General features: G+C 47.7%; 108 protein-coding genes and 1 tRNA gene (2 of these 109 cut by a window edge). 65 read left to right on the top strand and 44 right to left on the bottom strand.

The genetic code is table 11. The features are described from left to right. Together ABY044_RS02215 and ABY044_RS02210 are read right to left on the bottom strand one after the other, a co-directional pair. Positions 1–753, bottom strand: the 5' portion of a protein-coding gene (locus ABY044_RS02215; RefSeq protein ID WP_373017694.1) for an urease accessory protein UreD. Its footprint begins 78 nt before the window's first position; the window shows 753 of its 831 coding nt (coding positions 1–753); the start codon lies at positions 751–753; its stop codon lies beyond the left edge, outside the window. A gap of 88 nt (positions 754–841) precedes the next feature. Then, positions 842–1,567: a TorF family putative porin gene (locus ABY044_RS02210; protein WP_373017692.1), complete on the bottom strand. Its 726-nt coding sequence runs from the start codon at positions 1,565–1,567 to the stop codon at positions 842–844. Between the two features lie 457 nt (positions 1,568–2,024). Here ABY044_RS02210 and ABY044_RS02205 point away from each other — a divergent pair, with 457 nt between their 5' ends. Beyond that, positions 2,025–2,858, top strand: coding sequence for an HDOD domain-containing protein (locus ABY044_RS02205; protein ID WP_373017690.1), 834 nt, complete (start codon positions 2,025–2,027; stop codon positions 2,856–2,858). Between the two features lie 24 nt (positions 2,859–2,882). Here the strand turns inward: ABY044_RS02205 and cysQ are convergent, their stop codons facing one another. Further along, positions 2,883–3,731: a 3'(2'),5'-bisphosphate nucleotidase CysQ gene (gene cysQ / locus ABY044_RS02200; protein ID WP_373017688.1), complete on the bottom strand. Its 849-nt coding sequence runs from the start codon at positions 3,729–3,731 to the stop codon at positions 2,883–2,885. Next, entirely contained in the window at positions 3,731–4,306 is a 576-nt protein-coding gene (gene nudE, locus ABY044_RS02195) for an ADP compounds hydrolase NudE (RefSeq protein ID WP_373017686.1), read from the bottom strand. Before nudE ends, cysQ begins: the two co-directional genes overlap by 1 nt. A 35-nt stretch (positions 4,307–4,341) precedes the next feature. On the opposite strand from nudE, the gene yrfG reads away from it, so the two are divergent. Beyond that, entirely contained in the window at positions 4,342–5,004 is a 663-nt protein-coding gene (yrfG, locus tag ABY044_RS02190; protein ID WP_373017684.1) for a GMP/IMP nucleotidase, read from the top strand. Positions 5,005–5,036: 32 nt separating this feature from the next. Here yrfG and ABY044_RS02185 read toward each other — a convergent pair whose 3' ends face one another. After that, entirely contained in the window at positions 5,037–5,666 is a 630-nt protein-coding gene (locus ABY044_RS02185) for a thiopurine S-methyltransferase (protein ID WP_373017682.1), read from the bottom strand. A 104-nt stretch (positions 5,667–5,770) separates the two neighbouring features. Here ABY044_RS02185 and ABY044_RS02180 point away from each other — a divergent pair, with 104 nt between their 5' ends. From ABY044_RS02180 to ABY044_RS02135, 10 genes are all read left to right on the top strand, one after another. Next, entirely contained in the window at positions 5,771–6,310 is a 540-nt protein-coding gene (locus ABY044_RS02180) for a redoxin domain-containing protein (RefSeq protein ID WP_373017680.1), read from the top strand. A 23-nt stretch (positions 6,311–6,333) separates the two neighbouring features. Then, entirely contained in the window at positions 6,334–7,056 is a 723-nt protein-coding gene (locus tag ABY044_RS02175) for a spermidine synthase (RefSeq protein ID WP_373017678.1), read from the top strand. A 71-nt stretch (positions 7,057–7,127) separates the two neighbouring features. Further along, complete coding sequence (locus ABY044_RS02170; protein WP_373017676.1) at positions 7,128–9,080, top strand: ATP-binding cassette domain-containing protein; 1,953 nt, start codon at positions 7,128–7,130, stop codon at positions 9,078–9,080. A 267-nt stretch (positions 9,081–9,347) separates the two neighbouring features. Next, positions 9,348–10,481, top strand: a complete 1,134-nt coding sequence (gene nrdB, locus ABY044_RS02165) for a class Ia ribonucleoside-diphosphate reductase subunit beta (protein ID WP_373017674.1) — start codon at positions 9,348–9,350, stop codon at positions 10,479–10,481. A gap of 169 nt (positions 10,482–10,650) precedes the next feature. Next, positions 10,651–11,370: a histidine phosphatase family protein gene (locus tag ABY044_RS02160; RefSeq protein WP_373017672.1), complete on the top strand. Its 720-nt coding sequence runs from the start codon at positions 10,651–10,653 to the stop codon at positions 11,368–11,370. Positions 11,371–11,381: 11 nt separating this feature from the next. Next, positions 11,382–12,593, top strand: a complete 1,212-nt coding sequence (locus tag ABY044_RS02155) for a metallophosphoesterase family protein (protein WP_373017670.1) — start codon at positions 11,382–11,384, stop codon at positions 12,591–12,593. Positions 12,594–12,747: 154 nt separating this feature from the next. Next, positions 12,748–13,050 carry an amphi-Trp domain-containing protein gene (locus ABY044_RS02150; protein WP_373017668.1) on the top strand — a complete coding sequence of 101 codons (303 nt, stop codon included), beginning with the start codon at positions 12,748–12,750 and terminating at the stop codon, positions 13,048–13,050. Between the two features lie 11 nt (positions 13,051–13,061). Beyond that, a complete protein-coding gene (locus ABY044_RS02145) occupies positions 13,062–14,711 on the top strand; it encodes a phosphotransferase (RefSeq protein ID WP_373017666.1) in 1,650 nt (549 codons plus the stop codon). Next, entirely contained in the window at positions 14,704–15,612 is a 909-nt protein-coding gene (locus ABY044_RS02140; RefSeq protein WP_373017664.1) for a GAK system ATP-grasp enzyme, read from the top strand. Before ABY044_RS02145 ends, ABY044_RS02140 begins: the two co-directional genes overlap by 8 nt. A 4-nt stretch (positions 15,613–15,616) precedes the next feature. Further along, positions 15,617–16,783, top strand: a complete 1,167-nt coding sequence (locus ABY044_RS02135; protein ID WP_373017662.1) for an HprK-related kinase B — start codon at positions 15,617–15,619, stop codon at positions 16,781–16,783. Between the two features lie 81 nt (positions 16,784–16,864). Here ABY044_RS02135 and ABY044_RS02130 read toward each other — a convergent pair whose 3' ends face one another. After that, on the bottom strand, positions 16,865–17,791 hold the full coding sequence (locus ABY044_RS02130) for a histone deacetylase family protein (RefSeq protein ID WP_373017660.1): 927 nt from the start codon (positions 17,789–17,791) through the stop codon (positions 16,865–16,867). A gap of 29 nt (positions 17,792–17,820) precedes the next feature. Between ABY044_RS02130 and ABY044_RS02125 the strand changes: the two genes are divergently transcribed. Together ABY044_RS02125 and ABY044_RS02120 are read left to right on the top strand one after the other, a co-directional pair. After that, on the top strand, positions 17,821–20,523 hold the full coding sequence (locus tag ABY044_RS02125) for a GNAT family N-acetyltransferase (protein ID WP_373017658.1): 2,703 nt from the start codon (positions 17,821–17,823) through the stop codon (positions 20,521–20,523). 221 nt (positions 20,524–20,744) lie between these two features. Further along, positions 20,745–21,215, top strand: a complete 471-nt coding sequence (locus ABY044_RS02120; RefSeq protein WP_373017656.1) for a hypothetical protein — start codon at positions 20,745–20,747, stop codon at positions 21,213–21,215. A gap of 59 nt (positions 21,216–21,274) precedes the next feature. Here the strand turns inward: ABY044_RS02120 and ABY044_RS02115 are convergent, their stop codons facing one another. From ABY044_RS02115 to ABY044_RS02095, 5 genes are all read right to left on the bottom strand, one after another. Then, the gene (locus ABY044_RS02115; RefSeq protein ID WP_373017654.1) at positions 21,275–22,114 is read right to left on the bottom strand and encodes a DUF3379 family protein; all 840 of its coding nucleotides are present in this window, start codon (positions 22,112–22,114) and stop codon (positions 21,275–21,277) included. A gap of 11 nt (positions 22,115–22,125) precedes the next feature. Next, entirely contained in the window at positions 22,126–22,641 is a 516-nt protein-coding gene (locus ABY044_RS02110; protein WP_373017652.1) for a sigma-70 family RNA polymerase sigma factor, read from the bottom strand. A gap of 102 nt (positions 22,642–22,743) precedes the next feature. Further along, complete coding sequence (locus ABY044_RS02105) at positions 22,744–23,586, bottom strand: ATP-binding cassette domain-containing protein (protein WP_373017650.1); 843 nt, start codon at positions 23,584–23,586, stop codon at positions 22,744–22,746. Beyond that, entirely contained in the window at positions 23,583–24,572 is a 990-nt protein-coding gene (locus tag ABY044_RS02100; RefSeq protein ID WP_373017648.1) for a FecCD family ABC transporter permease, read from the bottom strand. The genes ABY044_RS02105 and ABY044_RS02100 overlap by 4 nt, the downstream gene beginning before the upstream one ends. After that, positions 24,569–25,513, bottom strand: a complete 945-nt coding sequence (locus ABY044_RS02095; RefSeq protein ID WP_373017646.1) for a YihY family inner membrane protein — start codon at positions 25,511–25,513, stop codon at positions 24,569–24,571. The genes ABY044_RS02100 and ABY044_RS02095 overlap by 4 nt, the downstream gene beginning before the upstream one ends. 203 nt (positions 25,514–25,716) lie before the next feature. Between ABY044_RS02095 and ABY044_RS02090 the strand changes: the two genes are divergently transcribed. Further along, on the top strand, positions 25,717–29,325 hold the full coding sequence (locus tag ABY044_RS02090; RefSeq protein ID WP_373017644.1) for a hydantoinase B/oxoprolinase family protein: 3,609 nt from the start codon (positions 25,717–25,719) through the stop codon (positions 29,323–29,325). 25 nt (positions 29,326–29,350) lie between these two features. Here the strand turns inward: ABY044_RS02090 and ABY044_RS02085 are convergent, their stop codons facing one another. The 6 genes from ABY044_RS02085 to ABY044_RS02060 all read right to left on the bottom strand — a co-directional run bounded on the left by ABY044_RS02085 (position 29,351) and on the right by ABY044_RS02060 (position 33,984). Further along, positions 29,351–30,130: a DUF2063 domain-containing protein gene (locus ABY044_RS02085; RefSeq protein ID WP_373017642.1), complete on the bottom strand. Its 780-nt coding sequence runs from the start codon at positions 30,128–30,130 to the stop codon at positions 29,351–29,353. Then, positions 30,120–30,962 (bottom strand): DUF692 domain-containing protein, encoded by an 843-nt coding sequence (locus tag ABY044_RS02080; RefSeq protein WP_373017640.1) that lies wholly within the window; start codon positions 30,960–30,962, stop codon positions 30,120–30,122. The genes ABY044_RS02085 and ABY044_RS02080 overlap by 11 nt, the downstream gene beginning before the upstream one ends. A gap of 180 nt (positions 30,963–31,142) precedes the next feature. After that, complete coding sequence (locus tag ABY044_RS02075) at positions 31,143–31,376, bottom strand: hypothetical protein (protein ID WP_373017638.1); 234 nt, start codon at positions 31,374–31,376, stop codon at positions 31,143–31,145. Positions 31,377–31,561: 185 nt separating this feature from the next. Beyond that, entirely contained in the window at positions 31,562–31,789 is a 228-nt protein-coding gene (locus ABY044_RS02070; RefSeq protein ID WP_373017636.1) for a twin-arginine translocation signal domain-containing protein, read from the bottom strand. A 236-nt stretch (positions 31,790–32,025) separates the two neighbouring features. Then, entirely contained in the window at positions 32,026–32,580 is a 555-nt protein-coding gene (locus tag ABY044_RS02065; RefSeq protein WP_373017634.1) for a DJ-1 family glyoxalase III, read from the bottom strand. 69 nt (positions 32,581–32,649) lie between these two features. Continuing rightward, a complete protein-coding gene (locus tag ABY044_RS02060) occupies positions 32,650–33,984 on the bottom strand; it encodes a S41 family peptidase (protein WP_373017730.1) in 1,335 nt (444 codons plus the stop codon). Positions 33,985–34,192: 208 nt separating this feature from the next. Here ABY044_RS02060 and ABY044_RS02055 point away from each other — a divergent pair, with 208 nt between their 5' ends. Continuing rightward, positions 34,193–34,504 (top strand): ArsR/SmtB family transcription factor, encoded by a 312-nt coding sequence (locus ABY044_RS02055; protein WP_373017632.1) that lies wholly within the window; start codon positions 34,193–34,195, stop codon positions 34,502–34,504. Positions 34,505–34,547: 43 nt separating this feature from the next. Here the strand turns inward: ABY044_RS02055 and ABY044_RS02050 are convergent, their stop codons facing one another. Further along, positions 34,548–35,351, bottom strand: coding sequence for a putative metalloprotease CJM1_0395 family protein (locus ABY044_RS02050; protein WP_373017630.1), 804 nt, complete (start codon positions 35,349–35,351; stop codon positions 34,548–34,550). Between the two features lie 252 nt (positions 35,352–35,603). On the opposite strand from ABY044_RS02050, the gene ABY044_RS02045 reads away from it, so the two are divergent. Then, the gene (locus ABY044_RS02045; RefSeq protein ID WP_373017628.1) at positions 35,604–36,464 is read left to right on the top strand and encodes an HDOD domain-containing protein; all 861 of its coding nucleotides are present in this window, start codon (positions 35,604–35,606) and stop codon (positions 36,462–36,464) included. After that, positions 36,465–37,163, top strand: coding sequence for a hypothetical protein (locus ABY044_RS02040; RefSeq protein ID WP_373017626.1), 699 nt, complete (start codon positions 36,465–36,467; stop codon positions 37,161–37,163). 95 nt (positions 37,164–37,258) lie between these two features. Here the strand turns inward: ABY044_RS02040 and cynS are convergent, their stop codons facing one another. Beyond that, positions 37,259–37,702, bottom strand: coding sequence for a cyanase (gene cynS / locus ABY044_RS02035; RefSeq protein WP_373017624.1), 444 nt, complete (start codon positions 37,700–37,702; stop codon positions 37,259–37,261). 327 nt (positions 37,703–38,029) lie between these two features. On the opposite strand from cynS, the gene ABY044_RS02030 reads away from it, so the two are divergent. Genes ABY044_RS02030 through ABY044_RS02020 form a run of 3 tightly spaced genes read left to right on the top strand, consistent with a single transcriptional unit; the run spans position 38,030 to position 41,083 of the window. Further along, complete coding sequence (locus ABY044_RS02030; RefSeq protein WP_373017622.1) at positions 38,030–38,569, top strand: OsmC family protein; 540 nt, start codon at positions 38,030–38,032, stop codon at positions 38,567–38,569. Between the two features lie 54 nt (positions 38,570–38,623). Beyond that, entirely contained in the window at positions 38,624–39,709 is a 1,086-nt protein-coding gene (locus tag ABY044_RS02025) for an acyl-CoA dehydrogenase family protein (RefSeq protein WP_373017620.1), read from the top strand. 9 nt (positions 39,710–39,718) lie between these two features. Further along, a complete protein-coding gene (locus tag ABY044_RS02020) occupies positions 39,719–41,083 on the top strand; it encodes an FAD-dependent oxidoreductase (RefSeq protein WP_373017618.1) in 1,365 nt (454 codons plus the stop codon). A 176-nt stretch (positions 41,084–41,259) separates the two neighbouring features. On the opposite strand, the gene ABY044_RS02015 is transcribed toward ABY044_RS02020, so the two are convergent. From ABY044_RS02015 to ABY044_RS02000, 4 genes are all read right to left on the bottom strand, one after another. Continuing rightward, entirely contained in the window at positions 41,260–42,984 is a 1,725-nt protein-coding gene (locus ABY044_RS02015) for a sigma-54 interaction domain-containing protein (RefSeq protein WP_373017616.1), read from the bottom strand. Between the two features lie 350 nt (positions 42,985–43,334). Further along, positions 43,335–44,153 (bottom strand): ABC transporter permease, encoded by an 819-nt coding sequence (locus ABY044_RS02010; RefSeq protein ID WP_373017614.1) that lies wholly within the window; start codon positions 44,151–44,153, stop codon positions 43,335–43,337. Continuing rightward, complete coding sequence (locus ABY044_RS02005) at positions 44,150–45,400, bottom strand: ABC transporter substrate-binding protein (protein WP_373017612.1); 1,251 nt, start codon at positions 45,398–45,400, stop codon at positions 44,150–44,152. Before ABY044_RS02005 ends, ABY044_RS02010 begins: the two co-directional genes overlap by 4 nt. Positions 45,401–45,437: 37 nt before the next feature. Further along, the gene (locus tag ABY044_RS02000; RefSeq protein ID WP_373017610.1) at positions 45,438–46,223 is read right to left on the bottom strand and encodes an ABC transporter ATP-binding protein; all 786 of its coding nucleotides are present in this window, start codon (positions 46,221–46,223) and stop codon (positions 45,438–45,440) included. A gap of 502 nt (positions 46,224–46,725) precedes the next feature. Between ABY044_RS02000 and ABY044_RS01995 the strand changes: the two genes are divergently transcribed. From ABY044_RS01995 to ABY044_RS01955, 9 genes are all read left to right on the top strand, one after another. Further along, positions 46,726–48,096, top strand: a complete 1,371-nt coding sequence (locus ABY044_RS01995) for a cytosine permease (RefSeq protein ID WP_373017608.1) — start codon at positions 46,726–46,728, stop codon at positions 48,094–48,096. A 35-nt stretch (positions 48,097–48,131) separates the two neighbouring features. Further along, positions 48,132–49,145: an alpha/beta fold hydrolase gene (locus tag ABY044_RS01990; RefSeq protein ID WP_373017606.1), complete on the top strand. Its 1,014-nt coding sequence runs from the start codon at positions 48,132–48,134 to the stop codon at positions 49,143–49,145. Positions 49,146–49,225: 80 nt separating this feature from the next. Next, on the top strand, positions 49,226–50,254 hold the full coding sequence (locus ABY044_RS01985) for a formamidase (RefSeq protein ID WP_373017604.1): 1,029 nt from the start codon (positions 49,226–49,228) through the stop codon (positions 50,252–50,254). Positions 50,255–50,646: 392 nt separating this feature from the next. Next, positions 50,647–51,267, top strand: a complete 621-nt coding sequence (locus ABY044_RS01980; protein WP_373017602.1) for a hypothetical protein — start codon at positions 50,647–50,649, stop codon at positions 51,265–51,267. Positions 51,268–51,704: 437 nt separating this feature from the next. Further along, positions 51,705–52,034 (top strand): DUF4145 domain-containing protein, encoded by a 330-nt coding sequence (locus tag ABY044_RS01975; protein ID WP_373017600.1) that lies wholly within the window; start codon positions 51,705–51,707, stop codon positions 52,032–52,034. 18 nt (positions 52,035–52,052) lie between these two features. Beyond that, positions 52,053–53,597 (top strand): P-loop NTPase fold protein, encoded by a 1,545-nt coding sequence (locus ABY044_RS01970; protein ID WP_373017598.1) that lies wholly within the window; start codon positions 52,053–52,055, stop codon positions 53,595–53,597. 200 nt (positions 53,598–53,797) lie between these two features. Then, positions 53,798–54,289 (top strand): hypothetical protein, encoded by a 492-nt coding sequence (locus tag ABY044_RS01965; protein WP_373017596.1) that lies wholly within the window; start codon positions 53,798–53,800, stop codon positions 54,287–54,289. Positions 54,290–55,442: 1,153 nt separating this feature from the next. Further along, the gene (locus ABY044_RS01960; RefSeq protein ID WP_373017594.1) at positions 55,443–56,285 is read left to right on the top strand and encodes a hypothetical protein; all 843 of its coding nucleotides are present in this window, start codon (positions 55,443–55,445) and stop codon (positions 56,283–56,285) included. A 648-nt stretch (positions 56,286–56,933) separates the two neighbouring features. Continuing rightward, positions 56,934–57,494, top strand: a complete 561-nt coding sequence (locus tag ABY044_RS01955; RefSeq protein WP_373017592.1) for a hypothetical protein — start codon at positions 56,934–56,936, stop codon at positions 57,492–57,494. 96 nt (positions 57,495–57,590) lie between these two features. Here ABY044_RS01955 and ABY044_RS01950 read toward each other — a convergent pair whose 3' ends face one another. Next, positions 57,591–58,352, bottom strand: a complete 762-nt coding sequence (locus tag ABY044_RS01950; protein WP_373017590.1) for a hypothetical protein — start codon at positions 58,350–58,352, stop codon at positions 57,591–57,593. A 330-nt stretch (positions 58,353–58,682) separates the two neighbouring features. Between ABY044_RS01950 and ABY044_RS01945 the strand changes: the two genes are divergently transcribed. Both ABY044_RS01945 and ABY044_RS01940 read left to right on the top strand, forming a co-directional pair. After that, on the top strand, positions 58,683–59,000 hold the full coding sequence (locus ABY044_RS01945; protein WP_373017588.1) for a helix-turn-helix domain-containing protein: 318 nt from the start codon (positions 58,683–58,685) through the stop codon (positions 58,998–59,000). Beyond that, on the top strand, positions 58,910–59,932 hold the full coding sequence (locus ABY044_RS01940; protein ID WP_373017586.1) for a tyrosine-type recombinase/integrase: 1,023 nt from the start codon (positions 58,910–58,912) through the stop codon (positions 59,930–59,932). Before ABY044_RS01945 ends, ABY044_RS01940 begins: the two co-directional genes overlap by 91 nt. A 102-nt stretch (positions 59,933–60,034) precedes the next feature. Here ABY044_RS01940 and ABY044_RS01935 read toward each other — a convergent pair. From ABY044_RS01935 to rpsU, 5 genes are all read right to left on the bottom strand, one after another. Further along, positions 60,035–60,111, bottom strand: a tRNA-Ile gene (locus ABY044_RS01935). 122 nt (positions 60,112–60,233) lie between these two features. Then, positions 60,234–62,078 carry an RNA polymerase sigma factor RpoD gene (gene rpoD / locus ABY044_RS01930; protein ID WP_373017728.1) on the bottom strand — a complete coding sequence of 615 codons (1,845 nt, stop codon included), beginning with the start codon at positions 62,076–62,078 and terminating at the stop codon, positions 60,234–60,236. A gap of 107 nt (positions 62,079–62,185) precedes the next feature. Next, entirely contained in the window at positions 62,186–63,961 is a 1,776-nt protein-coding gene (gene dnaG / locus ABY044_RS01925; protein ID WP_373017584.1) for a DNA primase, read from the bottom strand. A 116-nt stretch (positions 63,962–64,077) separates the two neighbouring features. Next, positions 64,078–64,527: a GatB/YqeY domain-containing protein gene (locus ABY044_RS01920; protein ID WP_373017582.1), complete on the bottom strand. Its 450-nt coding sequence runs from the start codon at positions 64,525–64,527 to the stop codon at positions 64,078–64,080. Between the two features lie 14 nt (positions 64,528–64,541). Then, positions 64,542–64,757, bottom strand: a complete 216-nt coding sequence (gene rpsU / locus ABY044_RS01915) for a 30S ribosomal protein S21 (protein WP_279419818.1) — start codon at positions 64,755–64,757, stop codon at positions 64,542–64,544. Positions 64,758–64,931: 174 nt separating this feature from the next. Here rpsU and tsaD point away from each other — a divergent pair, with 174 nt between their 5' ends. Then, positions 64,932–65,969, top strand: a complete 1,038-nt coding sequence (gene tsaD, locus ABY044_RS01910) for a tRNA (adenosine(37)-N6)-threonylcarbamoyltransferase complex transferase subunit TsaD (protein WP_373017580.1) — start codon at positions 64,932–64,934, stop codon at positions 65,967–65,969. Positions 65,970–66,040: 71 nt separating this feature from the next. On the opposite strand, the gene plsY is transcribed toward tsaD, so the two are convergent. Next, positions 66,041–66,646: a glycerol-3-phosphate 1-O-acyltransferase PlsY gene (plsY, locus tag ABY044_RS01905; RefSeq protein WP_373017578.1), complete on the bottom strand. Its 606-nt coding sequence runs from the start codon at positions 66,644–66,646 to the stop codon at positions 66,041–66,043. A 139-nt stretch (positions 66,647–66,785) separates the two neighbouring features. On the opposite strand from plsY, the gene folB reads away from it, so the two are divergent. Beyond that, entirely contained in the window at positions 66,786–67,154 is a 369-nt protein-coding gene (folB, locus tag ABY044_RS01900; RefSeq protein WP_373017576.1) for a dihydroneopterin aldolase, read from the top strand. A gap of 20 nt (positions 67,155–67,174) precedes the next feature. Here folB and ABY044_RS01895 read toward each other — a convergent pair whose 3' ends face one another. Both ABY044_RS01895 and ABY044_RS01890 read right to left on the bottom strand, forming a co-directional pair. Beyond that, positions 67,175–67,645, bottom strand: a complete 471-nt coding sequence (locus ABY044_RS01895; RefSeq protein ID WP_373017574.1) for a FliG C-terminal domain-containing protein — start codon at positions 67,643–67,645, stop codon at positions 67,175–67,177. A 17-nt stretch (positions 67,646–67,662) separates the two neighbouring features. Next, positions 67,663–68,127: a FliG C-terminal domain-containing protein gene (locus ABY044_RS01890; RefSeq protein ID WP_373017572.1), complete on the bottom strand. Its 465-nt coding sequence runs from the start codon at positions 68,125–68,127 to the stop codon at positions 67,663–67,665. Between the two features lie 230 nt (positions 68,128–68,357). Between ABY044_RS01890 and ABY044_RS01885 the strand changes: the two genes are divergently transcribed. From ABY044_RS01885 to ABY044_RS01875, 3 genes are read left to right on the top strand one after another with little or no spacing between them, the layout of a single operon-like run. Next, positions 68,358–69,545, top strand: coding sequence for a class I SAM-dependent methyltransferase (locus ABY044_RS01885; protein WP_373017570.1), 1,188 nt, complete (start codon positions 68,358–68,360; stop codon positions 69,543–69,545). A gap of 27 nt (positions 69,546–69,572) precedes the next feature. Further along, positions 69,573–70,340, top strand: coding sequence for an undecaprenyl-diphosphate phosphatase (locus tag ABY044_RS01880; protein WP_373017568.1), 768 nt, complete (start codon positions 69,573–69,575; stop codon positions 70,338–70,340). Positions 70,341–70,362: 22 nt separating this feature from the next. Further along, on the top strand, positions 70,363–71,841 hold the full coding sequence (locus ABY044_RS01875; protein ID WP_373017566.1) for an NAD(P)H-hydrate dehydratase: 1,479 nt from the start codon (positions 70,363–70,365) through the stop codon (positions 71,839–71,841). A 4-nt stretch (positions 71,842–71,845) separates the two neighbouring features. Here the strand turns inward: ABY044_RS01875 and ABY044_RS01870 are convergent, their stop codons facing one another. Together ABY044_RS01870 and purE are read right to left on the bottom strand one after the other, a co-directional pair. Continuing rightward, complete coding sequence (locus tag ABY044_RS01870; protein WP_373017564.1) at positions 71,846–72,952, bottom strand: 5-(carboxyamino)imidazole ribonucleotide synthase; 1,107 nt, start codon at positions 72,950–72,952, stop codon at positions 71,846–71,848. Between the two features lie 90 nt (positions 72,953–73,042). Then, complete coding sequence (gene purE, locus ABY044_RS01865; protein ID WP_373017562.1) at positions 73,043–73,546, bottom strand: 5-(carboxyamino)imidazole ribonucleotide mutase; 504 nt, start codon at positions 73,544–73,546, stop codon at positions 73,043–73,045. A gap of 215 nt (positions 73,547–73,761) precedes the next feature. On the opposite strand from purE, the gene ABY044_RS01860 reads away from it, so the two are divergent. Both ABY044_RS01860 and ABY044_RS01855 read left to right on the top strand, forming a co-directional pair. Next, positions 73,762–74,661 (top strand): phosphate/phosphite/phosphonate ABC transporter substrate-binding protein, encoded by a 900-nt coding sequence (locus ABY044_RS01860; RefSeq protein ID WP_373017560.1) that lies wholly within the window; start codon positions 73,762–73,764, stop codon positions 74,659–74,661. 80 nt (positions 74,662–74,741) lie between these two features. Then, the gene (locus ABY044_RS01855) at positions 74,742–77,153 is read left to right on the top strand and encodes an EAL domain-containing protein (protein ID WP_373017558.1); all 2,412 of its coding nucleotides are present in this window, start codon (positions 74,742–74,744) and stop codon (positions 77,151–77,153) included. A 19-nt stretch (positions 77,154–77,172) separates the two neighbouring features. Here the strand turns inward: ABY044_RS01855 and ABY044_RS01850 are convergent, their stop codons facing one another. Then, entirely contained in the window at positions 77,173–78,984 is a 1,812-nt protein-coding gene (locus ABY044_RS01850) for a GGDEF domain-containing protein (protein WP_373017556.1), read from the bottom strand. A 292-nt stretch (positions 78,985–79,276) separates the two neighbouring features. Here ABY044_RS01850 and metK point away from each other — a divergent pair, with 292 nt between their 5' ends. The 6 genes from metK to gshB all read left to right on the top strand — a co-directional run bounded on the left by metK (position 79,277) and on the right by gshB (position 87,200). After that, complete coding sequence (gene metK / locus ABY044_RS01845; protein ID WP_373017554.1) at positions 79,277–80,437, top strand: methionine adenosyltransferase; 1,161 nt, start codon at positions 79,277–79,279, stop codon at positions 80,435–80,437. 106 nt (positions 80,438–80,543) lie between these two features. Then, positions 80,544–81,401, top strand: a complete 858-nt coding sequence (gene metF, locus ABY044_RS01840; protein ID WP_373017552.1) for a methylenetetrahydrofolate reductase [NAD(P)H] — start codon at positions 80,544–80,546, stop codon at positions 81,399–81,401. A 16-nt stretch (positions 81,402–81,417) separates the two neighbouring features. Continuing rightward, positions 81,418–82,158, top strand: coding sequence for a 16S rRNA (uracil(1498)-N(3))-methyltransferase (locus ABY044_RS01835; protein WP_373017550.1), 741 nt, complete (start codon positions 81,418–81,420; stop codon positions 82,156–82,158). A 111-nt stretch (positions 82,159–82,269) separates the two neighbouring features. Continuing rightward, positions 82,270–84,672, top strand: a complete 2,403-nt coding sequence (locus ABY044_RS01830; protein WP_373017548.1) for an ABC transporter substrate-binding protein — start codon at positions 82,270–82,272, stop codon at positions 84,670–84,672. A 168-nt stretch (positions 84,673–84,840) separates the two neighbouring features. Next, positions 84,841–86,133 carry a glutamate--cysteine ligase gene (gshA, locus tag ABY044_RS01825; protein ID WP_373017545.1) on the top strand — a complete coding sequence of 431 codons (1,293 nt, stop codon included), beginning with the start codon at positions 84,841–84,843 and terminating at the stop codon, positions 86,131–86,133. Positions 86,134–86,240: 107 nt separating this feature from the next. Then, on the top strand, positions 86,241–87,200 hold the full coding sequence (gshB, locus tag ABY044_RS01820) for a glutathione synthase (protein ID WP_373017543.1): 960 nt from the start codon (positions 86,241–86,243) through the stop codon (positions 87,198–87,200). A gap of 77 nt (positions 87,201–87,277) precedes the next feature. On the opposite strand, the gene ABY044_RS01815 is transcribed toward gshB, so the two are convergent. After that, positions 87,278–89,911 carry a methyl-accepting chemotaxis protein gene (locus tag ABY044_RS01815; RefSeq protein WP_373017541.1) on the bottom strand — a complete coding sequence of 878 codons (2,634 nt, stop codon included), beginning with the start codon at positions 89,909–89,911 and terminating at the stop codon, positions 87,278–87,280. Between the two features lie 111 nt (positions 89,912–90,022). Between ABY044_RS01815 and ABY044_RS01810 the strand changes: the two genes are divergently transcribed. From ABY044_RS01810 to ABY044_RS01780, 7 genes are read left to right on the top strand one after another with little or no spacing between them, the layout of a single operon-like run. Continuing rightward, positions 90,023–91,066 carry an FAD:protein FMN transferase gene (locus ABY044_RS01810; RefSeq protein ID WP_373017538.1) on the top strand — a complete coding sequence of 348 codons (1,044 nt, stop codon included), beginning with the start codon at positions 90,023–90,025 and terminating at the stop codon, positions 91,064–91,066. Positions 91,067–91,084: 18 nt separating this feature from the next. After that, positions 91,085–91,642, top strand: coding sequence for a YqgE/AlgH family protein (locus ABY044_RS01805; protein ID WP_373017535.1), 558 nt, complete (start codon positions 91,085–91,087; stop codon positions 91,640–91,642). Next, positions 91,635–92,075 (top strand): Holliday junction resolvase RuvX, encoded by a 441-nt coding sequence (ruvX, locus tag ABY044_RS01800; RefSeq protein WP_373017533.1) that lies wholly within the window; start codon positions 91,635–91,637, stop codon positions 92,073–92,075. Before ABY044_RS01805 ends, ruvX begins: the two co-directional genes overlap by 8 nt. Positions 92,076–92,112: 37 nt before the next feature. Continuing rightward, on the top strand, positions 92,113–92,622 hold the full coding sequence (pyrR, locus tag ABY044_RS01795; RefSeq protein ID WP_373017531.1) for a bifunctional pyr operon transcriptional regulator/uracil phosphoribosyltransferase PyrR: 510 nt from the start codon (positions 92,113–92,115) through the stop codon (positions 92,620–92,622). Between the two features lie 2 nt (positions 92,623–92,624). Next, positions 92,625–93,665 (top strand): aspartate carbamoyltransferase catalytic subunit, encoded by a 1,041-nt coding sequence (locus ABY044_RS01790; RefSeq protein ID WP_373017529.1) that lies wholly within the window; start codon positions 92,625–92,627, stop codon positions 93,663–93,665. Beyond that, on the top strand, positions 93,662–94,948 hold the full coding sequence (locus tag ABY044_RS01785; protein ID WP_373017527.1) for a dihydroorotase: 1,287 nt from the start codon (positions 93,662–93,664) through the stop codon (positions 94,946–94,948). The genes ABY044_RS01790 and ABY044_RS01785 overlap by 4 nt, the downstream gene beginning before the upstream one ends. Positions 94,949–94,981: 33 nt before the next feature. Further along, positions 94,982–95,728: a hypothetical protein gene (locus ABY044_RS01780; RefSeq protein ID WP_373017525.1), complete on the top strand. Its 747-nt coding sequence runs from the start codon at positions 94,982–94,984 to the stop codon at positions 95,726–95,728. A 34-nt stretch (positions 95,729–95,762) separates the two neighbouring features. On the opposite strand, the gene ABY044_RS01775 is transcribed toward ABY044_RS01780, so the two are convergent. Both ABY044_RS01775 and ppk2 read right to left on the bottom strand, forming a co-directional pair. Then, the gene (locus ABY044_RS01775) at positions 95,763–95,999 is read right to left on the bottom strand and encodes a hypothetical protein (protein WP_373017523.1); all 237 of its coding nucleotides are present in this window, start codon (positions 95,997–95,999) and stop codon (positions 95,763–95,765) included. Positions 96,000–96,057: 58 nt separating this feature from the next. Further along, entirely contained in the window at positions 96,058–96,852 is a 795-nt protein-coding gene (gene ppk2 / locus ABY044_RS01770; RefSeq protein WP_373017521.1) for a polyphosphate kinase 2, read from the bottom strand. A 233-nt stretch (positions 96,853–97,085) separates the two neighbouring features. Between ppk2 and ABY044_RS01765 the strand changes: the two genes are divergently transcribed. Then, positions 97,086–97,787: a YggS family pyridoxal phosphate-dependent enzyme gene (locus ABY044_RS01765; RefSeq protein WP_373017518.1), complete on the top strand. Its 702-nt coding sequence runs from the start codon at positions 97,086–97,088 to the stop codon at positions 97,785–97,787. A gap of 278 nt (positions 97,788–98,065) precedes the next feature. On the opposite strand, the gene ABY044_RS01760 is transcribed toward ABY044_RS01765, so the two are convergent. Beyond that, the gene (locus ABY044_RS01760; RefSeq protein WP_373017516.1) at positions 98,066–99,091 is read right to left on the bottom strand and encodes a hypothetical protein; all 1,026 of its coding nucleotides are present in this window, start codon (positions 99,089–99,091) and stop codon (positions 98,066–98,068) included. 226 nt (positions 99,092–99,317) lie between these two features. On the opposite strand from ABY044_RS01760, the gene ABY044_RS01755 reads away from it, so the two are divergent. The 10 genes from ABY044_RS01755 (at position 99,318) to ABY044_RS01710 (ending at position 109,510) form a co-directional block, all read left to right on the top strand. After that, positions 99,318–101,588: a Calx-beta domain-containing protein gene (locus ABY044_RS01755; RefSeq protein WP_373017514.1), complete on the top strand. Its 2,271-nt coding sequence runs from the start codon at positions 99,318–99,320 to the stop codon at positions 101,586–101,588. Between the two features lie 204 nt (positions 101,589–101,792). Beyond that, complete coding sequence (proC, locus tag ABY044_RS01750; protein ID WP_373017512.1) at positions 101,793–102,620, top strand: pyrroline-5-carboxylate reductase; 828 nt, start codon at positions 101,793–101,795, stop codon at positions 102,618–102,620. A 1-nt stretch (position 102,621) separates the two neighbouring features. Then, on the top strand, positions 102,622–103,200 hold the full coding sequence (locus ABY044_RS01745) for a YggT family protein (RefSeq protein ID WP_373017510.1): 579 nt from the start codon (positions 102,622–102,624) through the stop codon (positions 103,198–103,200). A 30-nt stretch (positions 103,201–103,230) separates the two neighbouring features. After that, a complete protein-coding gene (locus tag ABY044_RS01740; protein WP_373017508.1) occupies positions 103,231–104,391 on the top strand; it encodes a homoserine O-acetyltransferase in 1,161 nt (386 codons plus the stop codon). 17 nt (positions 104,392–104,408) lie between these two features. Beyond that, positions 104,409–105,011: a methionine biosynthesis protein MetW gene (metW, locus tag ABY044_RS01735; RefSeq protein ID WP_373017726.1), complete on the top strand. Its 603-nt coding sequence runs from the start codon at positions 104,409–104,411 to the stop codon at positions 105,009–105,011. 171 nt (positions 105,012–105,182) lie between these two features. Continuing rightward, positions 105,183–105,425 carry a ferrous iron transport protein A gene (locus ABY044_RS01730; RefSeq protein ID WP_373017506.1) on the top strand — a complete coding sequence of 81 codons (243 nt, stop codon included), beginning with the start codon at positions 105,183–105,185 and terminating at the stop codon, positions 105,423–105,425. Beyond that, positions 105,422–107,764 carry a Fe(2+) transporter permease subunit FeoB gene (feoB, locus tag ABY044_RS01725; protein WP_373017504.1) on the top strand — a complete coding sequence of 781 codons (2,343 nt, stop codon included), beginning with the start codon at positions 105,422–105,424 and terminating at the stop codon, positions 107,762–107,764. The genes ABY044_RS01730 and feoB overlap by 4 nt, the downstream gene beginning before the upstream one ends. A 2-nt stretch (positions 107,765–107,766) precedes the next feature. After that, entirely contained in the window at positions 107,767–108,033 is a 267-nt protein-coding gene (locus ABY044_RS01720; RefSeq protein WP_373017502.1) for a FeoC-like transcriptional regulator, read from the top strand. A gap of 95 nt (positions 108,034–108,128) precedes the next feature. Further along, entirely contained in the window at positions 108,129–109,019 is an 891-nt protein-coding gene (locus tag ABY044_RS01715; RefSeq protein WP_373017500.1) for a PilZ domain-containing protein, read from the top strand. Between the two features lie 62 nt (positions 109,020–109,081). Beyond that, complete coding sequence (locus ABY044_RS01710; RefSeq protein ID WP_373017498.1) at positions 109,082–109,510, top strand: hypothetical protein; 429 nt, start codon at positions 109,082–109,084, stop codon at positions 109,508–109,510. Positions 109,511–109,517: 7 nt separating this feature from the next. Here the strand turns inward: ABY044_RS01710 and ABY044_RS01705 are convergent, their stop codons facing one another. Further along, on the bottom strand, positions 109,518–110,036 hold the full coding sequence (locus tag ABY044_RS01705; protein WP_373017495.1) for a HugZ family protein: 519 nt from the start codon (positions 110,034–110,036) through the stop codon (positions 109,518–109,520). A gap of 6 nt (positions 110,037–110,042) precedes the next feature. Next, positions 110,043–110,711 carry an alpha/beta hydrolase gene (locus tag ABY044_RS01700; RefSeq protein ID WP_373017493.1) on the bottom strand — a complete coding sequence of 223 codons (669 nt, stop codon included), beginning with the start codon at positions 110,709–110,711 and terminating at the stop codon, positions 110,043–110,045. A 49-nt stretch (positions 110,712–110,760) separates the two neighbouring features. Here ABY044_RS01700 and ABY044_RS01695 point away from each other — a divergent pair, with 49 nt between their 5' ends. Next, entirely contained in the window at positions 110,761–110,988 is a 228-nt protein-coding gene (locus ABY044_RS01695) for a lipoprotein (protein ID WP_373017491.1), read from the top strand. Next, entirely contained in the window at positions 110,985–112,247 is a 1,263-nt protein-coding gene (lysA, locus tag ABY044_RS01690; RefSeq protein WP_373017489.1) for a diaminopimelate decarboxylase, read from the top strand. Before ABY044_RS01695 ends, lysA begins: the two co-directional genes overlap by 4 nt. 115 nt (positions 112,248–112,362) lie before the next feature. On the opposite strand, the gene ABY044_RS01685 is transcribed toward lysA, so the two are convergent. The 3 genes in view from ABY044_RS01685 to ABY044_RS01675 are tightly spaced (at most 5 nt apart) and all read right to left on the bottom strand, a layout consistent with a single transcriptional unit that may run on beyond the window. Further along, positions 112,363–113,544: a hypothetical protein gene (locus ABY044_RS01685; RefSeq protein ID WP_373017487.1), complete on the bottom strand. Its 1,182-nt coding sequence runs from the start codon at positions 113,542–113,544 to the stop codon at positions 112,363–112,365. Continuing rightward, a complete protein-coding gene (locus ABY044_RS01680; protein ID WP_373017485.1) occupies positions 113,534–114,598 on the bottom strand; it encodes an HD domain-containing phosphohydrolase in 1,065 nt (354 codons plus the stop codon). The genes ABY044_RS01685 and ABY044_RS01680 overlap by 11 nt, the downstream gene beginning before the upstream one ends. Before the next feature lie 5 nt (positions 114,599–114,603). Further along, positions 114,604–115,343 carry the 3' end of a PAS domain S-box protein gene (locus ABY044_RS01675; protein WP_373017483.1) on the bottom strand. Its footprint extends 1,561 nt past the window's final position, so the window shows 740 of its 2,301 coding nt (coding positions 1,562–2,301); its start codon lies off the right edge, out of view; it ends in the stop codon at positions 114,604–114,606.

The following is a 115,343-nucleotide window of genomic DNA, read 5'->3' as shown; positions in this document are numbered from 1 at the left end:
TACCTGCTTTATTTCGTCCAACTCCGAAGCCAATACACGCATGACGACTAAATTATCCATTTGAGTCACGCCCACCGGCAACGGCCATTCAACCGCCTGTAAAAACTCCAACAATCTTTTTTGTTCATTCGAATCGTTTTGATAAAACAACGCCGTTGCAAACAAGGGTCGCCCGGCCAGCCCACAGGCACTGTTTAATAAATTACTCTGCGGTAAAAGTTTCAGCCTATCCAAAAAAACCAATCGACCGTCAATCCAGACTTCAAACGACTGTTGCAATTCACCTTGCTCAAATCCCTCGCCGCTTGCCGGACGACCCAAACCAACGATATCCCAAGCGATAAATTTGTTATTGGCTTGATTCAAAACAAACTTCAGTGAATTTTTTACAATTGATTTATTAAAGAACAATGTTTCTTGCGGCAACCATTCGACTTCAACGTTTTCAGTCAAATGAACCGTCTGGGTTTGCGTCGCCATCCGGCCGTCGCTTCGATAAAACTTGGTGGCTGCCGGAGTACTGACTATACCTTTCGAGCCGGGTTGGAAACTTGCATTTAACTCAAGCGTATCTCCACCCACCACTCCACCGGGAGGATGTAGCACCAGTACACTAGGTCGATTTTTTTCTTGATAATAAGGTCGTTGAAGAACCAATGGACCAAAGTGTTTTTTATCTTTTACTACTGTTTTGCCGTCAACGTCTACAAAATAAAAAGATAAAAAACCTCGCCAACTCTCCTTAAGTGTCATACGTACCTGATTCCTTTTTCGAGAATAAAAAAAGGGGCCGTGAAGCCCCTTTTCCGTTTTAACTAACTTAATATATACACGGGGTATATTAGATTGGTAACGCGTAAGAAACCTGAAGCTGTACGTTTTCAGCTTCTGTACCGTCAGTTCCTTTGATACCCGCTACAGTAGCGATAGCGCCGTCACCAGAAGCCTTGCTTAGAGTGAACGTTAGAGCATCAGTTGCTGCGTAGCTGACGTTGAAGTCTGTGTATTCAGCACCTGAAACATCGTTAAAGTTTTTAGCTGCGTGAAGTCCGAATGCACCGATTGAATAATCAAGTGATACATAGACGTTGTTATCTGACTTATCTCGTTCAGTATTGATGAAAGCAGTCGCAGACAAATCTTTGTATGAAAGACCTACTACGTAGTCAGAAAGCATTGATCCGTCGCCGTCGCTGTCATAAGCACTCTTGAACATCTCTTTTGATGCAGTAGGGTAAAGGTAAGCGTTATAACCTAGGCTCAAACCGAAGTCACCCATAGAGATGCTATAAGAACCGTATAGATCCAACTCAGAACTGTTATCGAATGATCCTTCAGAAGATGCCCAAGTACCTACTGCAAAACCATTACCGAAATCATAATCCATACCACCAGAAACAACTGGGCTTGGATCACTGATGTTGATACCGCGCCATAGATACATGTTGCTTACTGATGCGTTATAAGACATTTCAGCGTGAGCAGCAGCAGGAGCCAAGCTCACAGCAGCAGCGCCCGCAACTGCCATAGACAAAACAAGGTTTTTTAATTGGAATGTTTTTTTCATTTCGCTTCCTTTTAAGTATTTGATTGAAGTTAAACTCGATTGCCTTAAAGAAATGTAAGTGCCAAAACTGAAAAAAACCTTATAAAACATAATTATAAGATACAACCATCCTTTTATCGTGCCAATTAACGCTACATAGCCGTGCCCGCTCATGCCCATATTTAATAACTTATGTTCCAATTTGGTGCAAATGTAGATAAGCGTGCATTACTGGGATTTTGCGAAAATCATAACAATGCAATGCTACAAATTTATGAAAATACGCCTCCAAGAAAAAAAATTTCACATCTAACTTCTCACGGTCACTACACTCACATGTGTAAACAGGCTACAATTCCCTTATAAATTCAATACGATTTAATATATAACTCGGCTGTAGCTTGGAGAATATTTACCTGGGTTTAATATATTAATTAAATTTTCGTCTTTTCCAGTAGTCCAAGGTCACACACATATAATGAGTTTCAAGGATCAAGTTGATGTTGCTCAGCAACTTCTCTCTAAAATCGAAATTCCTCTTCTTCCTAAAGAGGTCTTAGAACTGCAAAAGCTATTTAACGATAGTGAAATGCCTGATCCCGTCAAAATAAAAAACTTGATCTCAACCAATCCTTTTTTGGCCGGCGAATTAATCAGCCTGGCTAACATACCGTCGATTTCGAACGGTAACCCAATGGTCATCAAAGACATCGACAGCGCGATCTATCGGCTTGGAAACAAACAATTAAAAAACTTTATCCTATCCATCTACGTTAAAAAGATTCTTACCAATAACAAAATCAAAGGACTCAGTTACCACAGCCTAACGATTGCGATTATTGCCATGGAAATTTCGCGCTACAACAAATTCGTTACATCCGATCAAGCCTACCTATTGGGCCTGATGCACGATATTGGCTCATTCGCCTTAAGCGAGCTGGACGACAATTACGGCGACTCGTTTGTCGGCAAGCTGTTTGAACACTACACATCCCATAAAAACGAATTTTCAAAATACGGAACGACCCACTCGGCCCTGGGTTATGTCATTGCAAAAACATGGAGTATTCCTTCCTATATCGGGCAAACCATTCTGCTGCACCACGAATCACGCATTGCCGCCATCAAAAACGACAAACTGCGCAACCTGGTCGCCATCATCGAATTGGCGCACGCCATTGCAATCAGACAAAATAGAAAGGTTCGGGAATCCGAAGAAAATATCGCGATCTATAAAGAGTGCCAACGCATTCTAGAGTTGACGGATGATGAGATGGAAAACATTCACGTAAACGCTTTCCGGACAGGCTAAAGGTAATCCGGAACCATTCGCTGACTAGGGAAAATCGGGCCACGGATAAGTTGCATCGCCCACCACCATAAAATAAGGATTCAATAAAGACTCCGACTGATGGTATTCCAACGGACGTCCCGACTGGTTCAAAATCTGACCGCCCGCTTCTTCGACCACGCATTGCGCTGCGGCCGTGTCCCATAACGAAGTCGGACCGAAACGGGGATAAACATCGGCCACGCCCTCCGCCACCAGACAAGACTTGATTGCCGACCCCATTTTGACGGTCTCCGCCTCGCCCAACGCCCGCATAAAATTTTCGACCTTTCCGCCGTGTCTGCGACTCACCGCAACCCGTTTCGGAGAATCGGCCTGAACGGATTTGACCCGAATACGATACTCCTCCGAGCCGGCACAGCGTTGCCAAACCACCTTCGACAAATCTGCCGGCACTTGAGTCTTAAATGCTCCATGATCTTTGTAAGCACAATATAAAACCCGGGTAACCGGCACATACACGACACCTAAAATCGGCTTTGAATCGTGAATCAAGGCGATATTGACACTGAATTCGCCGGTACGTTCAATAAACTCCTTGGTGCCATCCAGCGGGTCGACCAACCAGAACGTCGACCAAGCCTGCCGGGTTTTAAATTCGATCTCGCCGACACTCTCTTCGGTCACCAAAGGAATGTCCGGAGTCAGTTGACTCAAAGCAGAACAGATTAAAGCGTCCGCTTGTTTATCGGCCACCGTCACCGGCGTGCCGTCGGATTTATTTTCCACCTCGACAGGACAGGCGCCGTCATATACTTTAAGAATTTGCTCTCCGGCCAACACGGAAATACGGCACACTTCCGGCAATAAAGGGAACAGCGCATTCAAACCCATCAAATACGCCCCATCTCTTTCAACACCAACATTAGCGCGGCGTAAGCCCGGCCTTCACTAAAATCGGGGTGTTGCAACAACGCCTGCCAATTACTGAGTTTCCAAGGCACAACTTGCAAAGGTTCCGGTTCGTCGCCCTCGGCCTCCTGCGGCGTCAATCCGGTTGCCAACACGATATGAGTCTGATGGGTCATGTAACCCGCCGCAAGACTGACCGAATCCAGCAACTTGACCTCTTGCGGCAAATACCCTACCTCTTCCTGACTCTCGCGCACGGAAGCTTCCTTCCAACTCTCTCCCGCGTCGATATTCCCTTTGGGAAATCCGAGCTCGTAACGTCCCACCCCGATACAAAATTCACGGATCAGTAACATCGTATCGTCATCCAGCATTGGTATAATCAATACCGCGCCTAAGGGATTACCCAATAAACGCTCATAAACAACCCGGGTTCCGTTAGAGAACTCAAGCGCTTGAGACTCAACCGTAAAAATGCGAGACTTAGCGACAACGTCCTGAGAAAGGACGGTCGGCAACGGTTGTTTTTGAGTGTTGTCAGGGGCATTATTTTTCATAAACAACATCATACGCCAAGGGGATGGAATTGCCAATGAATGCCAATATTGACTGGTCGAAAATTGATACAGTGTTACTGGATATGGATGGCACTTTACTGGATTTGCACTTTGACTGGCACTTCTGGATGGAATACCTGCCGCAGGCTTATGCCGAGAAAAACGCGCTCACTCTTGAAGAAGCCAACCGCATCATTCACGCCAAAATCAAAGATCAGCAAGGCACTTTGAACTGGTACTGCCTGGATTACTGGAGCGAGTCACTGCAACTCCCGATTGCCGAATTGAAACGCGAACTCAAACACCTGATTCAGGCACATCCCGACGTCATGGAATTTCTTGCCAAACTGCAACAAATGGGCAAAAACGTAATCATGGTCACTAACGCACACCGCGATAGTTTGGCGATCAAACTGGAAATGACGGAGATCGGCGACTACTTCAACCACCTGATTTCAGCACACGATTTCGGCATCCCAAAAGAAGACATCCGCATCTGGTCTGAAATTCAAAGCATCCAACCGTACGATCCTAAGCACACCCTACTGATCGACGACAACCTGCACGCTTTAGAAACCGCCAAAGCCTACGGCATTCAATACTTACTGTGCGCCATCCATGTCAGCCCTAAAATGGATAAAATCGATCCTAAAGAGTTCGATCACTTCGAAAACTTTAAGGAAATCATTCCACTGTAAACGCAGCCGGTACAAAAAGTACTCCGGCGTGTTTAAAAGCGCATCACAAACACTTTCTCGACCGCCGCAACGCCTTTGCGGCTGAACGCCTGTTCGGAAATCTTATCGACCTGCGCAAAATCGGCAAACAACGAACGCAACTCGGTTTCCGAAACGGAAAACGGCGGTCCCGGCAACTGCGACTGATCGTACTCCATCGTCACCATTAAAAACTGAGTGTCTTTAGGTAAAATCAACTTAAGATGCTCGACATACCGACGGCGCATTTCTTCCGGCAAGGCGACAATCGCCGCGCGATCATATACTGCTTTGACATCACGGCAATCGTCCGCCGTCAAATGAAAGAAGTCCCCGCACAGCAACGTCATCGCGTCCAACTCATAAGCACAGAACTTGTCCTGCTGAACCGGCTCGGCCTCGATATGGTTTTCGCTGATGAACTCGTCCAGCGCCTTCTGGCTCAGCTCAATCCCCAACACCTTATGCCCCTGCTGTTTCAACCACAGCATGTCCAACGACTTACCGCACAACGGCACCAAAACCGTCTCGTCCCCCGCCAATTCAAGCTTCTGCCAGAACCCCTGTAAAAATGCGTTAATTTCGGTCTGGTGAAATCCCACCACACCGCTTTCCCACATGTCATGCCAAAAATCCGCCTGCATCAATCTTCCTCGTATTCAATTCTTAAAAGCCTTTATAATGGCCGCAATCATAGCATTTACCACCTAAAATCGAAAACCACCAACCGGATACAGGCGATTTACCCATGGAACCAAGTTCAGAAAATTCATCTTCATCCCCCAAAATCCCCTTATGGAAAAAAGGCTGGTTTAAAAACCTCGTAACCGTATTGATCTTTGTTTTGGTATATCTCAGCATCCGCCCGTTTATGCAAGGCGATGTCGTACAAGGTTCGGTACCGCCGTTACAGATACAAACTATAACGGGCGAACAAATCGACCTTAAAGCCATTAATCAACCGACTCTAATCCATATCTGGGCAACCTGGTGTCCCATCTGCGGCGTATCCAAAGGCGGCATCGAATCAATCGCCGAAGATTACCCGGTCATTAATATCGCTACCCAATCGGGCGACGACGAACAATTATTAAGCTACGCACAACAAAATGAAATGAAACCGCAAATCATCGTCAACGATCTGGACGGCCAAATCCTCAAACGTTTCGGTGCCAAAGCCGTACCGGCCGATTTCATTATCGACGCCAACGGCGAAATCCAATTTGTCGAAGTCGGCTTCACCACCGAATTCGGACTGCGCCTACGCCTATGGTGGGCGGGACTGTAACGGAATTTAAGGCGACGAAACCCATGTATAACGGCTTCACCATTTTCAGCACAGAGGACGAATTCGGCTCGATCAAAGTCGTCGAGAATCGATCCACCCGTAAACTCTATTTCGATTCGCCGGTTGAGCAAAGCTGCTTCTATCTGAATGCGCCGATGACTTTAAATTTCGAATATCAGCAGAAAATCATCGATCTGATTCTCAAATTTGCCGACACACCACCCTTCAACCATTCCGAACGACCGTTCCGCGTACTCATGCTTGGGCTGGGCGGGGGCAGCATGGCGCACCATCTGTACCACACTCTGCCCAACCTGCAAATGACCGTGGTGGAAATTCGCCAGGCGGTAATTGACTGCGCTTACCGCTTTTTTCAACTGCCCGACGAACCGGAAATTGAAACCCTGCAAGGCGATGCGTTGGAATTTGTCGCTGAAAACGACTTTGCCTACGATGCGGTGATTGTCGACCTGTTTGACAGCCACGGCATTCCGGTCGAATTCAGCGAAATCGATTTTCAACAAAACCTGCTGAAGCAGATCAGTTCACCAGGCCTGCTGATTTTTAATTTGTGGAATAAGCAGAACGAAAACGGCGCTCAAAGCAAACCCTCCCCGACCAAAGAGAGCGGACAAGTTTTGAACCACTGGCAAAACATCGTTGCCGAACATAAAGGGTTGCGCCAAAACCGCTACAACATCAATTCCAGCGACAACTTGATTCTAGCTGTTGAACAAAACTGCTAAAAATCCCCGCAGCGTTTATAATTCACAAATTCATATTCAACCCTTCGTTAACGAAGCCAAAAAGGATTTCCATGGCACTGCTTTTTTTACGAGACATCACCTTAAGTTTTGGTTCCGCACCTCTGCTGAATCAGGCCAGCCTGCAAATCGAATCCAACGAGCGCGTCTGTATCGTCGGGCGTAACGGCGAAGGTAAATCGACCCTGTTAAAAGTCATTGAAGGTGAAATTCAAGCAGACAGCGGCAGCCGCATTCTGCAAGACGGCCTTAAAATCGCCAAGCTGCAACAGGAAGTGCCGCACGACACCACCGGCAGCGTGTTTCATGTCATCTCCAGCGGCTTAGGTAACGCCGGACCGTTAATCGAACGTTTTCATCAGATCAGCATGCAAATGGAAACCGATTATTCCGAAGAATTGATGAACGAATTCACCGAAGTCCAGCAGCAGATCGACAATCAGAACGGTTGGGAACTCAAGCAACGGGTTGAAACCATCATTTCCAAACTGGGCTTGCCCGGCGAAGCGGAATTTTCCAACCTGTCCGGTGGTATGAAGCGTCGCGTTCTCCTTGCCAAAGCACTGGTTCAAGAACCGGATATTTTATTATTGGACGAACCGACCAACCATTTGGACATTCCTTCGATTCAATGGCTGGAAGGATTCCTGAAGACCATCCGCTGCAGCTTGGTATTCATCACCCACGACCGTGCTTTCCTGCAAGCTTTGGCGACCCGTATCGTTGAATTGGATCGCGGCAAATTGTCAAACTGGGAATGCGATTACCACACTTACCTACAACGTAAAGCCGAACAACTGGAAGCCGAAGCCAAACAAAACGCCGAATTCGACAAAAAACTGGCTCAGGAAGAAGCTTGGATTCGTCAAGGAATCAAAGCGCGCCGTACCCGTAACGAAGGTCGAGTGCGTGCCTTGGAAAAACTGCGTTCCGAACACAGTGCGCGTCGCAGCCAACAAGGTAAAGCCAACTTGCAGCTCAATACGGCAGTCACCTCCGGTAAACAGGTTATCGAAATTAAAGACCTTAGCTTCGACTATGCGGATCGCATTATCGTCACCGATTTCACCAGCACGATCATGCGTGGCGACAAAGTGGGGATCATCGGGGAAAACGGCTGTGGTAAATCGACGTTACTGGCGCTGATTTTAGGCAAGTTGCAACCGACCCACGGAACGGTCAAGATCGGTACCAATATCGACATCGCTTATTTCGACCAACATCGCGCCCAACTCGATCCAAATAAAACCGTCGCCGAAAGTGTGATTGAAGAAAGCGATTACGTCGAGATCAACGGCGTGCGCAAACACATCATCGGTTATCTTGGCGACTTCCTATTCACTCCGGATCGCGCACGCCAACCGGTCAGTGCACTATCGGGTGGAGAACGCAACCGTCTGCTTTTAGCACGCGTGTTCGCAAAACCGTCCAACCTGCTGGTACTGGATGAACCGACCAACGATTTGGACGTCGAAACCCTTGAACTGCTTGAAGAACTATTGCTGGACTATAAAGGTACCGTCATTATCGTCAGCCACGACCGTGCGTTCCTCAACAATGTGGTCACCAGTTCGATCGTGTTCGATGCACCCGGCATCGTCAATGAATACGTCGGCGGCTACGACGACTGGCTTCGTCAGCGTCCGGACTTTTCGCACCTGACTGCGGCGGACAAAGAAAAGTCAGCCGAAAAAGCTGCCGCTACAACGGCAGAAAAAACCGACACGCCTTCCGAAACCAATGCAGGCAAGACGGCCAGCCAACCAAAACCGAAAAAACTCAGCTACAAAGACCAGCGCGAATACGACGCGCTGCCTGGCTTGATTGAAGAATTGGAACAGGCATTGGAAGCGTTGAGCGAAACCATGAACCAACCCGATTTCTATCAACAGGATGAAGCCAAGGTACAGGAAACGCTCAAGCAACTGGCAGACAAGGAAGCCGAACTGGAATCCGCTTTCGAACGTTGGGAAACGCTTGAAGCCACGGTCATGGGTGACGCCTGATTTTTCATTTCGGAAACACGCTACCGATGACGGGCAAACCGTCATCGGCATCGCCTTCTCCCTCCAAATCACATTCAAAAATTGATTCAAAACCGCCCTCAATAAACCTCATTTAAACAACAAACACGCTCATTAACAGCCGTTTACGGATGTTCGCGCCGGTTTCAAAAAAATGCCTACTTTGTGTGCCATTTAAAGGTTTTCGTTTCAAAGGTTTATGTATAAAATAGCCCGATTAGTTGTTTAATTCATTCAGGAAACGCATATATGAGCTGTAAAGACCAACACACCTACTCAACTTTTTGTCGCTCACAAAATAACGCACTCAAGGAGCCGATGTTTTTTGGACAAAATGTGAACGTAGCGCGTTACGATCAGCAAAAATATCCATTTTTTGAAAAGTTAATCGAAAAGCAGCTTAGCTTCTTCTGGCGTCCGGAAGAAGTTGATCTATCCAGCGACCGTACGGAATACGCCGACCTACCGGCGAACGAACAGCACATTTTCATCAGTAACCTGAAATACCAAACCCTACTGGATTCGGTACAAGGCCGTTCCCCTAACGTCGCCCTGCTTCCGTTGGTCTCCATCCCTGAATTGGAAACCTGGATCGAAACCTGGGCGTTTTCGGAAACCATCCACAGCCGTTCGTACACCCACATCATTCGTAACATCGTCGCCGACCCGTCCATTGTTTTCGACGACATCGTCACCAATGAAGAGATTGTGAAACGCGCCGTCAGCGTAACCGAATATTACGACGAACTGATCGCCCTGACCAATCACATGTACGCCAACCAGATCGATCTTGAAAAAGACCATGAATTCCGTAAAAAGATCAAAACCGCCATGTACCTGACCATCGTTTCCGTCAACGTACTTGAAGCTATCCGTTTTTACGTGTCGTTCGCATGCAGCTTCTCGTTCGCGGAACGTTCATTGATGGAAGGGAATGCCAAGGTCATCAAGCTGATCGCCCGCGATGAAGCTTTGCACCTTTCCGGAACGCAAAACATGATTACGCTGATGGCCGAAGGCAAAGACGACCCGGAAATGGCCGAAATCGCCAAAGAACAATTGGAAACCACTTACGATATTTTCCGTCAAGCGGCGGAACAGGAAAAACAATGGGCCGACTACCTATTCAAAAACGGCTCAATGATCGGTTTGAACGCCAGCATCCTTAAAGACTATGTCGAATACATCACGAATGTACGCCTAAAAGCGATCAAACTGGAACCGATCTTCGAAAGCAAGAGTAACCCGCTTCCTTGGATGAACAACTGGTTGGTCAGCGACAATGTTCAGGTTGCACCGCAAGAATCGGAAATCAGCTCTTACCTGGTCGGACAGGTCGATTCTAAAGTAGACAGCGATGACTTCAGCGATTTCTCACTGTAAAGATTAAATCACACCATTACACATGGTAAATGGAAAAGCCCGCTGAAACGACATTGTGTTTCAGCGGGCTTTTTTATTGCCCCTTCCGCTTCCACTTTCCAGATTCTTGTTAAAAAACTGTCATTTATTCATCACAAGTCTTTAAAGTTGCCTATTTACCATAGGCCGAATGAAACAGCAGCGCCTTTATCTCGCTTTTGTCCGTCACGGCGAGTATCAACAAAAACATCAGGTACCCAGTGCCTTACAGCCTTATGGTTTAACCAAATTCGGCTGCGAACAGGCATTTGAGTCTGCAATACGCATCCAACAGTTTGCCGAAGACAACGATTGTAAAATCGACCCGACCGTCACCAGCTCGACCCTTTTACGTGCTTGGCAAACGGCGGACTATATTGCTCAAGGGCTGCAAATATCTTATCAAATTAACCAGACTTCCAAATTAGCCGAACGTTCCGTCGGTGCCGTTGCCAACCTGACGATCGACGAAATCGAAGCCATATTAGAAGCCGATCCGCGCTATCCCTCTCCACCGAAAAACTGGAAATCCGATAGCCATTACCAATTACCTTTCGATGGCGCTGAATCGCTGATGCAAGCCGGACAAAGGGTTGCGGATGAAATCACCCAAACTTTTAGCGCACTGGCCGACAAGGCCGAACAAAACACGTTGAAAATCATGGTGGGGCACGGCGCCAGCTTCCGTCACGCCGCCCATCTGCTTGGCGTTCTCGAACTAGAAGAAATACACGGCCTATCGATGTTTTACGGCGTACCGGTGTTCTTCGAATACCATCCGAACGAAAAACCGGCTTGGCGAAAAGTCGCCGGCGAATGGAAGATTCGCCAACCCTTAAACCTGCAACATCTTGAAGAATCACTGGATTAAAGGCAACCGATATGTATACCGCAGACATCGTTCCTTGGACAACCAACGAAACCGTTCACCTACCGATTAACCAATGGCAGTTTCCGGATAAAGACATCTATTTCTTCTGCGACCTGCACGCCGATGCCGGTGCTTTTCTACGCTCCTTGCAAGCCAGCTTTCTGGTAACTGCCGACAGCGACTTGAACCAGGTGCAACTTACGACCCAAGGACAGCATGCGCAAATTGTGATCGGCGGAGACTGTTTCGATAAAGGACCGAGCAACCTCGATCTTTTCGATTTAATCGGTCTGTTACGCGAACAACAAGCCGATCTTGTCCTGCTTGCAGGAAACCACGACATTCGTGTCTATGCGGGTCTATTGGCCCTGGATTTCAAAAACAATCCGCATCAGAGCCACTTTTTCACACGCATGGGACGCAAAACCGCCGCACTGTTTGCGGAAATCCATCAGACCTACTGTTTACATCTGCCCGAACCGCAACTGAGCGAATCACAGATTATTCAGCAGCTGTTTCCGAACAAGGAATGGTTTGAACGCTTTCCGGAAATCGCCGGTGCTTTCATGTCGGAAGACAAAATCAAAAAAGAGGTCAAACAGATTCAATTCAAACAGCAGGATTTTCTTGAAGCCTGCCAAAAACACGGATTGAATTTGCCCCAGGTTTATCAGGCGGTTCAAAAGGCGAGAGAACTGTTCATCGAGGACGGCGGCATTTATAACTGGTTCTTCAAGGAATTGAAACTGCTGCACCGTTCCGGCAGCTACCTGTTCTGTCATGCCGGTTTGGATGATGCGATTGCCCATCAATTATCGCAACAGCCACTGGAACGAATTAACCGAACTTTCCAGAAAAAACTACAGCAGGGCGAACTTTTCGAAATCTATTACAGCGAATTCGGCAACGTCTTCCGCACCAAGTACCGGGATTCCGACAAGCCATTGACCTCCCAAGGCACACAAATCCTCAAGAAAATAGGAATCTACGCTCTGGTAAACGGCCACCGCAGCCACAAAAACGGCCAACAGCTTTTCATTCGCAACGGCATTTTAAACTTCGAATGCGACACCCAACTTAACGAGAACTGTCGCAAGAAAAATAAGATCTCAACGCTTGGTTATTCCAGCACGATCTTCTATGCCAACGGACTGGTCTCGGCGATGAGCAGCGACATTCCGAAAGCCAAGATGTTCCACCCCAAACATTTAAAAAAGGCGTAAGCGACATTTTGAAGCAAAGCGATCCCCGTTATTTCATGGTGAAACCATAACTAAGAGTGTCTTTTACTTGTCACAAATTTTTCATGGTTTTGGTTCGAGTTTGCTCTAAATTAGCCATACATTCGCGTTATACTAATCATCTTATCTGAGACAAATGAGTTCATTGATTATGGCTAAGAAAACTCAAGAGTTCGTACACGAGTCTTTACAAGATAAAGACGCGATCGCAAATTATCTGAAAGCCGTCATGCGTGGCTTTAAAAAAGGCGAGATTGTCTTATCCGACGATGAAGATGAACTGACCCTGACGCCGGAAACCTTGGCGCAGTTAAAAATCAAAGCCAATAAAAGCAAAAAGTCGCAAAGTTTGACCATTAAATTTAGCTGGTCTTCGTCCGATACGGACTCCGAATTTGACGATACGCCTTTATTCATCGACGCCCAAAAATCGGATTGATTGCTAATCACATGAATGCACCGGCAGAGCTTTTCGATTCATTACGATTCCTGATCATTGAAGTCCATAAACAACTTCAAGGGGTTGAACTGTTTCTGGAAACCGGAGAAAAAGAACAAGCCGAAAAAAGCCTGGGGCGGGTCGACTACATCGACAACTATCAACTTAGCCTACTCAACCGCACCACCGATTACCTGGTCAACCAGCCTCTGTATAGCGAAAACGGCGAATCCCAGATTCTGGCTCAAAGTTACCAACACCTGGCGCACAGCCTCAAAGAACTTTCGCGCCAACTGGAAACCATCGCTTACCAAGCCTTGAATTTAGGCAGTTTGAAACTGATTCAAAAACCGAACCTGTTCAAAGCCTTGGATACGTTGAGAACCGGCTTGGAACTGATCGAACCGGCCATCTTATTGGAAACGTCGCAGGCCGCCGTCGACATCTGCCGTCTGCAACTTCGCATCGCCAAACTCTGCCAGGAACAGCTGGAAAAATATCAATTCCGCCTTAAGAGAGGCCAGCAGACCAAAGCATTGCTGGACGCCAGTTTCATTACCAAAGACATCAACCAACTCGGTGAAGCTTTGCTGCGTATCGGCGAAGCGATCCTCTCCGCCAACCTCGGTCAAAGCATCAAGCTGGAACGCTACCACTCGTTGACGGAAACCCTCAGCGCCCTTGATCTCGATCCGAATGCGCCGCATTTTTCCATTACCAGCATTGCGGAAACCAAATCGGGCTGTACCATTTCCGGCGTCTCCAGCAGCAACGATCCGACTGACGACGAACTATTGGCCATCTTCAAGGAAGGAAAAAAACAAAAACTTCTGGAAGAGAAAAAAGGCATCGAAAGCTGGAACAAAAAATTCCCGGGCATTGCACCCAAAGTCTATTCCTATCACAAGAGCGGCAATAAAGCCGCCTTATTGTATGAATACCTGACCGGCGAAACATTTGATTATTTCATTCGCAATCTCGACCGCGACAACCTTGAACAAGGTCTAAACAAACTGTTTTCCCTGTTGCTGGAAATCTGGGAAGAGACCCAGGTCAAAGAACGTTACTCGGCCAACTTCATGGGACAGCTCAAAAAACGTCTTAACGACATTTACCGCGTCCATCCTGATTTCGATCTCAGCGGTTTTAAAGTCGGAGACGTCGAACAGGTCTCTTTGGAATCTCTCATCAAAGAAGCTATGCGCCTTGAATCCAATTTAAAGCCACCGAAAAGCGTCTATATTCACGGCGACTTCAACGTCGACAACATCATTTACGATCCGCTTGAAAAGCAAATCAGCTTCATTGACCTGCACCGTTCGGAATACTCCGATTACGTGCAGGACTTGTCGGTTTTCATGGTTTCCAACTACCGTCTACTGAACTTCGATCCGGACGTCCGTAAACTGATCGCCCTGACGATGCAAGGCGTTTACGAGTTCGGCGAACGCTACGCGGAACAGGTCAACGACGAAACCTACCATTTGAGAATGGCGTTGGGGCTGGCTCGCTCCTACTTAAGCTCAACCCGTTTTGTTCTGGATACGGAACATGCCAAATCCATGCACTATCGCGGCCGTTATCTGTTGCAACAAGTGCTTCAACTTAAACCTAAACAGTATTCAACTTATCGAGTTTCAAAGGAAATCTTCCGTGAGTAAACCGTTATCGGAATTGAAAATCGGCGTTGTCGGCATCCCCGGCAAATGGTCAACCGAAGTCCTTGCCGACGAAATCGAAGCCCGCACTGGCTTCCGCTGCGTGATTGACATTGAGGATGTGGTTGCCGACCTGTCCGTTCCCGAAGTACGTTATAAAGAACACACCCTCTGCCAGTTCGATGCCATTATCATCAAAAAGATTTCCCAGACCTACTCTCCGATGGTCTTGGACCGATTGGAAATCCTGCGTTTCGTGGAATGCTGCGGTGTACAAATTTTCTCCAACCCTGCGGAAATCATCCGCCTGGTCGACCGCATGAGCTGCACCGTATCTCTGGCCAAGGCGAAAATTCCGATGCCGGAAACCACCATCACCGAAGATTTGGATGCCGCTTTCCAAGCGGTGCATAAATTCGGCGAAGTCATACTGAAACCACTGTTTTCAACCAAAGCCCGCGGCATGGAAGTGCTGTCCAGCAAAACGCCGGAAAAGAAACTCAAACAACAATTACGCGACTACTTCGCCATCCACAAGTTCTTCTATATCCAGAAGAAACTCAATCTACCGGGTCACGACATGGGATTGATCTTTCTCGGTGGCGAGTACAAAGGGGCATACGCCCGAATCGGCAACGGCGAAAGTTGGAACACAACAATTCATTCCGGCGGTAAATACGCCAAAGTGAATCCCAGCGACGAAATCATCGAAATAGCACGCAAGGCTCAAGATCAATTCAATCTGAGTTATACCACGGTCGACATAGCAGAGACCGATCAAGGGCCGGTCTGCTTCGAAGTTTCCGCTTTCGGCGGGTTCAAGGGAGCGCAAGACGGACTTGGATTGAACATGGCTGCGCAATATGCCGACTATGTCATCCGACAATTGCAGTTAACAAATTAATTCCATGCATTTGTCCGACCACCCTCTACTCGATCAGGCGCTACAGCTTTGTACCGAAGAGTCGATGCAACCGCAAGCTCTGCAACTTAACCTGACGGACTATCCGATTCGTATCCACAGCAATTCAGATACTCTGCTAAAAATACTGGCGGATTATTTTATCGGTTTATGCACCACGGTCGCCGAGAATGCCGAGCCGCTGCCAAGCGCACAGACTGTTTGCGTTTACCAAACCGAATCCCTTCAGCAAAGCATTCAGCAAACCACTTGGATCGATTGGCGGCGAGAACCCGGAAAAACCGGACGTAAAGATGCCATTGCGGACACCGATTTTCACGGCCATCCGGTTCGCCTTCTTTTTAAAGTCAAAACCGGCATGCTGTTTCTGCAACCCGCGCCCCTTACCGACGATACGGACGAATTTCTTAGCCCGAAGGCGTTCGGTCCGGCAGAAACATGCAGCAGCCAGATTATCAACTTCATCCTCACCCAGTATCTTAACCATCATCTGCGCCATCAGTGGCTGTTGGGACACGCTTCGGCAATGCAGATCGACGGTAAAGGCTTGGCGTTTGCCGGACTTTCCGGCGGCGGGAAATCGACGTTGATGCTCCACCTTCTTGAAGACGGCCAACACTTCGTCAGCAACGACCGTTTGCTGATGAAGATGACACCGGATAAATCCCTGACGATGCGAGGCATTCCGAAACAGCCGCGCATCAATCCGGGTACGATCGTACATAATCCCCGATTACACGGTTTGATCAGCGAACAAGAACGCAAGGATTTCTTGGCGATGCCGAGCGAATCCTTGCGGGCGTTGGAACAAAAATACGACGCCCCCGTCGATCAGCTCTATCATGCAGACTGCTACCGTGCCGAAACGCCGATGCATGCCTTGTTTATTCTCAACTGGCAGGCACAATCCCAACAGCCGACTCAATTGCACCAAGTGGACATCAACACCAGACACGATCTGTTACCGGCCATCATGAAAACGCCCGGCCCTTTTTATGCAAAAGACGCAAATGGATTTTTGGTTAACGGAGTCCAACCGGAAGCGACAGAATACCTGTCATTATTGACGCATTGCCAAGTATACGAAATCACCGGAAATATCGATTTCGATGCAGCCAAACAACTGGTCTTGCAACAACTGCCTCGGATCTAATCCCGCTTTAATCGAAACCATTTAAATAAAACGGAAATACAAACCGAACGGATCCGTTCGGTTTCGAAATGAAACGTTCAATCAGGCGTTTAAGCCGAACAACTCTTTAATATGCTCGGCTGCACTCATGCTTAATGCCGCCAAATCATATCCCCCTTCCAAAACCGAAACCACTTTACCGTCGGCAAACTCGTCGGCAATCGCAACAATCTCGCGGGTAATCCACCGATAATCGTTTTCGTGCAGACGCAAATTCGCCATCGGATCCAGAAAGTGGCCGTCAAATCCGGCCGACACCAATATCAACTGCGGCTTGAAGGCCTTCAATGCCGGAAAACCATGCGTCAGCCACTGCTCGCGAAACACTTCGCTATCGCTGAACTTAGCCAGAGGAATCTTTACCATATTCGGCAGATCGGAAACCGGATCGCTATGCGGATACAACGGATGTTCGAAACTGGAACCGAACCACACCCTCGGCTCTCGACGGACATAGGATTCAGTACCATTACCGTGATGGACGTCAAAATCGACAATCGCTACCCGTTCGTAGCCGTATTTTTGTAAAGCGTAAGCGGCACCGATCGCAACGTTATTAAACAGACAAAACCCTTTCGGTTCGTCGTATTCGGCGTGATGTCCCGGCGGACGAACGTTACAAAACACCCGCTTGGCTCGGCCTTCCTCAACGGCATCTACCCCGTCGAGAACCGCACCGACCGCATGTCTCGCCGCTTTCATGGAACCGGGACTCAAAAAGATATCCTCGCCGATCTCGCGCACGCCTTCTTCCGGCAATGCGGCTTCCAGCTGAGGCGCCAGTCTCGGATCATGCACCAGAGCAATCTCGTCATCGCCGGCGGCACGCGACTGGGCGTGCAAAAACCAATCGAATAATTGAGTGCTGATCAATTGATCCTGAATTCGACTGACTCGTTCGGGCATTTCAGGATGGTAACTTCCATTGTCATGCAAAAGACATAGAGAATGAGTAATATAAAGATTCATCAAACCATTCTCCAAATAAGGTGATTGATATGGGTCCGCATTATTTGTCCAAATTGTTCAAACCAAGCAGTGTCGCCGTTTTCGGTGCCAGCGACCGTCCCGAATCGGTCGGTGCGAACGCCTTGCAAAACCTGCTTAAAGCCGGCTATAAGGGCAAGCTTTACCCCATCAATCCTAAACACGACACCGTACAAAATCAAGCGTGCTATCCAAATATTGCGGAATTGCCCGAAGCACCCGAACTGGCGGTGATCGCCACACCGGCACACACCATCGCTTCGATCATTCAGGCTTGTGGAGAAAAAGGCGTCGCCAATGCGGTAATTCTGTCCGCCGGGTTTGAAGACGAATCGGGCAAACGTCTCCAACAGCAAATTGCCGCCACCGCCCACGCTTACGGCATGCGCCTGTTGGGGCCGAACTGTTTAGGCATTCTTCGTCCTGAAATCGGCTTGAACGCAACCTTTAGTAAAAACCAAGCCAAATCCGGGAACTTAGCGCTGGTCTCCCAATCCGGTGCGTTATGTACGGCGGTACTGGATTGGGCGGAAGCGAACGACGTCGGCTTCTCCCAGGTCATTTCCACCGGCGATGCCGCCGATATCGACTTCGGCGAGATTCTCGATTTTCTAGCCAGCGATGCAAAAACCCACAGTATTCTGCTCTATATCGAAGGCATCGCCAATGCACGCGGCTTTATCAGCGGCCTGAAAGCCGCCGCCCGCATGAAACCGGTCATTCTGCTCAAGTCCGGACGTATGCCTGAAGGTAACCGGGCTGCGGTATCGCATACCGGCGCACTGATTGGCGGCGACGACGTTTTCAATTCAGCCATCGCCCGTGCCGGCGCCATCCGCGTACAAACCATCTCCCAGCTGTTTGCCGCCGCCAAGACCCTGTCGGACAACATCCAGTTGAAGAAAAACCGTCTGGCCATCATCACCAACGGAGGCGGGCCGGGCGTTATGGCAACAGACCGCGCTGCCGAACTGGGCATTCAACTGCCGCAGCCAAGCGAGCAAAGCCTCAAATCCATGAACGAGTTTTTGCCGAAACACTGGTCGCACGGTAATCCGGTCGATATTCTCGGAGATGCTACCGGCGAACGCTACGCTCAAGCTTTGGAAGTTTGCCAAAACGATGAACTGTACGACGGCATCTTAGTGCTGTTAACGCCTCAGGCGATGACCGATCCGACCGCCATTGCCGAATCGGTGATTCAGTTTGCGAAAAACACCCCTAAGTGCAAACCGATTTTCACTGCGTGGTTGGGAGAAACCTTGGTCAATGAAGCCAGAACCCAGTTCCGCACCCATCAAATTCCGACTTTCAGAACTCCGGAAGCCGCCGTGGAAGCCTTTGCATTTCTATCGGCCTACCATCAAAACCAACAACTGTTGATGCAGACTCCGGCAAGTGCGGACCAGGCATGCGATCAATCCGATGCCAGCGGCGCCCGTCTGATCATCGAAGCGGCACTGTCCGAACACAGAACCCTATTAAGCAGTACTGAAACCCGTGCCGTCATGCATGCTTTCGGCATACCGATTACGCCGTCCATTGAAGCGACCGGTGCCAATCAGGCGATGGTCGCCGCCGAGTCGCTAGGCTTCCCGGTCAGCTTGAAAATCAACTCTCCGGATCTAACCCACAAATCCGACAGCGGCGGCGTCAAACTCAATATCCGTTCGGTTCAAGAGGTGCGTCACGAATTCACCCGCATGATCGAACACGTTCAAGAGTTACAGCCGGACGCTAAAATTCTCGGCGTCAACGTCGAACCCATGTACCGATCAACGCACGCCAGAGAATTACTGGTTGGCGTAACCCGAGATCCGGTATTCGGTCCTGCCATTACCTTCGGCAGTGGCGGCACCGCAGTGGAAGTCTTGCAGGATAGAACCATCGCGCTGCCGCCGTTGAACGAATACATTGCCAATAAAATGATTTCACAGACTAAAGTCGCCAAAATGCTCGGCAGTTTCCGCGGGTTGCCGGCGGTGAACCAACCGGCGATTGTCGACGTTTTGCTGCGCATCTCCGATATGGTGTCGCAACTGCCTGAAATCATCGAACTGGATATCAACCCGCTGTTTGCCGATGAAACCGGCGTGATGGCGGTGGATGCACGTATTCGTGTGGAAAACCCGCCTTCACACCAAGCGCCTTATCAGCACATGGCGATTCACCCTTATCCGTCGGAATTGATCAAACACGTTCAAACCCAGACCGGTCTGGAATTGACGATTCGTCCGATCCGTCCGGAAGACGCCAAAATGGAAGTCGATTTTGTCAACAACCTCTCCAAGCGCAGTCGTTACTTACGCTTTATGAATAATATGCAGACTCTGACGCCGGAAATGTTGTCGCGCTTCACCCAGATCGATTACGACCGTGAAATGGCATTCATCGCGACCACTGAAAACGATCGACATGAAACTGTTGAAATTGCGGTGACACGCTACACGACCAACCCGGACGGGCTTTCTTGTGAAATGGCAATTGTCGTTCGCGACGATTACCAACACCAAGGTGTGGGGGCTTTATTACTGAAAAGTTTGATACAACATGCCAAATCCAAAGGATTACGCCAGATGGAAGGTGAAGTGTTAACGGAGAACCAAGGCATGCTGACCCTGGCGAAAAGTTTCGGATTCAAAGTGAAACCGCTGATGGACGATCCGCAGGTCATGTCGATTTCGCTCAACCTTGTGGAAACCTTTTCTCACTGAGAACCGATTCTTAGATTGAAGCTCGGGAAAACTCAACAGGCCTGTTGAGTTTAAAAAGTTGCAACACATGTTGCAACTTGCATTATGCACTTCATAATGTAGTCTTAAACCTTAAGCGCATTGACAATAAAATCTTAAACACAATGCCCCCTCCCACCCTAAACCAAATATCGTATTAGGTTGGTCAATATCACTTTGAAATTGAGCCGGAGTGTTTAATTATGTTACTTAAAAAAATGTTTTCCATTTTTGGAAACGTACTTTATTTCATCGCCATCTTAATGCTGTTCGGCATTGCATTGATTTTAATGCTGCACTCGATCTGGGAGATCGTCATCGATTTCTCTTCCAAAGAAACCATGATCAGGAACATGCTTCAAGCCATCGGGGCAACCATCGTCGCAATCGCCATCATCGACGTCGCCAAATATTTAGCGGAAGAAGAGTTATTCAGGGAAAGGGAACTACGTTCACCCGAAGAAGCTCGCAAGACTTTGACTAAAATCATCACGATTCTTATCATTGCCATTGGGCTGGAAGGGCTGGTCTATATATTTAAAGCCGGGATTACAGATTTGCGTCTGTTACTTTACCCTGCCCTGCTGTTTTCCACCTCGATTCTCGCACTGGTCGCGCTGGGGCTTTATCAAAAACTCAGCATCAACACTGAAATCAAAGCGAATAAAAACTGAGAGAACAACGATTACGCCTAGATCAAAGTACTGCTGACAATCTTTCTAGCAGCGGTCACTCATGCAAATTTGACCGCGCCGAAGAAACGGAGTTGAGCCAATGCAAGTTGTTGCATATTATTGCCGACAATCGCCACCATACCGCCTTTGACCGGAATCAATTCGCCGGTATAACCGCCGCTTTTAAATGCCTCCATGGCAGCCAATTGCTGTCCGGGCATTACAATGACGGTAACCGGACCGTCTTTATCCTGCATCACGATATGCAGCCCTTTTCGGCCTTCAATCACACACTCTCCGGCATAACTCATCGACTCCAGCGGTTGCTGTAAGGTCGCTCCCACGGTAGTGAATAACGCCTGTAATTCTTTCGGGGAATGCGGTGGATTTTGAGCCAACATCAAACTGGGGTCTTCCTCCATATGATCGAGAATATGCGCCACCATTTCCTCACCGGTAATCGACCGTTGATAATACAAATGCTGCACTTGCCACAGTCCCAGAAACATAACCGCAACCAATAGACCCGCTGCGAATCTTGAACCCGAACTGAGTTTGGAAAAATGTTCTCTCGATAGCCAGGCAATCAAACCGGCCTGCTTGGAGGGTTGTGCCGAACAAGGGACATCCAACTCTCCGGCCGAATCCAGAGTACTGTCGAATTCCGATTCCTGCACCGCCGCATCGGCGATCTCACGATAGCTTTCATTCAATAGAATACGGGCTCGCAACCCTTCCGGAATCTCTGTTTTCAAAACCTCATGCACCGCCTGATCCAAATCACGGTATTGCTTGATCAACGCCTTATATTCAGGCTGTCGATTAACTAACGCCACCATCTCATCGTCAAGAACCTGGGGATTTTGCAACAGTTTTTTTCGAAATTCTAATTCATTCATTTTCTAACCTTTCATGAAATCTGTTTAGAAGGGCTATTGGCGTGCGCATTCAATATTTCTTTCAATTGGTGTCGAGCCCGAAACAGTCGGGTATTGACCGTAGCTAATTTCAAATCGAGCTGTTCGGCGATTTCTTCGCCGCTGAATCCCCAAAGAATCTGCAAAATCAACGGCTCTTTATAATCTTCGGGTAACGACATGATGGCTTGGTGAAGTTGGTGCTGTTCTAAACTCAACGAGGGTTCGTTACGCCCGTCGTCGGAAGCCAGACTCTCTTCAATCTCCACCCATTGCGGTTGGAACTTTTCGTATAGCCGAGCGTTTTCATTGCGCAGAATCGTAATCAGCCAAGCTTTCGCGGCTTTTTCGTCATGTAGCTTGTCCAAAGACTTCCAGGCACGGGAAAACGTCTCTTGCACCAAGTCTTCCGCTACAGTCGGCTGCTTGCACAACCAATAAGCATAGCGATACAAATCGCTGCTGTAGGCATTGACCAACTGTTCAAAAAATCGGTGTTTGTTTTCCATAACGACGTCGGCATCTTCCTATTTAAAAAACCACTTACGAATAAGACCGCAAACCGCCGAAAAACTTTCCAAGCGGGCAAAAGTAATGCAAAAAGAAATGTTTCAGCGTTGGCCTTGCAGGGGAAACAACATCGGCACTGCACTGCCCTGCGGTTGCCAGATGCCCACTTTCACCCCCAATACCGCTTCGATATTGGCGGGCGTCATCACGGTGGACACGTCACCCTGAGAATGAACCTGCCCCGCCTTCAGTAACAGGCATTGATCCGCCCATTGCATGATCTGGTTCAAGTCGTGCAAAATCATCACCACACCCAGACCTTGTCGACTCCATTGTCTCAACAACTGCCCTAAACAAACTTGATGTTTTAAATCCAAACCATCCGACCATTCGTCTAAAAACAGCCATTTGCCCGTAAAAGCATCGTCGGCAAGGCTGTTCTGAGGCCAGATCTGCGCCAATACGCGCGCCAATTGAGCGCGTTTTTGTTCGCCCCCGGATAAGGTCAGATAGTCGCGTTGCGCCAAATGACGAATGTCGCACGCTTCAAGCACGTCATCCAGTTGAGTTGCGCATTCATTCAATGCCAAACCTTGGGCGTCGAACCCCAACATTACCAACTGTTCAACTTGAAAAGAAAACGCCAACTCCTGATTTTGCGGCAGCACCGAACGTTTCAATGCCAGTTCGCGGTAACTCTGATCCTGTAGAGTTTGTCCGTTAAAACGAATGTCGCCGCTGATGGGATGCCACTCTTTAGTCAGACAGCGCAACAAAGAGGATTTACCCGCACCGTTCTGGCCTAGAATCGAATGTACCCGGCCGCCTTCAAAACGTCCGGATACATCCTCGAGCAGGGATTTACCGTCGATTGCATAATTCAAATCGCTGAAAACGATATCGTGTTTAAAATCCGACGAAACCTGAGCAGAGGAACCTTTCACAACCCCACTCCTCGTCGCTTCAACAACATCATCAAAAAGAAAGGACCGCCTAACAGCGCCATCAACAATCCAATCGGCAGTTCAGCCGGCTGCATCATCGATTTAGCCAACCAATCGGCCAAAACCAACAGAACCGCCCCACCCAGAGCGCTTAAAGGAATCAACATTCGATGATCCGGTCCGACCCACAAACGCACCATATGCGGCACCATCAAACCGACAAAGCCGATCACGCCGACCAAGGAGACAGAAATACCGACCAAAACCGCGCTCAGTCCCATAATCTGCCATTTGAGCGACTGCAAGGCATATCCCATATGCAAGCAGTTCTGCTCGCCGAGCAGCAAGGCATTCAAAGCCCGGCTCAGACTCAACAGACGCGCCAGTACAATCAAACCGACAACGCCCATCAAACTCACGCCTTGCCAGGAAACACCGGAAAAAGAGCCCATCATCCAGAACATCACCGAACGCAATTGCACATCGCTGGAAACCGTAATCAACAATCCGGTCAAAGCGCCGGCCACTGCATTGATCGCCACACCGGCCAGCAGCATCAGCGCCACATCGGTATGCCCTTTACGGGTTGCAATCAAATAGATCACTACCGTCGCGGCTGCGGCCATCACAAACGCCGCCAGACTCATCTGCCAGCTCTGAACCTCTCCCCAAAGTACGCCGCCGAGCACTATCACCAATACCGCCCCCAAGGCCGCACTACTGGAAACCCCAATCAGTCCGGGTTCGGCCAGCGGATTACGAAACAGAGCCTGTAGACTCACCCCGGCCACGGCCAAACCGGCTCCAACCAGAGCCGCCATCACAATGCGAGGTAGACGAATTTCCCAGACCACCAGACTTTGTCGTTCTGAAAGGCCTGTCCAGATATCCTGCCAATCCAAAACCACACTGCCCGACTGCAAACTCAAACCCGCCGCCAATAACAACGCCGTCGATAATATCCATAAGGAACGCGTATTCCTCATCCAGTCGACTCCGCCGCTTTGGCTTCTCGAACTTCCGCAACCGTTTCTCCGTCTTGAGCCGGCAATTTTTCAAGCTTTGGTTTGGCTTCCGTATCTTCGTCGCCAGACACATAACGTTTATTCAAAACCGCCACAACGACGCCGTTCCAGATCACGATAAACCACATCACATACAGCCAGAGCAGGAACAGAGGCACGGCGGCGAAAGCACCGTAAATCACACTGTAGGATGGGAACCACTGCACGTACAGAGAGAACCCGCTTTTCAGAAACTCCAACTGCAAGGTGGCGAACAAACCGCCGATCATCGCCGCCTTGCCGCTGACCTTATGACGAGGCACGAATTTATACAAAGCCGCAAATCCGAGTAAAGAAAATAAAAACGGTAACAGACTGATTCCGAAAGTCAGTTTTTCCAGAAAAGGGTAGGCATCGCTCAACAAAGGCAGGGCTAATAGATAAGAACTGGTTAACAGACTGAGGCCTAACAGGATCGGACCGAGTAGACTCACCCCCAAATAATGCAACAAACTCACCCACCAACGTCTTCTGCGGCCTTCCGGCCACAAACCGTTCAACTTATCGTCGACTTTCCACAACAGCATGATGGTGGTAACCAACATCACGGCAATCCCCGGCCCTTTCAGATTCACGGCCTGCTGAGAGAAGGTCACCAGGTAGGATTCGATTACAGGTTGCGAAGACGGCATCAGATTATGCACCACCTGATCCATCACCAACGATTCAAAATCGGCGAAATAAGATGAGACCGAAAACAAACTCAGCATCACGGCCAGCATCGGCACAATCCCTAATAGCGAGGTGTATGCGAGAATACCGACGGCATCCGTTCCTTTGCGTTGCAGGAAATAAATGACCACACGCTTCCAGAACATCCAGTGCCAGATCGCCGTTTCCATATTTTTTTTTGTGCTTGCCATAATCGTTTCGAAATTTGATAAATTGATTGTTAAATACGCTGCTAATCCGCCCGCTCAGTTCCAGTCTACTACAACGTCAAGGGGGACTGGCTGAGAGGTTTGTTATCGCAATTTTATCGTTATGATACCGCATCCCCGACTTTACTTTATAGAATGAGTCACGATAATGTGTGCATTTCCTGAACAACGAATCTGACTCGGCGATGACACAAGCACAATGGCAATTCTGGATTGATCGCGGCGGCACCTTTACCGATATTGTCGCCCAGGATCCGCAAGGTAAACTCCATACCCGAAAACTGCTGTCGGAAAACCCCGAACAGTATCGCGATGCGGCCATAGCGGGTATCCGCCTGTTTCTGAATGCCCCGGAACCCTCCGCCGTTCCGGTCGAACGCATCGCCTGCGTGAAGATGGGAACCACCGTTGCCACCAACGCCCTGTTGGAACGCAAAGGCGAAGCGGTGGCGCTGATTACCAACCGCGGGTTCGCGGATGCTCTGGAGATCGGTTATCAAAATCGTCCCGACATCTTTGCTCTGAAAGTCGAGACTCCAAAACCGCTTTACCAAACCGCTCTTGAAATCGACGGGCGACTGAACGCACAAGGCGAAGAGATTGAAGCGCTGGAGATCGAACAGGTAAAACAACAGCTTCAAAGCCTTAAACAACAAGGTTTCGATGCCCTCGCCGTCGTTCTGTTGCACGCTTATTTAAATCCCGAACACGAACAAACCGTCGCGCAATTAGCGGCTGAAATCGGCTTTAAACAGGTCTCCACTTCGCACCAGAGCAGCGCGTTGATCAAATACATAGCACGCGGCCGCACCACCGTGGTCGACGCCTATTTAAGCCCGATTCTTCGCCGATACGTACAACAGGTAGCCGAACAGCTTCCGGGCGTCGACCTACAATTCATGCAATCCCACGGCGGTCTCACCGCCGCCTCCGACTTTCAAGGCAAGGATGCGATCTTATCGGGTCCGGCGGGAGGCATTGTCGGTGCCGTAACCACCGCACAACAAGCCGGTCATGACAAAATCATCGGCTTCGATATGGGCGGCACTTCCACGGATGTTTCCCACTATGCCGGCGTTTACGAACGCAGCTTCGAAACCGAAGTGGCCGGCGTGCAGATGCGTGTGCCGATGCTCGACATCCATACGGTGGCGGCCGGTGGCGGTTCCATTGTCAAAACCCTGCAAGGCGAATTACAGGTCGGCCCGGAATCCGCCGGAGCCAATCCGGGGCCTGCAGCTTACCGACGCGGCGGGCCTTTGACCGTCACCGACTGCAATGTCCTGCTCGGCCGAATCCAGCCGCAACATTTTCCGGCGGTTTTCGGCAAAGACGCCAAACAGCCGTTGGATTTGAAAACCGTCCAAGAGCAATTCGACGGATTGGCCCGACAACTCAACCTTTCAGCCGAAACGGTTGCCGAAGGCGCTTTGAAAATTGCGGTCGAGCATATGGCCAGCGCCATCGAAAAAATCTCTACCCAACGCGGTTACGATGTCAAAGATTACACTTTAGTGAGCTTCGGCGGTGCCGGCGGCCAACACGCGTGCGCCGTCGCCCAAAAACTGGGAATGAGCAAAGTGCTGCTTCACCCCTATTCCGGCGTTCTTTCGGCCTACGGCATGGGGCTGGCGAAAAAAAGCCACATCGAAACCCGATCCTACGGCGTGGAGCTGCAAAAGCTTGCCGAAATCGACGAAGACATCCAAAAACAGAGCGAACAGGCCTGCTCAAAATTACTTGAACAAAACGCAACGCCGACAGAAACCCGAATTACCTTACACTTACATTATCGCGGCAGCGACACCCTGCTGGATCTGAGTTTCGACCACACGCTGACAACATCGGAGTACGAACAACAGTTCGCCCGTCAGCACCGTCAGCAGTTCGGATTCGTTCAGACCGACGTGCCGGTTGTCATCAACAGCGTCAGTGTCGAAGCCGCTTCGGAGGCCTACAGTCCGGAAGACCAATCCATCGATGCCAAAGAAGCCGCCACCCCGATTGAAACCGTTCGTCTTTATGCAAACGGACAATGGCAGTCCGCCGAGGTTTACCAACGTCAGGCGATGAGTCTGCACCAAACGATTAATGGCCCTGCATTGATTCTTGAGCCCACCGGAACCTTGGTGATCGAGCCGAATTGGTGTGCCCAATTGCTGGACGACGGACAAATGCTGTTACAACAAACGGCTAACGTCTCTCGTTTAGATCCCGACACGGCCGCTGCGGAAGATTCCAAACAACCCGATCCGATTCAATTGTCCCTGTTCAATAATCGTTTTATGGCGATTGCCGAACAGATGGGCGCGACCTTGGCGAAAACCGCCCATTCGGTCAACATCAAAGAACGACTGGATTTTTCTTGTGCCATTTTCGATGCACAGGGCCAATTGATTGCCAATGCGCCGCATGTTCCGGTGCATCTCGGTTCGATGGGAGAATCGGTCAAAACGGTCATCCACAAAGTCGGCGACAACCTTCATCCGGGCGACGCCTATGTGCTCAACAACCCCTACGCCGGTGGAACGCATCTGCCGGACATCACCCTGATTTCTCCGGTGTTTGTCGACGGTCAATTGAAGTTTTACGTGGCTTCGCGCGGTCACCATGCCGATGTCGGCGGCCTCACCCCCGGCTCTATGCCGGCCGCCAGTCAGCACATTGAACAAGAAGGCGTTTTACTGGATTGCGTCCCCTTGGTTAAGCAAGGCGTTTTTCAAACCGAATTGATTAGCCGCCATTTCACGCAAGCCAAATATCCGGTGCGCAACCTGAACCAGAATCTGAACGATCTGCATGCCCAGGTTGCCGCCAACCAACGCGGTATACAAGGGCTCACGGAACTATGCAACCAAGTCGGTGCGCAAACGGTAACCGACTATATGGCCCATGTACTGAACCATGCCGAACAAGCGGTGGTCAGTCTGCTTCCCGAACTGAAATCCGGCGAATTCCGCTACCCGACAGATCAAGGAACGGAAGTCCGTGTTTCCATCCAAACCGATCTGCAACGCCGTAAGCTCATCATCGATTTCAGCGGCAGCAGCGACCAGCAAAACAACAACTTCAATGCGCCGCATGCGATTACCAGAGCCGCAACACTGTATGTATTACACACCTTGATTAATCAACCGATTCCTTTGAATGACGGATTTCTACGTCCGGTCGAGTTGATCGTGCCGAAAGGTTCGATGCTCAATCCGAGCTATCCGGCGGCGGTGGTAGCGGGCAACGTCGAAACCTCGCAAGTGGTCACCGATGCGCTGTATGGCGCTTTACAGGTTCAAGCGGCCTCTCAGGGCACCATGAACAACCTGACCTTCGGCGACGACACATGGCAATATTATGAAACTTTGTGCGGCGGCACGGGAGCGGGACCGGGCTATGACGGACATCACGCCATCCATAGCCATATGACCAACTCCCGCCTGACCGATCCGGAAATTCTGGAACTGCGTTATCCGGTACGATTGCAGCGTTTTGCAATTCGCCGCAATAGCGGAGGATATGGAAAATACTGTGGCGGAAGCGGCTGCGAACGCCATTTTGAATTCCTCAAACCGATGACGGTTTCGATACTCAGTAATCACCGCCACATTCCGCCTTACGGCATGGCAGGCGGTTTATCGGGAAAAGTAGGGAAACACTTTGTGATGACGGCGGAACAAGCCGGACAAAGCGACCTGAGAGAACCCGAAGAAAGCCTTAACAGCACTCTGACACTGGAATTGAACGCCGGGGACATTTTTGCAATCCACACCCCCGGCGGCGGTGGCTACGGAACCCCGTAACGACTTCGTTAAAGCATTAATACAATCAGGCTCTACGCGGATGAACGATATTCAAATCGATCAACTGCTGTAAAGTCTGAATCGCAAACTGTTCCAACTCGGCACCATTCAACCCCAAATCAGCCGCCACCTTGTTTAAAGCGGATTGTGCACTGTCGGCTTCATCCAAGGACTCAAGCCACTGATACAACAACGGCATGATCTCACTGAACTCAACTTTGTCTTCGGCATTGCGGAATCCTAATAAGGTTGTCGCCTGCTCCGACGGCGACTGCGGCTGATTATCAACCGAGATCTGATGTACCGGCCACTCGTAGGCCATTGGCCACGCCACGGGCGAAAGTTCGTAAGCCTGCTGTAAATCCGCTTTTAAGTCCGACGGATTGACAACGCCTTCATCCGGAGAGACGGTAAGAGCCAATTCCACCCACTCGTAATGCGCCAGCTCCAACAAGAATTCGGGATCTTCGGGTAAAGCTTCGTAACTCTCGCTTAAGAACGTTAAAAACTCCTCCCCCAGACGATGAAATAACGGCGTTCGTGCACGATGTTTCACCATGTATTCACGCATCAGTTCCTGCCAGCGTTGTTTTCCCAACACCGCCGCACTCACCGGAAACAAACCACTGAAAAACCCTTCGATGTTATTAAAAAACAAGGATTCGTAGACTTGCATTCGGCGCGGCTCGATCGGCTTCTCGCCGTTGGGTGCATAGGCCTTTTCCGGATTACGGATGTGTTCCGCAAACTGGCGTTGCAACTGCTGAAAATGAGGTAAGTTTTGAACGCTTGAATCATTCGCCATGCTGCGCTCTCCACTGGTTCTGATAATCTCTGATCTGTTCGACTTCCTGCATCAACTCCGCCATAGGCGGAATGTTGAAATCGCGTTCCAATAACGTCGGGATCAGACCATGATGTTCGTAGGTCTGTTGCAATAACTGCCAAACCTGTTCTTTGACCGGCTGACCATGCGTGTCGATCTTAAGGTCTTCGGCTTCGTCAAAATGCCCGGCCATATGCAGATAAACGATGCGTTCGGTCGGCATCGATCGCATATATTCTTCAGCCGAATATCCGTGATTAACGGCATTCACATAGGTGTTATTGACGTCGAACAGCAAATCGCAATCGGCCTCTTCGAGCACGGCACGGACAAACGCCTGCTCGGTCATTTCCTGGGAAGGCATCGCATAAAACGAAACGTTTTCAATGCCTATCTTGCGCTCCAGAATATCCTGTACCCGCCGAATGCGTTCGGCCACATAAGCAACCGCCTCTTCGGTAAACGGTATCGGCATCAAGTCATACAAGTGTCCGCTGTCGCCGCAGTAGCTCAAATGTTCGGTATAAGCACGGATATCATGTTGATCGAAAAAAACCTTCAAATCACGTACATACGCTTCATCCAATGGATGCGGGCCGCCCAGATCCAACGACAAACCGTGGCACAAAAAAGGCCAGCGTTCGGTCAACTCGCGCAATTGACGGCCTTGTCGCCCGCCGAAGTGCAGCCAGTTCTCAGGCGCGATCTCCATGAAATCAATCGCCAAATCGGGTGTGCGCAACACTTCGTCAAAGAAGCTGCGTCTCAACCCCAATCCTACGCCTTGTACTGGATATTGTCTGCTTTGCATAATTTTCCCGATTTTAAAATTCAACAGGCCTGACTTTTTATCATAACAATATAAATGAAAAAGCCACCTCATAACATGGTGGCTTTTTAAATTATGAGTAAAGGTGGTCTCCAGACAAATAATCCATCGATTAAATACTCGGAGATTTTCTGCCTCTACGATTGATTTGCAATCCCGACTTTATTCAATCGGATCGGGAGCCGGCTGACTGCCACATTTTCCTTCGGTCGGCTCCGGTCTAGGGGCTGGCTTGCTACCGCAAACGCCCTCAGGTGAGGCCTCGGCCACCTGAAATGGTTCCACAACCTTACCGGTAATACCGAATGGATTTTCAGCGGCCGAAGCCACCCCGCTAACCGTCACCAGAGAGGCGCCGGCCAGCTTCAAAAATTCTCGACGTGTTTGCTTTTTCATGATCTCTCTCCAAAATTATCCACAAGAAAGTCAATCCATCAAAAACCAAGGCCTTAAGACCTCTATTTTGACGACCCCCTCCCTAACTTTCTTCAAGTTTGTACAATTAACCGCCTCTTAAAACCACCATTTTCCAATGGCTTTGAATCATCATCGCGTCCTAAGATGATGCTGCTTATCTATGACTATCTTTTAACGCCGCATCCACCTTCTACAGGTTCCGGTGCAGGAATATTTCCGCACCGTCCCTCTATCGTTTCAGGGCAAGGAATATCCGTTATATTTTTATAATTTGATTCCAAGTTAACAAAACCAAATGGATTCGGATTGTTCGCTGCCGACGCAATTCCTGCGACCGTCACGACGGAGATGCCTACAAACGTCAAAAAGCCCCTTCGTGTGCGCTTTTTCATGTTCGCTCTCCTAATTGTCTCCATTTAAAACGATCGACACTTAATCAACCGTTCTAGATAAAAGACCACGTTGAGACGATTTTATTTCAAGAAATGAAACTTACTTTAGAAATGGGATTTCAAGCTGAGGAGGACATAAAATGAAAAAACCGATTATTCAAATCGGTTATCGGGATAACTCGGCAGCGTTAAAAACACCGCCGACAATAGAATCGTTAGAAAATGAACGGCAACAATCAAGCCCTTTGCAAACCTTGTTCAACCTGTTGGCGCTTGGCCGATCCCTCAAGACGTTCGATTAAGGTCAAGGCGAAATCCATTGCCGTTCCCGGACCTTTTGAAGTGATGACTTTACCGTCTTCCACCACCGGCTGATTCAGGTATTGCATACCGGGAGCGGGCTTGTTATCAATCACGCCGGGGAAACTGGTAGCCTGTTTATTATCCAACAGACCCGCCTGCACCAGAACTTGAGGCGCCGCGCAAATCGCAGCGACATAACCGCCCTGTTCAGCCGTCTTTTTCAGAATATTAATCAAGCGGTCATCTTGCTTTAAATAATCCGCACCCGGCAACCCGCCCGGAAGCACGACCAGATCGAAGACTTCGTGACTCACGGCATCCAATGTCGTTTGCGCGATCAATTGCACGCCTCGGCTAGCGGTAATCACACGCTCTGCATCCAAACTGGCGGTAATCACTTCCACACCGGCCCGAACCAACAAATCGATAATGGTGACCGCTTCCAACTCTTCGCATCCTTGCGCCAAAGGCACCAATACTTTTGTCATAACTCACCTCGCATTAAACGCATAAAATAAAAAAGCCACTAAAAAGTGGCTTTATTGTTCAATGAACCGCTATTTCATTTGTTGCGCCAGCGCCATGGTTTTAATCACTCTCAGCGCTTCATTCAACTCATAATCTTTTTCAAGCAGTTTATTAATCTCTTCGGCTTTCTTCTGGTCTTCCGCATCTTTGTCTTTTTTCGCTTTATCGGAACCATTACCGTTACCGTTTTCCAAATGGCCGGAAAGATCTTTTTCCTTAACGTTGATCATTTCGGAAGTATCGACTTTTTCGACCTTGACCAAATCAACCTTAATGTCCGGTTTGATTCCCTCAGCCTGAATCGAACGACCCAGCGGAGTAAAGTAGCGTGCCGTAGTCACTTTAATCGCCGCGCCGTTGTTCAACGGTAACAACGTCTGTACGGAACCTTTACCGAAACTGGTACGACCGACGACGATAGCGCGCTTCTGATCCTGTAACGCACCGGCAACGATTTCCGACGCCGACGCCGAACCTTCGTTAATTAAAACGACGACCGGACGTCCTTGCATAATGTCGCCCTCTTCGGCTTCAAAACGCATTTTCGAATTTTTGATACGACCCTCGGTATAAACGATCAGACCTTCGTTCAAAAACGCATCCGAAACCTGAACCGCTGCAGTTAAAACACCGCCCGGGTTATTGCGCAAGTCCAACACCAAACCGTTGATCGGTCCTTTGTTTTCCTCGTCCAGTTTCTCAATCGCCTTAACCAAATCTTGACCGGTTCTTATTTGGAACTGGCTGATTCGTACATAACCGACGCCGTCTTTCAGCATTTTCTGTTTAACGCTTTTAACTTTAATGACCGCACGGGTAATTTCCAGAACAATCGGAGCGTCTTCTCCTTTTCTGATAATCGTCAACTTAAGCTTGGTTCCAGGTTTACCGCGCATGATCTTGACGGCTTCAGTCAGCGTTTTTCCCTTAACCGGCTCATCACCCAATTTAACGATTAAATCACCCGCTTTCACCCCGGACTTCTCCGCCGGAGTATCGTCAATTGGCGAAATGACTTTTACAAAGCCGTCTTCCATTCCGACTTCCATACCCAAACCGCCGAATTCGCCTTTGGTGTGTTCTTCCATTTCCTGGAAACTTTTAGGAGGCAAATACGCTGAATGAGGATCTAAGCTGGATAGCATTCCGCTGATCGCGCCTTCTAGAAGCGCTTTTTCATCGACTTTATCCACATAATCATTAGAAACGCGTTCAAAGACTTCGGCAAACGCACGTAGCTCCTGCAGCGGCAAAGTCATTTTCTCTTCTTGTACCACTGCCTCTCCGGCAGCGCTTGAAGCTTTATCCGCCATGACGCTTGAAGTGATTACAAACAAGGCACCTACTAAAGCGCCTACTCCCATCCATGTTGCCTTCTTATATACCGTTATACTCACTTGAGTCTCCAGATACGATTAAAAACCCTCAACCTATTACCAAAATCGGTAATAAATCAGCGTCCTAGTAAAAAATCATTTGGGTCATTATAAATGAACTTTTCGTGACATAGAGGACGGTTTTCATTAAAATCATTCAATAATATTTTTATAAAGTTAAATGGTGAAATCCAAAATGCAAGAAACAGAACTGTTTGAGATGAAAGAAGAAAACATCAATAAAGCTTCTAAGGCGCTCAAAGCCATGGGTCACCCTCTAAGACTAAAAATCCTATGCGTTATCGGCGAGCGCGAACTGCCCGTAATGGACATCGTCGCTAAAGTCGGTACAACCCAAAGCAATATTTCCCAACACATCGATATTTTACGCGAAAAAGAGATCATCACCTCTCGCCGCGAAGGCAGTAAAATCTTGTGTAAAGTAAGAGATCCGAACATCTTAAAACTGATGGGCGCGATGCAGGAAACTTTCTGCCCCGTCAACTGAGTTCTGTTTTACGAGAGCTTAGGCATTGCGCCCAAGCTCGTTCTTAAGCTCCCTGTTGGAACGAAAGCCTCAAATCAAATGCATTCCGACTGGCTTGCAAACTGGTTGAACCGGCATTCGACTGCGATTCATTAATTTGATTTCTCGCCCCGTCTTGATCCGATAGCCCTGTGCGACCCGATTCACTTTCGGAAGCCGTACCCGACCCTTCGGTCTCACTTGCCATTTCTGCCGAAGTTTCTTGCGTACTATCTTGTTGTGCCAGTTCCATACGCGCCTGAGCCGCCATCTGCACGGCAGCACTCGCCACTCTCAAGTCCTGATCGGAAGGTTGTGCAGGAGCCAGTGCCGCTCGCTGAACCACCATCGCTTTCTGCAAAGTCGCCTGAGGATCTCCGGAAACCGGAGAGATATCAATTCCAACTTCGCCGCCGATGGCGTAACGCTTACCGTCAGGACCAACTTGATAGGCGAATGAAGCGCCGCTGGTCGCATATCCGCCGGCAGCAGCCAGATGCGCCATCTCATGACTGCGCACTTCGGAATCTCTGGCTTTTAATTGATTCACAACTTGTTGAACAGCCTGTTCGTTTTGACGGTCATTGCTGTTCGTCGCCTGCATCTGGTTGGCATTCGCGTTTTGGGAAACGGGCTCACTACTTCGGTTCGCCTGAGTCGCTTCGGAACGATTTACCGTTTGCGAAGTTGAAGAAGAGGTTTGGGCTGGGTCGATAACCTTTATTGCAGGCTGACTTTTCAAGGATTCCGCAGGTGCTATGCTCTGACCGCGGGCGGCAGAAGAGGCATAGTTTGAATACGAATATGTATCGGTTGCGGAATAGATCATATCGAATAATCTTGCTTATATAAAATGATGATGAATTTCATTTTATCAAATAAGAATTAAACTAGCAAAAAACGATAAGAATCAACTTTTTACCCACGTCAAAACACCTTTCATTCTCTTATCTGACAAGCAAGCAAAAACGGGCTTCAAATCCCCTATTTATTTTATTGGTTGATTACATTAGAAACTGCTAAAATCGAGCTTAGAAGCCATTTTCGGCGGCATTGCGATTAAACAGGTCAGTTTCATACTATGCAACAGCAACTTACTCGGGCAGCCATGATTATCGAACAGGTCGGTTTGCAATGCATTCCCGAAGAGGTAATCCGCATCCGTGAAGAACTGCAAAGCAACCACCCAAATACGGTAACCATCGCCAATTTAATCGCCCATAATTCCGAGTTATTAGGCGACTTCCTAAAGCTTGTAAACAGTAACGTCACCTCAGAGAATTGCCAAATTACCGATGCCAAAGCGGCCGTCAACATTCTTGGGCTAAATGAAATCAGCGATCTTTTTCTTGCCAGCAGTCTCAGCAACAGGATTGCACAATCGTCACAGGAAAAAGAAATTCTTAAGCACGGAGCTCAAACCGGTTTGGCCGCGGCGGAACTGTCGTTTTGGGTCTATGACGTGTCGCGTACCGAAGCTTACATGGCCGGCTTAATGCAAAATATCGGTTGCGTCTATCTCTCCCGCTCTAAACCGGAAGAATATGCCAGCCTATTCCAAATCCATTTAGCCAATCCGGAAAATGCCATGCGTCATGAGGAACGTCTTTTTTTGACCAATCATACGTTCGTGGGGGCACTTCTAGCCAAGAAATGGCGTTTGAGTTCTGATATCTATAAATCGATTCTTCTGCATCACGATATCGAATTCATTCAAAACCCCACTCACAATCAAAAAGTCAGACACTTAATCGCTCTGATAATGGTGGCGAACTTTGTTGTTGAAAGCGCCCAGGGCGAGCACTATATTACCCAAGAGATGAAGCAATATCGCGATATTGGCGGTGAAATTCTCAATTTGCCCGAAAACGCCATCACCGCAGCCCGTGCAGCGGTATTAAAATGGGGTAATTCTATGGGTGTCGCACCCGGAGGACATTAAATGCGCCGATTTAATCATCTGACCGCACTTGAACACTTGATCGAAATGGATACGGTGATTTTCAAGGAAGAACTTTACTACCCTTGGTATATCCAGACCGGCTCCATCAAGACGATTTCTGCCGTCTGGTTGCTATTGATGGTCTTAATTATTCCCCTTCTGGTCGTTTTCACCAAAATACCGCTTATGTTTATCCTGATTGCAACGATCACCCTTTCGGCTTTATTGGGAATCCTGTATTTCTTAACCATTCAGCAACTCAAAAAAACCGCCAAATCGGAAGCCCTTAACCAGATGATGAAACTGGAAAAAAAGGAGTTCATGAAACACCTTCAGCCCTTTGTGCCTGACGACCAAAAAGAACTTGCTCACCGCATTTCCAACCACGTCGACTTCTCTCCGAAAGAATATACTTCCGTGGCCGTTTCCACCAAAAGCCGGGTACTTCACAATACCGATGCATTCATAAATGATATTCACAGAATGTTTGCCGAAGAGGAGCTTCCGCCGGTTCCGCAAAGTGACTGGGAATACAGCGATACGGCATTTAAAGTGCCCGAACAGGCCAAGAAAAACTACGAAAAAATGAAAAACTCGTCGACCTTCAACGATAAGTTTACCATTACCCCGGAAGTGAAAGCCGCCATCATTGCGAAATTGAAGGAAGCTTTGAATCGACCTGCGCTCGGTCGCGAATAATACAAATAATTATCTGCCTAACCTTACCTGTTTCCAAGATACAAAAAACCCGCCATAAGGCGGGTAAACAAGTTCCAATTAAACTTCTTTTTCCATTACCACTCTTTATAAGCCAAGAACTTTCCGTTCATGGTAACAACCACACGATCACCGGCCGGATTCTTCTCTTTATCGATATCCATCGTAAAGTCGATTGCACTCATAATCCCGTCACCGAATTTTTCATGAATCAATTCTTTCATTGTTGGACCATAAACTCCGACAATTTCGTACAAACGATAAATTAACGGATCGGTAGGAACCAACTTATCCCATGACTTATGAGGAAAGGCTTGTAATGCAGCACTAACATCAGACCCCAATCCCAAAAATTCACATAACTTATCGGCCGCACCTTCATCCAAATGGTTCATTCCCAAACAAGCCGACGTTGTATAAACCTCGCTTAGGCCCGCTGCGGCAGCGATATCACACCATCCAACACTTTTTTCTGCTTTTGCAACAATAATCGCTTCAGTCATTTCAATTTTAGACATCATAGTCACTTTCTCCATTAGGGTTTTATAAACACAACCTCCTATACGCAAGTCACATGCCAATTTTTTAAGTGTTTGATTTTAAAGAACTTACCTAAAATTGCCGACAAACTTTGTCATCAATTGTAATTTTATGTAATCAATTGTTAACAATCATTCAAACTTTGTTAACAAAATCAGTATAAAACCTAATCCATAAAATTAAGTCAATCAAATAACCTTTTGTTTTAATTCAATTTACTATTTTTTGGCACTCTTAACGCTATACCCTAAGCATGTTTCGTATCACGAAATGATTTTTAATTATTTTTAAAACAGCAGGAGATTACCATGGCTGAAGTTTATATCCCATCTTGTATCCGTCCAATCGATAACGACGGTTTGAACCAACTTGCAGAAGCGGGTAAAGCAAACCCGAACACAATTAAGACGTTGAAATCAAAAACCGTACTAGAAGGCCAGTTCAAAAACCTTAACTACGTTCGTGATCTTGAGCCTGTTGTTGTTGACGAACCACCTGTTTTATTAGGTGAAGATACGGCACCAAACCCTTCTGAAATGGCACTTCTTTCTTTAGGTTCTTGTTTATCAGTTGGTGTTCAGGCAAACGCAACCGCTCGCGGAATCAGCCTAACCAAACTTGAAATCGAACTAGAAGGTGACATTAACATCACGGCTGTTTGGGGTACCGGTGACGTCGATCCTAACAAAAAACTAGGTGTGACCGAAGTACGCGCTTTCTTCACAATCGAAGCACCGGGCACTTCAAAAGAAGAACTTGAAGGATTGGTAGCACACGCCATTAAGTGGTCGCCGGTTGCGAACACTTATATGAACGCTGTTGATCTTAGCGGTAAATTAGTCGATTAAAACCCAGCCGGCCTGGTTCCTACCAGGCCGGCATCACTAACAAGGATGGCCTCCATGATTAGTCAAATAGTTAATGAAACACTCAAACCACTTACTATCGCCATTGACCACGGCAAGTACACCACAGAAGTACTTGAGAAACTGGGGCAGGCTGGAGCGTTTCGTCACCATATTCCATCGCAAAACAACGGCGAACTGGATCTGTTCGGCACCATCAAAGATATGGCGACCGTCTCTGAAGAATGTATGAGTACCGGATTCATGATGTGGGCACACACCGTTTGTTGCTGGTATATCGAAAACTCAAAAAACGACTGGCTTAAGTCCGACATTCTTCCAAAAATGGTCGACGGCGAATTTTTCGGCGCTACCGCCCTTTCGAACCCAATGAAATACTTTGCGGGCATCGAAGATTTAAAATTGACTGCTGAAGAGACTGAAGACGGTTACATCATCAACGGTACCTTGCCGTGGGTTTCAAACTTGGACGCCGGCTCAAGCAAGCACTTCTTCGGCGCGATCTTTACCGTTCACAACCATGATAAAAGCGCTTATCGCGATGCAATGGCATTGATTCCATGCGATCTAAACGGGTTGACCATGAAGCAAATGGTGAGCTTTACAGGGATGGAAGGAACGGGAACCTACTCGTTGATTTTCGACAATGCATTTTTACCTAAAAAATATTTACTGGCCGATCCGGTAAAACCTTACTTACAAAAAATCAAAGCCGGATTCATCTTATTACAAACCGGTATGGCCGCGGGTGTCATCCAAGGTTCGATTAACGAAATGCACAAGGCAAACCTGACGCTTTCCGACATCAACGCCTACCTTGACGACTCTCCGGAAGAATTACAGGAAGAGCTGGACGACGCTCTAGACCTGATTGAATCACTTTGTGAAGATCCTTTCACCCCAGGTGAAGAATTCATTAAGTCGGTACTTGAAGCTCGATTACTGGGCGCTGAATATTGTAAACGTGCCGCCGACTCCGTCATGCAACACGCCGGAGCGAAAGGTTACATTACCGATGCGGTTGCGCAACGAAAACTACGTGAAGCGTATTTCGTCATCATCGTCACCCCATCGATCAAGCACCTACGCAAAGAAATAGAACGCTTAGAAGAAGCGGCTTAGGAGATTATGATGAGTGCAGAATTTAAAAAATACATATGCAAAACCTGTGGCCTAATCTACGATGAAGAACTTGGTGACCCGGATTCAGGATTGGCTCCCGGTACACGCTTTGAGGACATTCCGGATGATTGGTATTGCCCTCTGTGCTTGGTAAGCAAAAGTGACTTTGTACTCATCGATGAAACGAAAGCAGCCACCAACGAAAATGCACCGAAACGTAAAGTCAGCAATCAAGCCGACGTATTGATCATCGGTGCGGGCTATGCCGGTTGGCAAGCGGCGGAATCGATCCGCGAACAGCTTCCCGACAGCGAAATCACGCTACTGACCGCATGCGACGGTACTGTCTACCCGAAACCTGCAATTTCCATGGCTCTGAGCCAGGGACGTACTGCAGAAGATCTGAAAGAGGCATCGGCGGAAGAAAAAGCCGCTCAACTTGATATCGGCGTAAAAACCCGCACCAAAGTGATGTCGATTAACACCAAACGCAAAAAGGTTATGACGACCACCGGCAGCTTCAGTTACGACAAATTGATTTTAGCGACCGGTGCACGTGCGGTACTGCCAAAAATCGAAGGCGATGCCGGACATGAAGTCTTGGCAATCAACGACTTGAACGCATACCGTAAATTCCGCAATGCACTGGAAGGTAAAAACTCGGTGACTATCATCGGCGGCGGCTTGATCGCTACGGAAATGGCCGAAGATTTGGCAACCCAAGACATCAAAGTCGACCTGATCGTACGCGGTAATCATTTGATGCGTCAGATTCTACCTTCGTCCATCGCGGATACGCTTGAAGATAAAATGAAGCAGAAGAACATTCAGCTGCACTTCGACACCCAGATTACACAGATGGATACGACAGAAAACGGTTACCAATTGACCACTGCCGAAGGTTCTCATATCGATACTCAAATGGTACTAAGCGCCATCGGTCTTCAGCCGAATATCGATATCGCTAAAAAGGCAAAACTCGAGACCAACAAAGGCATTTGCATCAACCAGTATTGCCAGACATCCGATCCGGACATTTACTCTTTAGGCGATTGTTCTGAAAGCAACGGAGTTATTCAGGCGTATTTAGAACCGATTAGACGTCAAGCAAAAACCATTGCGGCACACATGAGCGGCGATCAGTCTCAGGAATTCCTGATCCTTCCGCCTTTAGTCAAAACCAAGACGCCAAGCCTGTCGATCATGTTGAGCCCACCGCTTAATATGGAACAAGGCGAATGGGAAGTCACCCTACAGGCCGGAAACGACCAGAAGATACTTTTCAAAGATCACGACAAGATTTCTGGATTTGCTCTGAGCGGCGAACTGGCTTCATCGGCCAACCAGCTATATCAGCAACTCTTCTCAGCCTAACTCGTCCGTTATTCATTCCCCCATAAAAAAACCTCGATCCCTAAAAGATCGAGGTTTTTTTTATCTCTATCAAATATCCATTCATTTCAAAACAGGTTTCAACCAGTTTTAAAACTAGCCGACGCAAGCCGGCAAAAACTTAATAGAACCCTACTCTTCATTCAAATCGAAAGAGGTTAGGCCAGTCCGAGCTTCTTCAATCGATAACTAAACTGTCTAGGCGTCATATTCAACAACAAGGCCGCTCGAGTTTTATTGCCGTGCGCCATCTCCAACGCCTGTTGCAAACGCGCTGACTCATCCTCCGACACACGCCAATATGCCCGTTTTTCGCTCTGCTCATCCATAGCTGCCTGAGACGGCCAAGGAAAGCCCATTCTTTCCGGCTGTTGGACGGCCGCAAAATCCACCCCACCATATCCATTATTATGAATAGGCGGTGGTGCCTGCGGTCTTTGCCATTCCTGAGATACGACCGGCGCTTCGATTAATTTCGGCGCTTCCGGCTCGATCGCTGGGACTTGCCCGACATGAATAATCGCACTCTCTTCGGCAATAATGCGCTCGATTAAAGCAGACGAAATAAAACGGCTTTCATCCGCCAAAAGCACGGCTCTTTTCACCACGTTTTCCAGCTGACGAATATTTCCCGGCCAATCATACAACTCCAAAAACTCCATTGCGCCGTGATCGAAAATCGCACTCGCATGATATTCCTGGTTTGCCTGATTGAGAAAATGTCTTGCCAACAAGCGGATATCGCCTTCGCGCTCACGCAATGGAGGCAACTCAATCGGGAAAACGTTAAGGCGGTAAAAAAGGTCTAAACGGAACTTACCGCTATTCACCGCCTCGTGTAAATCTTTGTGGGACGCCACGATGATACGGGCATCGACCGAAATCGGCTTGGTCGCACCGACACGAGTAATGGAACGCTCTTCCAGCACACGCAAAAGTTTGGCCTGGAGTCCCAAGTCAAGATCTCCGATCTCATCCAGGAACAAGGTTCCGTGGTTCGCCAACTCAATCTTACCCTGCTTGGTTTGAGTCGCACCGGTAAAGGCGCCTTTTTCATGCCCGAACAATTCGGACTCTAATAAATCTTGCGGAATCGCAGCGCAGTTGATGGCGATAAACGGTCCGTCCTGTCTATGAGAAGACAAGTGCAGCATACGCGAGAATTTCTCTTTACCCGTTCCGGACTCACCTTTCAGCAACACCGTTACCGAGGCGTTCGCCGCACGCCCGACTTTATTCAAGGCTGACATCAGCGACGGACTTTCACCGATAATACCGTACTGACTACCCTGCCCCAACGCCATCGCTCTTAATTGTTCGTTCTCTTCTTTTAAGATCTGCGTCTGTTTTTCGAGCATGGTATTAACGGCAAGAATCTCACTGATGAAAAGCGAGATCAGCTTCAAAATCCCCAAATCCTTATCCAAGGGGCGATTACGGTTCGCCAGCCTGTTTACGGCCAACACGCCGATCACGACGCTATTACGCACGATCGGAGTGGCGATAAAGGCTACGGTTTCCTGAGGCAGTGTAGAACGATCAACCGTACGACAGAGGTAGTCGTCTTCCTTATCGATATCCGACACGATCACCGGTGTTCCCGTATGCATTACCTTACCGGTAATCCCTTCGCGCATCGCAAAACGACCCCTTGCGATCTCGTCTTTTGTCAAACCATAGGCGTACGCCGTGTATAAAAAACCGGTCACACTTTCCTGCAACAGGACTCGACCACGGTTCAGACCCATTTGACGGGAAATCAGACTTAAAATAGTATGGATTGCTTTTTGAGGATCGTAGGCATTCTCAATTTGCTCAGCTGCCTCTTTTATGACAACATATTCGGAATGATTGGCAATGTCGAGCCGCTCTATTTGTTTCACGGAATCACCTAATTTTTAGGGCTTTAGCTAAAACCCATAGTACCATTTTGTTCATCAAACCTAAAGCTAGGAGCGGCTTATGACCATCTCTTGCTCATCTTATGATCAACTTGAAATTGCGGCCATGAGAGGCCAAAAAGTTCGTTTAACCTTTAAACCTTCAGCAGGAGACAATTCAATCTATGAAGGTTTGATTTCGGATCTATTTTGCCAGAACGGCGAAGAGTTTTTAAAAACACCCGATAACCAGATCTGGCCATTAGAAGGGTTGCTATCGATAGAAATTTTAACGTCTTAGCAACGGAAAAAACGGTTGCGGGAAACCCTGCAACCGTCTCTTAAAACATCATTTATTCAACATGCCATGAATAACGTTTGATCAATTTCACAGCGATGAAATCCAGTAAGAACCCGATCGCCCCGATCACGACAACCATAGCAGCCAAGGTATCATAATCCAACGTATCCCTTGCATCGTTGATCGCATAACCTAAGCCGGACGTTACCCCAAGGTACTCGGCAGGAACCAAGACAACCCAAGCAACACCAACCGCCAAACGAATACCCGCAAATACATCCTGAGCAATCGCCGGCATAATCACGCGTCTCAGCATTTGATAACCGTCGGCCCCAAGGTTACGAGCCACTCGGAACCAGTTAGGGTCAATACGTTGCACACCGTGCGCCGTACCGAAAACAATCGGCCATACCGTCGCCATGACCAACAAGAAGATAATCGCAGCATCCCAGGTTTCAAAAGCCAGTACCGCAATCGGCATCCAAGCCAACGGACTGATCATTCGTAAAAACTGGAACGGCATATTGGCAACCTGACGAACCGGTAAGAAATACCCAACCAGAATACCCACCGGTACACCGATTAGAATCCCCCAGAAAAGTCCGATCAGGATTCGATACAAACTGGAATAGATGGTCTCCCACAAATAGTTCGAACCAATTAATTCCCATAAGGCTGTTAAGGCCGGAGCCGGCGCGAAAGCGGCAAACGCTTCCGTGTCGGGGTTTGACTCGATCAAAACACCACCAATCCACCATAGGAACAGGAGAATCCCCATCCCTATTACTGCATTAACAAATCCCTGCAACCAAGGCGGTAATTTTTTAAAGCCAACCGATAGTTGGCCCAACGAGTCTGACACTACACTCATAATACAAACACCTCTTCACGCTCCGTTGGATTCGCTGGATTTACGCCGGGAACTTTATCCCAAACACCAAACTTATCCATCGCGTTTTTAACATAATCGTAATTCACCAAGTCGTTGACGACAAAGTCCGTATCCAAATCGTTAAGGAAGGTCTTGTCACCCGCAACCAACGTATTCTTAAGTTCGTCAATAATGAACTTAGTGGCTGAAGGATATGGATAAGGGTTGAAATCGATTCGTCCCACACCCCAATCTTCATGCTTGATCGCGTCCGGTTCCGCATAATGCGAAGGCGCATAATCCGTCATCGCTTTCAAGACCACTTTCGCTTTCATCGGTAAGTAACGCTTACCTTCACGAGAAAGCATTTTCGCCACTTCTTCTTTGTTCTCTTGTGCATACAAAGCACCGCGAACAACCGCATTCATTACTTTTTGAGACCACTCTTTCTTCTTGTCTACGTGCTCGTCATGCATACACACAACACAACATGGGTGGTTCTTCCAAACGTCACCGGTAAAGCGCAACATCTTCGCACCGGCTAAAACTTCACCTGCTGCGTTAAACGGTTCTGCAACGATGAACGCATCAATCTTTTTCGCTGCCAATGCAGGCGGCATATCCGGTGGAGGCATGATCTGCAAGTTAACCTGATTCGGTTTAAGTTCATCGGTCTGGTCTTGAATAACAGGTTCTAAACCGGCATTCTTAAGCGCCATTTGCAACACGATGTTATGCATTGAATACCAGTAAGGCACGGCGATCTGCTTACCACCTAGATCTTCGAATTTTTCTACACCGGTGTGTTTACCGACAACCAATCCTGAACCGTTGGTATGTGCCCAACCTGTAATTTTTACCGGGAATTTGTTGTTATATCGCATCCAAACCGGAATCGGCTTCAGGAAATGCACCAAGTTAAACTTCTTAGCGGCAAACCCTTCGATCAAAGGAGACCAACCGCGAATCAAAGTCGGCTTTTCAACCTTTAGTCCTTCGTCTTCAAAGAAGCCCATTGCATGCGCCACCAACAAGGCACTCGCATCCGTAATCGGCAGGTAACCGATTCGTACGACTTCGTCGTCCGGCATTTCCATATTCGCCAAGGCATCCATCGGCAAACTCATCGCTGCCGTCAATCCCCCGGCTGTTGCAAGGCTATCAAGAATAAATTCTCGGCGCCCTTTTTGCGGATTAAACTTATAGTCCAATTTTGATAATTCGTCATCAGTACAGTATTGACACATGGTGGCTCTCCTTGTCGGGAATGTTAATTTATAAATCCTAAGAAACTTGCAATTCCAATTCTTTCTGCTTGGCTAAATCGATCTGTTCAAACTCATTGAACAACTTATCTTTTAGCTCCATAAATTCCGGCGCATTACGATCACGCGGATAATCAAGAGGCACATCCATTGAACCGACAATCTGTCCCGGGTTATGACTCATAATCACGACTTTGTCAGCCATTGCGATCGATTCCTCAATGTCATGAGTAACCAATACCATCGTAATGTTCTGTTCGTGACAAATCTGCGCCACCTCAGTCTGTAGGGCAACACGCGTAAATGCATCCAACGCCGAGAAAGGTTCATCCAAAAGCAATACTTCCGGCTCCGTTGCCAAAGAACGCGCCAATGCAACCCTCTGCTGCTGACCACCTGACAATTGTTGAACGTTTTTATCTTTATGCTCGGCCAATCCGACCATATCCAACAAATCTTCGACACGATCCGCTTTCTCTTTATAAGTACCTGCGAACACCAACCCTAAAGCGGCGTTTTCACGTACCGTCATCCATGGATACAAGGATGGTTTCTGAAACATCATGTTCCACTTTGCACTCGGCTTGATTACGGTTTGTGCATTAATTCGCACAGCGCCTTCTGACGGCATCAAAAGCCCCGCAATCATTTGTAATAATGTTGATTTACCGCAGCCGCTTCGGCCAATCAAAGCAGTTAGCTGTCCTTTTGGAATCATTAGATTGATATTGTCCAATGTCGGCTTAGTCTGCTTCTTGTTATAATAATGGGTTAGATCTGAAATCCAGATGCTTGACGAGGTCATAATCACTCCTGATATATTCTTCATCAAACTCATAGCACCAAAATGGCCACATAACATTTAACCTTAGTTTTCAACAGGTTAAGTAAAAACCGGACAATTCATACCTATTTCAGCACAAACAAACAGCGTCCCTGCACCAACAAAAGACAACAAATAGCTACAAAAGATTACATTTATTAACAAAGTTGACGAAAAAACTAACAAATTCAATCCTAAAAACCCTCCTTTCACAACCTGACCCAAAGCACCAAAAATTACAAATAAAGCACCAACAAAAAACATTATTGATTGCTTAATTAGTCGCAAAATACCGCAACTGTTGAATTACCGTAAATATTTATTCTTGGAATGAATAATGCTTATATGCACCTCAGAGAAGGCTAATCTACAAAGCCGTTAATCTCCCTTCTCACCAAACAGTTGCGCACTGTTTACCAACCAAAACATTTTTTCTTTTTTTATTTCAAGACTTAACAAAGCCAACTTAAAAGGAGGTCCAGCCATGTCCGGTTTGGAGCAAAAAATGACGGGAAAGCCGTCAAAACTTGATGAATATGAAGAGGCCATAGAGCATATCGAAGAGGAAGTGGATCACGTCCTCGGTGAGGAATACGAACACTGTGCCGTTCCTGCAAAAGCAAGACGAAGCATGTTCTCGGTAAGCATGGTATGGATCGGCTTCCCAATGATCATCACAGGTGCAATGACAGGTTCATTACTTGTAATGGGAATGGGATTTGTAGATGCCTTATGGGCGATGATTATCGGTAACTTGTTGATGTTTGCCTATGTCGGTGGTTTAGGACTGCTTGGAACCAAAAAAGGGTATAACTTTGCACTTATCGCCAGTATCGTCTTCGGGCGCAAAGGATATGTTTTCGCCTCGGGATTGTTAGCCACCCTGTTACTGGGATGGTTTGCCGTACAAACCGGGATTACCGGCGCATTGATAAACAGCGCCTTCCAGATCAACTATACGATGATGGCGATCATCGCCGGTATCTTATATATCGCAATTACCTTCATGGGTGTTCGAGGACTGCACTGGATCGGTATGATTTCCGCCCCATTGTTCGTCATCCTTGGTCTATGGGTTGCATTTGACGCTGCCAGCACAACTACCTGGGCGCAAATCGCAGCTTACCCTGGAAACAACCCTGAAGTACCAATGGCCTTCGGTATCGGCCTTACCATGGTAATCGCACTATTCATCGACGCAGGTACGGTGACCGGTGACTTCAACCGTTGGGCAAAAGACTCTAAAAGTTCATTAGTCGCTACATTCAGCGCCTTCCCGTTCGCCAACATGATCGCCATGCTGGTTGGTGGCGTCATGACAGCCGCCCTAGCCGTTCCGGATGCAAACCCATTCGGTGCCGACAACATGTTCGGTTACATGATTGCTCAAAACGTCGGTTGGTTGGCTGTGGTCGCTTTTGTCTTCTTACTGCTTAACCTTGGTTCGGTCTGTTCGCACTGCTTGTATAACGCTGCAACCGGTTGGTCACGTATCCTAGGAAGCCACATGCGTCTTCTTGCCGTCATTCTTGGTGCGATTGGTATCGTCATCGCCACAACCAACGTTTGGGCTTTCTTCATCGAATGGCTAAGCCTGCTTGGAATTATCGTTCCTCCTATCGGTGCCATCATCCTGATCGACCAATACCTATTGAGAAAAGACTCTGAAATCGACACAGACTGGCGTCCAAAAGCGTTCATCGCTTGGGCTATCGGTTCTGTAGCCGCGTTCATCGTTGAAAAATCTTTCCCTGGATTATCAACAGCGGTTTCTTCAGCGGTCATCGGTGGTTTGGCTTACTGGGCAATCATGTCTACCAGCAGCGATAAAGCAGCAGCACCTGCCGCCAAATAAGAATTTAATCAACAAACAATGGAGATATAGACATCGTGAGTGACTATAAATTTTTCGAACTGGGTGACTTTGTCACCCAAGGTGGCGCAACGCTACGTGACGCTAAATTAGCTTATAAAACGTTCGGTACGCTAAACGAAGCAAAAGACAACGTGATCGTTTACCCAACTTGGTACTCGGGACAACACTATGACAATGAATGGCTTGTCGGCCCTGGTATGGCCATGGACCCTGACAAATACTTCATCATCATTCCAAACATGCTGGGTAACGGTCTTTCTTCATCGCCAAGCAATACGCCGGCACCTTATGACCAGGCTCGCTTTCCGGGAACGACACTTTTCGATAACGTCACCGCTCAGCACAAACTGGTAACGGAAGAGTTCGGAATCGAAAAGATCGCTTTGGTTGCAGGTTGGTCAATGGGTGCACAGCAGACTTACCAGTGGGGAGCGCAATACCCTGACATGGTTGAGCGTATCGCACCTTTCTGCGGTTCCGCTAAAACCTCCGTCCACAACTTCGTATTCCTGGAAGGGGTTAAGGCTGCCTTGACTGCAGACGCCGCTTTTGAACACGGCTGGTACAAAACACCGCCTACAAAAGGCCTAAGAGCCATGGCTCGCGTTTACGCAGGCTGGGGCTTCTCACAACCTTTCTACAGAGAAGAGCTGTTTAAAGAACTAGGATACTCTTCACTTGAAGACTTTCTGGTTGCTTTCTGGGAAGGCTTCTTCCTGGATCGCGATGCCAACAACCTTCTGGCAATGCTATGGACTTGGCAGTACGGCGACATCAGTGCCAACCCGATCTATAACGGCGATTTCGAAAAAGCGCTTGGATCGATCACGGCCAAAGCGATCGTCATGCCGGGTGCAACCGACCTTTACTTCCCACCGGAAGACAACGAGTACGAAGTCAGCAAAATGCCAAATGCCGAGTTCCGCCCGATTCCTTCCATCTGGGGACATTTCGCAGGCGGCCCTGGGCTAAACCCGGTTGATGTCACATTCATTGACGATGCCCTAAAAGAACTTTTAGCGAGCTAATCTCGTCATCTCGAGCGGTCGTTCGACCGCTCTTCCCCCCTACAAAATACAATTTAAAATTTCGATAAGGAGAGTAAACAATGAGTGGACTCGGAGGCCTTAATAAATCTGACAAAGGTGTTGTTATCGGACTGGTTCAAAAACAACTGCCCAACGTCAAAACACCCGAAGATCTTGCACAAGAAACTCAAAACGTCTGTAATCTTGTCAAAAAAGCTAGAAACCAGATGCCGACCATGGATCTGGTCGTATTTCCAGAATACTGCCTGCACGGACTGTCAATGGACACCAGCGATGAAATCATGTGCCATCGCGACGGACCGGAAGTGCAAGCGTTCCGGAATGCATGTCGAGAAAACCACATATGGGGATGTTTCTCGATCATGGAATACAACCCGAACGGCTACCCTTACAACACCGGAATCATCATCGACGACAACGGTGACATCAAACTGTTCTACCGCAAACTGCACCCTTGGGTTCCGGTCGAGCCTTGGGAACCGGGCAACCTAGGAATCCCGGTCTGTGACGGCCCTAACGGCTCGAAACTGGCCCTGATTATCTGTCATGACGGCATGTTCCCTGAAATGGCCAGAGAATGCGCTTATAAAGGTGCCAACATCATGCTGCGTACCGCAGGTTACACCGCACCGATCAGACACAGCTGGAAAATCACCAACCAGGCCAACTCGTTTTGCAACCTGATGGTCACAGCCAACGTCTGTCTTGCAGGAACCGACGGCACATTCAACTCGATGGGCGAAGGCATGATCGTCAATTTCGACGGCACGCCAATTGTCGAAGGCAACGGAATTCCGGATGAAATCATCACCGCTGAAGTGCGTCCCGACCTGGTAGACGAAGCCCGAATTACCTGGGGCGTCGAAAACAACATCTATCAATTCGGACACCGTGGATACGTAGCTGTTAAAGGTGGTGCAATGGATTGTCCTTACACCTATATGACCGACTTGGCCGAAGGCAAATACAAGTTGCCATGGGAAGAATCCGTTCGCGTCAAAGACGGTACAAGCTGTGGATTCCCGGCACCGGAAAGAACCTACGAACCAATAGATGACAAAGAAGCGGCCAGCTACCTGTCACTCTAAAACGGCTAATCGAACAGCCAAGGCCCGCGTTTATTTTGCTGACGAGTAAAAGGGATAAAACCTGAAAGCTTGAATCTATGCGAAATGAATGGTGGGCCCTCACGGACTTGAACCGTGGACCTATCGATTATGAGGGCATTGTTCTAAAAATTAATTTATTTAAATTTCAACAAGTTACAAACCTGCCGCTTTCGAAATGTGACATAAATGTACCGCAATATACTACGCAATACTTCAGCAACGCCACAAATATGGCACAATTTGGTTTCCGGAACTTCAACACCCTATACAACTACTTCTTGATATCCTGCACCAACGTTCACATTCAATTGACTCAAAAATAAGCAAGTATTAATATCAAGTCTCATTAAAAATTCTTCAAGGACAACAGGATGGGCGACTCCAACCCTACTTCTCAAACAAAAGAAAGCGTTGAAATAAGGATAGAATTGGTTTTCAAACCAAGACTTTCAAAAAGTTTTAAACGAAATCCAACTCTCCCCATACAAGGCCAACCTTTAGACCTGTACATCAAGATAAAGAACATATCCAACCATGTATTCACTGGGGCCAAACTGACTTTCTCAAACTTTGAACATCGAGCGTCTCAATCAAACAATACAATCCGTAAGAACATAACACTCCCCTCTTTAAACCCCAATCAAACTGAAGAAGTGTTTCTTGATGGAATAACATTTGCGTTGGACGGCGGCTATTGGTATTCAATGAAATTATCCCCAGCAGCTACAAATCAAGACATCGTGACCCACCAATTCGACCCATACCACGGTACAGACGAGAAATACGGGACAAATGAATGGGGAGAAATTATCTACGTTGAAGGTAAGCTAGCCACCCTACAGTCTAGGACTAATCACTATATACTGATACTCACCGCTATTACCGTTTGGGAAGCCATATTTGGAATAGGTGACTCTCTAAAGTGGTTTGCACAGAACCTTTCAATACTGTTTTTATATCTATCAAATTTATTCGAATACATATCCTCATAAGAAAATCATTTTCAAAATACGCACCTTATGACCACCTAATTATCAGGAGAGAAGAAAAGTGTCAGAGTTAGTCGCAGATTGTCCCAGATGCAATGCAAAACAAATAACCTTTGATTTACTCGACCAAGTTTTTATAGAGAAGAAAAACAACTGGCAAAACTGCTTCGAGGTTTTTTGTTCCTGTAGGAACTGCATGAGACCAACTATGTTTTTCGTCTCACAAAAGTCTCCTGATGCTGGATATGAAAGAGTGATTAATAATGGACTAAATACTTTAACTTTTTCTGCCAATAAAATCGTAGACGTAGAACATATCGTAAACATCCTAGACGGCGAAAAAAGGTTACCCCCCCGAGCATTTACCAAAAAACATTCATGACATTTTTGAAGAAGGTGCTTCATGTCTTTCGATTGGCTGTAACAATGCAGCATCAACGATGTTCAGACTCTGTTTAGACCTTGCAACTAAAGAGCTCCTTCCATCCGATAATGATGAAACAACAGGGCTAAATAATAGAGTTCGAAGAAACTTAGGGCTCAGATTGCCTTGGTTATTTGACAATAACATACTCCCCGAATCCTTAAAGGAACTATCTAACTGCATTAAAGATGACGGCAATGATGGTGCACACGAGGGAATCCTAACCACTGAAGATGCCGAAGACATTTTGGATTTTACATTCATCCTTCTGGAGAGACTCTACACCGAACCCAAAAGAATTGAATTCGCCCAAGAGCGACAACGACAACGACACCAAAACAAATAACAGATAAACGGAAACGACATGGCCAATTTTAATTGGAAAGAAGAAGCTAACATTGAAGGCGAAATTTACTCGGCGGACATACTCGACCGAGCAAAATATGCCGTATTCTTAACAAACCATCTAGTTGGCGAAGGGGAGTACAGAAACTACGTTCTCAACTTGAATGCTGAATGGGGCGCAGGAAAAACTTATTTTCTACGGCGTTGGCTTAATGAACTCAAAACTGAACACCCCGTCGTTTACATTGATGCTTGGAAACATGACTTTTCAGATGACCCACTGTTAACCACTGTTGGTGCAATCATTAATCAATTAGAAAAACAGTCAGGAAACAACACCGATGCAATGATAAGAGATTCATCCCGAAACGTAATAAACCTATTCAAAGCCGTAGCTCCAATCATTGCCAAATCTTTAGTAAAAAAAGCATCGGGAATTGATACTGATGAAGTCCTTGAAGCCTCAACTGGAGAGAAAGAGCCAGGTGAAGACGATGAAGTGGGGAGCGTAACGGCCGAAGCGGCAAAAAAACTAACCGAAGCAATCATTAATAACCATAACCAAAAAGCGAAATCGATAGACAGTTTTCAAAAGACCATCTCTCAATGGGTCGATAATGCCACGAATACAGGTGAGCTAAACGCACCAGCTTTTATATTCATCGACGAACTAGACAGGTGTCGACCGACCTATGCAATAGAAATGCTGGAAACAATCAAACACCTGTTCTGTATGAAGAAAGTGGTATTTGTGATTGCCACGGATACCCAACAACTTCAACACTCGATAAAAGTTGTCTACGGAAATGAATTCGATGCCGAAACCTACTTAGGCCGCTTCTTCAATCGCCATCTATCCTTACCTGTACCTGACCACATTTCATTCATCAAGACCCTTCCCCAGAGCAAGCATTTGGTCACACTAATAAAAGAGCATCAATGGTCTGTCATGCCTTACTACCTAGACCCAGACGATATAATGGCAACAATAGGGAACTTTCTAAAACACTACAACTTAGACCTAAGAACTTCGGAACGCATTTTTGACCAACTCTTCTCCATACTCAATCAAGTAACCCAATCACCTCATAAAAAGTCGATTGACCTGATATTGACTGTAGCATTTCTATGTTGGAAAGAGAGAGACTATAACTTTTATATTTCGATAAAAAACAGAAACCGGGTATTTGTCCGAAGTGTTAGCGATTTTAGACAGTACCACCCTGAGTATGAACAACATCATATTGACAGTTTCAACATCAAATTTTATTTTCACTTGGATGCTGGCATAGGCTCTTTTGAAATTACCTTTCCTTCTCAACCTTCAACTGCACCTGGTGGAAGAGAAATATTAGCATCTCATTACATTCGATACAGATATGGTCAACTCATTGGTCAACCAATCAGGCCCCAAGACTCTCTGAATCAAGTACCAAGCGCTCAAAATACAGATACTTCTGATTTGATGCGCAGTACTATTGATACGAACAAAGATGGCTACTCTCATTTAAGCTTAGAGGAATATATCAACTTGGTTGAGCTGGCGAACTTATTTGATGCTTAAAATAAATGAGTTCCGACAGCGCTAAAACTCATAAAGAGAGAAATCGAGACTGGAAATTAACCTTGGCAAGAAATGCGCAGCTCTGGCTACAATGTAGGCATGAACAAAGTAATAAACACGTTCACAACGTACTCCAGCCGATGCCAAAAAGCGACGCGGCTGATTTTATTAGTTAGACAGAATCAGAGGTAAAACTAACAATGATTAAATTAGATTTGAATGAACTTCTCAGAGATAAAATCGGTACTTCTACGTTGCTGCAAATAATATTTGTGGCTTTTTTCTTTCTTTCTCCTGGACTAATGGCTTTGGCTTACCTGGATAAAGAACTATTGATAGAACTAGGTGAATTAAAGCTTGCTGTACTGAGCTTTGGGTTATCCGTGTTATTAATAATTCTTGCTGGTCTTGCTGCTGTAAGTCCGCGTTCATTATATATTGCATTCACCCAAAATCCTGCGGCAATTAATCGCAATATTCTTAGTATTGGCACACTCATATGGGCTTATTTATTTGTCTTGATTATACCTGCTCTGAATTACTTCATCGTTAAGATGTTTCCTTTGTTAGGGGAGTTTTCAGACAATACACAGCTTGGCTTTACATACTTAATATTACTGTTCTTTTGTATCTTTGTTTTTGTTAAGCAAATGCTAGCCATGCTTAAGGAAGTCAGAATGACTAATGGGTGAGTCAAGTTGACTCATTGCACCAAGCTTTGTTATGCGCCATGATTATCACCAAAAGAAGGCTTAGTCTTTACAAAGCTTGTTGTTAAGAGAGCGAGCTCTTTAACTAAATCTTTAAAACAGTCCTACCTTATATCTATCCTCCTTTAGATAATGATGGTGAAATGCCAAGAAGAAGTACCTGTTTCAGGTTCTACCTGATGCATTGAATCGGCGTGAGATTCGGAGCCTATTTTCAGATGAAATAGATTCCTAATCGAGAGCAAGCGAACTCCAAAACAAGAATCTTCCATTCTCGTTTTGGCTTCGCGTAGCGGTCGTGAACGAAGTACTCGAGACGTCCAGGAGCGAGTGCTTTGTGAGAGCATCCAATCAGCGTATGTCCAAGGAGCTGAAGTAGATGCGGTTTGTGACGAGCGAGCGACCCCAGTCGCGAGAGTGAACCCGCACTCCCCAGAGTCGGATTCACGTCGAGGAGAGTCACCTGCTCCGCTCCCCAGAGCGGACGAGTTGAACAGCACCCTAAGTGATGGAAACGTGGGACGGCCCAGGCCTCGGTCAAGCCGAGTACGCTACAAAAGACATGGAGGCTTAGTTTGTTTTCGCAAGAAAACGGGCTTAAGGTTGAATCGCCAGATTCGACCGAGCCGAACAGTCCTTTCTGGAGTGTACTCGGGTTGAAAACCCGAGGCCTGGGGCAAACTCTACCGCCGTTCAGAGCGGTGAGAGTGCGCAGCTTTGATTCCGTCCAGGAAGTAAAGCGAAGGTTAAGGCCAAAACGTCCAGTTTTGAGCCTGCGCAGGGTGTTTTTAGCTCGCACCCAACGTGCGAATAAAAAGGCCCGAAGTTAAGCCGAATTGGATTGTCTCATAACAAGGCAATTCGGCTATGGCTGCCGCCTAGGCGAGTGGTACAGGGTGCGATAACTCTGTTCAGGGGTGAAATCGAAATCAGGGAAAGAATGGCCCTATTTTCGTCTGGGAGAGCCAGTGCGAGGGGCGAAGCGCCCGAAAACGACCTTTATCTGTAACCATCAAGCCGTACAGCCGGCTATTTTAGTGAAAAAAAATTTTGTCGTCCTTAATGAAAAGCGAAAGAAAGTTTTTCGCACCCTGGGAAGTCCCAGGTTTTCGTATTTAAAAGAGGAACCGACAACATGAATCACAAAAACAGAATACCAAGCTATACACCGTTTATTGAGCTTAAGCAGAACATCGACAGAAGCTTTGAGGACAACCAGCTACTCGGACAATTGACTAAAACTACAGTGGTCGAAGCTCTCTTTCTTTTCGGCTTTTTGGACAAACCAGCCATCATGCTTTTACTTGACCAGGATGATAGAAACCAAGGAAGTTTCTACCGCATTGTGAAGTCTCTTCTCGATGAAAAGGTGATTAAAAAAATCCCCAGTCAGTACACCAAAGAGAAGTTTGTTTACGCTTTAAAACCCAGAGCATTTACTTATTATCTTGACTCCAAATGGAAAGATGAATATCAATTCAATAAGAATAAAATGGGCTTAGGAGTGAGCGCTACTCATCGCCTGAGCATTTCAAAAACATGTATCAATATATTAAAAAACTATCCGAATGCTCGCATCTTTACTGAACGACTTATTCGCCAAATGCACAAGGCAGGACGTATCGAACTCATGCGTATTCCTGATGCATTGTTAATTGATGGAGAGGATTATTTTTTCCTGGAGTTTGAGTTCTCTAGCAAGAACCGCAAGGATAGAAGGGAGGCTTTGATTAAAGCGGATATGAACTGTAACATTGCTAATGAACGCTATCCAAATGCTCATGTTATGACATATTGGTATGTAAATTCAGCATCAATGTGGCGACTTTACGAAGAAGAAATTGAGTATCTCAGCTCCCATGGAGTTGAGATTTCATCGAAAGGTAGATTGGCTGAAAGAGGTAGGTTTGCAAACCAAGATTACTTCGGTTATTTACTTGAAAAGGGAAATCATATTGTGGCTAAACTGGGAAGTTAAGCTCAATTTCGTAAATAGGACTGAACTCTCAGAGAAAAGAGTTTAAGCAATGACGGCTTTTGAGCCAGGTATGCTTGTTCAATCTCTGAGGGGGCGTAACTGTTAAAGCCAGTTTCGATTGTTTCTTCGGTTATTAAAGGCTTCCCTTCCAACTTATTCCCTTGATTTAACTTGTCGATTATTTCATTAACCGAGGGATTCGCTGTCAAACCTTGTCCCATTTTCTTTCCTTAATTTTTGTATTCTCCAAGATTAGCATTTATCCTGTCCTTGGACAAATCGAACAGTACAACTGCCATGATAAAGTTTAAACATAAACCGTCTAAAATGGATAAGCGACGAGCCCTTGAGTTTGTCATTGCAAATGCTCGATTAGAAGGACATTCTTTGACATTAACGGAGGTTAAGAATGTCCTAAAAATTCTTAATGGAAAATGTACGGCAGATGAATTAATCGAGCGAATCATCACAACAAAGCTTAAGACTGAAAGTCATTTATGACCATTATGAATTTATACATCGATAACCTTACCCCCAACTAGTTTTCCATACACTTTTAAGCCATTGAATATGGCTAACAACGAGATTAGAAAGTATTTAGTGTTTTGACATTAATTCGATGAATTGACAAAGTAAGGAGTAATTCTAGTGACGTTTAAAGATTTTTTAGCACTGGTTATATTTGTAGAGGTTGTCCTTATAATCTCTATGTTCATATGGTTTATGCCGGCGATTATTGAGAGAATCAAGCTAGAAAAAAGAAGGAAAAAATTCGCTCAAGAGTTAACAAGGCTTTTTGGCAAAATTAATCTAGATAGAACTCAAATAGAAGTCCTGTCTAAAGAATTCTCACTTTCTTCTAAAGATGTTCAACTAGCTTTAAGGTGGGCTTTTAAGGAAGAATTATCAAGTAACCAGCCCGTTTTTGAAAAGGTTGAATATCTCCAATCTATTTTCCAGGATTATGAGAGAGATGAACCTTTTGAAGGGTTGCCTTCTGATGTTAGGTTACACTTGGAAAGACTTAGAGAACTTATAGGAAAGGATAGTGACCACATGCTTCAGCCTTTAGCGTCTAAGTTGCAAGAACTTAATGATGAAAATGTGAAAAAGAACCTGAAACTGAAACGACAGTCTGTTGTTAGCCTGATGATAGGCGTCACATCTTTGGTATTCGCAATATATTCTTACTACATACCTGCCGCGTAGTCGAATTTTCTTGATTACTATTGAAAATCTGAGGTGTCTTCAGTTGTTGAAAAGCAGCAACAACTGAAATCTCTTATTTTGAATTATTCGCGCTAGTTAATGACAACTTCTCTCTAGCACTAAATTCCAGCTATCTTCATTACGAACATAAACATTCCCTTTCATTAAAACCTCCATGCCTGGAGGTAGTTCATACTCTTGTACAGCGTCCAGATAATTCACATTACAGGCGAAATCATGTAAAAGATAATTTACCAAACCCAACCAATTTTCAGACTCAATCTTTTCAGAAGGAACAATATCTTCGGGGATTACAGCGTGCCCTCCCCAATTAATTAGCCAATTCAAAATGTCATTATAATTATTGAGAAGATATACAACCTCTCCAGAATCTATAAAACAATCCACTACAGATTGTTTGTAACCTCTCTCCGAAAAAGTACGGGTCGACCTAATTTCATAAAAGGCATTTTCAGCATTTTCAAATGCATGCGTTGCTACCCAGGAAGACAGATTAGTCATAAGTTTGTTATGAGTAATTCCCTTCGTTTTATCACAGATTTTTAAAAAGCTTTTAAAAAAGAAATAATCAGTAGAAGCATCAAGAGACTGACTACTACTAATTACCCGCGCTTTTCTGGCTTCCGAGTTCTCAATACTTTCATAGAGGCGGCATTGAGCTTTGTACCATTGCTGAAATTGGTAACCATCTTCCCATCCCAGTTCATTTAACGTAATTTTTCTTGCTGAAGAATACGGAATATTTTGAGACTTCTTTAATTGCTTTGATTTTCGAGTCAGGTCTCGTTTGAATTTTTCTAGGATAGAAAAATGAGGTATTTGATATGTCGTTGACAAAAGAATATTTCTCCATGAGATTTTACTTTCACTTCATGCCGCTTGAAGTATCTAGTTAATGAAGAACTACTCTTAACTTGGAAGTCGGCTGAATATTCCATTCTTTACCAATGCGACAGGTACGCGTGCCAAACACGCGCTGAATTATACTTTTTTATAATTATGTAAACAACTGATTGATACCTTTCAAAGGTTTGTAGTTAGGCGGTTTTAAAAGGAACAAGATGGGGATATCCCCTACATTACGTTCACCAAAAAAAATTTCGTCGCACTGACGTAACAAAGGGCATCAAAGGGATGCCCTTAGTTACATCAACAGAGTGACCAAACATGTCAGATTCATTCACAATTCTTACGTCCGAAGAGGCAGCTGCCTTCTTACAAATGAATAAAACCGTCCTTATGCGCAAAGCTAAACGAGGAGAAATTCCAGCAAGAAAACCTGGAAAGCGGTGGATATTCGTTGAAGAATATTTGCGTGAATGGCTTAAAGGGGATTATTCTACTATGCGGCAGGTTTCTAACTCTGTTGACACAAGTGATAAGGACAAGCACACATGTCAATTAAGAAAAGAGGCCAAACATGGTATACGGACTTCGTTGCCCCAAACGGACAACGAGTACGAAAGTCTACTAAAACTAAAGTAAAAAGGGAGGCACAGGAATTCTGCGCCAAGCTTAGAAATAGCCTGTGGAGAGAGTACCAACTCGGAGAAAAGCCTAAACGACGTTATACCTGGAGGGAAGCTGTCGTTCGCTACCTTCAACTCAAGGAGGGGACGAAATGGGAAAACGGGATAAAAATCGTTCTGCGTGACTTACATATTTGGTTGGAGGACGTTTATCTGGACGAAATTGATGCTGAATTGATTTCAAGAATCACTTTCGAACGCAAAGCGATGAAACCTCGTTCCAACAAAGGTAAGGGGGAAACCGTCAAGAATAGTACTGTAAATCGTATGCTTCGGACCTTAAATGCCATTTTAAGACTCGCATACGAAGAATGGGAATGGATTGACCGTAAACCAAAAGTCCCCACTCTAAAGGAGGAACCAACCGAAGTGACCTGGCTAACCAATGAACAAGTTAAAAGGCTGAAAAATGAAATGCCGCACCATCAAAAACAGATGATGCTGTTTTCCGTCCTGACAGGTTTACGCGAAAGCAACATGACAGGTCTAACCTGGGAACAAGTTCAATTGGAATCCAAAGTGATTATTTTCGGCAACATAAAGATGAAAAACGGGGACCCACTATCTATTCCTCTCAGTAAGCAAGCAATTGATATCTTGAAAGAAGAAATGGGTAAACACCCTGAATATGTATTCACTTACCGGGGTCGCCCAATTAAACGTGCTAACACAAAGGCGTTTAAAAAGGCACTTTCTCGAGCCGGTATTGAACCTATGCCTTGGCATAAACTCAGGCATACATTTGCGAGTTTTCATCGCCAACAGAAAACCCCATTAGACATTCTTCAGGAATTGGGAGGTTGGAAATCTCAAGAAATGGTAAAGCGTTATGCGCACCTTGGCATAGACCACCTAGCGGAATATGCCAATAACATCTCGGTTGAATGACTGAGACCGTTCTTTAAAATCTGTGGCACAAATATGGCACATTTTGAAAAAAAAGCCTGAAAATCGCGCTTTGAAAGATAACGTAAGTTATTGATTTTAAAGTGGTGGGCCCTCACGGACTTGAACCGTGGACCTATCGATTATGAGTCGAGTGCTCTAACCAACTGAGCTAAGGGCCCCGAATGGGAAGCGAAATGAACAGGGCTGTTCATTTTGAGGTGCTTATTATAGCGACAAGCACCTTATTATGAAATGATTTTATCACCCGATCCCAAGATTGACGGAACCGGGTCTGACAGGATTAGTCCAGGAAGCTTTTCAGACGTTCCGCACGGCTTGGATGACGCAACTTACGCAACGCTTTGGCTTCGATCTGACGGATACGTTCACGAGTCACGTCAAACTGCTTACCAACTTCTTCCAAGGTGTGGTCGGTGTTCATGCTCAAACCGAAACGCATACGCAATACCTTAGCTTCTCTCGGAGTCAAAGTACTCAACATTTCACGAACGGTTTCACTCATACCTTCGGCATCTGCTGCATCCTGAGGAGACAGGATGTTAGAGTCTTCGATGAAATCACCCAATGAAGAATCTTCGTCGTCACCGATCGGTGTTTCCATAGAGATAGGCTCTTTGGCGATTTTCATCACCTTGCGAATCTTATCTTCCGGCATTTCCATCTCTTCGGCCAACTCTTCCGGAGTCGGTTCACGACCCATCTTCTGAAGCAACTGACGCTGAATACGGTTTAGCTTATTGATGGTCTCGATCATGTGTACCGGAATACGGATGGTACGCGCCTGATCGGCAATCGAACGGGTAATCGCCTGACGAATCCACCATGTCGCATAAGTCGAGAACTTATAACCACGACGGTATTCGAACTTATCAACCGCTTTCATCAAACCGATGTTTCCTTCCTGGATTAAATCCAAGAACTGTAAACCGCGGTTGGTGTATTTTTTAGCAATCGAGATAACCAAACGCAAGTTGGCTTCGATCATTTCACGCTTAGCGATACGCGCTTTGTTTTCGGCCTTACTCAAATCTTTATAAGTAGATTTGTAAACGGCGATCGGCATCTTCTCTGCTTTAGAAATCATCGCCAAACGCTTTTGAGCGCGCTTAACGTCAGAACGAACCATTTCCAGCTGCTCGGTCAATTCCGGCGTTTTTTCGATCAGACGATCGATCATCTCGTAATTGGTTTCGGAACCGACAAAGGTTTCCAGGAAAATAGGACGAGGCACTTTAATTTGACGCATAACCATATCGACGATAATACGTTCTTGCTCGCGAATCCCGGCAATCTTCATCTTAATCTGCTTAATCAAACGGTTTGAGAATGCAGGTGTAATCTTAACCGTCTGCAGGTGTTCGACCACAGCTTCTCTTTTCTTCGCTGCTTTAGGGTCTTCGAAACCGAATTTAGCTTCGGCCTCAAGCGCCGCCGCATTCAACTTCTCCAACACTTTCAAGAATTCAGCCAACTCTTCCGGATCGACACCGTCTTCTTTCGGCTCTTGGTTATCGCTGTCAGGAGAAAGTTCTTCAACAGGCACGTCCACCAAATCACCCGGACGTACGAAACCTTGGATGACATCGGCAACTTTACCTTCACCGTCGTCCATTTTCGTGAATGTCTGCAAAATCTGATCGGCAAAAATAGGGTATGTCGCCAACGCGTCCAACATTTCACGAATGCCGGATTCGATACGCTTGGCGATTTCAATTTCTCCGTGACGGGTCAGTAGCTCGACCGATCCCATTTCACGCATGTACATACGTACAGGGTCAGTCGTACGACCGAATTCGGAATCCACTTCCGCCAAGGCCGAAATCGCCGCTTCCGCAGCCGCATCGTCGAACATCTCACCGTCTTTAGTCAATAACTCGTCTTCGTCCGGCGCAGTATCAAACAGTTGAATCCCGAAATCTTTCAAGATCGTCAGGACTTGCCCTAACTGATCTTCTTCGATATCATCGGGCAAAACATCGTTTACATCGGCATAAGTTAGATAACCTAACTCCTTGGCACGCTCGATCAAATCAATTAACTGCTGCTTTCTTTCAACTTTTGTCATGTCTGCCTCGATACTTTTGGACTCTAACTCTCGGTGCGCGTTGACACTTGCCGCACACAGAAAAAACGGAACCCGTTATTATACTGAATTTTCTTTGGTTTTACTTAAAAATCTATAAATTCTATTGTCTTAGTTTAATTGCAAGCAATCTATAAACCAGGTTTCGACTACTTTTCCCTGGCCAAACTTTGCAACTTGATCATCTCGGTTAAATCCCAACCGGATCGACCAAGCTTTTCCTCTCCCAACGCCACGGCCAACGCCACAATCGCCACATCGAATTCCGCTCTTAAAAACTGGTCGTCATCCGGCATCTCCGAACGCTGAATCAATTCCAACTCAGGCTGAAAACCGTTTTGCGCTAACCAATGTAGTGCAGATTCGGCAATAAAAGAGTGCTCGACAATACTTTTAATCGTGCCGCCCAGTACTTGATAGTCACGATTAGTCGTTTTTAAAAGGTCTTGAGAGAAATTTTCCGGAAAAAATTCTGCCCAACCCGGCCTACGCAATAAAATGCGTACCAATTTTAACGGCAAGGTCACCATTTTACTTACCGTCGGCAAGGCTGATTTATTCGGCTTTGACTGATCTTTTTTAGCACCGGCAAAACCGGAATAAACATTCAACTGTTTTTCCAATCTCCATGCCGGCAGACCAACTAACTCAGCCAAACCTTCGACCAATAGATATTGGTACAAGCCTTTCGCCAACTGGACAAATGGCGTTGCCAGAGAGACCAATTGTTGGCGTCCCTCGATCGAACCGACCGGAAACGATAGTTTCCCTTGCAGTCCCTGCAATAAAAAATCGGACAACGATAAAGCGCCCTTCACTCTCACTTGAAACGCTTCAAGCCCCTCTTTTCGCACCATTGAATCCGGGTCTTCGCCCTCCGGCAAAAACAGGAACTTAACCGAACGCTCCCCTTCCATCAACGGCAAGGATAATTCCATCGCTTTCCATGCCGCTTTCAATCCGGCCTGGTCGCCGTCAAAACAGAACACGACCTCGTTGACTTGGCGGAACAACATCGCCAGATGGTCGACGGTCGTCGCCGTTCCCAAAGTGGCCACCGCATTCCGTAAGCCGAACTGCGCCAGCGCAACAACATCCATATACCCTTCTACAACCAGAATATGGTCGAACTTTTCACGCGTCTGACGCATCTCGTACAGACCGTATAAGGCATAACTTTTATGGAAGATCGGTGTTTCCGGCGAGTTCAAATACTTTGGCTGGTCGTCACCGAGAACCCGCCCGCCGAACGCAACCACTCGCCCTCGCCCGTCACGAATCGGAAACATGATACGGTGACGGAAACGATCGTAGGTTTTACCGTCGTCTTTCTCAATCAACATGCCGACTTCGATCAACTGCTGCTTAAGCCTTGCATCCGCACGCAAGCCGGAAACCAGGCTATCCCAACCGGGAGGAGCAAAACCAATCACATATTCTTTGGCTATTTCGGCACTCAAGCCTCTCGCTTTAAGGTAATTCTTCGCTTCGGCTGAAGCGGGATGATCCCTCAACTGATGACGATAGAACTTTGCCGCCATCCTCATCACTTCATACAAATCCAGCTGTTGCTGCTGTTTGATTTGCTGCTGCTCTTGCTGCTTGGGGGATAATTTTTCTCGTGGAACTTCCATGCCGAACTGCGCCGCCAAGGATTCGACCGCCTCCACAAAAGAAAGACCGTCATATTCCATTAAAAATTTCAAAGCGTCGCCGCTCGCACCACAACCAAAACAGTGATAAAACTGCTTTGCCGGATTTACATTGAAAGAAGGGGTTTTTTCGTCATGAAAAGGACAGCAGGCTTTATAGGTCCCGCCTGCTTTTTTCAGGGGCACTCTTTGATTGATGACCTGCACAATATCTGCGCGCGCCAACAAATTTTCAATAAAGGAACGCGGAATGGAACCCGATTGATTCGCCACTACTCACACCTTATCCACAGAAAAATACACACCCCTTAAAACGCAAAAAACCCACCAACTTTTCAGCTGGTAGGTTTTTCATGGAAGCGACTCGTTAAAGTCCGGTAAAAAAGTTTTTAGCTCAACTTGGCTTTAATCAACTTGCTGACTTCACCCATATCGGCGCGGCCTTGCATTTGAGGTTTTAACTGACCCATAACCTTGCCCATGTCCTGCATGGAGCTTGCGCCCGTTTCAGCCATGGCGTCGTCAATAAGCTTGTTGATTTCGTCTTCCGTCAATGCTTGCGGCATAAAGTCTTGGATTACCGTCATTTCAAAGGCTTCTTGATCGGCAAGATCCTGACGATCGGCATCCATATACTGTTGCTGCGCGTCGCGACGTTGCTTCATAGCCTTATCTAATACAGCCAACACCCCCGCATCGTCCAACTCAATTCGATTATCAATCTCAACCTGTTTGACTGCGGCAAGCATAGAACGAATAACGACTAAGCGTTCTTTTTCTTTTGCTTTCATGGCATCCTTCATGGATGCCGTCAGTTGTGCTTTCAACTCACTAGACACGAATCACTCCGCTCTTAGTACATACGAGTCGTGCGACGGTTCTCACGCGACAAACGCTTAGCTAAACGCTTAACCGCTGCAGCTTTCATGCGCTTACGAGCCCAAGTTGGCTTCTCATAAAACTCACGCTTACGTGCTTCAGTTAACACACCTGCTTTTTCACAAGCACGCTTAAAACGACGTAGTGCTACGTCAAATGGTTCTGTATCTCTGATTTTTACGCTTGGCATACTATTACCTATTAAATTTTTTGAATTCGGTTCATGTCATCCCTCTCAAGATTAAAGGAGACAGCGGAAAACGTGGAATTATAAATTTCCAATTACTTTTTTGCAAACCTTTTTCCAATAAAAGACGATTATTTTGTTAAAATTCAGCCACTTTGACGGCTTTGAGTAACAAACATGACAGATTCTCTTTTAGTTCTAGGTATCGAAAGCTCCTGCGACGAGACCGGCGTAGCGCTTTATCACACTAAAAAGGGCTTGATAGCCCACACATTATATACCCAGATGGAACTGCATGCTCAATACGGAGGAGTCGTCCCCGAACTCGCTTCGCGCGACCATATTCAGAAACTGGCTCCACTGATATTACAGACTTTGAATGACGCCGACGTCTCACCAAAAGACATTCAAGGTGTTGCTTACACTGCTGGACCGGGATTAATGGGCGCCCTGCTTGCCGGTGCTTCGGTTGCCAGAAGCCTGGCGTATGCCTGGCAAGTTCCGGCTGTCGGCGTTCACCACATGGAAGGCCACCTGCTCGCCCCCATGCTGGAAGAGAATCAACCCGAGTTTCCTTTTATATGTCTATTGGTATCGGGCGGTCACAGCATGATCATCCGGGTTGACGGCATTGGCCGATACAAAGTACTCGGTGACACCTTGGACGATGCCGCCGGAGAGGCGTTTGATAAAACCGCTAAAATGCTTGAACTCGGTTATCCGGGCGGCCCGAACGTATCCAACCTGGCTCTTAAAGGCGACGCGACTCGCTATAAGTTTCCGCGCCCGATGGTGGATCGCCCCGGCTTGGACATGAGTTTCAGCGGACTGAAGACGTTCACATTAAACACTTGGCTGGATGCAGTTGAAAACAACGATGCGACCGAACAGACCAAAGCGGATATTTGCCGCGCTTTCGAACTGGCGGTTGCCGACACCTTAAGCATCAAATGCAAACGCGCTTTGGAACAGGAAGGCTTGAATCGATTGGTGGTGTCGGGCGGCGTGAGCGCCAACCGGGAAATTCGCGCAAAACTTGATCATCTAATGAAGAAAAGACGTGGAGAGGTGTTCTACCCTCGTTTGGAATTCTGCACCGATAACGGCGCCATGATTGCTTATGCCGGAGCGCAACGCTTATTGGCGGGTCAGCATAACGATTTGAACTTTGCGACTACGCCGAGATGGTCTTTGGAAGAGCTACCGGCCATTTAAACCGTCGCCATTCAAGTTGACGCGTCGCTTAAAAAGCGGACTGGAAAACACTCCAGTCTGCTCAAACGATTTCAATCGTTTTTCTGAGTATTCTTGATCTGACTCTCTTCACCACTCAGCAAGCGCTGAATATTCCCTTTATGTCGCCAGAACAGAATAACCGTCATCACCAACGTTACGCCCACCCAAGTCATTTCACCGGATAGAAAATAAACATATAACGGCGCCAGAGCGGTCGCGATCAACGCAGATAACGAAGAGATTTTTAACACCTTGGCGACAAACAACCAGGTTCCGGCGACTGCCAAACCGATCGGCAACGACAATCCGAACATCACACCCAACATGGTCGCGACACCTTTACCGCCGTGAAAACCGAAAAACACCGGATATAAATGACCGATAAAGGCCGCAAAACCAACCAACGCAATCATCTCCGGAGAAAGTGCCGCCCAATGCGCCGCCACGACCGGCAACACCCCTTTCAACATATCACCCACTAAAGTAATCGCCGCTGGCTTGTTGCCATATAGGCGCTTTACGTTAGTCGCACCGGGATTCCCCGAACCGCCCTGGCGCGGATCGTCATACCCCATTAATTTACAAACAATAATCGCCGATGACAACGAACCTAATAAATAGGCCCCGACCAGAAATAAAATCGCCATTAATTCCATTTTTGAATAACCTTCCTTTTACCCGCTTTGGTAAAGCTAGCCCTACTTTTGATTGAATGATTTTACTAGAAGTAGATAATAAGCGTTCAGATAAATCCTTTAAACGCGGCCTCCTACTTGCCGGACGGACAGAAAACTCATGGACATCATCTTTATTCAAGGCCTTAAAACCCAAGCCATTATCGGTATTTACGAATGGGAGCGCCAAAACCGCCAACCGTTGATTTTCGATATCGACATGCATCTTCCGATCGGCAAAGCGGCAAAGAGCGATGCGATTCAAGACACGGTCAATTACAAACAGGTTTCGGATGAAGTCATCGAGCTTGTCGAATCAAGCCGTTATGAATTACTGGAAAGTCTGGTGGAAGCGATTTGCGAACATATTTTCAGCCACCACCAAGCGGTGCGCAAAATCCGTTTGAAAGTCAGTAAACCGCAAGCGGTTGAAGAGACCGAAACGGTCGGTTTGATTATCACCCGCGACAATCCGTCGATAGAGAAATAACCCGCTACAGAAGCGGATTTTTAAGAATTGTCCATCTCGCTTTGAATCTCTTTCTGGCGCTGCACCGCCTTTTTAATCAACGGAACCAATTGTTCCATATATAGACAGGCGTGCTTAACCGTAATTTTGTCGTGCAAATCGAACTCCTCTTCGAATAAACGACGGTTTTGTTTGGACAGGTTTCTCATCACCTTTTCACGCAACGAGTCGCCTTCCGCCAAACGAACCAACGTCACCAACTGCTCCGAAGTAATCTTAGGCGCAAACGTCTGAAAGATACGGTCGTCGACGGCGCACATCTTAGTCGCTAAAGCCTTATATGCCTGCAACTTCTTATCCAGCAACTGCGCTTCCTGCTCGCTGAATTGATTTAATCGTTTGTCGATCACGGCATGCAAGGCTTCGATGATCTGAGGAGACAACGCCAGGGTAACCGGTCCCATTTCCAACTGATATTCGCCGCTTTTATCGCGCTTAGCTGTAATTTCCATCCCCGTTCTCCACCCGCTTAAATATATTGCGTATCTTCTTTGATAAATTCGATTTTGCCGGACGCCTCTAAATCGAACATTTTTTCGACAAGATGCTTAATCGACTCTTTAGCCTGTTGCTCAAGCGGCATTTCCACCGACGCCAAATCCGCCTGCAGCTGTCGAGAGAGAATCCCGCCCATATTGCTCAGAACACGTTCGGTAAAGTCGGATTGATTCGCCAAAATCAACAAGTCCAATACCGCTTTACTGTCCACTTCGCTCAACACTTTCTGCAAGCCAAGATCATCCAGGTCATCCAACTTCAAACCCAACTTCACATAACTTTTTAAAGTCGAATGACTTTCTCCATGCTCCAGCGCCATCAGGTGCTCCAAGGTAATATGCAGCAATGCGACGGAAAAGCGATCCATCTTCACTGAAGCACACCCCATATGCACCTGCCACTCATTTTCATGTAGCTTTTTTATTCCGACTTTCATGATATTTTCTATTTCTCAGTCCAACACATCCATTCACTTAAAACCGCTAAGCACCCCTTAACAGTACCAAGCAATCTAAAGACCAGAACTCTTTCCTCTGCCTCAAATCAAACATTCCATTCAACTTGGGAGAGTGGTCGATTTCTGCATTCTCCGCATAATCGCTAGTGGTTTCAAGCACTTTATAGCATAATACCACACTCAACTTTGAGAACATTTTCCCTAGCCTTATGAAAGCCAAAAACACCCTACCGGAACCGTCCGCAGAAGCTCGACAACACAGCCAGCAATTAAGCGAAAAAATTCAGCGAAGCCTGAACCGCCACCCGATCATGCGGTTTTCTCAATTTATGCAAATGGCTCTGTACACACCCGGTTTAGGTTATTACGCTAGCGGACTACCGAAAATCGGCGAACAAGGCGACTTCATCACCGCGCCCGAAGTGTCCCCGATCTTTTCGCGCTGCCTGGCACGCCAAGCCATGCAGGTTCTAAGTCAACTCGACACGCCCAACATCATCGAATTCGGTGCCGGGCAAGGTACCATGGCCAAAGACATCATTTTGGAACTGCAGGCGCAGGAAGAACCGCTGGAAAACTACTTTATCATCGAGCTCAGTGCCGACTTGCGTGAACGTCAACAATTCACCCTTAAAGAAAACCTTCCGGACGAACTTTACAAAAAAATAATATGGCTGGATAGCTTGCCGGAAAAACCGATTCCCGCCGTCGTTCTGGCAAACGAGGTTCTGGATGCGATGCCGTTCGAACGAATCCGCATCGAACCTCAGCAAGCCCTGCTCGGCCATGTGCAATACGACGAAAGTACTCAACAATTCGGCTGGGATTACCATAAAATCACAGACAAAAAACTACAGCAATTCGCCAACCAGCTGATCAACCACATCGGCGAAGTGTCCGAACTCGGCTACGAGACCGAAATTAATCTGAACATTCAACCCTGGCTGAGAGCACTTAGCGACAGTTTGTCGCAAGGCCTAATCCTACTGGTCGATTACGGCTATACCCGTCAGGAATATTATCAGCCGGCCCGCGTCATGGGCACGTTGCGCTGCCACTACCAGCACCGCGCTCACAGCAATCCTTTTTTCTATCCGGGTTTGCAGGACATCACCGCACACGTGGATTTCACCGCCGTGGCGGAAGCCGCTTACGACAGCAACCTAAAGGTGGCCGGTTTCACCACTCAAGCACATTTTTTAATGGCGACCGGCCTACTGGATATGTCTTCCGACCCGAATATGCCGATTACCGAACAAATCCGAATCGCCCAACAGATTAAAACCCTGACTCTACCCAACGAGATGGGCGAAACGTTCAAGGTGATTGCGCTCAGCAAGCAGCTTGATGTTAAACTGATGGGATTCAATCTGCGCGACCTGCGCCATCAACTGTAAAACGCAAAGGCCAACATAGGACACGACATGGAACTCTATCAAGCGCTTATTCTTGGAATCATCGAAGGATTGACCGAATTTTTACCGATCTCGTCAACCGGTCACTTGATTGTCTTCAGCGATTGGCTGGGACTGGAACAGAACGATCAAAACACCGCGTTTGAAGTCATCATCCAACTCGCGGCGATTTTTGCGGTCATCTTCAACTACCGCGAACACTTCCGCCTCAGCCAGTGGTCGTTGTGGAGCAAAGTCGCCATGGCGTTCGTCCCGATCGGTGCGGTCGGATTCCTGCTCAGTGACGTCATCAAAGCCTTGTTCAGCGTTGAAATCGTTGCGTGGGGTTTCATTATCGGCGGCTTGATTTTCCTGTTACTGGAACGTTTTTACCAAGAAGACGAACACAAAACCGGCGACCTCAACCTCATCAGCTATAAACAAGCCGCCTGGATCGGAATCGCTCAGGTTTTCGCCCTGATTCCCGGAACCAGCCGTGCGGGTGCCAGTATCGTCGGCGGCATGCTGGCCGGACTTAGCCGTAAAACCAGTGCCGAATTCTCGTTTCTGCTGGCTCTACCGGTTCTGGCCGCTGCATCGGGTTACGACTTCCTGAAACACTACAATGAGTTTGCCAATACCAGCTTCGCACCTTTGGCGGTCGGCTTCGTGGTGTCGTTTGTGGTCGCTTACCTGACCATGCGATTGTTTCTGGCGTTTTTGCAACGCTTCACTTTCAACGCCTTCGGGATTTACCGTATCGTCTTTGGTATAGTGTTACTCACGCTGTTTGTCTAAATTCAACACAGGTGAAACCGGCATGACCCTTTACTTTCACAATGCCAGCCAAAGCCGGGCCATCGACCGCTTTGCGATCGAACAAAAAAATATCCCCGGCCTGTTACTGATGAAACGGGCGGGATTATTCGCCTTTCAGACTTTGTTGAACCAATACCCCAATGCCAACCGCCTGTTAATAATCTGCGGTACCGGCAATAACGGCGGAGACGGATTCGTTGTCGCGCAACTTGCCTTAATGGCCGGACTCGAAGTCGATCTCGTCCTGAACGGCCAACCCGAAGCCATTAAAAACGACGCCTTACTCGCATACCATGAACTGCAACAGCTAGGCATCGAACCGGTCGTTTTCAAACCCGAGTTGATCGAATCCTGCGATGTCGTCGTCGACGCTCTTTTCGGAACCGGACTCGACCGCCCGATTCAAAATCCAGTCGCCGACTGGATCGAACAAATCAACGCGGGCAAAACACCGGTATTGGCCCTGGACATTCCCAGCGGAATTGCCGCGGATACAGGACGGATTCTTGGCTGTGCCGTCAAAGCCGAGCACACCTGCACCTTTATTACCCGTAAAATCGGACTCTATCAATTCAATGGTGCCGACTATTCCGGCAAAGTACATTACAACCCCCTGTTTCTCGACCAAACCATTCTGCAAACGAAAACCGCCGTTGCCGAAAACCACCCGCTTAAATATTGGCTGAACCTGCTGCCGGAACGCCCCAAAACCAGCCACAAGGGATCGGCCGGCAGCGTCTGCCTGATTGGCGGAGATTTTCATATGATGGGCGCGATTCAAATGGCTGGTCTATCGAGTTTGAAAGTCGGTGCGGGACTGGTCAAAGTCATCACCCATGATGAACATGGAATCGCCCTGACTCAGGCATTACCGGAATTGATGTGCTATTCGGAAGAAGCCTTTAGCGAACTGACGCAAACCGCCAAAGTAATCGGCATCGGCCCCGGATTGGGATTAAACGAATGGGGTAAGTCTCTATTCCTTCGCGCCAAGGCGCTGCCTCAACCCAAAGTCGTAGATGCCGACGCTTTAAAACTGCTGGCGACACATCCCGAACGTCAGGACAATTGGATTCTGACGCCGCATCCGGGCGAAGCCGGAGAATTGCTCGGCTGTACAACCGATGAAATTCAAGGAGACCGTATTAACGCGGTCAAAGCCATACAGAAAAAATACGGCGGGGTGACGGTACTCAAAGGCAACGGCACACTGATTTACGACGGAGAAAACCTGGAAATCTGCCTGGCCGGCAATCCCGGAATGGCCGTCGGCGGCATGGGAGACGTTCTAACGGGTGCCATCAGCGGTCTGATTGCGCAAGGCGTTCCGCTTTTCACCGCCGCTTGCTTAGGCGTAACGTTGCACGCCCATGCCGGAGACATTCTCGCCCAACAAAAAAGCCAGCTCGGTATCTTACCTACCGAACTGGCTTCTACCATCAGTCAACTGCTGACCTACGCCGACAAACAAAACGCTTGAACGTTTACTTCGGCAAAAAATCCGTTAACTGATTGAACATCTCGAACAACTGCTCTTCGTTGTCGGCAACCAGATTGATATGCCCGAGTTTACGGCCTTTACGCTCCGCCTTATCGTACAAATGCAAAAATGCATTCGGCATTGTCAACACCTTATCCACAGGCCCGGTTTCACCAATAATATTGATCATCGCTGCAATCGGCTGACGTGTTGCCGTCGAACCTAACGGCAATCCGGTAATCGCACGCACGTGGTTTTCAAACTGGCTGGTCATGGCACCTTCAATCGTCCAGTGTCCGGAGTTATGCACGCGCGGTGCCATCTCGTTTGCAACCAAACCGTCCACCGTTTCAAACAATTCCAAGGTCAGAACGCCGACGTGATCCAATTCGTCCAACAAGCTTTGCATATAAGCTTCCGCCTGCTGCTGAACTTCGTCGGAGATATCGCGAGCCGGCGCGATGCTGTAACGCAAAATTCCTTCGTGATGGACGTTCTGCACTAGCGGATAATAAACGTGTTCGTTATTGGCATTGCGAACCGCAACAATCGACAATTCGCGAATAAAATCGACAAAACCTTCAAGAATCAATTCGCGCCCGCCGATTTCTGACCAGGCCTGTTCAATTTGCTCTTTATCTTTTAAAACAAATTGGCCTTTACCGTCGTAGCCTTCGGTGGTGGTTTTAAGTACGGCCGGCAAACCGATCTCTTCAACCGCCACCTTCAAACTGTCTAACGAATCGACGATCTGATAAGGCGCACACGGAATATTCAATTGATCGAACATGCCTTTCTCGCGTCCGCGATGCTGGGAGACATACAAAGATTTTTCAGCGGGATAAACCGGGGTTGTTTTGGCGATCTCTCTAACCTGCTCGACACTGGTATTTTCGCTTTCATAAGTGATGACATCGGCAAACGCCACCAACTTCTGCAAACTGTCGACATCGTCGGACTGCTTGTACATATGGCCGAGCAACGCAGAAGGTTCGTCATCGCTTGTACCGTAAAAACCGAATTTTTGGCCAAGCGGATAACCCGCAATCGCCAACATACGGCCTAGCTGGCCAGCTCCTAAAACACCAATTCGCTTTGTAAACGGGGTCATCCCACTCTCTCCAAACAAAAAAACCGTAGCGGCTTATTTTAGCAAAAATAGCGCACTACGGTTTTGAATTCGATTTATTGTATGTCTTGCCTATTCGGCGCGTGGATCCGGGTTTTCCAGAACGATTTTGGTCTGCTCGGCACGGAACGCCTTAACCGCTTCGCGAATCACCGCATCCTGATTACCGACTATTTGCGCCGCCATGATTCCGGCATTTTTAGCACCGGCATCACCGATAGCCAAAGTACCGACCGGAATACCGCCCGGCATCTGTACGATCGACAATAAAGAATCCTGGCCGCTTAATGCGCGCGACTGAACCGGAACACCCAACACCGGAACCACGGTTTTAGCCGCCACCATGCCGGGCAAATGCGCCGCACCACCGGCACCGGCGATAACAACCTGCAATCCGCGCGCTTCAGCCTGCTCGGCATATTCGAACATCAAGTCCGGGGTACGATGCGCCGAAACCACCTTGACTTCGTAAGGCACGTTAAACTGCTCCAACATATCAACCGCATTTTTCATTGTCGGCCAATCTGACTTGGAACCCATAATTACGCCCACTAGAGGCTGAACTGATTGCGTCATAATTGCACTCTAAATTTTAGAAAAGCGGTAAATTGTACACGCATTTTTTATATGTTTCAATAACTTAACCATACTATTTCTGTATTCGACCGATATTATCCCATCAATCAAAATCTTAAGACACAATAAAAACAGTCTGATAGAATGATATTTTGTTGCGCAAATGTATACAAAACGATCAACACGACGACGTTGAATTTCGGGAAACATCTCTAATGACAAAACTGGCTATAACGTTTCTTATAAGCCTATCCGCATTAATGGCCGGATGTTCCCATGACGCTGAAAAAAATCACAGCCCCGTTTTCGTCGATACGCCTAAAAACTCCGTTCCGGAATACGCTTTTGCCATTCACCCTTTACATAATCCGACCCGTCTATTTGAAGTATTCCATCCTTTAATGGAATACTTAAACAAGCAAATACCCGACGTACATTTTAAGGTCGAAGCCTCCCGAAACTACGACGCTTTTAACGAAAAACTCAAACAGCAAAGCGTGCCTTTCGCCCTACCGAACCCATACCAGACTCTAATCGCAATCAACCACCACTATCAAGTCATCGCAAAAATGGGAGACGACCAAAACTTTAGGGGCATCATTCTGGTTCGTAAAGACAGTTCAATCAAACAACCTAGCGATTTAAAAGGCAAAGCCGTAAGTTATCCCGCGGCGACAGCCCTGGCAGCGACCATACTCCCGCAAGACTATTTGCAGAAACACGGTTTGGACATCAACAAAGACATTGAAAACCGTTACGTCGGCTCTCAGGAATCGTCCATTATGAACGTATACCGCGGAAACACTGCCGCCGGTTCTACTTGGCCGCCGCCGTGGGAAGCACTTTCAAGCGAACGTCCCGAGCTAAAGGAACAACTCAAGGTGATCTGGGAAACCCAGACATTACCTAATAACAGCATTGTCGCCAGATCCGACATGCCCGCGGCACTGGTACAGCAAGTCCAAAAGGCGTTAACCGATTTTCATAAAACACCGGAAGGTAAAAAAGCTTTGGAGCGAATGCACCTTTCCCATTTTGAACTGGCAAACAACCAAAATTATCAAGACGTAAAAGAGTTCATCGACCAGTTCACACAAACAGTACGACCGTTATAGATTCAGTTTTGATACGACAATGGAATTGCAGGTAAAAGGGAATTTATCCTAAAAACATCACAAGGATTGCAACAAATAAAATGCTAAAGTTTTTTTTCAGCCGTTCAATAAAACACAAACTCATCTACTCCATTGCCGCCGTTCATGCCGTCTTGATGAGCGTATTCATCGTAGATCTGGTTAGCCGTCAGCATGCGTTCCTGGTTTCAGAATCAAAAGCTGCAACGACCGGAATAGCCCGCACCCTTGCAACCAACAGCATTCCCTGGGTACTCTCCAATGACCTTGCCGGCTTGGAAGAAATCATCACCTCGCAATCTCAACAGGCCAACTTCCGTTTTGCCATGATTACCGATACCAAAGGGAAGATACTCAGCTACTACAACGAAAAAGCACCGACCGAAAAACGAGCGGGAAAATATATTTCGGATACCAATTTCCCTTTAAACGCCGCGCCCGACGATTTAATGATCTTTTTTGACGACGACACAGTCATCGATATCGCTGCGCCGATTTTCGTCGACGCCACTTTATTAGGCTGGGCTCGAGTGCAAATGAGTCGCAGCAACATCTCCAAAAGCCTCTTGTACATAACCAAAGAGGGGCTGGTATATACCCTGTTTGCCATTTTAATCGGCACCCTGATAGCTTGGATTATGGGAAGAAATCTAACCAAAGGCATCTATCAATTAATCAGCACCACTCAAAAGGTTCGTGCCGGAGAACGCAATATTAACATCGCCCTGAACCGTAAAGACGAGTTGCAAAACCTATCCGATAATTTTCAGGCCATGCTGGTCGACCTTGAAGAAAAAGAACGTGATCTGCATGCCGAGAAAGAACGTGCGGAAATAACTCTGAAATCAATCGGAGACGGCGTCATCACCACCGATCGCGACGGCAAGATCACTTACCTCAACCCGGTATCGGAACATTTGACAGGCTGGGGCAACTTCGCCGCAAAAGGCCAACCGATGGAGCAAGTGTTCAGAATTTTCCATGAACAAACCTTGGAACCCGCAGTCAATCCGGCTTTAAAGAGCATGGAAACGCGCAAGATTATAGGCTTGGCAAACCACACCATACTGATCAACCGTGCAGGAGAGAAAATTTCCATTGAGGATTCCGGCGCGCCGATTATCGATAAAAGCGGCGAAGTCATCGGTTCGGTTCTGGTCTTCCACGACGCCACCGAAGCACGCCAACTTAAAGAGCGACTAACCTGGCAGGCGATGCATGACAGCCTGACAGGCTTACATAACCGTCAGGCCTTTGAAAACAAACTTGACGAATTGATCGAAGCAGGTGCTGAAAGTCCTCAACTTCAACACTGCCTGATCTATATCGATCTCGACCAGTTCAAGATCGTTAACGATACCGTAGGACACTCCGCCGGAGACGAACTTTTAAAACAGGTCGCCAGAATCCTGCAAGATCAAATCCGCGACTCCGATATGCTCGCTCGAATCGGCGGTGATGAGTTTGCAATTCTTCTGGAAAACTGCCCGACCAATAATGCCGAAACCGTAGCCGAAAAAATTCGTAGCAGCATTGAGCAATACCGCTTTACGTGGGAAGACCGAACATTCGATATCGGCACCAGTATCGGCATTGCCTCTATTCAAGGATCGGTCAGCAAAGCGGCTGTAATGAGCCAGGCCGATATGGCTTGTTATCTAGCCAAAGACCGGGGCCGCAACCGGATTCACCTCTTCCGGGAAGACGATCAAATACTCGCCAAAGAATTTTCTCAACTCGATTGGGTCAATAAAATCAAACAAGCGGTCGAGAAAGAACAGTTCGTTCTTTTCGCTCAAGAGATCATCCCTCTACAAACGCAACCGGACAAACGCGCATTTGAAATTTTGGTACGCTTAAAAACAGAAAACGGCGATTTAATCACGCCCGACCAGTTTTTACCGGCCGCGGAACGTTTCAACCTGATGGCCTCGCTGGATACCTATGTCGTGCAGCATGCGATTGAGTGGCTTAAAAATAATGAAAGTCGCATCAACTACCTGAACATCAACATTTCCGGCCAATCGCTGGACAACACTCAGTTCAACCACATTTTATTGAACCTATTGCAAGACAGTCCGGAACTCAACTCCAAACTCTGTTTTGAAATTACCGAAACCACGGCCATCACCCACATGTCAGCCAGTATCGCGTTTTTAAACAGCATTAAAAACTACGGTTGTAAATTGGCGCTGGACGATTTCGGTTCGGGCTTCTCTTCTTTCGGCTGGCTAAAAACCCTGCCTGTAGACTATGTGAAAATCGACGGTAGCTTTGTACTAGACGTTCTCAGCGATACCGTTGACGCCGCCATGGTAAGGGCGATTCATCAGATCAGCCAAGAAATGGACATTCAATCCATTGCGGAATTTGTTGAAAATGCGGACGTTGCTGATTGGTTAAAACAAGTCGGAATCGGCTATGCGCAAGGATATCACTTCCACAAACCGACCTCTATCGACGAGATTTTTTAGAAGTCGGCTTGGCCGCAAACTAAATATTAGGAACATCCAATTGCTTGGAATCAATCACCGTATAGGTATTTCCACCCTTTGATTTCGCCGCCTTTTTGGCGCGGGTGGCATAAGAGGTCAACATCTGCTGATGATTGAACACCCCAGGAGAAACCAGCAACACTCCCAAAGACAAACTAATCATTGGAAACTCACACTCTTTTCCGTCACGATCCAATGCTTTAATCGCCCCTCTTTTGCGATCTTTTTCATCATAATAATTCGGTACTACTTCTCTAAATTCTTGCAGAATACCATCGCAAATCGTCTGATACTTCTTCACTCGCGGAGAAATGATAATAAAATCATCCCCACCGATATGACCGATAAAGTCGGTACTCTCTTTAGTATGATGGTGCAAAATCTTGGCCATGTTACGAATAATGTCATCGCCCTTTTCAAAACTGTAATAATCGTTAAATGGTTTAAAGTGATCCATATCAATGTAGATCACCATAAAATCAATTTGGCGACTTAAATAAGAACGAATCGAGTTTTGAATCGGTACGTTACCGGGCAACCCAGATAAAGGATTAGCGTATTGCGCGCTCTGGACTTTCAAATCGGTCATGGCTCTCAACAAGTCGATAAAGCAACCGCACCCCAGATATCGTTTGTCTTTAGTGATGATGAACACATCACCGCGATGGCTCCCCTCATATTCCGTTACGATCCGACTCAATTCCACCAAGGGCATCTGACTATCGATTACAACCGGGGATTTATCCATGATCTTTTTAATCGGTTTACGCTGATGTAAGTCTCGCCCGAATCGACTTGCAAACAGATCCATCACCTCCCTACGCCAAACCATCCCCATCACATGGCCGTTCTCGACGACGGGAATATAATCCAACTCGGGCTTTTGCAAGAAAATTTCGGTAATTTCGCTCACCGGCATATCAGGCAAAACACTTGAGGTTTCACGCACCAGGCAAGCTGCCGTTTCGTCTTCGCGCAAATCATTATCAATCTCATTCGACCAAGCATAGTCCAATTGCAACGTCGGTTCCGGCTGAGGCTTTTTAAACAAATATCCTTGAACATAATCCACGCCGATTTTTTCCAAAGCTCTTAAGGTCTCTTCGTCCTCAACCCCTTCGGCAATCACCTTGGTATGCAATCCTTTAGCCAACGCGCAAATCGTCTCGATAAAACGCTGCTTATCTTTATTCTCGGCTAGATCAAATACAAAGTGTTTATCGATTTTGACAAAATCCGGCTTCACCTCCGACCAAATTCGCAAACCGTTATAACCGCCGCCCAAATCGTCGATCGCCACTTTAAAGCCCATTTCGCGATAGTGGTTAATTGACTGGATAAACAAATCAAAATCTTCGACGGGTTGCAACTCGGTAATTTCAATCACCACTTGCGATACATCAATACCCAAACTCTGCAAACAATCCAATGTCTGGCTACGGCGATGAGAACTTTGCATCAACGCATTCACCGTCACATTCACAAATAAATACTCGCCCATCCCGTAACGATTGTAACTTTCAATCGCAATCTGCCGGGCAAGCAAATCCATTTCAAACAGGCAGCCGTGCTCCTCAGCCACATGAAATAAATGCAACGGCCAGTACAAAGGCGAGTTTTCGGGACCGCGCGACAAGGCTTCAAAACCGAATACTCTACGGTTTTGAATATCGACGATAGGTTGAAACACAGGCGTCAGACTTTTCAGGGTGAAAATCGACAACAATTCTCGACCCAAAGAAGAATCCGATAAACTGTGTTTTAGCCGCTCATTGATCGGCAACACCTCAAAGTGATTACACTCCACCATTACATCAATACCCTGATAAATTTGCTTTATGGAAATAGGCGAATTTTATCGACTGGATATTTCAAACGGCTGACATGCAGATGACATTTTCATGAAACAAAGCCAAGGCCGATTAAAAACTTACCAATCCGGCATTGACTGGAGCGCTATAAATGAGATAATAATAGGTTAGCGCCGATTTGACTTTCAGCTTGCGGGCGCATTAAAAGTACGGCTAAAGCGAGGAAACAGCTATTCCCGCCGATTTTTCCGTACCTCGTAATAACTTAATAACTTCTTTCGAGGAACAATCATGACCAAAACTACCGTATTTACTTCCGAATCCGTTTCAGAAGGCCACCCGGATAAAATTGCAGACCAGATTTCCGATGCGATGCTTGACGCTATTCTGGAACAAGATCCTAGAGCGCGCGTTGCCTGCGAAACCTTCGTCAAAACCGGAATGGTTCTGATTGGCGGCGAAATCACCACCGAAGCCTGGGTTGACCAGGAAGAACTTGTACGCAAAGTCGTTAAAGAAATCGGCTACGACCACGGCGACCTTGGATTCGACGGCGAAACCTGCGCAGTGCTTTCCTCTATCGGTAAGCAATCACCTGAAATCGCGATGGGTGTCGACGAGTACGACAACCACGAACAAGGCGCCGGTGACCAGGGTCTGATGTTCGGTTACGCATCCAATGAAACCGAAGAGTTGATGCCGGCTCCGATTCACTACGCCCACCGTTTGATGGAACGTCAGGCGCACGTTAGAAAATCAGGTCTGCTTTCATGGCTTCGCCCGGACGCGAAGAGCCAGGTTACCCTACGTTATGAAGACGGTAAACCGGTAGCGATTGACGCGGTGGTTCTTTCCACACAGCACAATCCGGAAATCGACACCAATACACTGCGTGAAGCGGTCATGGACGAGATCATCAAACCGGTCTTGCCTGAAGAATGGCTACACAAAGACACCTTGTACCACATCAACCCGACCGGCCGTTTCGTCATCGGCGGACCGGTTGGTGATGCCGGCCTGACCGGACGTAAGATTATCGTCGATACCTACGGCGGTATGGCGCGTCACGGTGGCGGCGCCTTCTCTGGAAAAGATCCTTCAAAGGTTGACCGTTCTGCCGCTTACGCCGGACGCTATGTTGCAAAAAACGTTGTTGCAGCGGGCTTGGCGGATAAGTGCGAAATCCAGGTTTCTTACGCGATCGGCGTTGCCGAACCGACTTCGATCAGCATCGAAACTTTCGGTACCGAAAAAGTCGCCATCGAATTGATCACACAATTGGTTCAAGAGCACTTCGATCTTCGACCAAAAGGCTTGATCAGCATGTTAGACTTATACCGTCCGATTTATCAAAAAACCGCTTCTTACGGTCACTTTGGGCGCGAACTTCCTGAATTCACTTGGGAAAAAACCGACAAAGCGGACGCACTGAGAGCAGCGGCCGGTCTGTAATATAGACCAACCCCGAAGGTAAACCCGTTCGGGCATGATCGAATCGCTTAAATATAAGCCACCAAGCCTGGTGGCTTTCAAACTTCACCAAACCAAGGTTTAGAGCATGAAGTCCCAGCAAAAATATGCACAAAAATTAAGCTTAGAATTCTTCCCGCCACGCACGGAGCAAGGCAGTGAAAAGCTAAAAGCCGTGATTGAAGGCTATGGCCAGTTGAATCCGGAATACATGTCCGTGACGTACGGTGCCGGCGGAACAACTCAAGAAAAAACCGTGGAAACGGTGCGCTACATCCAAGAACAGACGCCTTACGATGCGGCACCACACCTGACCTGCATCGGCGCAACGCAAGAAAGCGTTATGGAGCTGTTGGACACCTATGAAAACATGGGCGTCAAGCGTATCGTTGCGCTTCGAGGCGACTTGCCGTCGGGTATGATGGATCCGGGCGAATTCAAATACGCCAGCGATCTGATCGCCTTCATCAAAGCCGAAAAAGGCGACACTTTCCACCTGGAAGTCGCTGCGTATCCGGAAACGCATCCGCAAGCACGCAACTGCGAAATCGGCCTCAAATGGTTTAAACACAAAGTCGATCAAGGCGCCGATTCCGCCATCACGCAATATTTCTACAACGTCGACAGCTATCTGTACTTTATCGACAACTGTGAAAAACACGGCATCGACCTGCCGATCGTACCGGGCGTGATGCCGATCACCAACTACGAAAACCTGATTCGCTTCTCCGAAGGCTGTGGCGCGGAAGTGCCTCGTTGGTTGAAGTGCCGCCTGGAAAGTTTTGAAGACGATAAAGAGAGCCTGATGGCATTCGGCCAGGACGTGGTCACCGAATTGTCGCAACGTCTATTGGACGCTGGTGCTCCCGGCATCCACTTTTACAGCATGAACCAGCTTGAACCGACTTTGAAAATCGCTCAAGCGTTAAGCTTCAAAGGCCAGTAAGAGACCGTTACCAACCATGCGCGTACCTCGACTCTACCTACCGGGTGACTACCAACCCAAACAAGTCATCGCTTTGAACAAAGAACAAGTTCACTATGTGCTGACAGTGTTACGCTTGAAAAACCAACACCCGGTTGAAATCTTCAACGGTTGCGGACTTCAAGCCAAAGGAACCCTGATCGTCACCGGTAGACGCAGTGCCGATTTATGCATTGAAGACATGTCGGAACCGCAAGTAGAATCGCCCCTGAATACGATTCTGGTTCAAAGCATTTCACGTGGTGATCGCATGGATTACACCTTGCAAAAAGCCGTGGAATTGGGTGTTTCACAGATTCAACCGATTTTTTCCGAGCGCTGCGAAGTCAAACTCAGCGACGATAAACTGGAAAAACGCCGTGCTCAATGGCAGGCAATCGTCATCAGTGCCTGCGAACAAAGCGGTCGCTGCACGATGCCTGAAATCCTGCCGATATTGACCTACCCGGCCTGGCTTGAATCGTTGGGAGATACGGGCGTTTTCGGCCTCACACTCGACCCTTATGCACAACACAATCTGAACACCGTCAGCCGTCCTGAAGATTCCACACCGATCCACCTATTGATCGGCCCGGAAGGCGGATTAACAGAACAAGAAGTCGAACAAGCGACTCAGAAAGGCCTTACCCCTATCCGTCTAGGCCCAAGAATTTTACGCACCGAAACTGCGGGACCGACGATTCTGGCCGGATTACAACTGCTATGGGGTGATCTGTAGTCCATTCGTATAATTAACAATCTACTAAAATAATCAAACACTTAAGTCGAAATCCCCTTCTCAAAAAGCTATAATTACAAACATCTTTACCATCCTTAAAGCAATAAAACATTGAACCCGTTCGAAAGCCGCCTATTTAAATTCCTGCTTCCGCTTTTACTGCTTCTTAACAGCGCCATCGGCTACGCTTCGCAAACCGCTGAGAACGGCAAGACACCTGCTCCGAATATCGCACAATCTCATGCAGACATGCCACTGGAAAAAGTCAGCCTCCAACTCAAATGGCTCGACCAGTTTCAATTCGCAGGTTACTATGCCGCTAAAATAAAAGGCTTCTATGAAGATGAAGGGTTGGATGTCGAGATCCGTCCACGAGATATTCATCGCAACAATATCGAACAGGTCATCAACGGCGAAGCCGACTATAGCATCGGCGACAGCATCCTATTACTCTATCAAGCACGCCAGCAGCCGGTAGTGATTGTCGCCCCCATTTTCCAACATTCCCCTCAGGTCTTTATCACCCTGAAATCGAGTGGTGTCAACACCCCCTACGATCTGGACGGCAAAGAGGTCGCTTTCTATAATAACGATGCCGATGGATTTGCCCTGGAAGCGATGTTGGCGCAAATCGGCGTCAAACCGAAATATAAACGTTTCACAATAACGTCGTCTCCGACCATGCTCTCCCGCGGAGAGGTTGTCGCCTATCCGGGCTACCTTTCCAACGAACCCTATTACCTAAAAAAACATGGCTACGAAATCAACCTTATCCGTCCGATGAGTTACGGCATCGACCTCTATGGCGACATGTTATTTACCAGCAAACACGAAGCAAGTGCACATCCGGACAGAGTCGAACGCTTTAAACGTGCCAGTATCCGGGGCTGGGAATATGCATTAAGCCATAAAAAAGAACTCGCAGAATATATTCGAAACGAACTTAAAGTCGACAAAACACTCGAACACCTACTATTCGAAGCCGATGTCATCGAAGAGATGATGGTCTCCAAATCGATGCCGATCGGCACGGTTGACGAAGGCCGCCTGCGTTTCATCCAGGATCTGTTTAAAAAACACGGATTGATCGATAAAAGTTTTTCGTTGAAAGAAGGCATTTATCGCCCTCAGAATCCCAGCTCAAAATTTACCCGCAAGGAAACGGAGTGGATTCTGCAGCACCCTATCGTGAACGTCGCTATCGATTCAGCCTGGGAACCGATTGAGTTTGTAGATGACGAAGGCCATTTCAGCGGCATTTCGGCCGGCTACCTAAACTACTTGAGCCAAGCGACCGGCATCACTTTCAAACCCGAAAAAAACTTAAGCTGGTCCGAAGCGGTACATAAAGTTAAGACCGGAGAACTGGATATGTTCTCTGCCGTCGTCAAAACTGAAGAGCGCGTCCAATACACCAATTACACAGAACCCTATCTGAAATTCCCGATGGTCATCGCAACCCAAAGAGGCGAACCGTTTATCGCCGACATGGCGAAACTTAAAGGCCGTAAGGTTGCCGTCGTCAAAGACTATGCGTCGCATGAACAACTTAAGCGTCTCTATCCCGAAATCCCCCTACTTTTGGTTGATACGGCTCTGAGCGGCATGGAAGCGGTATCGACGGGCAAAGCCTATGCCTATATCGACAATGTTGCGGCAATTAGCCATATCATCAAGAAACAGAACTTCACCAATCTGCAAATTTCCGGCGAAACCCCTTTTAGAGCCGATTTAGCCATGGCCGTCCGCAAAGACTGGCCGGAACTCCAAAGCATCTTACAAAAAGCGCTTAATACCATGAGTGAGCACACTCAAGACCAATTAACCGATCCTTGGCTACAAGTCGCCTACAAAAAGGAAATCGAATGGAAGGCCTTGATCTCGATTCTGGGTCCAATTGTTTTATTCTTGATTGTCATCAGCCTGTACACGCGTCGCTTAAGCAAATTGAACAAAGATTTAATTCATACGCAACAGGAGCTGACCGATTCCAACCAAAAACTGGCAAAACTCTCGACAACGGATCATTTAACCGGCGCCTTCAACCGAGGCTATCTTGATCAGGTATTAATTCAAGAAAGCTTGCGCTCCAACCGCTACAAAAATCCGTTAAGTATGATTTTGATCGACCTGGACGACTTCAAAAAAGTAAACGACACCTACGGCCACATGGTCGGCGACGAGATTTTGCTTCAAACCACGCAATGGATACAATCTTCCATCCGCCAAACGGACACCTTCGGCCGTTGGGGCGGCGAAGAGTTTCTGATCATCTGCCCTGACACCCAACTTGATCAAGCAGAGATCCTTGCCAATAAAATCTGTTCGGGCATCGCCGAAGAGACATTTGTCGAAAACATCAGACAAACCTTGAGTATCGGCGTATCGCAATACAAACAGAAAGAACCGATCAACAAATGGATTACCCGAACCGACCAATCTCTTTATATGGCGAAACATCAAGGTAAAAACCAAGTCGTCAGCTGCATTCAACTATTAACCGCCAAGCCATAATTCCGCCGTCGGTTATGCTGAAATTCAGCTTATAAGTTTACCCAGTCTTAAAAACTGCAATGTATAATATTCAGCTATCACAGGGACTACTGGCAATCTAAACAAATCCTATTGCCGATCTATTTAGCAGGATCGCCCTAAAAATTCACACTCACGAAGAGAAACTCAATGCTGTCAACCAATCAAGTTCCTCACTTACAAACTGCATTAACCGGCCCGCTATTAAAGCTGGAAAAACATCTACTTGACCGTAGAACCGAAATTGAATCCTGGTTCCGAAAGCAGTTCATGACAACGCCGGCGCCTTTCTATGCGTCCGTTGATCTTCGCAACGCAGGATACAAATTGGCACCGGTTGACACCAATCTCTTCCCGGCCGGGTTTAACAACCTTCATCCGGACTTACGTTCATTGGCCGTTCACGCCGCGCAAACGGCCGTCACCCAAATCTGCCCCATTGCCGACGGCATCCTGATCATTCCGGAAAACCATACCCGAAACTTTTTCTACCTTGAAAACGTACTTTCGCTTAAAACCATCCTGGAAAACGCAGGTTACGAAGTGCAGATCGGTTCCTTATTGCCGGACCTGGAAGAGCCGATGGAAATTGAACTGCCTTCCGGAAACAGCTTAGTTTTAAAACCGATTCGCCGACAAGACGATAAAGTCGGAGTGGATGACTTCTTCCCATGTGCGGTACTGTTGAATAACGATCTATCCGGCGGACGTCCGGAAATTTTGGAAAACCTGGATCAAACCTTGTTACCGCCTTTGGATTTAGGCTGGGCCAACCGTTATAAAACCGAACATTTCAAACACTACTCTGATGTTGCCAACAGTTTTGCCGAATTGATCGACATCGATCCCTGGCTGGTAGCCCCGACTTCGCTACAATGCGGCCCGGTCAACTTCAAAGAACGCACCGGTCTGGAAAACCTCGCCTGCTCGGTCAACCAGGTTCTTGAAAGTACTCAAAAATATTACGATACCCACAACATCGACTGCAAACCGTTCGTCATCGTTAAATCGGACAGCGGCACCTACGGTATGGCAATCATGTCGGTCAACACCCCGGAAGACATTTTAAATTTGAACCGCAAGCAGCGAAACAAAATGGCTTCGGTTAAAGAAGGCTTGCAAGTCGAACACATGCTGGTTCAGGAAGGGGTCTATACTTTCGAAACAATCAACGGCGCGGTTGCCGAACCGGTGGTATACATGATCGGCAGTCACGTCATCGGCGGCTTTTATCGTGTGCATACCGGCAAAACGGCTACCGACAACCTAAACTCTCCGGGCATGCATTTCGAACCCCTGTCGTTTGAAGAGTCGTGCGTGATCCCGGACACGAACCAATCGCCGGACGCATCGCCGAACCGTTTTTACGCTTACGGTGTCATCGCTCGCTTGGCTTTATTGGCAGCGGCACGCGAACTCGCCGATGCGAAAAAAGACAAATAACTTACGGCGTATCCAGGTTCGATCGCACTCGAAAACAAACCCAAGCATTAGGCAATACGGTCAAAACCACAAAACCGTATTACCGAGACAGTAAACAAGGATGACTTATGACTTTAAATGTCGGCATCGTGATGGATCCCATCGAACAGATCAAGCCCTATAAAGACAGCTCCTTTGCGATGTTGCTGGAAGCACAACGTCGCGGTCACAACTTGTTTTATATGCAACCGGAAGACCTTTACCTGAAAAACGGGCAGGCCTGCGCCGTCAGTACCGAACTCAAAGTCTGGGACCGCAAACGCGAAGAGCAATATTACGGCTTCGGCAAAACCGAAGAGATCGCGTTAAACACACTCGATATCATTCTGATACGCCAAGACCCGCCGTTCAACAACGACTACCTTTACAGTACCCATATTTTGGAACAAGCCGAAGCGGAAGGCGTGTTGGTGGTCAACAAACCGCAGAGTCTGCGTGACGCCAATGAAAAACTGTTTGCCAGCTGGTTTCCGCAATGTATTCCAAACACCTTGGTCTCCGCAAGAATGGATCAGCTCAAGGCGTTTATACAGGAAAACAAAGATACCATCCTCAAACCCTTGGATGCCATGGGAGGAAGTTCGATTTTTCGAGTGCGTCATGACGACCCAAACATCAGCGTGATTCTTGAAACCATGACCGGTTTCGGCAAGCACCATATTATGGCTCAAGTCTATCTGCCTGAAATCAAGGCGGGCGACAAACGCATTCTTCTGATCAACGGAGAACCGATTCCCTATGCCCTGGCCCGCATTCCCGCCGAAGGTGAAACTCGCGGAAACATTGCGGCCGGCGGAACCGGAGTAGGCATGCCGATTACCGACAGGGAACGCTGGCTATGCGAACAGATTGCCCCCACCTTGAAAGCGAAGGGGCTGTATTTCGTCGGCTTGGACGTGATCGGCGATTACATTACCGAAATCAACGTCACCAGCCCGACGTGCATTCGGGAACTGGATGCACAATTCAAATTGAATATTGCAGGAACGTTGTTCGACTGTTTAGAGCAACAACTCAAACAAGCCTAAACCGTTTACGGCAATAGAAATTAAAAACGGACCTTTCGGTCCGTTTTAAAACTAAATCAGATAAACCTGACACGCCTTTATATCTGCTTAAGCAGCTGACCTTCCAACGCGATAAGACCGTTATCCAACCTTTCCGTCACCATCACAAATTCATCCACCAACTGACTTAACGCTTCACGCTGTGAAATATCGGTCGAACCATCCATCTTATTACGAATCTGCAACGCCTCTGCCAACAGATCATGCTGACGTCGATGATCGGTATCGATTTGTTCCCAAAGAGGATAGCTGCGAACCTGCGGACATGCTTTACCGATAGAATCCAAAGCATGCCCGACGGCACAGGCAGAGGCATCGACAGCCGCCGCTTCGTCAAGCTCGACGCCGATTCCGTTAATATAAGACTGTGCCGTAATTCTCCAGACATTCATTTTTTGACGCACTTCTGACAATTTAATCCCGTCGATCACCGGTGAGGATTTCTGTTTGGAAGTCACCGACTCATCCAACTTAAACTTACCAACCTCGGCATTCAACATTCTTGCCTGATCGCTTAAATTACCCGCCGATGTCGAAGTCTCTTCAACCAGGCTGGCATTCTGCTGGATATTTTGATCCAGATCGCCGATCGCCTCACTGACTTCGTGAACGCTCTCTTGCTGCTGCTGAATCGAACGCATCACCTCATCCATAGTCTCGCTGATTTTAGTCACTCCAGTATCGACCTCTCCGAAAACGCGGTGAGTCGCCTGGACTTTCTCCGAGCCCTGGTTAACATTCCGGGTCGACTCTTCGATCAATCCCTTAATATCTCTAGCGGCTTCGGCCGACTTCTGCGCCAGATTTCTGACCTCTCCGGCGACCACGGCAAAACCACGTCCATGCTCTCCGGCACGCGCGGCTTCCACGGCGGCATTTAACGCCAACAAATTGGTCTGGAAGGCGATACCGTCAATCAAACCGATAATGTCTCCGATCTTCTCGGAAGTTTGTTTAATGCCGTCCATCGCACTCATCGAAGCATCCATGGACTGACGCGCCTGCTGATTCAGATTAATCGCTTCGTTAGCTAAATTCGAAATGCCGTTCAGGGATTGGGTATTTTGAGTCTGAAGTCGATCGATATTCTGCATCACTTCGTTGATTTCACCCAAAGTCGCCGCCGCCTGTTGCGAACGTGCGGACAAGTCGTCGGATGCCTTGGCCGATTCTGCCGCCGTCAATGAAACCGAAGCGGCCACTTCACGGATATGCTGAATGATTCCACTCAGGTTATCCAAGGAAACATTGGCAGCGCCTTTCATCGCCGCCAGAGAACCGCTCAACTCCGTTTCTATCCTGCTTTGGATATCGCCCTGAGCCAATCCCGTCATGACCTTGACCACATCTTCGACCGCACCGTTCAAACTTTTTAACAGGTCGTTAATGTTATTGGCCGTATAAAGGTAAAAACCGTCTAAGCCTTTGCTATCCAAAGTCAAATCGGTATGCCCCTTAGCCGCCAATCTCAATACGCCATCCAAACGTGCTTCGATACTGCGCTGCTGAGTCATATCCAGCCATTCGACCACCGATCCGATTCTAATCCCTTCGGAATCCAGCACCGGCTGCGCAACCAGATGAAACAACATATCGCCTAATTGAATATCCGCTTCCCAAACCGAATTCAAATCGGCGGGAATGCGTGTCTGGCGTTCCGGATTCTGATAAAAAACGTCCAGCGAACGATCAATCAGGCGATCAACATCAAAATCCGCAATCTCTTGCCGGATTGCCGATTGATGCTGTCCGAACAAGTCCGTAAGCGCTTGGTTTAAATAAATGATATGACCGTGATTATCCGCCACCAAAATAGAAGTGGATGCATTATCCAAAGCGGTTTTCAAACGTGTATTCTGTAATAACTGAACACGATTATGTTCGTAACTCGCACCCATCTGAATCTGCATTTTTTTCAGGTCACCGGCAAGTTTTGACAACCAGGTATTGCCGTAGGTATCGACATGCGCAGTAAAATCACCCTCCGAGGCCGCCGCTAAAAGCCGGTCGAACGTATTCACCTGGGATTTGACGTAACGGTTAACGTAAAAGGCCAACAATAAAACCACGGTCAACACCACCGATTGCACTATCCAGTGAATTGAAATAACCCCTAACGCTTCAAGAATACCGAAAACGCTCATCTGTAGAATCATGAACATCAAAATGAAGAGCGGATTGACTCGGCGCACCAGGTTATAACGTTTCAGCCACTCTTGAACGTAACCGTTTCTCAGCTGCTTCTTGCCTTGGGCAATCTGCTGATACAATGCTTGAGCCGCTTTCTTCTGTTCATCGGAAATCTTGCGGCGTACCGACATATAGCCGACTACTTCGCCCTTCTCGACGATCGGACTGACGTTGGCTTCCACCCAATAGTAATCACCGTTTTTGCAACGGTTCTTAACCAGTTGAACCCAGGTTTTACCTTGCTTCAAGGTACTCCACAAGTCGGCAAATACGGCTTTTGGAACATCCGCATGGCGGACAATATTATGCGGCTGACCGATCAGCTCTTCGCGGGTGAATCCACTGACCTCGACAAAGGGATCGTTTACATGAGTAATTGTTCCATGAAGATCGGTTTTTGAAACGATAATCACGCCATCGGCGACTTCTCTTTCCTTGCCGCCAAGGCTTGAATTCTGGGGTAAATCTTCTGTAGCCGTCAAGTCACTATCCACAATGTATTTAAAGGTTTAATTTAAGTTTGGCGCCTATGATAACCAAACTGATTTAAGATATACTAGATTTTTAAATAAAAGCATGATCCAAGCCACAATATGCCATCCCTTTCACTCCTAATCGACATGCGCTCCCAGTCGTGGATATTCGCCTTTTTTCTGTTCATCGCAACGTTCATGTCACTTAACGGCTGTAAACCCGTAGAAGTGGAAACGAAAGCCGAACTGGTGGTTTTCGGAACCCTGGTCGAAATAACGACCTACACGCAAGACAAACAACCGGCCGAACAAGCCATTCATGAAGTCGAGCAACGTTTTCAAACCTTTCATAAAGAGTGGCATGCCTGGGAAAAAGGCGGCATTGTCAGCAAAATCAATCAAGCCATCCACGACCGGCAACCGATTGAAGTCGCGGACTCGGTCAAAAACTTCATCATTAAATCGCAAAAACTGTCCCGGGAAAGCGATTACCTGTTTGATCCGGGCATCGGCGAACTGATTGCCTTGTGGGGATTTCACAGCGAACACTGGGCAGGCCCGCCGCCTGAGGAAGCCAAGATACAGCATTGGCTAAAAACCCGTCCCTCGATTGCCGACCTTTACTTTAAAGGCAACCTACTCTACAGCCGTAACCCGGATGTCAGTCTCGACTTCGGCGGCAACGCTAAAGGACTGGCGCTCGACATCGCCATTCATCAGCTCAGACAGGAAGGCATCGAAAACGCGGTGGTCAACATCGGCGGCGATATGCGGGTTATCGGCATGAAAAACGGGCAGCCTTGGTCAATCGGTATTCAAGATCCCAAAAATGCCTCGAAAGCGATTGCCGCAATTCACCTGTCGGGCGACGAAAGTATTGTGACCTCCGGAACCTATCAGCGCTTTTTTGAATGGCAAGGCAAACGATTCAGTCACATACTTAATCCCAATACCGGCAAACCCGCCTCCGGCTTCTCCTCGGTGACCGTCATTCACCCCGATGCCACCACCGCCGATTCGGCGGCTACGGCCATTCTGATCGCCGGCCCCGAACACTGGCGGGAAGTCGCTAAAAAGATGGGAATCGAACAGGTTTTAGTCATCGATCAACAAGACAATATCCTGCAAACAAAAGCCATGGCAAAACGCACCAAACTGTTATAATTTGCAACTATGAAACAAATGCATTCACTCGAACATCACTTCCTCATCGCCATGCCCAGTCTGGACGATAGCTGGTTTGAAAAAACCGTCATCTATCTAGTCGAAGACAATGATCACGGCTCGATGGGATTGGTCATTAATCTGCCGCATAAACTCAACGTCCAAGAGTTGCTGGAGCATTTTAACTACCATACCGAAGAAAATTATCCGTTCCTAACGGACCAAGTGATGATGGGCGGACCGGTGGATATGGAACGCGGATTTATCCTGCACCACCCTATTGGCAACTGGAAAAGCAGCATGACGCTTTCGGACAGTTTGGCAATGACCGTATCCGATGATTTTCTGGAAGCCTTATCGCGAAACGAAGGGCCGGAACAATTTGTGGTCTGCCTCGGTTTTGCCGGGTGGAAACCGGGACAACTCGCTCAAGAGATTCAAGACAACAGCTGGCTAACGATTCCCTACAATCAAAGTTTACTGTTTGACACCGACGTCGATTCGAAATGGGAAGTCGCACTGGGAACCCTAGGCATTTCACCGGAATTTTTGACGGCCGAGGCCGGACATGCCTAACCGTAAACCGCAGGCACTGGCCGGCGTCGTATTGGGATTTGATTTCGGACTAAAACGCATCGGCGTTGCCGTAGGTCAAACCATTACTCAAACCGCCGCACCGGAAGCGATTGTCCGTAGCCAGGACGGTAAACCGGATTGGGAACACATCACCCGATTATTCGAAAAATGGCAACCGGTCGCCATCGTAGTCGGCCTGCCGATGCGACTCGACGGCAGCGAGCAAGCGTTAACCCAACCGGCGCGCAAGTTCGGCCAGCGTCTGAGTGGACGTTATCATTGCCCGGTGTTTTACATTGAAGAACAACTTAGCTCGATTGAAGCCGAAAGTCGCCGGGTAAAACAGACGCATATCGACGACCACGCTGCGCAAATTATTTTAGAAAACTGGTTAGAGTCCAACCGATCTCTTTTCGAAAACAAAGAATCATGAATGCTCCTGACCGAAAACAAGTCTATGGGAACCACAAATGACGGAACTTGATATTGATGTCGATGAGCTGATTGAAACTATCAGCCATGTACTGCAACACAAAGCGATTTTGCAGCAATCCCCTAAAATGATCGGGATTCGTACCGGTGGCGAATGGGTCGCCCAAGCCCTGCATCAAAAGCTGGGGTTGGAAGATCCGTTGGCCGTCATCGATATCAGCTTCTACCGTGACGACTTCTCCAAAATCGGATTGAACCCGACCGTCAAACCGTCGGACATCCCTTGGGAAGTTGATAACCAGCACATCATTCTAGTAGACGACGTACTCTACACCGGCCGTACGGTGCGTGCCGCGATGAACGAAATTTTCGATTTCGGCCGCCCCGCATCGATCACGCTCGTCACCCTACTGGATCGTAAAGGCTGCCGGGAACTTCCGATTCAAGCAGATGTGATCGGCATGTCGATCGAATGCACCCAAACACTCAAGGTTTCGGGCCCGGAACCGCTCACCGTATCCATTGTTGATCAAAGCGAAGAGGAGTAAGCATGAGTTCGCGTTTATCCGCCCCCAACCTTCAACTCAACGAACTCGGTAAAATCAAACACTTCCTCACCCTGGAAGGTTTGAAACAGCACCATTTGCTGGAAATATTGGATACCGCGGAATCGTTTATCAACCCTCAAACCGACGAGATCAAAAAGGTACCGATTCTGCGTGGTAAAACCATCATGAATCTGTTTTTCGAGCCGAGTACACGAACCCGTACCACGTTTGAGATTGCCGAAAAGCGCCTGTCCGCCGACGTCGCCAGTTTAGACATTGCCACCTCGGCTACCAAAAAAGGCGAATCCTTATTGGATACGCTGTGGAACTTGCAGGCGATGCAGGCGCACATGTTCGTTATCCGTCATGCAGAAAGCGGCGCGGCACACTTTTTCGCCCAACACGTCGCACCGCACGTTCATGTCCTGAATGCCGGAGACGGCCAACATGCACACCCGACTCAGGCTATGCTGGACATGTTCACGATTCGCCGACATAAAGGTGACATCTATGATTTGAAAGTCGCGATTGTCGGGGATGTTCTGCACTCTCGCGTGGTACGTTCGCAAATTCAAGCGCTGAGCATTCTGGAAGCCCGGGAAATCCGCGTTATCGGCCCAAAAACCTTGATGCCGACCCACCCGGAAGCGATGGGCGTTCATTATTACGACAGTATCGAAGAAGGCCTGAAAGACGTCGATGTGATTATCATGGTTCGTCTGCAGAACGAACGCATGAAAAGCGCCCTGATTCCGAGTGAAAAAGAGTTCTTTAAACTGTTCGGACTGACTAAAGAGCGTCTTGCGCTTGCCAAACCCGATGCAATCGTCATGCACCCGGGACCGATCAACCGCGGTGTTGAAATCGATTCCGAAGTTGCGGACGGACCGCAGTCCGTTATCCTTCAACAAGTTACCTATGGAATTGCCGTGAGAATGGCCGTCATGTCTATCATTATGAGCAACGCCGCCCAACTGGCGCAGCACCAAGCCGAACAGGCCTACCTTGAACTGGAAACGGAACTTAAGGAGGTTACGGAATGAGATTAGCGATCAACAACGGACGTATTATCGATCCAAGCCAAAATCTGGATAAAGTCACTAACTTATATATTTCCCGCGGCCGTATCGTCGGAATCAGCGACGAAATACCGGAAGGCTTCACCGCCGATCAGGAAATCGACGCCACCGGCAAATGGATTTTGCCGGGCTTGGTCGATTTACAGGCGCGCCTGGGCGATCCCGGCAACAACTATGCCGGTAACATCGCATCGGAAACCAAAGCCGCCGTCGCCGGCGGCGTGACCAGTTTATGTTGCCCTCCGGACACTTCACCGGTCAATGATTCCCAGGCGGTCACCGAATTGATTCAGCGCCGTGCCCGTCAGGCCGCGACGGCATTCGTCATGCCGATCGGTGCCCTAACCCAAGGTCTGCAGGGCGAATTGCTCAGCGGTATGTACTCGTTACAACAGGCGGGTTGCGTTGCTTTAAGCCAAGCCAACCAACCGATCCAAAATCCCCTGACCTTAAAAAACGCTTTGGAATACGCGGTGTCGCATGATTTGGTGGTCATGTTACGTTGTGAAGACAAAAAGTTAAAAAACAACGGCGTTGCCCACAGCGGTCCGGTCAGTTCGCGACTTGGCTTGCCCGCCATTCCTCCATCGGCGGAAACGACGGCTTTAGCGCGCGACCTGTTGCTGGTGGAAGAAGCCGGAATCCGCGCGCATTTCTCGCAACTGTCTTGTGCGCGCTCGGTTGAAATGATCGCCGACGCCAAAAAACGCGGCCTGCCGGTCACTTGCGACGTGGCGATTCACCAACTGCATCTTTCCGAAATGGACGTTTTAGGATTTAACAGCCTCTTCCACGTCACACCGCCTCTGCGTAGCATGCAAGACAAAGAAGCGTTGCGGATGGGTTTGAAAACCGGCGTCATCGATGCCGTCGTCAGTGACCATACGCCATTGGAAAAAGACGATAAACTGCTGCCGTTCGGAGAAAGCAAGCCCGGCATCAGCGGATTGGAAACACTGTTGCCGTTGTTATTGAAATTGGTTCATGAAAACCAGCTTGACCTGATGACGGCGGTGCGCAGCGTCACTCAAACGCCGGCAAGCATTCTAGGTCGCAATATCGGCAGTTTGGATAAAAGCAATTCGGCCGACCTTTGCATCGTCGACCCAAATGCAACCTGGACGCTTGAAGCCGACAAAATGCAAAGCGAAGGCAAAAATTCGCCGTTTATCGGTTGGGAATTTACCGGCATGGTTGAACAGACCCTATTCCAGGGACGTCCGGTTTACCGCAACAATCCGGTTTAACGATTGATTAAGTCCCTAACGGATCGGAACAGCATGCATCAAAAATTAAGCGTTGCCAATATTCGTCAAACTCAACAACCGGGCGGTTTCTGGTTGTTGACATTGGAGTTGGAAGAACCGACTTCCGTACCGGGTGTTGTCTTCTATTTCGAAGATCACGCTGAAATCTCGCTCACTCTGTTTCAAACCCAGTCGAACAAATTACAACTGCTCAGCATGAAAGCTTTGCCGGATGAATGGCTGGCTTCAACGCAAACCGCTCTATTGGTTTCGGAAGAGCCGACGATTACATTGCCGATTGAAACCCGTTCCGATCAAGCAACGTTATTATTGGGAAGTGATCTTGGAATCGCCCCTCTCTTGATGCAGGCAAGGCTGAAAATCCGTACTCAGGACGAAAAACCCTACTTGGCTTTACTGCATGCTACAGCGGGATTCCCTTTTGTGATTAAACCCGCACAATACATGCTGCCGGAACTTCCGCCCGAAGCCATCGGAAGCTGTCCTTTACTGGAAGACTGGAACATCCCCAATCGTCTAGCAAGCGATTTAGGATTACCGGGCTGCATCGACGGCGGGTTAGAGGAGCTGTTCAAAATCTGGTTGGAAAGCGAAAAACGCTTACGCGAAGCGACGGAAGAATCCATGCCGCACAAAATCACCCATTTGAATTGGCAGATCATTGCATTCCTTACACAGGAACAGCTCAGCGCTTGTAAAGCGCTCTGCCAGCCTTATGACTGGGTAAGCTTTAACGGCGTGACGGTTGCATCCGTTTAACCGGAAACGCCAATCACGACCGCTAAATGTTGTTTTATTCGTTTAAGTTTTGCACCGCCGCGGCATGTTTGGCTAAAGACCTCGCCAAGGTTTCAACCTGAACAACCGCATCCAATAACGCTTTCGCCTCGGATGAACCGATAGCCGCTTCAATCAATACTTCAAGCTCTTCAAAGTGCTCGTCACCAATCACGGCAACTTGTTCTTCGCTTAGCATCTCCTTAAAACGCTTCACAACATTTGCCGCGTGGTCTTCGATTTTCATATTCATATCTGTTTCCTTTTTCAACTGAATCTCATCACCTTACTCACGATTCACAAACCCATTTTTAATCGTGCTGAAAAATATCTTCACCCGCACTCACAATCAGAGGATCCGGCTTGCCGATCACCGCTTCATCCTTGCCTTCATAGGGAATCATATTCAAAACGTAACGCATGGTTTCCAAACGAGCGCGCTTCTTATCGTTTGACTTAATGACCGTCCAAGGCGCTTCGGTGGTATTGGTGTAGAAGAACATATCTTCCTTCGCCTTGGTGTATTCTTCCCAACGGTCTAATGACGCCAAATCCATCGGGCTCAATTTCCACTGTTTAAGCGGGTCATGCTTACGCGCATTAAAACGTCGCAGCTGCTCTTTTCTGCCGACGGAGAACCAAAACTTCATCAGGCGAACGCCGTCTGCCGTAATCATGCGCTCGAATTCAGGTGCCTGATGCATAAACTGCATGTATTCAGGCGGCGTACAAAATCCCATTACGCGCTCAACACCCGCACGGTTGTACCAGGAACGGTCAAATAATACGATCTCTCCTGCCGTCGGTAAATTCTGGATATAACGCTGAAAATACCACTGCCCTTTTTCAATCTCGCTCGGCTTATCCAAAGCCACCACACGTGCACCGCGAGGATTGAGGTGCTCCATAAAACGCTTGATAGTTCCACCTTTTCCGGCCGCATCACGCCCTTCGAACAACATCACAATCCGTTCGTTTTTCTCTTTCACCCAGCGCTGCATCTTCAACAACTCTATCTGCAATAAGCGCTTCTGTTCCATATACTCTTTAAAAGGCAGTTTATCCTCGTAAGGATAATTACTTTCACTCGATTTCACTTTTTTCATCCGCACCTCCATGTATCCATTCTCTCTGATTCGTTCTTTTCAGTATACGCCCCTAGACATCGCATCTGAACTCGTTCCGGCCAAATAATTGACCTAAAACAATTTCAATAAGTCTTATACGGTTTTGGTGCCATGCACTTCATGCCCAAGATAAAACAGAAAAAGTATAATGGCCACACGCTGCACACAAGAAAAGTGCATTCCGATATAGATTTTGCATAAGAGGTTTGACAATGCCCGCTGAATTAATCAAACGCTACGAAGAAGTTTTACACCGCATAAAAAACGCCGTCGCAGATGCAAACCGTGCCGACGATTCCGTCTCGTTATTGGCGGTCAGTAAAACCAAACCGATTGAGGACATTGAAGTACTTGCCGAACAAGGGCAAAAATCTTTTGGCGAAAACTATCTACAAGAAGCTCTGCAAAAGATCGCCGTACACCCCGAACTGGATTGGCATTTTATCGGCCCGATCCAATCCAACAAAACCAAACCGATTGCCGAACACTTTAATTGGGTTCACAGTGTCGATCGATTAAAAATTGCGCAACGACTCAGCAACCAACGTCCGCAATCCATGCCACCGTTGAATATCTTATTGGAAGTCAACATCAGCGGTGAAAGCAGCAAAGCCGGATTCACCCCACAGGAATTAATGGAGGCCGCTCCCCAAATAGCCTCCTTGCCGAATTTAAATCTGCGCGGGCTGATGGCCATTCCTCAAGCCGCCACCGACTTTGAGAGTCAACGCATTCCGTTTGCCAAAATGAAAAATCTGCTCGACGAACTGCAACAACAGTTACCGGACTGTCGAATTGATACCTTATCGATGGGAATGTCGGGAGATTTGGAAGCGGCTATTCTGGAAGGGGCAACGATTGTACGTATCGGAACCGATATTTTCGGCGCGCGAGATTATTCGAATGCGCATTAAACAAACAAAATAAACCCGTAAGAACCATCTCAAAAAGGCGGATTATATTCAACACCGCATAATTGGAAAGCTCTGCTCTTGAAGGGGAAGTAACCAAAAGAAATTTTCGGACGTCTAGAAAGAGGAAAACCGGAACAGCAAGCTGATTCCGGCCCGATCTCCTTTTTGAACCATTTAAAATCGTACCTTGATCAAGTCCGATCGTTAAACGGCAAGGGCGACTTATTCGACTCTGCTCTATGGCAAAACTCGTCGCCTCTCTAATTTAAGTTATCGGCTCATTCCGAGCTTTCTACAGCTTTTTCTTTCACATTTTCTGTGGATTTTTCGCTATTTTCAGGCAAATCAATCACTTGGGATGAGGTTTTTTCTTCAGGTTGTTTTACACCCTGATTTTGACCGGCCCACTCGGAAAGTTGGTCATGGAATGCACGCAAACGCTCTAACCAGCCCTGACGGTCTTCTTGATCCGGAAAACGCTGTTCGGCCACTTTCGCCATTAACTCATCCACAAAGTTCTGTGCATTCTCAAACTGTTGATCCAAACGTTCCACCGTATCTTGCCATTTCTGCAAATAAGGCGGCAGATCGGACATCGAAACACCGTACGCTTCAGGTGTCTTTTCCCCATCTGCATCCGTCGCGGAACCTTGGTTTTGCAAAGCTTCGTACTGAGCCATTGCCGCTTGTTTATAACTGGTCGAAACCGCCGTCGTCTGAGTCAAATTCAACTGCATGCCCGACAATTGCTCGGAGTCGATATTCAACTCCATCGCTTTTTGCAAAGCAGCCTCGACATTGCCGCCGTAAAAATCGTTCGCCAGGCTGTCTACCTGCTCGAACACCTTAAAGACCGCCTGCAATTCATCCTCGTTCAGTTCGCCGTCAACCGAAAATGCAAGGCGCTCTTCAAACGCAGTCATTTCCATGGTTTCACGACTTTCAAAGTAGCGAACGCCTTGCGGCCCTTGTTCAGCCTGCTGCTGAACACGCTCGGATTGATACTGAGCGTAAAGCTGACGGAAGTCGACCGAAACCGTATCGCCCTCACGCGTGGTCAGTTGCAAACTCATGGTTTCACTGTATTGATAAGCTTGTTCGATCTGCTGCATTCTGGCCGCCGCCATTTTCGCCTGATCGGAAGTAAATACCGAATCCTGCGGCGTTTGACCCGCGCTCTTTAAAGCATCCGCTTTTTGTTTGGCCTGAATTAAATTACTAAGATCCGACGAATCTTTCTTATCCGTTTTACCGTCGTCGAACAAACGGTTGAGAAGCGAATTGGGCGTGATGGAATTCAACATAATAAACGACTCTTTTCTGGTTTAAGTAAAACGCTTGCGCGGTTTATATTTTTTTATTTTTTATATAGTTTGAATGGATTATCGGCCGCATACGCCAAAACTTTAAAACGATCCCCCTCACACTTGATTTGCATCAAAAATAATACGGTTTTTTTTGACTGCGATAATTCATAGTGCTGTAATAATCGAACTCCCTTCCCTATTTATCAGCAGGAAATCTCGACTTATGCGTAGTCAAATACTCGCCAGCCCCTCCTTTTTCAAGTCCCTGGCCTTGATGTTTATTGCCCTGACTCTAACCGCTTGCGGCGGAGGCGGCGGAGGCGGTGACGACACGAGCGATCCTTCTGCGATTACCATATCGATTGCCGATGCCCAGGCTTTGGATACCACCACCAGCTTAGAAGTTGCCGTGACGTTATCCCAAGCAAGCACTGAAACCATCTCGGTTAACTACGCAACGGCCGACTCCACCGCATTAGCCGGACAAGATTACACCGCAACAAGCGGAACGCTTCAATTCACGGCCGGTACGACAACTCTCGATATTCACATTCCGCTGATCGAGACGCGAGACACCTCAACTTCCAAAACATTCTTTATCAACCTCAGTTCGCCTACTAATGCGACGATAGCCGATGCACAGGCGGAAATTTCGCTGCTAGATCCGGTCCACAGTTCCATGTTCAACAACCCGACTTACATTTCTACATGGGGAACTCGCGGCGTATTCACCGATGCCGCCACCTGCGCTAGCTGCCATACGGGAAGTACAACGGCGGTGCCAACCGTTATGATTTCCGGCGGCACCGATGTCAGTCCTGCGACTCAGTGGAAGCACAGCGTCATGGCTCACTCGCTAAACGACCCATATTACAATGCCGTGGTCGAAGAAGAAGTGCATATCTTCCCAGACAAGAAAGTCTTTATCGAAGACACCTGTCTAAGATGCCACGCACCAATGGCATCGACTCACGCTCACCAAACGCTAATCGGCCTTGTGGATGACCCGACCGGATTATCACCTGACGGCGGTTACCCTTTTGCGACTGCAATTACCGAACCGCATGCGCGCGAAGGGATTTCATGTACAACCTGCCACCAGATTCAAGATCCGACCCTGGGCTCCGGCACACCCGAAGGAAACCTGCTTTCCAGCATGAGCGGACATTACACCATCAAATCCGCAGACGACAACGGCGTAGTCGATCCGAGTATCTTCGGACCGTTTGTCAGCCCGATGGGTAATGCGATGCAAACGCAAACTCAATACACGCCTGAATATTCAGCCCACATCCGTGAATCGGCGATGTGTGCCACTTGTCACAACCTTTATACGCCGACCCTGGACTTAAACGGCGACCCGCATTTGGTTGACGGCAAAATCGCTCAATTCCCGGAACAAACCCCTTACTGGGATTGGCTGAACAGCCAGTATTCGGATCCGGCCACAGGTAAAACCTGTCAAGCCTGCCACATGGCGCCGCCGGAACCTAATTACACAACCCCAATCACCACCAAACCGACGGGGGCCACCATCAGACCGAGCGGCAGCGATTCCGCCGACAGCGTATTCTCGGTTCACGAGTTCGTCGGCGGCAACAGCTATCTGTTAGGGCTATTGAGTAAATACATGGTGGAACTAGGAATTTCCGATAAAACCACTACGGCCGGTTTCGACCAGAAAATCGCCCAGTCGAAGAGCATGCTGGCTTCCGCGGCCGACGTTGCCGTTAGTGCTTCTTTAAGCGGCAGTACCTTAAGCGTTCCGGTCACGATCACCAACTTAACCGGGCATCGTTTGCCGACCAGCTTCCCGTCACGACGCATGTGGGTACACCTGACCGTGACCGACACGGATACCAACACAGTGGTTTTCGAATCCGGTAACGTCGATGCCAACGGCCAATTGGATAAAGATGCCAACTTCATCAACTATAAATGTATGGCGATCGAGAAAACCGATGCGACTTTCGACTATACAAGCTGCTATGAACCGCATCACGACATCATCACCGACCCGTCTCAGGTTCAAATTTACGAGCCGGTTATGGGCGATCTCAATGGCGACATTACCCATGTTCTATTGCATGCCGATACCTACTTGAAAGACAACCGACTTCCGCCGATCGGCTGGAAGTTGGCAAACCGCCATCCTAACCCGGTCACTCCGGGGCAGTATGACGACGACGTTACCGGTGCGGCCACTGCAGATACGAACTTTGCCACAGGTAAAGACGTTGCGGGTTCGGACGGGAAAGACACAGTCACTTACAATGTCAACGTAACCGGCCGTGAAGCCGCCGCGTTCCGGGTCGACGTCGAATTGCTGTACCAAAGCATTCGTCCTAGTTTCGTATACGGCATGCATGCCGACGATGCCGAACACGGCGGCATTGACGGCGACAGCTATGTACGTCGCTTCAAATATATGTACGAAGAAACGCCTCCAATCCCTGAAGTGTTAGGCACCGCGACTACCACATTTGCCCCATAGGATTGAAGCGGCCCATTTGACTTGAAAACACCGCTCTTATGCGGTGTTTTTATTTCAACCGACACACAAAGTTCGAACCGACCCGTTCATTTTCCCACCCACTTTTCAAATCCTGCAAAGCATCTGCCGGCTTAGGCTATTTTTTAAGCGTTTATCCTTTATAATAAGCAACATTCTAACTTTGAAAAACGGAACACTTCGGTTATGCAAGCAACCCTCTGTTTTATCGGTGCAGGCAATATGGCAAAAAGCCTGATTGGCGGTTTAATCGCCAGCGGTTATCCAAAAGATAAAATCATCGCTGCCGACCCTACACAAGCTCAGCGCGACAACCTGACTGCCACTTTCGGCATCGTCTGCTTCGCGGAAAATAACGAAGCCGTCCAGCAAGCCGACGTGGTTGTGCTGGCGGTTAAACCGCAGATACTGCAAAACGTCAGCAAAAGCATTCAAGCCGCAGTTCAACAAAAAAACAGTCTGATTATCTCGGTTGCCGCAGGCATTCGTACGGGCGACATCAACCGTTGGCTGGGCGGTAATCTTGCAATCGTGCGCACCATGCCCAATACCCCTGCCCTGATTCAAAGCGGCGCAACCGGGCTATTTGCCAACGAACTGGTTAATAATGAACAAAAGAATCAGGCCGAACACATTATGCGGGCTGCCGGGTTGACCATCTGGGTTCAGGAAGAGTCTCAAATTGATGTCGTCACCGCGCTTTCCGGCAGTGGACCGGCTTATTATTTCTTGTTCATGGAAGCCATGGAACAAGCTGCACAATCGATGGGACTGGATGCGAAAACGGCACACCTATTGACGATGCAAACTGCGTTGGGCGCAGCGAAAATGGTCATGGAAAGCAGTGACGACTGCGCGACGTTGCGCAAAAATGTAACTTCGCCGAACGGTACCACCGAACAAGCCATCAATACCTTTGAAAACCAAGGATTGCGTGAAATGGTCGAAAAAGCGATGCTCGCGGCCAAAAACCGCGCCGAAGAACTAGCAAACGAATTAGGAGATGACGTTTAACATGGAAACTCTCAGCTCACCGGTCGGTCAAGGCGGCCTCTATTTACTTCAATTTGTTGTCGGCTTAGTCATTTTTGCTTTAATGCTGCGCTTCTTATTGCGTGCAACGCATGCCGATTGGCGTCACCCGATCGTCCAGTTCATCGCCAAAGTCACCAATCCGCTGTGCGCGCCTGTCAACAAAGTTCTATCGACCCGCGGGCGCTGGGATTGGGCAGCGATCATCACCGCATTGGTGATTCATGCGATTTTCGTATGGGGTATCGGCATGTTGACCGGACGGGAATTCGGCGTGATTGCCATTGCCTTGGCAGCGGTAACCGAAATCATGAACCAACTACTCGACATGATGTTCTGGCTGATTATCATTCAAGCCATCCTTAGCTGGGTTTCGCCCGGTTACAACCCGAACATGGTGATCTTCACCCAATTAACGCAACCGATATTGGCTCCGTTTCAAAGACTCGTTCCTCCTATCGGTGGCATGGACTTATCGCCGTTGGTCGCCATTTTGGCAATCAAACTATTTCAAATTGTCGTGGTCGGTTCTCTTGCCCAAATCGCGCAAGGGTTTCTGTAAGCTTAAAATAGGATAAGGATGAATTCGACGATGAATCAAACCACGGAAATCACCACGCCGCAGATTTTAAAAATCGACACGCCGCTTGAGATGGTCAGCGGCAGTACGTTGCCGGAATACGAACTGATCTATGAAACCTACGGCGAGCTGAATGCGGATGCGTCCAATGCGATTTTAGTCTGTCACGCACTCAGTGGCGATCACCATGTCGCCGGTGTGGATGCAGACGGCAAGCCAGGCTGGTGGAACGGTTACATCGGACCGGGCAAGCCCATCGATACCAACCGTTTTTTTGTTGTTTGTTCCAACAATCTGGGTGGATGCCGCGGGAGTACCGGCCCAACCAGCATCAACCCAGAAACCGGCAAAGTATACGGCCCGGATTTTCCGATCGTCACTTGTCGTGACTGGGTCAACAGCCAAAACGAACTGCGTAAACATCTTGGCATCGATCAATGGGCCGCTCTGGTGGGCGGTTCCATGGGCGGAATGCAGGTCTTGCAGTGGGCTATCGACTATCCGGACAAATTAAGACATGCCATCGTGATTGCCGCCGCACCGAAATTATCGGCGCAAAATATTGCTTTCAACGAAGTGGCGCGACGTGCCATCATGTCCGATCCGGACTTTCATGACGGGCGTTTTATCGAAGCGAATACCACACCAAAACAAGGTTTGGCTTTAGCGAGAATGCTGGGGCATTTAACCTATCTTTCCGACGATATGATGGGAAGCAAATTCGGTCGCGAACTTCGTGAAGACAAATTGCAATATAACTATGAAGTCGAATTCCAGGTTGAAAGCTATCTGCGCTATCAAGGCGAGAAGTTCGCCACCAAGCAGAACTTCGACGCCAACACCTACTTGCTGATGACCAAGGCATTGGACTATTTTGATCCGGCCGCGGAATTCGACCACGATTTAACCCAAGCGCTTGCACAGGCTACCGCTAAGTTTCTGGTTATTTCATTCACTTCGGATTGGCGTTTTTCGCCTGAACGTTCTCACGAAATCGTTAAAGCCCTACTCGATAACGATGCCGACGTCAGCTATGCGGAAGTCACTTCGAAACACGGCCATGATGCGTTTTTACTTCCGAACGAACATTATGAAGGCGTCTTCGCAGCTTATATGCAACGCATCGTAGATGAATTATCGGCCACTTCACCTAAAACCGAGATACAACCATGAGCGCAACAACTTTACCTATTTCACCGGAATTCAAATTGATTTCTGACTGGATCTCCCCTCAAAGCCGCGTACTGGACTTGGGTTGTGGTGACGGCAAGTTACTGACGCACTTGATTAAAACTCATCAAGTGACCGGTTACGGCATGGAGATCGATCCGGATAAAAACATCGACGCGATTAAAGCGGGCATCAACGTCATTCAAAGCAATTTGAACAACCACGACATTTGCCACTACTTTGATGAAGATTCTTTTGATTACGTCATCATGACGCAAGCCTTGCAGGTAGTAAAACGCCCTGACGAACTGTTGGACGACATGCTCGCCGTCGGAAAGCAGAGCATCATCACTTTCCCGAACTTCGGTCATTGGAGAATGCGTGCACAACTGGCTTTCCGCGGTCGCATGCCGGAAACCGAAACCTTACCGTATCATTGGTATGACACACCCAACATTCACCTATGCACCTTCAATGATTTTGAAGACCTGTGCGAATCCAAAGGAATTGAAGTGGTCGAACGTGCCGTGGTCAACTCCGAACATCGTAGTACCTTAGGCATGAAGATTGCCCCGAACCTGCTAGGCGAAATCGCGCTTTACAAGGTTCAGAAAAAGGCCTGAAAACGTCCACAAAAATGGCAAACTCAAGGAATGCAAAACTAAATACCTTTGCATTCCATACAGTTAAGCACTTTTTACAAATGAAAATAAATATCATTTAACTTGTGATTAACGATTGGGTTTGCTATCCTACTCAATCGTAAACAAAATAATAACAATTATCATTTAATTATGCATGCAAATCCTAAACTCACGACTTTAGACCATTGCCAAAGAGGTCAAACCAGTGAAATCACCGCATTACAAGGTGATTTACAAATGAAAATGCGTTTGATCAATTTAGGTTTTCACACCCATAGCATTGTCAAACTGGTGATGACCCGTGGTCAAAATTTGGTCGTGTGTGTCGATGGAAGCCGCTTCGCAATCGATAAAAAAATTGCAGAAAACATTCAGGTAGAAATACTGTCATGACCGTTCTAAAAAAGAAAATTAAATTTAAAAAGAACGCCCAACAGTCGACGCATGCCTACCAGATCGCGTTGATAGGCAGCCCCAACTGCGGTAAAACCACGCTGTTCAACCGCTTAACGGGTTCGCAACAAACTACGGGCAACTGGCCCGGAGTCACGGTCGAACAGAAGTCCGGATTTCTCAACATCGGCGATACCCACTTTCACCTCATGGATCTGCCCGGTGTCTATAGTTTGGAAAGCTCCAGCCACACCGGCCTGGATGAAAAGGTCGCCTTGGATTATTTACAATGCCAGCCGGCCGACCTGATCATCAATGTCGTCGATGCGACCAGCCTGGAACGTCAATTGTTCCTGACCGCCCAACTATTGCATATGGGCTTACCGGTCGTGGTCGTGCTCAATCGCATGGATTTATTGAACGAACGTCATCTGGAAATTAACTTGGAGGCGCTTTCGGAATCGTTGGGCTGCCCGGTGATTCCGGTTTCCGCGTACTTCAACCAGGGCATCGACGAACTTAAACAACAGCTTCCGTCCCTTTTGAACAAAAAGTCGGACCTCCATTTCGATTTGCCTGAAACCCTGCATAAATCCGTACATTCCGTGCGCGACTTACAAGAGCAGCCCGATTCGGATTCTTGCTGGAAAACCCTGCAAATGCTCATCAAACCGGAATCGGCTCCGCTTGAACTGAGAAGCTTCTGCGCCGCCGAAAAAACCAAATTGGAAGAGTTCTATCAGGAAGATTTAGCATTGATCTCGGCGGATCTATATTTCCAATTCGCACACGATGCCAGCCACGCCAGCTTGGTTCATACCGATCGTTTCACCCGAAACACCACAGACCTATTGGATCGTTGGATGCTGCATCCAATCTGGGGACTGCCGATATTTCTGGTGATCATGTATCTTGTGTTTGCACTGTCGATTACGGTCGGCAACACTTTTATCGATTTCTTTGACTTGGGAGCCCAAGCAATTTTTGTCGATGGCCCGACCGCCATTCTGCAATCGCTCAATGCCCCTAGCTGGTTAATCGCCATCCTGGCCCAAGGGATTGGTAGCGGAATCCAGGTGGTAGCCACCTTCATTCCCGTTATCGGCGCCCTGTTCCTGCTCCTCTCCATTCTGGAAGAGACCGGATACATGCAGCGTGCCGCCTTTATCATGGACGGTTTGATGCGCCGTCTCGGTCTGTCAGGGCAAGCGTTTATTCCGCTGGTTGTCGGTTTCGGCTGTAACATTCCCGCCGTACTTGCGTCTCGAACGTTACCCGACCATCGCGACCGCATCATGACCGTAATGATGACGCCGTTTATGTCGTGTAGTGCACGACTGACGGTCTATGTCATGTTCGCGACGGCCTTCTTCGTCAATAACGCCGCCCTATTCGTGTTCTCCCTATACGTCGCCGGCATTTTGGCTGCGGTTTTAACCGCCCTTCTGCTTAAGCACACCCTATTGCCGGGCGAAGCGAAACCGATGCTGATGGAACTGCCGATCTACCACAAGCCGGCCCCGTTAAATGTGCTCCTTAACACCCGCAACAAACTGAAAAGTTTCATCCTTGATGCCGGTAAGGTGATCGTGATCGTGGTGCTTGCCCTGAACCTTCTTAACAGTCTGGGAACGGATGGCAGCTTCGGGCATGAAAACCGCTCCGATTCGGTATTGAGCAACATCGCACGTGCCGCCACGCCGATTGTGGAACCTCTGGGAATCACCGAAGAAAACTGGCCGGCCACGGTCGGACTGATTACAGGTCTGTTGGCCAAAGAAGTCGTCGTCGGTTCTCTCGATTCTCTCTACCAAAACATGGACGAACCTAATCCGCCGGAAATTCCGGAGTCGTACGACTTTATTGCCGCCATGCAGGAAGCCTTTGCCACGATTCCTGCCAACCTGCCGGGCATCGTTACGGACGTCAACGACCCATTGGGCTTACAATCGATTGAAAATATCGAGGACAAACAAGCCATCGCGGATGAACAGGGGTTCACCTTGACCACATTGGAAAAAATGGCAAAATATTTTGACGGCCAGGTCGGCGCTTACGCTTACCTTTTATTGGTACTACTCTATTTCCCGTGTGTCGCCACCTTTGGTGCCATCAAACAGGAATTAGGTTGGCGTTGGGCTCTGTCCAGCGGTAGTTGGAGTTTGTTCTTGGGTTACAGTGTCGCCGTCGGTTTTTACCAAATTGCCAATTTCGGAAAAAATCCCGAAACGGCAACGATCTGGCTGACGGTTATTAGCTTAGGGTTCTTAGGGCTCGCTCTGACATTACGCAAAGTCGGGCAATCCTATTCATCCAAAAAGGTGCAATCCAGGGGGTAGAAATGCTTCTTCTTGACATCAAACGCTATATTAAACAGCATCATGAAGTCAGCCTGTCGGATATTCAAAACCGCTTCGACCTGAGCGAAGATACCGTCAAAGGCATCATGACACCGCTGATCAATCAAGGCCACATTCAGGTTTTGAGCGCTGACGGCTGCGCATCTGGAAGCTGCTCTAGCGGCTGTTCTCAAGCCAAGGGTAGCGAACGCTACCTTTGGCGTGATAAATGCTTTATATCCCTATCAATTCCCATACAAGTTATATAGAATGGGAGAGCGTTAATACGATTCAGGGGCATCGTTAGAGCATAATGAACAGATGGTTTAGAAAAGGAAACTCGAGGCGTTTTTACCGGATTGACATGCCGGTTCGGCATTATATTGTACCGAGCTCTCCAATCAACGACCGTCAAATCTATGCCACCGGTGCCGATTACTTTCCTACCAGCTTTCAAAATAAAGTCGCGGTTGAAAAGTTCAGCGCTCAAAGCTGGGTAAAACGCGTACAAGAGCATTCAGCCATCATTCAGCAAATATTCAATGAAATCTTTGAATATATCGACTTCTTCGGCAAGTGCGCCCACTCCATTGCAGAAGGACGCAATCCGCGTTTAAGTTCCGAATACTGGTCACGTGTAAACCATCACATGGAAGGGTTTCAAAGTGCGCGCATGATCGAACCCTCTTCTCCCAAGACCTACCAATACATCAAAATGATCGAGGAAAAATACCTGACCTTTTTGAGAAACATGGTTTGGAGTCTGGAAAATTCGACACCGAGCGATTTTGCGGTTCAGGGACACTTACCGACCGGTTTTCAATTAGACGAAATGATTGGGGCTTTCCAGTCGCCAAAACTGCAAAAAATTCCGCTGGTGCAATCCCTTTTGCATACGGCTGCGTATCTGGACTCCTATTTGGAAGGCTATCGCCAGATACATGAAGACAACTATTTAAAAAATTTCCCGAAAGAGTGGAAAGCCAGCATGGCCAATATCAGCGCCAGCGGCATCGCCGTCAATCTCGGAAAACGCTTCCCGCTGTACTCGCACGTCGATGTCTACCTCTATTTTCCGGTGGACGACAGAGTACTCAAATTTAACGGCAGCATTGTCGACATCCGCACCGACGAAAAGAAGCACCAGGAACGCATCGCCATTAACTTTGAATTCCCCGACGGCAACCTTCAAGATTATCTGCAAATCCAAATTCAGAAACAAGAAGTCAAAGAATGCATGGACATCGTTTTATAAACGAAAAATTGAAAACCGATCACTGGCCTATATTCAGTGAAATTTTAAATTAAGGAAACGTCATGCCCGGTAGCAGTCACGAAATAGATCCAACCTTTATGGATGACCTTGCACTCTCCTTACGCGATCCCGCTTTGGATCTGATTCGTTTCTCCACCCTGAAAGAAATGATCACCATGCGTAAAGAAGGGCCGACGAAGTATTATTCGGAGAAATACGGTAATCTCAGTCATGACCAGTGGCAGACCGTTTTAAATGCTGTAATTTTGACAAAAATCAGTTACTTCCAAATTTCCGAGCACTTTCCCAACGCCTATATCGACAAGCTCATCGAAATTGCCGCCTACGCTTTTCACATGCAGGGCTGCAATGAATTGGATCTCTACCAGGCGATGATGCAGAACCACCCGATGTTTGCCAACTGGATCAAAAAATGTCTCGTGGTTAAGCAGCAGAAAGCGCGGAAGAATGCGGCGAAAGCCAGTGCTTAAGAAACTGCTAACGTCCTTTAATGCCCTGCATCTCTTTACAAGGACAGCCCTCAAACGCATAAGCCGCACCGAAGCCGCGAACATACCGCCCGCGGACGACAACCAATTTAAAACAGTGAAAATCGGGCAAGTTACGCAACACGTCAACCACCTCTCCGAAATTCGCCGCAAACCGATCTACAATCTCTTGCCATTCGACTGAACCGGAATCCACTCTGGAAACCTGTAACTGCATACCGATACGTTCCCGGGCGAATATCTCCGGCGTTTCGTTTTCATCCGCTAAGAGCAAACCGCTCACCAAACCCGTAAAGTTTGAATCGCCGGCATTTTGTGCCAAACCGGTCAAATTGAGGAGGTTTTGCGTATGTGCCGACAACTCACTGACAAAAATTGCCAATTCGCCCGCATTAGCCACCACAAACGGCATCACGCTGGTTTCCAACTCACCTTGCGCTGAAATCGTACTCAACACCAGGCTTTTACGGCTATCTAAAAATTGTTGGCAATCTTGCGAAACGCTCATATCAATTCACTCTTTGAGTTTCAAAACCCGTTTTAACCAAGCGGCAATGTCTGCAATCTCTTCGCCGCAAACCTGATGCTGCATCAAATAGGTATGCCATTCAATGTGATAGCCTTTTCTTTCCAATGCCAACTTGGAATGCTCTGCCACGGTTAGAGGAATCACTTGATCGTTTAAGCCATGCACCATCATAATCGGCATCTGACGGTGCATATAAAACTGCTCATACATCGGACAATATGTCGACATTGCCAGTATGCCGGCCAATTCCTGCTCATAACTCAATGCCGCATGCAGAGCGATCAAGCCGCCTTGAGAAAACCCTGCCAAAACGATACGATCGGCCGGTATGCCGGCGGCGATTTGCTGACTGATCAAATCGTACACTTGATAACAAGCCACCCGGATACCCGCAGCATCCACATCCCCCATGAAATCCAACGAACGGATGTCGTACCAGGCACGCATACGCATACCGCCATTAATCGTCACATCCTGATGTTTTGCATGCGGAAAGATAAAACGCACACCGTGGTCGATCGGTAACTGTAGTTCCGGAACGATACCGACAAAATCATTACCGTCGGCGCCCAAGCCGTGCAGCCAAATTACGGCCGCATCGGCTGGTTGCATAGGTTCGATGATAATTGGCTGGTCATCTTGCGGTTCTTGCATTGTTCTTCTCATATTTCTGCTAAAATAAGGCTCATTTTAACGGTTTAAATTGAGTAATACAGTAAAAATGCCTGCTTCCAATTTCAGCTTAAAAAACCAATTATCCGTGCGTACGCTGACCCGAAAATTATGTTTAGTCGGTGGCTTCGCAATCTTAAGCCTGTCACTGAGCGGCTGCGGCAAAAAAGGTCCGCTCTACCTACCCGATCCGGATGAACAGGCGCAAACGGAAACCGCGACTCAATCTACAAAGAATTCACAACAGGAAACGCAATGACACAGCCTTTTCAATACAAAAACCAGACCCTTTTTGCTGAAGGCGTCAGCCTTGAGAAATTAGCCGAAGATTTCGGCACGCCGCTTTACGTCTATTCCAGAACCGAACTGGAAAAGCGCTGGAAGGCGTTTGACCAAGCTTTTGGCAATCAACCGCACTTGGTCTGTTATGCCGTTAAAACCAACTCAAACATTGCCGTGTTAAACGTATTGGCTAAACTGGGCGCCGGTTTCGACATCGTTTCCCAAGGTGAATTAGAACGTGTTTTACGTGCCGGCGGCGATCCGTCGAAAGTAGTATTCTCCGGCGTGGCCAAGCAGCCTAAAGAGATTGAACGTGCGTTGGAAGTCGGCATTCGCTGCTTTAATATCGAATCGCATGCCGAATTAGATCGCATCCAAGCCGTAGCGCAACGTATGGACAAGATCGCCGATATCTCGATTCGCGTGAATCCGGATGTCGACGCGAAAACCCACCCTTACATCTCGACCGGCCTGAAAGACAACAAGTTCGGCGTTGACATCAATACGGCACCAGAACTGTATGCGGATGCTTGTGCCTGTTCGCACGTCAACCCTATCGGGATCGACTGCCATATCGGCTCGCAGCTGACGGAAATCACGCCGTTTGTCGATGCGTTGGAACGTGTATTGGCGCTAAAAACGCAACTGGCCGAAATCGGCATCGACATTCACCACCTAGACTTGGGCGGCGGTCTCGGAATTCAATACACCGACGAAACGCCTCCGCCGATTCGCGATTACATCCAGGCATTAATCAACAAACTGGATGACGACAACGTTGAAGTCATTATCGAACCGGGCCGCGCCATTGCAGGTAATGCCGGCGTACTGTTGACGGAAGTGGAATTCCTTAAACCGACCGAACACAAAAACTTCGCCATTATCGATGCGGCAATGAACGACCTAATCCGTCCGGCACTCTATCAGGCCTATCAGGAAATCCTGCCGGTCTCGCCGCGTGAAGACGGTACGGATGCAAAATGGGATATCGTCGGACCGGTTTGTGAAACCGGCGACTTTCTTGGCAAAGATCGCCAGTTAAACCTTAAGGCGGGTGATCTGTTGGCGGTCATGTCATCGGGTGCTTACGGTTTTACCATGAGCTCCAACTACAATACGCGTCCGCGTGCGGCGGAGATTATGGTACAGGACGATCAAGCTTGGTTGATTCGTCCACGCGAAACCTACGAAGACTTGATGGGCTCCGAACAGCTGGTTGGCGACAGTCAATCGTAACGGCTTATCCAGAGTACTATGACAACGCTAACGTTAATGACCGGTTTCTTGTCCGGTCGTTAACGTACCAAGCCATTAACAATCAAACCCGAACCCATCTATACCATCGACAAACCTAAAGTTTGCCGGTCGCCTGCCAAAGATGCAAATCCGCCAACTGCTTAGAGCTCGGAAGACTGTTCTCTTCACCTCTTACCCGCAAAATTTCACTGTGATCAAGATCCGGATCACGATCGATCAAAGCCGCCCATAACTTGCCGTCGTCCAGCCAGGCAATCAATATCCCGGATCTCGAATCGACTTCTTGAAGATAATCGGTTATCCAGGCATGTTGCTGTTTGATGCTAAGCTGAATCCAATCACCCAATTCGCTCAAAACCTCAAACGGCTTGGACGAAACCTGTAGTCTATCGATCAACGGCGCCATGCTCCCCTCATCGCCATCCAAAGCGCTTTCCATAGCGACATTCAACCAGCTCTGATAGATTTCAGTCACCTCGATCAAATATCGGCTGTTGCCGATGCGTGCTACTTCGTTTTCCGACAGCCCTAGATTTTCTGCCAACCGGTACGCGTCTTCCAGCAAGGCAACCATACTCTGACACTGCATCGGCCGACACGGCAATTGCGCCAACGCTTGATGCAAACGGCAACCGATCAACTCCGGGAAACGCGCCGCCAACGACAGTGCCATCGAATTAATCCGCGGCAACGATTGCAAGGCCTGCAAACGCCGATCATCCATTAAGCAGACCTCGACCTGCTCGGCAATCTCTTGATTCACCCAGCGCAATCGCAAATTTCGCAGAAATTTAACCGTCTCTTCCTTACCCGGCCAACCCACCTGAGCGGCAATGTCCACGCGTTTCCCGGCCAGCAAAGCGACGATTTCAGGCTCCTCCAAGCCCGACGAAATCAATCGCCAAGCCAATAAAGGCGCATGATCCAGTAATTCCAGAATCTGGGGATATTTGCCGCAATAGTGGAGTAAGGTTAGCTGATGTGTCGGGAACAGGGCGCAACTGTCGGAGACCCACTTGGGAATCTGTTTACGCCAGTAAGACAACTGGGAATAATTCGACCACTCAAATACCATAAGTTCGATCGGATAATCCGGAATCGGCGACGAATCCAGCATCATGCGATCCCAACTCATCACCTCAATCACACCGATAGAAGGCACTTCCTTACGACCGTCGATCCACAATGTCTGTTCAACTTCATCCCAGTAACACTGTTTAGCAAGTCGTTGTTGTGCTTGTGCTTTTGGGGAGGACGGAAGCAGTTTATGCTTCAAAATAGGTTTCCCGAATTTTTAAAATTTCCGGCAGCGCCGCAATAAAACAATCCACCAACTCCGGATCGAAATGCTTGCCTTTCTCTTTTCCAAGCAGGTCGATCGCCTTTTCAACCGGCCAGGCTGCCTTATAAGGACGTTCGGAAGTCAGGGCATCAAAGACATCGGCAATCGCAACGATACGACCCTCAATCGGGATGGCCTCTCCCGCCAAACCATGAGGATATCCGCTACCGTCGTATTTTTCATGATGCGTAAGTGCGATCTGATAGGCGACTTTCAGAACTTCCGACCTAGAATCTTCAAGAATCTTGGCTCCGATCAAGACATGATCCTGCATCGCCTGATACTCATCCGACGTCAATTTTCCCGGTTTCATCAGAATGTTGTCGGACACGCCTATCTTGCCGATATCGTGCATCGGCGACGCCAACTCAATTAAACGCGCACGCTCCTCGTCCAAACCGAATTTTTTTGCGATCCAATAAGAGAACAGACTCACACGTTTGACATGGTTTCCGGTTTCATTATCGCGATACTCGCCTGCCCGTCCTAAACGCTGCACGATTTCCAGATTAGCGTCGTTTAACTCTTTGGTTCTCTCTTGTACCTTTTGATCCAGTTCCTGATTCTGCTCCTGCAACCGCTTGCGCAAAAACCAATTTTCCAACTGTAACTCAACTCGTTTGACCAATTCATTCTGATCGAACGGTTTCATCACATAATCGTTACCGCCGGAATTCAATGCCTTATTACGGTTATCCTGATCATTCTGCGCGGTTAACATAATCACCGGCGGCTTATAAGTATCGATGAATTTTCGACAGATCAGAGACAAAACCCCAAAACCGTCCAGAACCGGCATATTGATATCGAGAAGAATCAAATCAACCTCATTTTCGGTAAGAATCTGATTCACCATCAACGGATTGGAACAGGTGATGACATTAGCAAAATCCCTGCTCTCGAACACATCCTGAATCAGTTCAAGATTGACTTCTTGATCGTCAACAACCAGAATTTGCGCCTGTCGTAGAATTTCTTTTGAGACCATATTAATCAATCCAAATTTTGCAATAATGACATGACCTGTTTCACATCCATCGGTTTGGTCAGATACCCGTCAAAACCGAGTTGCATTCCATATTCGATTTCGTGCGCCATCGCTTTTGCCGTCAATGCATACATTTTAGTCCCTTTATCGATCAAGGCCTGAATTTGACTCAGAGCCTTAAATCCCTCTTCGCCTCCCATACCGGGCAGATCCAGGTCGATAAAAATACAATCCGGTAATAGTTCTTGAGCCTTTTCGATGCCGATTTCCGCCATTGGTGCAATCGTCAGTTCAAAGCCGTCCAGCATTTCGATAACTTCACTCATCAACTGCATATTCATCGGATTGTCTTCAATATACAACACCTGTTTATTGTGAGGAAGTTTGACAATCTTCTCCTGACTGCTTGAATCCGCAAGCAAGCCCTGAGTAAAAATTTGTTTCTGTAAAGAGGCCAAGTCGTATTCATCGTCCTGATCGGCCGGCAATTCAAACCAGAACACGGAACCTTCGCCCTCGACACTGTTAAAACCGATCTCTCCGCCCATCAAATGTACAATTTTCTCGGTGATACTCAAACCGATCCCGGTGCCCTCAATGGTTTTGCTCTCAAGCCCCAAGCGGTTAAAGGGCTCAAACACCTTATCTTGCTTGTCGGCGGCAATTCCGATTCCGGTATCCGCAACACTCACTCTAAACATAGGCTGCGATCCATTTAGCGTTTGTTCGCAATGAATCTGCACCT

The organism is Thiomicrorhabdus sp. (assembly GCF_041583835.1).
GTDB lineage: Bacteria > Pseudomonadota > Gammaproteobacteria > Thiomicrospirales > Thiomicrospiraceae > Thiomicrorhabdus.
The sequence above is the reverse complement of the archived record's forward strand: the minus strand, read 5'-3'. Positions and strand labels throughout refer to the sequence as shown.

Coding starts and splice junctions, on each gene's coding strand:
- ruvX (WP_373017533.1), top strand. CDS start 91,635: ATGCCTAACCGTAAACCGCAGGCACTGGCCGGCGTCGTATTGGGATTT.
- proC (WP_373017512.1), top strand. CDS start 101,793: ATGCAAGCAACCCTCTGTTTTATCGGTGCAGGCAATATGGCAAAAAGC.
- ABY044_RS02085 (WP_373017642.1), bottom strand. CDS start 30,130: ATGGCGAATGATTCAAGCGTTCAAAACTTACCTCATTTTCAGCAGTTG.
- ABY044_RS01740 (WP_373017508.1), top strand. CDS start 103,231: ATGAATCAAACCACGGAAATCACCACGCCGCAGATTTTAAAAATCGAC.
- ABY044_RS01790 (WP_373017529.1), top strand. CDS start 92,625: ATGAGTTCGCGTTTATCCGCCCCCAACCTTCAACTCAACGAACTCGGT.
- ABY044_RS01940 (WP_373017586.1), top strand. CDS start 58,910: ATGTCAATTAAGAAAAGAGGCCAAACATGGTATACGGACTTCGTTGCC.
- ABY044_RS01880 (WP_373017568.1), top strand. CDS start 69,573: ATGGAACTCTATCAAGCGCTTATTCTTGGAATCATCGAAGGATTGACC.
- ABY044_RS02145 (WP_373017666.1), top strand. CDS start 13,062: ATGAATGCACCGGCAGAGCTTTTCGATTCATTACGATTCCTGATCATT.
- ABY044_RS01870 (WP_373017564.1), bottom strand. CDS start 72,952: ATGACCCCGTTTACAAAGCGAATTGGTGTTTTAGGAGCTGGCCAGCTA.
- ABY044_RS01680 (WP_373017485.1), bottom strand. CDS start 114,598: ATGGTCTCAAAAGAAATTCTACGACAGGCGCAAATTCTGGTTGTTGAC.
- ABY044_RS01850 (WP_373017556.1), bottom strand. CDS start 78,984: ATGGTGGAGTGTAATCACTTTGAGGTGTTGCCGATCAATGAGCGGCTA.
- ABY044_RS01965 (WP_373017596.1), top strand. CDS start 53,798: ATGATTAAATTAGATTTGAATGAACTTCTCAGAGATAAAATCGGTACT.
- ABY044_RS02060 (WP_373017730.1), bottom strand. CDS start 33,984: ATGGGAGTAGGCGCTTTAGTAGGTGCCTTGTTTGTAATCACTTCAAGC.
- ABY044_RS02130 (WP_373017660.1), bottom strand. CDS start 17,791: ATGAATCTTTATATTACTCATTCTCTATGTCTTTTGCATGACAATGGA.
- ABY044_RS02180 (WP_373017680.1), top strand. CDS start 5,771: ATGGAACCAAGTTCAGAAAATTCATCTTCATCCCCCAAAATCCCCTTA.
- ABY044_RS02065 (WP_373017634.1), bottom strand. CDS start 32,580: ATGACAAAAGTATTGGTGCCTTTGGCGCAAGGATGCGAAGAGTTGGAA.
- ABY044_RS01755 (WP_373017514.1), top strand. CDS start 99,318: ATGCGTAGTCAAATACTCGCCAGCCCCTCCTTTTTCAAGTCCCTGGCC.
- lysA (WP_373017489.1), top strand. CDS start 110,985: ATGACACAGCCTTTTCAATACAAAAACCAGACCCTTTTTGCTGAAGGC.
- pyrR (WP_373017531.1), top strand. CDS start 92,113: ATGACGGAACTTGATATTGATGTCGATGAGCTGATTGAAACTATCAGC.
- ABY044_RS02020 (WP_373017618.1), top strand. CDS start 39,719: ATGAGTGCAGAATTTAAAAAATACATATGCAAAACCTGTGGCCTAATC.
- ABY044_RS01805 (WP_373017535.1), top strand. CDS start 91,085: ATGCATTCACTCGAACATCACTTCCTCATCGCCATGCCCAGTCTGGAC.
- ABY044_RS02005 (WP_373017612.1), bottom strand. CDS start 45,400: ATGTGTCAATACTGTACTGATGACGAATTATCAAAATTGGACTATAAG.
- purE (WP_373017562.1), bottom strand. CDS start 73,546: ATGACGCAATCAGTTCAGCCTCTAGTGGGCGTAATTATGGGTTCCAAG.
- ABY044_RS02045 (WP_373017628.1), top strand. CDS start 35,604: ATGCAACAGCAACTTACTCGGGCAGCCATGATTATCGAACAGGTCGGT.
- ABY044_RS01895 (WP_373017574.1), bottom strand. CDS start 67,645: ATGGAAATTACAGCTAAGCGCGATAAAAGCGGCGAATATCAGTTGGAA.
- metF (WP_373017552.1), top strand. CDS start 80,544: ATGAAGTCCCAGCAAAAATATGCACAAAAATTAAGCTTAGAATTCTTC.
- yrfG (WP_373017684.1), top strand. CDS start 4,342: ATGAATGCCAATATTGACTGGTCGAAAATTGATACAGTGTTACTGGAT.
- ABY044_RS01975 (WP_373017600.1), top strand. CDS start 51,705: ATGTTCAGACTCTGTTTAGACCTTGCAACTAAAGAGCTCCTTCCATCC.
- gshB (WP_373017543.1), top strand. CDS start 86,241: ATGACTTTAAATGTCGGCATCGTGATGGATCCCATCGAACAGATCAAG.
- ABY044_RS01945 (WP_373017588.1), top strand. CDS start 58,683: ATGTCAGATTCATTCACAATTCTTACGTCCGAAGAGGCAGCTGCCTTC.
- ABY044_RS02135 (WP_373017662.1), top strand. CDS start 15,617: ATGCATTTGTCCGACCACCCTCTACTCGATCAGGCGCTACAGCTTTGT.
- plsY (WP_373017578.1), bottom strand. CDS start 66,646: ATGGAATTAATGGCGATTTTATTTCTGGTCGGGGCCTATTTATTAGGT.
- ABY044_RS02170 (WP_373017676.1), top strand. CDS start 7,128: ATGGCACTGCTTTTTTTACGAGACATCACCTTAAGTTTTGGTTCCGCA.
- ABY044_RS01775 (WP_373017523.1), bottom strand. CDS start 95,999: ATGAATATGAAAATCGAAGACCACGCGGCAAATGTTGTGAAGCGTTTT.
- ABY044_RS01875 (WP_373017566.1), top strand. CDS start 70,363: ATGACCCTTTACTTTCACAATGCCAGCCAAAGCCGGGCCATCGACCGC.
- nrdB (WP_373017674.1), top strand. CDS start 9,348: ATGAGCTGTAAAGACCAACACACCTACTCAACTTTTTGTCGCTCACAA.
- gshA (WP_373017545.1), top strand. CDS start 84,841: ATGCTGTCAACCAATCAAGTTCCTCACTTACAAACTGCATTAACCGGC.
- ABY044_RS02150 (WP_373017668.1), top strand. CDS start 12,748: ATGAGTTCATTGATTATGGCTAAGAAAACTCAAGAGTTCGTACACGAG.
- ABY044_RS02175 (WP_373017678.1), top strand. CDS start 6,334: ATGTATAACGGCTTCACCATTTTCAGCACAGAGGACGAATTCGGCTCG.
- cynS (WP_373017624.1), bottom strand. CDS start 37,702: ATGATGTCTAAAATTGAAATGACTGAAGCGATTATTGTTGCAAAAGCA.
- ABY044_RS01860 (WP_373017560.1), top strand. CDS start 73,762: ATGACAAAACTGGCTATAACGTTTCTTATAAGCCTATCCGCATTAATG.
- ABY044_RS02080 (WP_373017640.1), bottom strand. CDS start 30,962: ATGCAAAGCAGACAATATCCAGTACAAGGCGTAGGATTGGGGTTGAGA.
- ABY044_RS01745 (WP_373017510.1), top strand. CDS start 102,622: ATGGAAACTCTCAGCTCACCGGTCGGTCAAGGCGGCCTCTATTTACTT.
- rpsU (WP_279419818.1), bottom strand. CDS start 64,757: ATGCCAAGCGTAAAAATCAGAGATACAGAACCATTTGACGTAGCACTA.
- ABY044_RS02115 (WP_373017654.1), bottom strand. CDS start 22,114: ATGAATGAATTAGAATTTCGAAAAAAACTGTTGCAAAATCCCCAGGTT.
- ABY044_RS02120 (WP_373017656.1), top strand. CDS start 20,745: ATGTTACTTAAAAAAATGTTTTCCATTTTTGGAAACGTACTTTATTTC.
- ABY044_RS02090 (WP_373017644.1), top strand. CDS start 25,717: ATGACACAAGCACAATGGCAATTCTGGATTGATCGCGGCGGCACCTTT.
- ppk2 (WP_373017521.1), bottom strand. CDS start 96,852: ATGAAAAAAGTGAAATCGAGTGAAAGTAATTATCCTTACGAGGATAAA.
- ABY044_RS02030 (WP_373017622.1), top strand. CDS start 38,030: ATGGCTGAAGTTTATATCCCATCTTGTATCCGTCCAATCGATAACGAC.
- ABY044_RS01885 (WP_373017570.1), top strand. CDS start 68,358: ATGAAAGCCAAAAACACCCTACCGGAACCGTCCGCAGAAGCTCGACAA.
- ABY044_RS01995 (WP_373017608.1), top strand. CDS start 46,726: ATGTCCGGTTTGGAGCAAAAAATGACGGGAAAGCCGTCAAAACTTGAT.
- folB (WP_373017576.1), top strand. CDS start 66,786: ATGGACATCATCTTTATTCAAGGCCTTAAAACCCAAGCCATTATCGGT.
- ABY044_RS02155 (WP_373017670.1), top strand. CDS start 11,382: ATGTATACCGCAGACATCGTTCCTTGGACAACCAACGAAACCGTTCAC.
- nudE (WP_373017686.1), bottom strand. CDS start 4,306: ATGAAAAATAATGCCCCTGACAACACTCAAAAACAACCGTTGCCGACC.
- ABY044_RS01720 (WP_373017502.1), top strand. CDS start 107,767: ATGCTTCTTCTTGACATCAAACGCTATATTAAACAGCATCATGAAGTC.
- ABY044_RS02010 (WP_373017614.1), bottom strand. CDS start 44,153: ATGAGTGTAGTGTCAGACTCGTTGGGCCAACTATCGGTTGGCTTTAAA.
- ABY044_RS02040 (WP_373017626.1), top strand. CDS start 36,465: ATGCGCCGATTTAATCATCTGACCGCACTTGAACACTTGATCGAAATG.
- ABY044_RS01810 (WP_373017538.1), top strand. CDS start 90,023: ATGCCATCCCTTTCACTCCTAATCGACATGCGCTCCCAGTCGTGGATA.
- ABY044_RS01960 (WP_373017594.1), top strand. CDS start 55,443: ATGAATCACAAAAACAGAATACCAAGCTATACACCGTTTATTGAGCTT.
- feoB (WP_373017504.1), top strand. CDS start 105,422: ATGACCGTTCTAAAAAAGAAAATTAAATTTAAAAAGAACGCCCAACAG.
- ABY044_RS02125 (WP_373017658.1), top strand. CDS start 17,821: ATGGGTCCGCATTATTTGTCCAAATTGTTCAAACCAAGCAGTGTCGCC.
- ABY044_RS02160 (WP_373017672.1), top strand. CDS start 10,651: ATGAAACAGCAGCGCCTTTATCTCGCTTTTGTCCGTCACGGCGAGTAT.
- ABY044_RS01785 (WP_373017527.1), top strand. CDS start 93,662: ATGAGATTAGCGATCAACAACGGACGTATTATCGATCCAAGCCAAAAT.
- tsaD (WP_373017580.1), top strand. CDS start 64,932: ATGACAGATTCTCTTTTAGTTCTAGGTATCGAAAGCTCCTGCGACGAG.
- ABY044_RS02070 (WP_373017636.1), bottom strand. CDS start 31,789: ATGAAAAAGCGCACACGAAGGGGCTTTTTGACGTTTGTAGGCATCTCC.
- ABY044_RS01985 (WP_373017604.1), top strand. CDS start 49,226: ATGAGTGGACTCGGAGGCCTTAATAAATCTGACAAAGGTGTTGTTATC.
- ABY044_RS01765 (WP_373017518.1), top strand. CDS start 97,086: ATGCCCGCTGAATTAATCAAACGCTACGAAGAAGTTTTACACCGCATA.
- ABY044_RS02025 (WP_373017620.1), top strand. CDS start 38,624: ATGATTAGTCAAATAGTTAATGAAACACTCAAACCACTTACTATCGCC.
- ABY044_RS01780 (WP_373017525.1), top strand. CDS start 94,982: ATGCATCAAAAATTAAGCGTTGCCAATATTCGTCAAACTCAACAACCG.
- ABY044_RS02000 (WP_373017610.1), bottom strand. CDS start 46,223: ATGACCTCGTCAAGCATCTGGATTTCAGATCTAACCCATTATTATAAC.
- ABY044_RS01855 (WP_373017558.1), top strand. CDS start 74,742: ATGCTAAAGTTTTTTTTCAGCCGTTCAATAAAACACAAACTCATCTAC.
- ABY044_RS02095 (WP_373017646.1), bottom strand. CDS start 25,513: ATGGCAAGCACAAAAAAAAATATGGAAACGGCGATCTGGCACTGGATG.
- ABY044_RS01730 (WP_373017506.1), top strand. CDS start 105,183: ATGCATGCAAATCCTAAACTCACGACTTTAGACCATTGCCAAAGAGGT.
- ABY044_RS01760 (WP_373017516.1), bottom strand. CDS start 99,091: ATGTTGAATTCCATCACGCCCAATTCGCTTCTCAACCGTTTGTTCGAC.
- cysQ (WP_373017688.1), bottom strand. CDS start 3,731: ATGGGTTTGAATGCGCTGTTCCCTTTATTGCCGGAAGTGTGCCGTATT.
- ABY044_RS02050 (WP_373017630.1), bottom strand. CDS start 35,351: ATGATCTATTCCGCAACCGATACATATTCGTATTCAAACTATGCCTCT.
- ABY044_RS02210 (WP_373017692.1), bottom strand. CDS start 1,567: ATGAAAAAAACATTCCAATTAAAAAACCTTGTTTTGTCTATGGCAGTT.
- ABY044_RS02110 (WP_373017652.1), bottom strand. CDS start 22,641: ATGGAAAACAAACACCGATTTTTTGAACAGTTGGTCAATGCCTACAGC.
- ABY044_RS02100 (WP_373017648.1), bottom strand. CDS start 24,572: ATGAGGAATACGCGTTCCTTATGGATATTATCGACGGCGTTGTTATTG.
- ABY044_RS02205 (WP_373017690.1), top strand. CDS start 2,025: ATGAGTTTCAAGGATCAAGTTGATGTTGCTCAGCAACTTCTCTCTAAA.
- ABY044_RS01835 (WP_373017550.1), top strand. CDS start 81,418: ATGCGCGTACCTCGACTCTACCTACCGGGTGACTACCAACCCAAACAA.
- ABY044_RS02055 (WP_373017632.1), top strand. CDS start 34,193: ATGCAAGAAACAGAACTGTTTGAGATGAAAGAAGAAAACATCAATAAA.
- ABY044_RS01705 (WP_373017495.1), bottom strand. CDS start 110,036: ATGAGCGTTTCGCAAGATTGCCAACAATTTTTAGATAGCCGTAAAAGC.
- ABY044_RS01890 (WP_373017572.1), bottom strand. CDS start 68,127: ATGAAAGTCGGAATAAAAAAGCTACATGAAAATGAGTGGCAGGTGCAT.
- metK (WP_373017554.1), top strand. CDS start 79,277: ATGACCAAAACTACCGTATTTACTTCCGAATCCGTTTCAGAAGGCCAC.
- ABY044_RS01970 (WP_373017598.1), top strand. CDS start 52,053: ATGGCCAATTTTAATTGGAAAGAAGAAGCTAACATTGAAGGCGAAATT.
- ABY044_RS01710 (WP_373017498.1), top strand. CDS start 109,082: ATGCCCGGTAGCAGTCACGAAATAGATCCAACCTTTATGGATGACCTT.
- ABY044_RS01715 (WP_373017500.1), top strand. CDS start 108,129: ATGCCGGTTCGGCATTATATTGTACCGAGCTCTCCAATCAACGACCGT.
- ABY044_RS02185 (WP_373017682.1), bottom strand. CDS start 5,666: ATGCAGGCGGATTTTTGGCATGACATGTGGGAAAGCGGTGTGGTGGGA.
- ABY044_RS01700 (WP_373017493.1), bottom strand. CDS start 110,711: ATGCAAGAACCGCAAGATGACCAGCCAATTATCATCGAACCTATGCAA.
- ABY044_RS02075 (WP_373017638.1), bottom strand. CDS start 31,376: ATGAAAAAGCAAACACGTCGAGAATTTTTGAAGCTGGCCGGCGCCTCT.
- ABY044_RS01980 (WP_373017602.1), top strand. CDS start 50,647: ATGGGCGACTCCAACCCTACTTCTCAAACAAAAGAAAGCGTTGAAATA.